The sequence below is a fragment of the Candidatus Sphingomonas colombiensis genome, assembly GCA_029202845.1.
GTDB classification, from domain to species: domain Bacteria; phylum Pseudomonadota; class Alphaproteobacteria; order Sphingomonadales; family Sphingomonadaceae; genus Sphingomonas; species Sphingomonas colombiensis.
Genome location: CP119315.1, coordinates 1,878,015 through 1,989,884, shown reverse-complemented (window position 1 = coordinate 1,989,884; position 111,870 = coordinate 1,878,015). Strand labels below are relative to the sequence as shown.

120 protein-coding genes and 5 pseudogenes (2 of these 125 running past the window's edge) are annotated in these 111,870 nt (G+C 65.0%); 41 read left to right on the top strand and 84 right to left on the bottom strand.

Features of this window, described 5'->3' with window-relative positions:
- Positions 1-1,612, top strand: the 3' portion of a protein-coding gene (locus tag P0Y64_09535) for an autotransporter assembly complex protein TamA (GenBank protein ID WEK41675.1). The gene continues 341 nt to the left of window position 1, outside the view; only the last 1,612 of its 1,953 coding nucleotides appear in the window; its start codon lies beyond the left edge, outside the window; it ends in the stop codon at positions 1,610-1,612.
- Complete coding sequence (locus tag P0Y64_09530; GenBank protein WEK41674.1) at positions 1,609-5,727, top strand: translocation/assembly module TamB; 4,119 nt, start codon at positions 1,609-1,611, stop codon at positions 5,725-5,727. Before P0Y64_09535 ends, P0Y64_09530 begins: the two co-directional genes overlap by 4 nt.
- Positions 5,728-5,777: 50 nt before the next feature.
- Here the strand turns inward: P0Y64_09530 and P0Y64_09525 are convergent, their stop codons facing one another.
- Together P0Y64_09525 and P0Y64_09520 are read right to left on the bottom strand one after the other, a co-directional pair.
- Complete coding sequence (locus P0Y64_09525) at positions 5,778-6,077, bottom strand: EthD family reductase (protein WEK41673.1); 300 nt, start codon at positions 6,075-6,077, stop codon at positions 5,778-5,780.
- Positions 6,078-6,146: 69 nt separating this feature from the next.
- Positions 6,147-7,571 (bottom strand): aldehyde dehydrogenase family protein, encoded by a 1,425-nt coding sequence (locus P0Y64_09520; GenBank protein ID WEK41672.1) that lies wholly within the window; start codon positions 7,569-7,571, stop codon positions 6,147-6,149.
- A 193-nt stretch (positions 7,572-7,764) separates the two neighbouring features.
- On the opposite strand from P0Y64_09520, the gene P0Y64_09515 reads away from it, so the two are divergent.
- A complete protein-coding gene (locus P0Y64_09515) occupies positions 7,765-8,700 on the top strand; it encodes a right-handed parallel beta-helix repeat-containing protein (protein ID WEK41671.1) in 936 nt (311 codons plus the stop codon).
- A gap of 13 nt (positions 8,701-8,713) precedes the next feature.
- Here the strand turns inward: P0Y64_09515 and P0Y64_09510 are convergent, their stop codons facing one another.
- Genes P0Y64_09510 through P0Y64_09500 form a run of 3 tightly spaced genes read right to left on the bottom strand, consistent with a single transcriptional unit; the run spans position 8,714 to position 11,897 of the window.
- Positions 8,714-10,327, bottom strand: a complete 1,614-nt coding sequence (locus P0Y64_09510; GenBank protein WEK41670.1) for a choline dehydrogenase — start codon at positions 10,325-10,327, stop codon at positions 8,714-8,716.
- A gap of 32 nt (positions 10,328-10,359) precedes the next feature.
- Positions 10,360-11,319, bottom strand: a complete 960-nt coding sequence (locus P0Y64_09505) for an NADPH:quinone oxidoreductase family protein (protein WEK41669.1) — start codon at positions 11,317-11,319, stop codon at positions 10,360-10,362.
- The gene (locus P0Y64_09500; GenBank protein WEK41668.1) at positions 11,316-11,897 is read right to left on the bottom strand and encodes a TetR/AcrR family transcriptional regulator; all 582 of its coding nucleotides are present in this window, start codon (positions 11,895-11,897) and stop codon (positions 11,316-11,318) included. The genes P0Y64_09505 and P0Y64_09500 overlap by 4 nt, the downstream gene beginning before the upstream one ends.
- A gap of 83 nt (positions 11,898-11,980) precedes the next feature.
- Between P0Y64_09500 and P0Y64_09495 the strand changes: the two genes are divergently transcribed.
- From P0Y64_09495 to P0Y64_09485, 3 genes are all read left to right on the top strand, one after another.
- Entirely contained in the window at positions 11,981-13,240 is a 1,260-nt protein-coding gene (locus tag P0Y64_09495; protein ID WEK41667.1) for an acetyl-CoA C-acetyltransferase, read from the top strand.
- 62 nt (positions 13,241-13,302) lie between these two features.
- Positions 13,303-14,865: an acyl-CoA synthetase gene (locus P0Y64_09490; protein ID WEK41666.1), complete on the top strand. Its 1,563-nt coding sequence runs from the start codon at positions 13,303-13,305 to the stop codon at positions 14,863-14,865.
- A complete protein-coding gene (locus tag P0Y64_09485) occupies positions 14,862-16,457 on the top strand; it encodes an AMP-binding protein (protein WEK41665.1) in 1,596 nt (531 codons plus the stop codon). Before P0Y64_09490 ends, P0Y64_09485 begins: the two co-directional genes overlap by 4 nt.
- 155 nt (positions 16,458-16,612) lie before the next feature.
- Here the strand turns inward: P0Y64_09485 and murA are convergent.
- Positions 16,613-17,846 (bottom strand): annotated as a pseudogene (gene murA / locus P0Y64_09480) (UDP-N-acetylglucosamine 1-carboxyvinyltransferase).
- On the opposite strand from murA, the gene P0Y64_09475 reads away from it, so the two are divergent.
- Positions 17,733-17,969, top strand: a complete 237-nt coding sequence (locus P0Y64_09475; GenBank protein ID WEK45117.1) for a hypothetical protein — start codon at positions 17,733-17,735, stop codon at positions 17,967-17,969. The pseudogene murA and the gene P0Y64_09475 sit on opposite strands and share 114 nt — an antisense overlap.
- An 18-nt stretch (positions 17,970-17,987) precedes the next feature.
- Here P0Y64_09475 and clpS read toward each other — a convergent pair whose 3' ends face one another.
- From clpS to phaC, 4 genes and pseudogenes are all read right to left on the bottom strand, one after another.
- On the bottom strand, positions 17,988-18,317 hold the full coding sequence (clpS, locus tag P0Y64_09470; protein ID WEK41664.1) for an ATP-dependent Clp protease adapter ClpS: 330 nt from the start codon (positions 18,315-18,317) through the stop codon (positions 17,988-17,990).
- 180 nt (positions 18,318-18,497) lie between these two features.
- Positions 18,498-18,686, bottom strand: coding sequence for a phasin family protein (locus P0Y64_09465; GenBank protein ID WEK41663.1), 189 nt, complete (start codon positions 18,684-18,686; stop codon positions 18,498-18,500).
- Positions 18,687-18,759: 73 nt separating this feature from the next.
- Positions 18,760-18,915, bottom strand: a pseudogene (locus P0Y64_09460) (hypothetical protein).
- Positions 18,916-19,497: 582 nt separating this feature from the next.
- Positions 19,498-21,239 (bottom strand): annotated as a pseudogene (gene phaC, locus P0Y64_09455) (class I poly(R)-hydroxyalkanoic acid synthase).
- Positions 21,240-21,398: 159 nt separating this feature from the next.
- On the opposite strand from phaC, the gene P0Y64_09450 reads away from it, so the two are divergent.
- Positions 21,399-22,607 carry an LL-diaminopimelate aminotransferase gene (locus P0Y64_09450; GenBank protein WEK41662.1) on the top strand — a complete coding sequence of 403 codons (1,209 nt, stop codon included), beginning with the start codon at positions 21,399-21,401 and terminating at the stop codon, positions 22,605-22,607.
- Positions 22,608-22,674: 67 nt separating this feature from the next.
- Entirely contained in the window at positions 22,675-23,451 is a 777-nt protein-coding gene (locus tag P0Y64_09445; GenBank protein WEK45021.1) for a sulfite exporter TauE/SafE family protein, read from the top strand.
- Positions 23,452-24,027: 576 nt separating this feature from the next.
- Here the strand turns inward: P0Y64_09445 and P0Y64_09440 are convergent.
- Positions 24,028-24,651, bottom strand: coding sequence for a S24 family peptidase (locus tag P0Y64_09440; protein WEK41661.1), 624 nt, complete (start codon positions 24,649-24,651; stop codon positions 24,028-24,030).
- A 91-nt stretch (positions 24,652-24,742) separates the two neighbouring features.
- On the opposite strand from P0Y64_09440, the gene P0Y64_09435 reads away from it, so the two are divergent.
- Both P0Y64_09435 and P0Y64_09430 read left to right on the top strand, forming a co-directional pair.
- Positions 24,743-24,916 (top strand): hypothetical protein, encoded by a 174-nt coding sequence (locus P0Y64_09435; GenBank protein WEK41660.1) that lies wholly within the window; start codon positions 24,743-24,745, stop codon positions 24,914-24,916.
- On the top strand, positions 24,916-25,227 hold the full coding sequence (locus P0Y64_09430) for a hypothetical protein (GenBank protein WEK41659.1): 312 nt from the start codon (positions 24,916-24,918) through the stop codon (positions 25,225-25,227). The genes P0Y64_09435 and P0Y64_09430 overlap by 1 nt, the downstream gene beginning before the upstream one ends.
- 10 nt (positions 25,228-25,237) lie before the next feature.
- Here P0Y64_09430 and P0Y64_09425 read toward each other — a convergent pair whose 3' ends face one another.
- The gene (locus tag P0Y64_09425) at positions 25,238-25,996 is read right to left on the bottom strand and encodes a molybdopterin-binding protein (protein ID WEK45020.1); all 759 of its coding nucleotides are present in this window, start codon (positions 25,994-25,996) and stop codon (positions 25,238-25,240) included.
- A 54-nt stretch (positions 25,997-26,050) separates the two neighbouring features.
- Between P0Y64_09425 and map the strand changes: the two genes are divergently transcribed.
- Together map and P0Y64_09415 are read left to right on the top strand one after the other, a co-directional pair.
- Positions 26,051-26,878: a type I methionyl aminopeptidase gene (map, locus tag P0Y64_09420; protein ID WEK41658.1), complete on the top strand. Its 828-nt coding sequence runs from the start codon at positions 26,051-26,053 to the stop codon at positions 26,876-26,878.
- A gap of 22 nt (positions 26,879-26,900) precedes the next feature.
- Positions 26,901-27,401, top strand: coding sequence for a GNAT family N-acetyltransferase (locus P0Y64_09415; GenBank protein ID WEK41657.1), 501 nt, complete (start codon positions 26,901-26,903; stop codon positions 27,399-27,401).
- Positions 27,402-27,426: 25 nt separating this feature from the next.
- Here the strand turns inward: P0Y64_09415 and P0Y64_09410 are convergent, their stop codons facing one another.
- A complete protein-coding gene (locus tag P0Y64_09410; protein ID WEK41656.1) occupies positions 27,427-28,167 on the bottom strand; it encodes an LssY C-terminal domain-containing protein in 741 nt (246 codons plus the stop codon).
- 158 nt (positions 28,168-28,325) lie between these two features.
- Between P0Y64_09410 and P0Y64_09405 the strand changes: the two genes are divergently transcribed.
- From P0Y64_09405 to glnA, 3 genes are all read left to right on the top strand, one after another.
- A complete protein-coding gene (locus P0Y64_09405) occupies positions 28,326-30,497 on the top strand; it encodes a PQQ-dependent dehydrogenase, methanol/ethanol family (protein ID WEK41655.1) in 2,172 nt (723 codons plus the stop codon).
- A gap of 206 nt (positions 30,498-30,703) precedes the next feature.
- Positions 30,704-31,042, top strand: coding sequence for a P-II family nitrogen regulator (locus P0Y64_09400; GenBank protein WEK41654.1), 339 nt, complete (start codon positions 30,704-30,706; stop codon positions 31,040-31,042).
- Positions 31,043-31,116: 74 nt separating this feature from the next.
- Complete coding sequence (glnA, locus tag P0Y64_09395) at positions 31,117-32,529, top strand: type I glutamate--ammonia ligase (GenBank protein WEK41653.1); 1,413 nt, start codon at positions 31,117-31,119, stop codon at positions 32,527-32,529.
- A gap of 224 nt (positions 32,530-32,753) precedes the next feature.
- On the opposite strand, the gene P0Y64_09390 is transcribed toward glnA, so the two are convergent.
- The 3 genes from P0Y64_09390 to P0Y64_09380 form a co-directional block, all read right to left on the bottom strand.
- Positions 32,754-33,218, bottom strand: coding sequence for a hypothetical protein (locus tag P0Y64_09390; protein WEK41652.1), 465 nt, complete (start codon positions 33,216-33,218; stop codon positions 32,754-32,756).
- Between the two features lie 67 nt (positions 33,219-33,285).
- Positions 33,286-34,023, bottom strand: a complete 738-nt coding sequence (locus tag P0Y64_09385) for a TorF family putative porin (protein WEK41651.1) — start codon at positions 34,021-34,023, stop codon at positions 33,286-33,288.
- A 1-nt stretch (position 34,024) separates the two neighbouring features.
- Positions 34,025-34,462, bottom strand: a complete 438-nt coding sequence (locus P0Y64_09380) for a hypothetical protein (protein ID WEK41650.1) — start codon at positions 34,460-34,462, stop codon at positions 34,025-34,027.
- A gap of 182 nt (positions 34,463-34,644) precedes the next feature.
- Between P0Y64_09380 and P0Y64_09375 the strand changes: the two genes are divergently transcribed.
- Positions 34,645-35,958, top strand: a complete 1,314-nt coding sequence (locus tag P0Y64_09375; GenBank protein ID WEK41649.1) for a M20/M25/M40 family metallo-hydrolase — start codon at positions 34,645-34,647, stop codon at positions 35,956-35,958.
- Here P0Y64_09375 and P0Y64_09370 read toward each other — a convergent pair.
- Positions 35,940-36,092 carry a hypothetical protein gene (locus P0Y64_09370; GenBank protein ID WEK41648.1) on the bottom strand — a complete coding sequence of 51 codons (153 nt, stop codon included), beginning with the start codon at positions 36,090-36,092 and terminating at the stop codon, positions 35,940-35,942. The genes P0Y64_09375 and P0Y64_09370 overlap by 19 nt on opposite strands.
- 134 nt (positions 36,093-36,226) lie before the next feature.
- On the opposite strand from P0Y64_09370, the gene purS reads away from it, so the two are divergent.
- Both purS and purQ read left to right on the top strand, forming a co-directional pair.
- The gene (gene purS / locus P0Y64_09365; protein ID WEK41647.1) at positions 36,227-36,469 is read left to right on the top strand and encodes a phosphoribosylformylglycinamidine synthase subunit PurS; all 243 of its coding nucleotides are present in this window, start codon (positions 36,227-36,229) and stop codon (positions 36,467-36,469) included.
- Positions 36,466-37,131: a phosphoribosylformylglycinamidine synthase subunit PurQ gene (purQ, locus tag P0Y64_09360; protein ID WEK41646.1), complete on the top strand. Its 666-nt coding sequence runs from the start codon at positions 36,466-36,468 to the stop codon at positions 37,129-37,131. Before purS ends, purQ begins: the two co-directional genes overlap by 4 nt.
- 111 nt (positions 37,132-37,242) lie before the next feature.
- Here purQ and nadA read toward each other — a convergent pair whose 3' ends face one another.
- From nadA to P0Y64_09330, 6 genes are all read right to left on the bottom strand, one after another.
- Positions 37,243-38,241 carry a quinolinate synthase NadA gene (gene nadA / locus P0Y64_09355; GenBank protein ID WEK41645.1) on the bottom strand — a complete coding sequence of 333 codons (999 nt, stop codon included), beginning with the start codon at positions 38,239-38,241 and terminating at the stop codon, positions 37,243-37,245.
- Positions 38,242-38,273: 32 nt separating this feature from the next.
- Positions 38,274-39,035: a hypothetical protein gene (locus tag P0Y64_09350; protein WEK41644.1), complete on the bottom strand. Its 762-nt coding sequence runs from the start codon at positions 39,033-39,035 to the stop codon at positions 38,274-38,276.
- A gap of 61 nt (positions 39,036-39,096) precedes the next feature.
- Positions 39,097-39,795 carry a DUF4230 domain-containing protein gene (locus P0Y64_09345; GenBank protein WEK41643.1) on the bottom strand — a complete coding sequence of 233 codons (699 nt, stop codon included), beginning with the start codon at positions 39,793-39,795 and terminating at the stop codon, positions 39,097-39,099.
- Positions 39,777-40,634: an MBL fold metallo-hydrolase gene (locus P0Y64_09340; protein WEK45019.1), complete on the bottom strand. Its 858-nt coding sequence runs from the start codon at positions 40,632-40,634 to the stop codon at positions 39,777-39,779. Before P0Y64_09340 ends, P0Y64_09345 begins: the two co-directional genes overlap by 19 nt.
- A 110-nt stretch (positions 40,635-40,744) precedes the next feature.
- The gene (locus P0Y64_09335) at positions 40,745-42,358 is read right to left on the bottom strand and encodes a M56 family metallopeptidase (GenBank protein ID WEK41642.1); all 1,614 of its coding nucleotides are present in this window, start codon (positions 42,356-42,358) and stop codon (positions 40,745-40,747) included.
- Positions 42,355-42,723, bottom strand: coding sequence for a BlaI/MecI/CopY family transcriptional regulator (locus P0Y64_09330; protein ID WEK41641.1), 369 nt, complete (start codon positions 42,721-42,723; stop codon positions 42,355-42,357). Before P0Y64_09330 ends, P0Y64_09335 begins: the two co-directional genes overlap by 4 nt.
- A gap of 165 nt (positions 42,724-42,888) precedes the next feature.
- Between P0Y64_09330 and P0Y64_09325 the strand changes: the two genes are divergently transcribed.
- Positions 42,889-44,988, top strand: a complete 2,100-nt coding sequence (locus tag P0Y64_09325) for a prolyl oligopeptidase family serine peptidase (protein WEK41640.1) — start codon at positions 42,889-42,891, stop codon at positions 44,986-44,988.
- A 230-nt stretch (positions 44,989-45,218) separates the two neighbouring features.
- Here P0Y64_09325 and grxD read toward each other — a convergent pair whose 3' ends face one another.
- The 12 genes from grxD to P0Y64_09265 form a co-directional block, all read right to left on the bottom strand.
- The gene (gene grxD / locus P0Y64_09320; GenBank protein ID WEK41639.1) at positions 45,219-45,545 is read right to left on the bottom strand and encodes a Grx4 family monothiol glutaredoxin; all 327 of its coding nucleotides are present in this window, start codon (positions 45,543-45,545) and stop codon (positions 45,219-45,221) included.
- Positions 45,546-45,572: 27 nt separating this feature from the next.
- A complete protein-coding gene (locus tag P0Y64_09315; protein WEK41638.1) occupies positions 45,573-45,806 on the bottom strand; it encodes a BolA family transcriptional regulator in 234 nt (77 codons plus the stop codon).
- A gap of 1 nt (position 45,807) precedes the next feature.
- Positions 45,808-46,131, bottom strand: coding sequence for a DUF1476 domain-containing protein (locus P0Y64_09310; GenBank protein WEK41637.1), 324 nt, complete (start codon positions 46,129-46,131; stop codon positions 45,808-45,810).
- 140 nt (positions 46,132-46,271) lie between these two features.
- Entirely contained in the window at positions 46,272-47,273 is a 1,002-nt protein-coding gene (locus P0Y64_09305; GenBank protein WEK41636.1) for an NADPH:quinone oxidoreductase family protein, read from the bottom strand.
- A 125-nt stretch (positions 47,274-47,398) separates the two neighbouring features.
- Positions 47,399-47,992, bottom strand: a complete 594-nt coding sequence (gene leuD, locus P0Y64_09300; GenBank protein WEK41635.1) for a 3-isopropylmalate dehydratase small subunit — start codon at positions 47,990-47,992, stop codon at positions 47,399-47,401.
- Between the two features lie 149 nt (positions 47,993-48,141).
- A complete protein-coding gene (gene leuC / locus P0Y64_09295; protein ID WEK41634.1) occupies positions 48,142-49,572 on the bottom strand; it encodes a 3-isopropylmalate dehydratase large subunit in 1,431 nt (476 codons plus the stop codon).
- Positions 49,573-49,658: 86 nt separating this feature from the next.
- The gene (locus P0Y64_09290) at positions 49,659-50,306 is read right to left on the bottom strand and encodes a 3-oxoacid CoA-transferase subunit B (GenBank protein ID WEK41633.1); all 648 of its coding nucleotides are present in this window, start codon (positions 50,304-50,306) and stop codon (positions 49,659-49,661) included.
- Between the two features lie 3 nt (positions 50,307-50,309).
- Positions 50,310-51,164: an HAD family acid phosphatase gene (locus P0Y64_09285; protein WEK45018.1), complete on the bottom strand. Its 855-nt coding sequence runs from the start codon at positions 51,162-51,164 to the stop codon at positions 50,310-50,312.
- Positions 51,165-51,196: 32 nt separating this feature from the next.
- Entirely contained in the window at positions 51,197-51,904 is a 708-nt protein-coding gene (locus P0Y64_09280; protein ID WEK41632.1) for a CoA transferase subunit A, read from the bottom strand.
- A gap of 109 nt (positions 51,905-52,013) precedes the next feature.
- Complete coding sequence (locus P0Y64_09275; protein ID WEK41631.1) at positions 52,014-52,667, bottom strand: HAD-IA family hydrolase; 654 nt, start codon at positions 52,665-52,667, stop codon at positions 52,014-52,016.
- A gap of 46 nt (positions 52,668-52,713) precedes the next feature.
- Positions 52,714-53,409, bottom strand: coding sequence for a VIT family protein (locus tag P0Y64_09270; GenBank protein WEK41630.1), 696 nt, complete (start codon positions 53,407-53,409; stop codon positions 52,714-52,716).
- Between the two features lie 3 nt (positions 53,410-53,412).
- Positions 53,413-54,333: an SMP-30/gluconolactonase/LRE family protein gene (locus P0Y64_09265; protein ID WEK41629.1), complete on the bottom strand. Its 921-nt coding sequence runs from the start codon at positions 54,331-54,333 to the stop codon at positions 53,413-53,415.
- A 105-nt stretch (positions 54,334-54,438) separates the two neighbouring features.
- On the opposite strand from P0Y64_09265, the gene P0Y64_09260 reads away from it, so the two are divergent.
- Complete coding sequence (locus P0Y64_09260) at positions 54,439-56,088, top strand: thiamine pyrophosphate-binding protein (protein WEK41628.1); 1,650 nt, start codon at positions 54,439-54,441, stop codon at positions 56,086-56,088.
- 25 nt (positions 56,089-56,113) lie between these two features.
- On the opposite strand, the gene P0Y64_09255 is transcribed toward P0Y64_09260, so the two are convergent.
- From P0Y64_09255 to thiS, 3 genes are all read right to left on the bottom strand, one after another.
- On the bottom strand, positions 56,114-56,701 hold the full coding sequence (locus tag P0Y64_09255) for an outer membrane beta-barrel protein (GenBank protein WEK41627.1): 588 nt from the start codon (positions 56,699-56,701) through the stop codon (positions 56,114-56,116).
- Between the two features lie 222 nt (positions 56,702-56,923).
- Positions 56,924-57,124, bottom strand: a complete 201-nt coding sequence (locus P0Y64_09250) for a CsbD family protein (protein WEK41626.1) — start codon at positions 57,122-57,124, stop codon at positions 56,924-56,926.
- A 75-nt stretch (positions 57,125-57,199) separates the two neighbouring features.
- Complete coding sequence (thiS, locus tag P0Y64_09245; protein ID WEK41625.1) at positions 57,200-58,195, bottom strand: sulfur carrier protein ThiS; 996 nt, start codon at positions 58,193-58,195, stop codon at positions 57,200-57,202.
- A 74-nt stretch (positions 58,196-58,269) separates the two neighbouring features.
- Between thiS and aroQ the strand changes: the two genes are divergently transcribed.
- The 9 genes from aroQ (at position 58,270) to P0Y64_09200 (ending at position 66,859) form a co-directional block, all read left to right on the top strand.
- A complete protein-coding gene (gene aroQ, locus P0Y64_09240) occupies positions 58,270-58,704 on the top strand; it encodes a type II 3-dehydroquinate dehydratase (GenBank protein WEK41624.1) in 435 nt (144 codons plus the stop codon).
- 41 nt (positions 58,705-58,745) lie between these two features.
- Entirely contained in the window at positions 58,746-59,228 is a 483-nt protein-coding gene (gene accB, locus P0Y64_09235) for an acetyl-CoA carboxylase biotin carboxyl carrier protein (protein ID WEK41623.1), read from the top strand.
- A gap of 80 nt (positions 59,229-59,308) precedes the next feature.
- Positions 59,309-60,658 (top strand): acetyl-CoA carboxylase biotin carboxylase subunit, encoded by a 1,350-nt coding sequence (accC, locus tag P0Y64_09230; protein WEK41622.1) that lies wholly within the window; start codon positions 59,309-59,311, stop codon positions 60,656-60,658.
- Positions 60,637-61,458 (top strand): PEPxxWA-CTERM sorting domain-containing protein, encoded by an 822-nt coding sequence (locus P0Y64_09225; GenBank protein ID WEK41621.1) that lies wholly within the window; start codon positions 60,637-60,639, stop codon positions 61,456-61,458. Before accC ends, P0Y64_09225 begins: the two co-directional genes overlap by 22 nt.
- Positions 61,459-61,555: 97 nt before the next feature.
- Entirely contained in the window at positions 61,556-62,245 is a 690-nt protein-coding gene (locus P0Y64_09220) for a hypothetical protein (GenBank protein ID WEK41620.1), read from the top strand.
- A gap of 9 nt (positions 62,246-62,254) precedes the next feature.
- On the top strand, positions 62,255-62,575 hold the full coding sequence (locus P0Y64_09215; protein ID WEK41619.1) for an arsenate reductase (glutaredoxin): 321 nt from the start codon (positions 62,255-62,257) through the stop codon (positions 62,573-62,575).
- Positions 62,572-63,999, top strand: coding sequence for a phospholipase D-like domain-containing protein (locus P0Y64_09210; GenBank protein WEK41618.1), 1,428 nt, complete (start codon positions 62,572-62,574; stop codon positions 63,997-63,999). The genes P0Y64_09215 and P0Y64_09210 overlap by 4 nt, the downstream gene beginning before the upstream one ends.
- A 107-nt stretch (positions 64,000-64,106) precedes the next feature.
- Positions 64,107-66,314 (top strand): phosphoribosylformylglycinamidine synthase subunit PurL, encoded by a 2,208-nt coding sequence (gene purL, locus P0Y64_09205; GenBank protein WEK41617.1) that lies wholly within the window; start codon positions 64,107-64,109, stop codon positions 66,312-66,314.
- Positions 66,311-66,859, top strand: a complete 549-nt coding sequence (locus tag P0Y64_09200) for a hypothetical protein (protein WEK41616.1) — start codon at positions 66,311-66,313, stop codon at positions 66,857-66,859. The genes purL and P0Y64_09200 overlap by 4 nt, the downstream gene beginning before the upstream one ends.
- A 238-nt stretch (positions 66,860-67,097) precedes the next feature.
- Here the strand turns inward: P0Y64_09200 and P0Y64_09195 are convergent, their stop codons facing one another.
- The gene (locus tag P0Y64_09195; protein WEK41615.1) at positions 67,098-67,745 is read right to left on the bottom strand and encodes a PEPxxWA-CTERM sorting domain-containing protein; all 648 of its coding nucleotides are present in this window, start codon (positions 67,743-67,745) and stop codon (positions 67,098-67,100) included.
- 143 nt (positions 67,746-67,888) lie between these two features.
- Positions 67,889-68,731: a class I mannose-6-phosphate isomerase gene (locus tag P0Y64_09190; protein WEK41614.1), complete on the bottom strand. Its 843-nt coding sequence runs from the start codon at positions 68,729-68,731 to the stop codon at positions 67,889-67,891.
- A gap of 101 nt (positions 68,732-68,832) precedes the next feature.
- On the opposite strand from P0Y64_09190, the gene bamD reads away from it, so the two are divergent.
- From bamD to bfr, 7 genes are all read left to right on the top strand, one after another.
- Positions 68,833-69,765: an outer membrane protein assembly factor BamD gene (bamD, locus tag P0Y64_09185; GenBank protein ID WEK41613.1), complete on the top strand. Its 933-nt coding sequence runs from the start codon at positions 68,833-68,835 to the stop codon at positions 69,763-69,765.
- A gap of 75 nt (positions 69,766-69,840) precedes the next feature.
- The gene (gene recN, locus P0Y64_09180; protein WEK41612.1) at positions 69,841-71,496 is read left to right on the top strand and encodes a DNA repair protein RecN; all 1,656 of its coding nucleotides are present in this window, start codon (positions 69,841-69,843) and stop codon (positions 71,494-71,496) included.
- On the top strand, positions 71,496-72,485 hold the full coding sequence (locus P0Y64_09175; GenBank protein ID WEK41611.1) for a cation diffusion facilitator family transporter: 990 nt from the start codon (positions 71,496-71,498) through the stop codon (positions 72,483-72,485). Before recN ends, P0Y64_09175 begins: the two co-directional genes overlap by 1 nt.
- A gap of 304 nt (positions 72,486-72,789) precedes the next feature.
- Positions 72,790-73,236 (top strand): hypothetical protein, encoded by a 447-nt coding sequence (locus P0Y64_09170; protein WEK41610.1) that lies wholly within the window; start codon positions 72,790-72,792, stop codon positions 73,234-73,236.
- Positions 73,233-74,492, top strand: a complete 1,260-nt coding sequence (locus P0Y64_09165; GenBank protein WEK41609.1) for a DUF418 domain-containing protein — start codon at positions 73,233-73,235, stop codon at positions 74,490-74,492. Before P0Y64_09170 ends, P0Y64_09165 begins: the two co-directional genes overlap by 4 nt.
- An 83-nt stretch (positions 74,493-74,575) precedes the next feature.
- On the top strand, positions 74,576-74,746 hold the full coding sequence (locus tag P0Y64_09160; protein ID WEK41608.1) for a (2Fe-2S)-binding protein: 171 nt from the start codon (positions 74,576-74,578) through the stop codon (positions 74,744-74,746).
- 98 nt (positions 74,747-74,844) lie between these two features.
- Entirely contained in the window at positions 74,845-75,327 is a 483-nt protein-coding gene (gene bfr, locus P0Y64_09155) for a bacterioferritin (GenBank protein WEK41607.1), read from the top strand.
- Between the two features lie 40 nt (positions 75,328-75,367).
- On the opposite strand, the gene P0Y64_09150 is transcribed toward bfr, so the two are convergent.
- From P0Y64_09150 to P0Y64_09120, 7 genes are all read right to left on the bottom strand, one after another.
- Positions 75,368-75,799, bottom strand: a complete 432-nt coding sequence (locus tag P0Y64_09150; GenBank protein WEK41606.1) for an Hpt domain-containing protein — start codon at positions 75,797-75,799, stop codon at positions 75,368-75,370.
- Between the two features lie 146 nt (positions 75,800-75,945).
- Positions 75,946-77,328 (bottom strand): ribosome biogenesis GTPase Der, encoded by a 1,383-nt coding sequence (gene der, locus P0Y64_09145; GenBank protein WEK41605.1) that lies wholly within the window; start codon positions 77,326-77,328, stop codon positions 75,946-75,948.
- Between the two features lie 31 nt (positions 77,329-77,359).
- The gene (locus P0Y64_09140) at positions 77,360-78,685 is read right to left on the bottom strand and encodes a PQQ-binding-like beta-propeller repeat protein (protein ID WEK41604.1); all 1,326 of its coding nucleotides are present in this window, start codon (positions 78,683-78,685) and stop codon (positions 77,360-77,362) included.
- Entirely contained in the window at positions 78,685-79,392 is a 708-nt protein-coding gene (locus P0Y64_09135) for a tetratricopeptide repeat protein (protein WEK41603.1), read from the bottom strand. The genes P0Y64_09140 and P0Y64_09135 overlap by 1 nt, the downstream gene beginning before the upstream one ends.
- 67 nt (positions 79,393-79,459) lie before the next feature.
- A complete protein-coding gene (gene panB, locus P0Y64_09130; GenBank protein WEK41602.1) occupies positions 79,460-80,317 on the bottom strand; it encodes a 3-methyl-2-oxobutanoate hydroxymethyltransferase in 858 nt (285 codons plus the stop codon).
- 63 nt (positions 80,318-80,380) lie between these two features.
- Positions 80,381-80,833, bottom strand: coding sequence for a hypothetical protein (locus P0Y64_09125; protein WEK41601.1), 453 nt, complete (start codon positions 80,831-80,833; stop codon positions 80,381-80,383).
- A 46-nt stretch (positions 80,834-80,879) separates the two neighbouring features.
- Positions 80,880-81,224 carry an ArsC family reductase gene (locus P0Y64_09120; protein WEK41600.1) on the bottom strand — a complete coding sequence of 115 codons (345 nt, stop codon included), beginning with the start codon at positions 81,222-81,224 and terminating at the stop codon, positions 80,880-80,882.
- A gap of 157 nt (positions 81,225-81,381) precedes the next feature.
- On the opposite strand from P0Y64_09120, the gene P0Y64_09115 reads away from it, so the two are divergent.
- Positions 81,382-81,654, top strand: a complete 273-nt coding sequence (locus tag P0Y64_09115; GenBank protein ID WEK41599.1) for a DUF4242 domain-containing protein — start codon at positions 81,382-81,384, stop codon at positions 81,652-81,654.
- A 51-nt stretch (positions 81,655-81,705) separates the two neighbouring features.
- Positions 81,706-82,287, top strand: coding sequence for an ester cyclase (locus tag P0Y64_09110; protein ID WEK41598.1), 582 nt, complete (start codon positions 81,706-81,708; stop codon positions 82,285-82,287).
- 18 nt (positions 82,288-82,305) lie between these two features.
- Here the strand turns inward: P0Y64_09110 and P0Y64_09105 are convergent, their stop codons facing one another.
- From P0Y64_09105 to P0Y64_09055, 11 genes are all read right to left on the bottom strand, one after another.
- Positions 82,306-82,713, bottom strand: a complete 408-nt coding sequence (locus P0Y64_09105; GenBank protein ID WEK41597.1) for a GNAT family acetyltransferase — start codon at positions 82,711-82,713, stop codon at positions 82,306-82,308.
- A complete protein-coding gene (gene bla / locus P0Y64_09100; GenBank protein WEK41596.1) occupies positions 82,710-83,534 on the bottom strand; it encodes a subclass B3 metallo-beta-lactamase in 825 nt (274 codons plus the stop codon). Before bla ends, P0Y64_09105 begins: the two co-directional genes overlap by 4 nt.
- 65 nt (positions 83,535-83,599) lie before the next feature.
- Positions 83,600-85,159 (bottom strand): glutamine-hydrolyzing GMP synthase, encoded by a 1,560-nt coding sequence (gene guaA, locus P0Y64_09095; protein ID WEK44911.1) that lies wholly within the window; start codon positions 85,157-85,159, stop codon positions 83,600-83,602.
- 45 nt (positions 85,160-85,204) lie between these two features.
- On the bottom strand, positions 85,205-86,269 hold the full coding sequence (locus tag P0Y64_09090) for a sulfite exporter TauE/SafE family protein (GenBank protein WEK44910.1): 1,065 nt from the start codon (positions 86,267-86,269) through the stop codon (positions 85,205-85,207).
- A 148-nt stretch (positions 86,270-86,417) separates the two neighbouring features.
- Positions 86,418-86,840, bottom strand: a complete 423-nt coding sequence (gene rplQ / locus P0Y64_09085) for a 50S ribosomal protein L17 (GenBank protein ID WEK44909.1) — start codon at positions 86,838-86,840, stop codon at positions 86,418-86,420.
- A 214-nt stretch (positions 86,841-87,054) separates the two neighbouring features.
- Positions 87,055-88,116: a DNA-directed RNA polymerase subunit alpha gene (locus tag P0Y64_09080; GenBank protein ID WEK44908.1), complete on the bottom strand. Its 1,062-nt coding sequence runs from the start codon at positions 88,114-88,116 to the stop codon at positions 87,055-87,057.
- A gap of 89 nt (positions 88,117-88,205) precedes the next feature.
- Positions 88,206-88,595: a 30S ribosomal protein S11 gene (gene rpsK / locus P0Y64_09075; protein WEK44907.1), complete on the bottom strand. Its 390-nt coding sequence runs from the start codon at positions 88,593-88,595 to the stop codon at positions 88,206-88,208.
- A gap of 114 nt (positions 88,596-88,709) precedes the next feature.
- Positions 88,710-89,078 carry a 30S ribosomal protein S13 gene (rpsM, locus tag P0Y64_09070; GenBank protein ID WEK44906.1) on the bottom strand — a complete coding sequence of 123 codons (369 nt, stop codon included), beginning with the start codon at positions 89,076-89,078 and terminating at the stop codon, positions 88,710-88,712.
- A 240-nt stretch (positions 89,079-89,318) separates the two neighbouring features.
- A complete protein-coding gene (locus P0Y64_09065; protein WEK44905.1) occupies positions 89,319-91,862 on the bottom strand; it encodes a polynucleotide kinase-phosphatase in 2,544 nt (847 codons plus the stop codon).
- On the bottom strand, positions 91,859-93,250 hold the full coding sequence (locus tag P0Y64_09060) for a 3' terminal RNA ribose 2'-O-methyltransferase Hen1 (GenBank protein WEK44904.1): 1,392 nt from the start codon (positions 93,248-93,250) through the stop codon (positions 91,859-91,861). The genes P0Y64_09065 and P0Y64_09060 overlap by 4 nt, the downstream gene beginning before the upstream one ends.
- A gap of 239 nt (positions 93,251-93,489) precedes the next feature.
- The gene (locus P0Y64_09055) at positions 93,490-94,650 is read right to left on the bottom strand and encodes an IS1 family transposase (GenBank protein WEK44903.1); all 1,161 of its coding nucleotides are present in this window, start codon (positions 94,648-94,650) and stop codon (positions 93,490-93,492) included.
- Between the two features lie 119 nt (positions 94,651-94,769).
- Between P0Y64_09055 and P0Y64_09050 the strand changes: the two genes are divergently transcribed.
- Together P0Y64_09050 and P0Y64_09045 are read left to right on the top strand one after the other, a co-directional pair.
- Positions 94,770-94,979, top strand: coding sequence for a hypothetical protein (locus P0Y64_09050; protein ID WEK44902.1), 210 nt, complete (start codon positions 94,770-94,772; stop codon positions 94,977-94,979).
- Complete coding sequence (locus P0Y64_09045; GenBank protein WEK44901.1) at positions 94,980-95,594, top strand: MerR family transcriptional regulator; 615 nt, start codon at positions 94,980-94,982, stop codon at positions 95,592-95,594. It abuts the gene before it with no gap.
- 303 nt (positions 95,595-95,897) lie between these two features.
- On the opposite strand, the gene P0Y64_09040 is transcribed toward P0Y64_09045, so the two are convergent.
- The 26 genes and pseudogenes from P0Y64_09040 to fusA all read right to left on the bottom strand — a co-directional run.
- On the bottom strand, positions 95,898-96,464 hold the full coding sequence (locus P0Y64_09040) for a hypothetical protein (GenBank protein ID WEK44900.1): 567 nt from the start codon (positions 96,462-96,464) through the stop codon (positions 95,898-95,900).
- A gap of 51 nt (positions 96,465-96,515) precedes the next feature.
- The gene (locus tag P0Y64_09035; GenBank protein WEK44899.1) at positions 96,516-97,163 is read right to left on the bottom strand and encodes an adenylate kinase; all 648 of its coding nucleotides are present in this window, start codon (positions 97,161-97,163) and stop codon (positions 96,516-96,518) included.
- 27 nt (positions 97,164-97,190) lie between these two features.
- Positions 97,191-98,555 carry a preprotein translocase subunit SecY gene (secY, locus tag P0Y64_09030; protein ID WEK44898.1) on the bottom strand — a complete coding sequence of 455 codons (1,365 nt, stop codon included), beginning with the start codon at positions 98,553-98,555 and terminating at the stop codon, positions 97,191-97,193.
- 198 nt (positions 98,556-98,753) lie between these two features.
- Positions 98,754-99,284 (bottom strand): 50S ribosomal protein L15, encoded by a 531-nt coding sequence (gene rplO, locus P0Y64_09025; protein ID WEK44897.1) that lies wholly within the window; start codon positions 99,282-99,284, stop codon positions 98,754-98,756.
- A 98-nt stretch (positions 99,285-99,382) separates the two neighbouring features.
- Positions 99,383-99,559, bottom strand: a complete 177-nt coding sequence (gene rpmD / locus P0Y64_09020; protein ID WEK44896.1) for a 50S ribosomal protein L30 — start codon at positions 99,557-99,559, stop codon at positions 99,383-99,385.
- Between the two features lie 6 nt (positions 99,560-99,565).
- Entirely contained in the window at positions 99,566-100,300 is a 735-nt protein-coding gene (rpsE, locus tag P0Y64_09015; protein WEK44895.1) for a 30S ribosomal protein S5, read from the bottom strand.
- A gap of 3 nt (positions 100,301-100,303) precedes the next feature.
- Positions 100,304-100,654 carry a 50S ribosomal protein L18 gene (gene rplR, locus P0Y64_09010; protein ID WEK44894.1) on the bottom strand — a complete coding sequence of 117 codons (351 nt, stop codon included), beginning with the start codon at positions 100,652-100,654 and terminating at the stop codon, positions 100,304-100,306.
- Positions 100,651-101,184, bottom strand: a complete 534-nt coding sequence (gene rplF / locus P0Y64_09005; GenBank protein ID WEK44893.1) for a 50S ribosomal protein L6 — start codon at positions 101,182-101,184, stop codon at positions 100,651-100,653. Before rplF ends, rplR begins: the two co-directional genes overlap by 4 nt.
- The gene (rpsH, locus tag P0Y64_09000) at positions 101,184-101,579 is read right to left on the bottom strand and encodes a 30S ribosomal protein S8 (protein WEK44892.1); all 396 of its coding nucleotides are present in this window, start codon (positions 101,577-101,579) and stop codon (positions 101,184-101,186) included. Before rpsH ends, rplF begins: the two co-directional genes overlap by 1 nt.
- 12 nt (positions 101,580-101,591) lie before the next feature.
- The gene (gene rpsN, locus P0Y64_08995) at positions 101,592-101,897 is read right to left on the bottom strand and encodes a 30S ribosomal protein S14 (protein ID WEK44891.1); all 306 of its coding nucleotides are present in this window, start codon (positions 101,895-101,897) and stop codon (positions 101,592-101,594) included.
- Positions 101,898-101,936: 39 nt separating this feature from the next.
- Positions 101,937-102,521, bottom strand: a complete 585-nt coding sequence (gene rplE, locus P0Y64_08990; GenBank protein ID WEK44890.1) for a 50S ribosomal protein L5 — start codon at positions 102,519-102,521, stop codon at positions 101,937-101,939.
- Positions 102,514-102,831 carry a 50S ribosomal protein L24 gene (gene rplX / locus P0Y64_08985; GenBank protein ID WEK44889.1) on the bottom strand — a complete coding sequence of 106 codons (318 nt, stop codon included), beginning with the start codon at positions 102,829-102,831 and terminating at the stop codon, positions 102,514-102,516. Before rplX ends, rplE begins: the two co-directional genes overlap by 8 nt.
- Positions 102,831-103,199 (bottom strand): 50S ribosomal protein L14, encoded by a 369-nt coding sequence (rplN, locus tag P0Y64_08980; GenBank protein WEK44888.1) that lies wholly within the window; start codon positions 103,197-103,199, stop codon positions 102,831-102,833. The genes rplX and rplN overlap by 1 nt, the downstream gene beginning before the upstream one ends.
- A gap of 84 nt (positions 103,200-103,283) precedes the next feature.
- Positions 103,284-103,568, bottom strand: a complete 285-nt coding sequence (rpsQ, locus tag P0Y64_08975) for a 30S ribosomal protein S17 (GenBank protein WEK44887.1) — start codon at positions 103,566-103,568, stop codon at positions 103,284-103,286.
- Positions 103,569-103,581: 13 nt separating this feature from the next.
- Positions 103,582-103,782, bottom strand: coding sequence for a 50S ribosomal protein L29 (rpmC, locus tag P0Y64_08970; GenBank protein WEK44886.1), 201 nt, complete (start codon positions 103,780-103,782; stop codon positions 103,582-103,584).
- Between the two features lies 1 nt (position 103,783).
- On the bottom strand, positions 103,784-104,218 hold the full coding sequence (rplP, locus tag P0Y64_08965) for a 50S ribosomal protein L16 (GenBank protein WEK44885.1): 435 nt from the start codon (positions 104,216-104,218) through the stop codon (positions 103,784-103,786).
- Positions 104,219-104,230: 12 nt separating this feature from the next.
- Positions 104,231-104,938 carry a 30S ribosomal protein S3 gene (rpsC, locus tag P0Y64_08960; protein WEK44884.1) on the bottom strand — a complete coding sequence of 236 codons (708 nt, stop codon included), beginning with the start codon at positions 104,936-104,938 and terminating at the stop codon, positions 104,231-104,233.
- Complete coding sequence (gene rplV, locus P0Y64_08955; protein ID WEK44883.1) at positions 104,938-105,315, bottom strand: 50S ribosomal protein L22; 378 nt, start codon at positions 105,313-105,315, stop codon at positions 104,938-104,940. The genes rpsC and rplV overlap by 1 nt, the downstream gene beginning before the upstream one ends.
- Positions 105,315-105,593: a 30S ribosomal protein S19 gene (rpsS, locus tag P0Y64_08950; GenBank protein WEK44882.1), complete on the bottom strand. Its 279-nt coding sequence runs from the start codon at positions 105,591-105,593 to the stop codon at positions 105,315-105,317. Before rpsS ends, rplV begins: the two co-directional genes overlap by 1 nt.
- Positions 105,593-106,426, bottom strand: a complete 834-nt coding sequence (gene rplB / locus P0Y64_08945; GenBank protein WEK44881.1) for a 50S ribosomal protein L2 — start codon at positions 106,424-106,426, stop codon at positions 105,593-105,595. Before rplB ends, rpsS begins: the two co-directional genes overlap by 1 nt.
- Complete coding sequence (locus P0Y64_08940; protein WEK44880.1) at positions 106,426-106,746, bottom strand: 50S ribosomal protein L23; 321 nt, start codon at positions 106,744-106,746, stop codon at positions 106,426-106,428. Before P0Y64_08940 ends, rplB begins: the two co-directional genes overlap by 1 nt.
- A pseudogene (gene rplD, locus P0Y64_08935) lies at positions 106,739-107,357 on the bottom strand (50S ribosomal protein L4). The gene P0Y64_08940 and the pseudogene rplD overlap by 8 nt, the downstream one beginning before the upstream one ends.
- Positions 107,358-107,360: 3 nt before the next feature.
- Positions 107,361-108,116 (bottom strand): annotated as a pseudogene (gene rplC, locus P0Y64_08930) (50S ribosomal protein L3).
- A gap of 298 nt (positions 108,117-108,414) precedes the next feature.
- Positions 108,415-108,723 (bottom strand): 30S ribosomal protein S10, encoded by a 309-nt coding sequence (rpsJ, locus tag P0Y64_08925; GenBank protein WEK44879.1) that lies wholly within the window; start codon positions 108,721-108,723, stop codon positions 108,415-108,417.
- Between the two features lie 190 nt (positions 108,724-108,913).
- Positions 108,914-110,104, bottom strand: a complete 1,191-nt coding sequence (tuf, locus tag P0Y64_08920) for an elongation factor Tu (protein ID WEK44878.1) — start codon at positions 110,102-110,104, stop codon at positions 108,914-108,916.
- 140 nt (positions 110,105-110,244) lie between these two features.
- Positions 110,245-111,870: the 3' portion of an elongation factor G gene (gene fusA / locus P0Y64_08915; GenBank protein ID WEK44877.1), read on the bottom strand. 447 nt of this gene lie beyond the right edge of the window; the window shows 1,626 of its 2,073 coding nt (coding positions 448-2,073); its start codon lies off the right edge, out of view — the gene reads right to left on this strand; its stop codon occupies positions 110,245-110,247.

The window sequence follows — 111,870 nt, the reverse complement described above, 5'->3', positions numbered from 1 at the left end:
CAACGCCGCCCAGCTCGATCGCCGCGCGCGCGAGGACGCGGAATTGCTCGTCACCCTGCTACGCGCCGAGGGCTATTATGACGCGCGCGTCCAGACCAGCGTGGACGCGAGCAGCGGCAAGCCGATGGTGGTCCTCTCCGCCGAGCCGGGGCAGCTCTATCGCCTGACCGCGGTGACGATCGACGGCGTAGCGGCCGCGGGCGACAAGGCCAGGGCACTGACCGACGCGTTCGGGGTGAAGCAGGACGATCCGGTCAACGCCGACGCGATCGTCGCCGGGCAGGCGCGGCTGACCGAGCAGGTCGGCAAACAGGGTTTCCCCTTCGCGACGATCGGCGAGCCGGAGATCACCGTCGATCGCACCGCGCGCACCGCGACGCTCGACATGACGGTCGATCCCGGCCGCGCGCGCAAGTTCGGCCGCATCCGCGTCAATGCCAACAACCATGTGTTCGACGCCCGCCACGTACAGGAAATCGCGCGGTTCGAGCCGGGCAAGCCATATTACGCGCCCAATCTCGAGGATCTGAAACGCGCGCTGATCCAGACGGGGCTCGTCTCCAGCGCGGAGGTGAAGCCGGTGCCGGGCGCAACGCCCGATACGGTGGACGTCGACGTGACGCTCCAGCCCGCGCCCCCGCGCACGATCGCCGGGGAGCTTGGCTACGGCACCGGCGAAGGCGCGCGCGCCGAGGTGAGCTGGACCAACCGCAATTTCTTCCCGCCGGAAGGCGCGGTGATCCTGCGCGGGGTGCTCGGCACGCAGGAGCAGCTTGCGCAACTGACCTTCCGCCGCAACAATTTCGAAGGCCGCGATCGCGTGCTGACCGGGCAGGTCTCCGTTTCGCATACCGAGCGGCTGGCCTATACTGCCGACACCTTCTCGCTCTCCGGCTCTCTGGAGCGGCAGACCAATATCTTCTTCCAGAAGGCGTGGGTGTGGTCTCTGGGCGGCGAACTGGTCAGCACCGACGAGCGTGACGTGATCGCCTCCACCGGGCAGCCGCGCCGGCGGACCTATTATATCGCCGCCCTGCCGCTCAGCCTCACTTATGACGGCTCGGACGATCTGCTCAACCCGACCAAGGGCTTCCGGCTCGGCGGGCGGCTCAGCCCGGAGCTGTCGTTGCTGGGTCAGGCGTTCGGCTATGCCCGCACCCAGATCGACGCCAGCGCCTATACGCCGCTCAGCGACAGGATCGTGCTGGCGGGGCGCATCCGGCTCGGCACGATCGTCGGCGCGCCGCGTGATGCAATCGCGCCGTCGCGGCGCTTCTATGCCGGCGGCGGCGCGTCGGTGCGCGGCTATGGCTATCAGGCGATCGGGCCACGCGATCCCAACAACGATCCGATCGGCGGCCGCAGCCTGACCGAATTCTCGATCGAGACGCGGGTGAAGCTCGGCAATTTCGGCATCGTGCCGTTCCTCGACGGCGGCAACATCTACACCTCGCCGCTGCCGCAATTCACCGCGCTGCGCTACGGCGCGGGGCTGGGCGTGCGTTATTATTCCAATTTCGGGCCGATCCGCCTCGATGTCGGCACGCCGCTCAATCCGCAAAAGGGCGATTCGCGGGTCGCGGTCTATGTCTCGCTGGGGCAGGCATTTTGAGGCGCGCCGCAAGGTGGATCGCGGGGCTGGCGGCGGCGGCGCTGGCGATCTTCGGCGCGGCGGTGCTGATCGTCGATACCGATATCGGGCGTCGCTGGGTGGCGGATCGCATCGCGGAAGTGCGCACGCCGAGCGGGCTGCGTTTCACGGTCGGGCGGATCGACGGATCGCTTTATGGGCGCGCGGTGCTGCGCGATGTGCGGGTGTACGACCTGGATGGGCTGGTGTTTGCCGCCCCGGTCGCGCGGCTCGATTGGGCGCCGTTCCGCTGGTTTTCCAACCGGCTCGACATATCGTCGCTCGACGTGCCGGTGGCGAGTTTCGCCAAATGGCCGCGCACCCGGCCGAGCGGGAAACAGGGCCCGCTGCTGCCCGATTTCAATATCCGCATCGGCCGGCTGGCGGTCGACCGGCTGATCGTCGATCACAGCATCACGGGAGTGGCGCGCTATGGCCGCATCCGGGGTCGCGCGGATATCCACGCCGGGCGCGCTTTGGTCGACCTCACGGCGGTGATCGAGGGCAGCGACGCTCTGCGGCTGAAAATCGATGCCGAGCCGGATCGCGACAAATTCGATATCGCCGCGCGCGCCAGCGGCGTGAAGAATGGCGTGCTCGCGCGGCTGACCGGGATCGCCAAGCCGTTACGGCTGGAGGTCGGCGGGATCGGCGGCTGGGCGCGCTGGGACGGCCACGCGGTCGCCACCGCCGGGGGTGCGCGGGTGATCGACCTCACGCTCGGCAACCGGCAGGGCAATTACACGCTGAGCGGCGATCTCGTCCCGTCGCTCGTCGCCGGGGGCAAGATCCAGCGGCTGACCGCGCCGCGCGTCACGGTGAACGGCGGCGCGACCCTCGCCAACCGGCGACTGGCGGGCAATCTCGCGCTGCGCTCGGCGGCGCTGGCGGTGGAGACGACCGGCACGATCGATCTCGGCACGAGCGCGTTCCGCAATGTCCGCATCCGCGCGCGGCTGCTCCAGCCCGCAGCACTGTTCCCGAACATGACCGGGCGCGACGTGGAATTGCGCGCCGTGCTCGACGGCGCCTTCGCCACCGCCGGGTTCGATTACCGCCTGACCGCGACACGCTTCGCCTTTGACGACACCGGGTTCGAGCAAGCGCGCGCGGCGGGCAAGGGGCGGCTCTCCAAGGCGCCGGTCAGCGTGCCGGTGCGCTTCACCGCCGCGCGGGTGACCGGGGTGGGCGACGTCGCGGGCGGCATCCTGCGCAACCTGTCGGTGGAGGGCGTATTGCGTATCACCAGCCGGCTCGTCACCGGCGACGATCTGCGGGTGAAGTCGGACAAGCTGACCGGGCGGATCAACCTGCTGCTCGATCTGGCGAGCGGGCAATATCAGGTGGGCGTCAACGGCGCGCTCGGCCGCTATCTGATCCCTGGCCTCGGCGTGGTCGACCTGACCTCCACCCTGCGCGTCGTGCCGGGGCCGGGCGGGCATGGCACGCGCGTGATCGGGCATGGCGAGGCGCGGATGGTGCGGCTCGACAATGCGTTCTTCCGCAGCCTGACGGGCGGGCTGCCGCGTATCGTCACCGCGCTGGAGCGGACGCCGGACGGGGTGTTGCACTTCACCAACCTCGTGCTGACCGCCCCCTCCCTGCGGCTCGCCGGCACCGGCTTGCGACGCCGCGACGGCACATTCCATTTCGAAGGGCGCGGCACGCAAGCGAGCTATGGCCCCCTCACCCTCAAGCTCGACGGGCAGATCGATCATCCGACGATCGACCTGCTGCTCGCCTCCCCCAATGCGGCGATGGGCTTGTCACAGGTGCGCGCGCACCTCGATCCGACACCGCGCGGCTTCGCCTTCAGCGCCGCGGGTGGTTCGCGCATCGGGTCGTTCGAGGCGGCCGGCGAGATATTGCTGCCGTCGGGCGGAACCGCGCAGATCGCCTTCGCGCGGATCGACGCCAGCGGCACCCGCGCGACCGGCACGCTGGATATCGTGCCCGGCGGGTTCACCGGCGCGCTGGCGCTTTCCGGCGGCGGCCTTTCCGGCGAGCTGCTGTTCCGCCCGGTTGGCGAGGTGCAGCGTGTCGAGGCGCATATCGACGCGCGCCGCGCGCGGCTCGGCAGCAAGGTGACGGTGCGGCGCGCGCATCTCGATCTCGTCGCGCTGCTCGATCCGGCGGGCGCCTCGATCGAGGCGAGCGCCAACGGCGGCGGCCTCCAGCGCGGCAAGCTGTCGATCGGGCGTTTTGCCGGCAGCGCGCGCCTGCGTGGCGGCGTGGGCGAGATTCGCGCGCAGATCGCCGCCGCACCCGGCCGCGCCTTCGATATCCAGAGCGTGATCGCCGTCACGCCCGACAGCTATCGCGTCACCGCGGAGGGCACGGTCGATCGCCGCCCGCTCAAGCTGGTGGAACCGGCGGTGGTAACGCGCGAGGGCGATGCATGGCGGCTCGCACCGGCGCGGCTGACCTTCGCGGGCGGCGAGGCCACGCTTGCCGGCCGGTTCGCCGACGATTCGACCACGCTGGAGGCGACGCTGGCGCGGATGCCGCTGTCATTGCTCGATATCGGTTATCCGGGGCTGGCGCTGGGCGGCAATGCCTCGGGCACCATGAGCTATGCGATGCGCGACGGCGGGGCGCCGACGGGCCGCGTCGACATGACGGTGCGCGGGCTGACCCGTTCAGGGCTGTTCGCCTCTTCCCAGCCGATCGATATCGGCATCGCCGGCATGCTCGCCGCCGATCGCGCCGGGGTGCGCGCGGTGATGGCATCCGGCGGCCAGACGATCGGGCGGGCGCAGGCCCAGCTCTCCCCGCTCGGACAAAGCGACATCGCCGAGCGGCTGATGGGCGCGGGCCTGTCCGCGCAACTGCGCTACAACGGCCCGGCGGATACGCTGTGGCGGCTTAGCGGGCTGGAGATGCTGGCGATTTCGGGGCCAGTGGCGATCGGCGCGGACGTGACCGGGCGCGTTTCCGATCCCTCGATCCGTGGCATGTTGCGCGCGAACGGCGCGCGGATCGAAAGCGCGACCACCGGCACATTGCTGACCAACGTGCAGGCGGCGGGCACGTTTCAGGGATCGCGCCTCCAGATCCAGCAATTCGCCGCCGATGCCGGAAAAGGCGGCCGCGTCACCGGCACGGGGCAGTTCGATTTCTCCGCCGAGGCGGGAATCGGGCTGGACCTTTCACTCGACGCCGCCCGCGCCGTGCTGATCAACCGCGACGATATCGGCGCGACCGTCACCGGGCCGCTGCGTATCCGCTCCAGCGGCGCGGGCGGGCTGGTTTCCGGCGAGGTGACGCTCGATCGCAGCCGCTATCGGCTCGGCCAGGCGAGCGCGGCGACCGCCGTGCCGCAGCTCAAGGTGCATGAGATCAACCTGCCCGGCGGCGGCGAAGAGGAGGAAGCGCGCGCTACGCCGTGGCGGCTCGATATCCATGCGCGCGCGCCGAATCAGCTGATGGTCAGCGGGCTCGGCCTGTCGAGCGAATGGTCGGCGGACCTCAAGATCGGCGGCGCGCCGGACAATCCCGCGATCACCGGCCGCGCCGATCTGGTGCGCGGCAATTATGAGTTCGCCGGCCGCGAGTTCCAGCTCTCTCGCGGCGTGATCCGCTTCGCGGGCGAGGTGCCGGCCAACCCCGCGCTCGATATCGAGGCAAATGCGGATTCGACCGGGCTGAACGCCGCGATCCGCGTCACCGGGGTCGCGCAAAAGCCGGAGATCGCCTTCACCAGTACACCCGCGCTGCCGCAGGACGAATTGCTCTCGCGGTTGTTGTTCGGCACCTCGATCACCAATCTGCCCGCACCGGAAGCGTTGCAGCTCGCGGCGGCAGTGGCGGCGCTGAAGGATGGCAGCGGCGGGCTGAATCCGATCAACGCGGTGCGCCGCGCCGCCGGGCTCGATCGCCTGCGCATCCTGCCGGCAGACGTGCAGACCGGGCAGCAAACCTCGATCGCGGCGGGCAAATATGTGACCCGCAAGCTCTATGCGGAGATCATCACCGATGGGCAGGGCTATTCCGCGACGCGGATCGAATATCAGGTAACGCGCTGGCTATCGCTGCTGTCGAGCATCTCGACACTTGGACGGCAGAGCGCCAACGTACGGATATCGAAGGATTATTGATCGACGGCGCGGGCGCGATATACCGCGCCCGCGCCGTCGATCGGGCCGGATCAGCCGAGCGTGCGGCCGATCATCACCTGCGGCGTGATGTCCGTGAAATTGGCGATATCCGCCTGAAGCTCGCCACGGCGTGGGCTGGCCATCGCGGCGCCGAACGCTTCCTGCGACCCGAAATGGAATTGCGCGATCAGCGCGAACGGCGGGGGGGCATCGCCCATCGGCAAGCCTTCGACCAGCTCGACCCGATCCGGGCTCCAGATTTCCGCCGCCAGCTTTGCGTGGTGATCGCGATAATAAGCGCTGTCGAAACGCGCGCCCTGGTGATTGGGGTAGATAACCGAAACGATCATTCAATGCTCTCCATTCAGGCAAAAAGAAGGGCGCCGCCAATCGAAGCGACGCCCCCAGGGGAGGATGGTTCAGGCGGGCTCGCCGACGATCGTCTTCACTTCCATGAAGTCGGTGAGGCCGTATTTGCCGCCCTCGCGCCCGTTGCCTGATTGCTTGTAACCGCCGAACGCGGTGCCCGGCGTCGGCCCCCATGAGTTGATCGTCACCAGACCGGCGCGGAGCTTGCCGGCTACCTTGGCCGCCTCGGCCGGATCGCCGGAAATGGTGGCGGACAGGCCGTATTCGGTGTCGTTGGCCATCTCCACCGCCTGATCGCGATCGTTATAGGTGGTGATCGTCGCGACGGGACCGAACGTCTCCTCGCGATAGATGCGCATTTCCGGCGTCACGTCCGCCAGCACCGTCGGCTTGACGAAATAGCCGGCGTTGCGCCCGTCGGGCCGCCCGGTGCCGCCGGTGACGAGCCGTGCGCCCTCATCGAGCGCGGACTGGATCAGCGCCTGAATCTTCTCGAACTGCGCCTTGTTGACGACCGGGCCGATATGCGCGCCCTGATCCTCAGGATTGCCGACCTGCGTCGCGTCCATCATCGCCTTCACCACCTCGGTCGCGGCGTCGGCCTGGCTCTTGTGGACGAGCAGGCGGGTCGGCGCGATGCAGCTTTGCCCGGTGTTGGCGATCACGCCGGCGAGCGTCGGCGGGAGCACCTCCTCCAGCTTCGCGCCTTCGAGCACGAGGTTCGGCGCCTTGCCGCCCAGTTCCTGATGGACGCGCTTCACCGTCGCGGCGGCGGCGGTGGCGACGGCCACGCCCGCGCGGGTCGATCCGGTGAAGCTCACCATGTCGACGCCCTTGTGGGAAGACAGCGCCGCGCCGACGCCCGGCCCGTCGCCGTTGACGAGATTGAACACGCCCGCCGGCACGCCCGCTTCATGCAGGATCCCGGCGAAGATCATCGCGTTGGTCGGCGCTTCCTCCGAGGGCTTCAGGATCATGGTATTGCCGGCGGCGAGCGCGGGGGCGACCTTCGCGCAAATCTGGTTGAGCGGCCAGTTCCACGGCGTGATCATCGCGACGACGCCAACCGGCTCATGCACCACGCGCGATCCGCCGACCTGTTCGGAGAACTGGAATTCGCGCAGCGCGGCGAGCGTACCGATGAAATGGCCGAGCCCGGCGGGCGCCTGCGCCATATTGGCGAAGGAGATCGGCGCGCCCATCTCGCGGCTGGTGGCGGCGGCGAGATCGGGGATGCGCGCCTTGTAGCCGGCGATGATCTTCTCGAGGATCGCAGCACGTTCCTCCACGCTGGTCTGCGACCAGGTGGTGAACGCCTTGCGCGCGGCGGCGACCGCCTTGTCCGCATCGGCGGCGGTGCCAAGCGTGATTTCGGTGCAGGGCTGTTCGGTCGACGGATCGATCACCTGATGGCGTTTGCCGCCATCGCTCTCCACCCATGCACCGTCGATATAGTGTTTCAGGTAGCTTTCCATGACAAGACTCTCCGCTGGCGTTTTTGGGGTTTGGGTATGGTCATGCGACCTTGCGGATTAGGTTGCAACAGGAAACGCGACGGCCGCAAACCGTGCCGCGACGGGACGTGCGGCGCATTAACCGCGAAAGCCTCTTTCCTCTTGTGGCACACCGCGCCCAAGAAAGATCGGTACGACGAAAGGAACCTTCGCGATGCGCCGTCTGGCCATTCTTGCCGCCCTTCCGCTCGCCGCGCCGGCGGCGAGCGCGCCGGCCCCCGCCCCCTTCACGATTGTCGAATCCGGCGAGGGATTCGCGCATCTGCAGGATGCGCTGATGGCGCGGCGCGGGCAGGATTTCACCGTGCTGATCGCGCCCGGCGTCTATCGCGAATGCGCCATCCAGCAGGCGGGCCGCGTCACGTTCAAGGCAGCCGAGCCGGGCAAGGCGATCTTCGAGGGCGCATGCGAGGGCAAGGCGGCGCTGGTGCTGCGCGGCAAGGCATCGACGGTCGACGGCCTCGTCTTTCGCAACATTCGCGTGCCCGATGGCAATGGCGCCGGCATCCGCATCGAGATCGGCGACCTGACGGTGCGCAACGCGACATTCCTCGACAGCCAGGAGGGCATTCTCGGCGCGACCGGCGACGCGACGCGCATCCTGATCGACCATTCGACCTTTTCCGGCCTCGGCCAGTGCGACGAAACGCCGGATTGCGCGCATTCGGTCTATCTCGCCAATAGCGGGGAGATCATTGTCACCAATTCGCGATTCGAGCGCGGGCGCGGCGGGCACTACGTCAAGCTGCGAGCACCGCGCGTGCGGATCGACGACAACAGCTTCGACGACAGCGCCGGCCGCAAGACCAATTACGCGATCGACCTGCCCGAAGGCGGCACCGGGGAAATCCTGCGCAACACCTTCGTTCAGGGCCCGAACAAGGAGAATTGGACCGGCTTCGTCGTCGTTTCGGCCGAGGCGCGCAAATATTCCGCCGCCGGGCTGCGGGTGGACGGCAATGTCGCCACTCTCGCGCCGGGGCAGAGCAAAAGCCCGGCATTCGTCGCCAACGTCAGCGGCGAGCGGCTGGCGCTGGGCACCAACCGGCTCGGGCCGGGGGTGCGCGCTTATGAGGATCGCCGGCCGTGAGTTGGCCACGGGCCTAAGCCGTCGCCATCGTGCGTTCGCGGATCATGTCGGCGGCCTTTTCCGCGATCATGATCGTCGGCGCATTGGTGTTCGATCCCACCAAAGTGGGCATGACCGAAGCATCGACGACGCGCAGCCCATCCAGCCCGCGCACCTTGAGCCGCGCATCCACCACCGCCATGCGATCCCCGTCCGCGCCCATCTTGCAGGTGCCGACCGGGTGATAGATCGTCTCCGCTGTGCGGCGCACCCACGCATCGATCTCCGCATCGGTCCGCACGTCCGCGCCGGGCGACAGTTCGTTGTCGCGATACGGATCGAGCGCCGCCTGCGCCGCCACGTCACGCCCGATCTTCACGCATTCGCGCATCACGCGAACATCCTCCTGCTGGCTCAGGTAATTGGCGAAGATCAGCGGATCGGCCAGCGGATCGGCTGACGCGATCGTCACGCGGCCACGGCTTTCGGGGCGAAGCTGGCACAGATGGAACGAGAAGCCGTCCTGCTTCACCTGCACCTTGCCGTGATCCTTCATGATCGCGAGCACGGCATGAATCTGTACATCGGGCCTGACCAGGCCGGGGCGCGAACAGACGAAGGCACCGGATTCGAGGAATTGCTGCCGGCCATAGCCACTGCCACGGAGCATATACTCGAGCCCGACCTTGAGCTGCCGCAGGCCTTTCGTCGCGGAATATGCGGTCGTCAGCCCGTGGCAACGCCAGTGCATGATGATATCGAGATGGTCCTGCAGATTCTCGCCCACGCCGGGCAGATCATGGACCGCGCGGACCCCCGCATCCTTCAGCCGCGCCGGATCGCCGATGCCGGAAAGCTGGAGGATCTGCGGGCTCTGCACCGCGCCGGCGCAAAGCAACGCCTCGCCCACCACCTCGACCCGCGCGGGCTTGTTGCCGACGAGATACTCAACCGCGACGGCACGCCCGCCCTCCACCACGATCCGCGTGGTGCGCGCGCCGGTGATGACGGTGAGGTTCGGCCGCGCCTGCACCGGATGCAGATAGGCGGCGGCGGTCGACCAGCGCTGCCCGTTGGCGATGGTCAGGTCGTACCGGCCAAAGCCCTCCATCACCGCGCCATTGAAATCGGTGGTGATCGGATAGCCCGCCTGCTCCCCGGCGGCGATCAGCGCATCGTGGAACGGGCTGTCGTTCTCGCCAGCGGAAACGGTCAGCGGCCCGTTCGCGCCGTGCAGCCCGCCACTCTCGCCGCGATGATGGCCTTCGAGCCGGCGGAAATAGGGCAGCACATCATCCCACGACCAGCCGGCAACCCCGGTCTGGCGCCATTCGTCATAATCCTGCGGGTGGCCGCGCATATAGACCATGCCGTTGATCGCGGACGATCCGCCCAGTCCCTTGCCGCGCGGCCACCACAAACGGCGATTGTCGAGGTACGGCTCCGGCTCGGTCCAGAAGCCCCAATTATGCTTGTTCTTGGATTTGATCAGGCTGCCGACGCCGGCCGGCATCCGCACCAGCATATCCTTGTTGGCGCCCCCGGCCTCCAGCAAACAGACGGTGGCGGCGGGGTCTTCGGACAGCCGCGCCGCGAGCGTGCAACCGGCCGAACCTCCGCCGATGACGACAAAATCATAGCCTGCCACCTGATCTCTCCTGCTTCTTATGTTGTCATTTTTTATGGCGCGATGACGAGCTTCCCCACCATTTTGCTGTCACGCATCGCCTCAAACGCCGCGCGCCAATCGGCGAGCGGATATTCGGCGTGGACGCGCGGACGGATGCGCCCCTCCTCCGCCAGCCGCCAGATCGCGTCGAGATTCTCGCGGCCCTTCTCCGGGAACTGCCGCCCATATTCCCCGGCGCGGACGCCGACGACCGAGAAGCCCTTGATCAGCGGCATGTTGGTGGAAACGGTCGCGATCCGGCCGGAGGTGAAGCCCACCACCAGCAGGCGCCCGCCGAATGCGATGCAGCGGGTCGATTCATCGAACACATCGCCGCCGACCGGATCGTAGATCAGATCCGCGCCGCCGCCGGTGATTTCCTTCACCGTCTCGCGAAAGCCCGGTGCGGGAACGGTTGCCTCAGGCGCATATTCGGCCGCGACCAGCGCCAGCTTCTCCGCCGAACGGGATGAGGCGATCACCCGGCAGCCGAGCGCATGCGCGAGATCGACCGCCGCCAGCCCGACCCCGCCGGTCGCGCCATGGATCAGCGCCCATTCGCCCGCCTGCGCCATCCCCAGCCGGACGAGCGCGACATAAGCGGTGAGATAGGCCGTGCCGACGCTCGCCGCCTCGCCGAACGACAGATGCGCGGGCTTGCGCCGCACGCTGCCGGCATCGACCGCGACGATCTCCGCGAACCCGCCGAGCCGCGCGCCGCACACCACCGCTTCGCCCGGCGTGAAGCCCTCGCCCGCGATCACTTCCCCCGCCACTTCCATGCCGGGCGTGAAGGGCAGCGGCGGCTTGAGCTGATATTCGCCGCGCGTCATCAGCAGATCGGGATAGTTGAGCGAGGCCGCCTTGACCCGCACCAGCACCTTGCCCGGCGCGAGCACCGGATCCGGCACATCGGCCAGCGCCGTGCCGGACAGATCCGGCGACAGCGTAGAGACGACCAGCGCCCTCATCGGTGGGCGGGACGCGCGACCATGATGTCGAGCAGCGAATCGAACAACGTATTCATGTCGAGCTGCGGCGCATGGATCTTGCTCAGCCCAAGCGTGATGAGGCCATAAGCACGGATTTCCGCCTCATGCCGGGTGAAACCCGCCGGCGTGAGATTGCGCGCGAGAAAATCGAGCAGCAGCGCATCATGCCGCTCGACCGACTCTCGCGCCCGGTCATCGCTTTCCGCCCAGGCGCGCATCGCGATCGCCAGCCGGGAGGAACCGCGCCGGCGAACCGTTTGCCCCAGCAACCGGATGCGGGAGATCGGATCGGGGGTGGCACGCTCCAGCGCATCGAGCAGATCGCTCACCTGCGTTTCGGAGAAATACCGCGCAAGCTGCCCCTGATAGTCGTCGAAATCTTTGAAATGATGATAAAAACTTCCCGTGGAGACACGCAGCTCATCCGCCAGCGGACGCAGCTTGAGCGCGCGCAACCCGCCGCGCCGCAACAGGGATTGCCCCGCTTCGAGCCAGTCGCGCGGTGTGAGGTCCGGCGACCGCGATGTAGTCTGAATTGCTGGCGGCACGCTTGACATCCCCTCTACCATAACGAAGGTTATGCCGGAAACCGGCGTCGGTAAAGAGCCGACTCCGCCACCCGCTCTGGAGAGATTTCGAGATGCCTGACGCCTATATCATCGACGCCGTCCGCACCCCGCGTGGGATCGGCAAGCAAGGGAAAGGCGCGCTCGCCGAGATGCACCCGCAGCATCTCGCCGCGACGGTGCTGAAGGCGATCAAGGATCGCAACAACCTCGACACCGCCGAGGTGGACGATATCATCTGGTCGACCTCCACCCAGCGCGGCAAGCAGGGCGGCGACATGGGCCGCATGGCGGCGCTCGACGCCGGCTTCGACGTGAAGGCATCGGGCACCACGCTCGATCGCTTCTGCGGCGGCGGCATCACCGCGGTGAACTTCGCGGCGGCGCAGATCATGTCCGGCATGGAAGATCTCGTCATCGCCGGCGGCACCGAGATGATGAGCCTCACCGCCGCGATGGCGCAGGAAGATATGGAATCGGGCAAGCCGATGCTCGGCATGGGCTCGGGCAACCCGCGCCTCAACCTGTCGCATCCGCAGAGCCACCAGGGCATTTGCGGCGACGCCATCGCCAGCATGGAAGGCATCGACCGCGAGGCGCTCGACGCGCTCGGCCTCGAAAGCCAGCGCAAGGCGGCGGTGGCGATCGCTGAGGGCCGGTTCGACAAGTCGATCGTCCCCGTCGTCGACGATGCGGGCAATGTCGTGCTGGCAAAGGACGAATACCCCCGCCCGCAGACCACCGCGGAAGGGCTCGCGAGCCTGAAGCCGTCGTTCGGCGCGATGGCCGACATGCCCTATAACAATCAGGGCGACACGTTCCGCAAGCAGATCAACCGCAAATATCCCGATCTGAAGATCGAGCATTTCCACCATGCCGGCAATTCGTCCGGCGTGGTCGACGGCGCGGCCGCCGTGCTGCTCGCGTCCAAGGCCTATGCCGAAAAACACGGCCTGAAGCCGCGTGCGCGGATCGTGGCGATGGCGAACATCGGCGACGATCCCACGCTGATGCTCAACGCGCCGGTGCCCGCGGCGAAGAAGGTGCTCGCCAAGGCCGGTCTCACCAAGGACGATATCGACCTGTGGGAGATCAACGAGGCGTTCGCCGTGGTGGCGGAAAAGTTCATCCGTGATCTCGATCTCGATCGCAGCAAGGTGAACGTCAACGGCGGCTCGATCGCGCTCGGCCATCCGATCGGCGCGACCGGCGCGATCCTGATCGGCACCGTGGTCGACGAACTGGAGCGGCAGAACAAGCGCTACGGCCTCGTCACCATGTGCGCCGCGGGCGGCATGGCCCCGGCGATCATCGTGGAGCGCGTCGAGGGGTAATGACATGATGGCGTGAGCGGCGCGCAAAGACGCCGCCACGCCCCCATATGGAGAGAGTGATAATGCAGCATCCGGTCGCTCATGCCCGGGCGACGCCCGACAAGGCCGCTTATATCATGGCCGCAACGGGCGAAGTGGTCACTTATGCCGAACTCGATCGCCGTGCCGATCAGGGTGCGCAACTGATCCGCTCGCTCGGCCTGAAGCGCGGCGACGCCATCGCGGTGATGATGGACAATAACGCCCGCTATCTGGAGATCATGTGGGCGGCGGAGCGGACCGGGGTGTATGTCACCTGCCTCTCGTCGAAGCTGATGGTCGACGAGGTGGAATATATCCTGCGCGATGGTGATTGCCGCGCGGTGATCGTCTCCCGCGCGACCGGCGAATGCGCGGCGGCGCTGCTGCCCCGCATCGGCGACATGCGGCGCTTCATGGTCGGCGGCACGGCCGAAGGTTATGAAAGCTATGAGGCGGCGCGCGACGCGCAGCCGGCCGAGCCGATCGCAGACCCCTCGCCGGGGCAGATCATGCTCTATTCGTCGGGCACCACCGGCAAGCCGAAGGGCGTTCGTTTCGCGCTGCCGGAGGAGCCGTTCGGGATGAACCCGTCGCCGCTCGTCGGGCTGGGGCAATTGCTGTACGGCTGGACGCCCGATATCGTCTATCTGTCCCCGGCGCCGCTCTATCACGCCGCGCCGCTGCGCTGGTCGATGGCGGTGAACCAGATCGGCGGCACGGTGATCATCATGGATCGCTTCGACGCCGAAAAGGCACTGGAATATATCGAGAAACATGCGGTCACCCACGCGCAATGGGTGCCGACGCACTTCATCCGTATGCTCAAGCTGCCAACGGATGTCCGCGCGAAATACGATATGTCGTCGCTGAAAGGCGTCTGGCACGCCGCCGCGCCCTGCCCGGTGCCGGTGAAACAGGCGATGATCGACTGGTGGGGCCCGATCGTCGGCGAATATTATGCCGGAACCGAAGGCAACGGCTTCCACGCGATCGGCGCGCAAGAATGGCTGACGCACAAAGGCTCGGTCGGGCGCAACCTGACCACCATCACGCATATCTGCGACGATGAAGGGAATGAGGTGCCCGCGCGCACCGAGGGCGCGATCTTTTTCGAAAGCCCGACCGGGGAGCGGACCTTTTCCTATCACAATGATGCGGAGAAGACCGCCGATTCAACCGACCGGCACGGCTGGACCACGCTGGGCGACGTGGGCTGGATGGATGAGGAAGGGTATCTCTACCTCACCGATCGCAAGAGCTTCATGATCATATCCGGCGGGGTGAACATCTATCCGGCCGAGATCGAAAACCTGCTCGTCACCCATCCCAAGGTGGCGGACGTGGCGGTGATCGGCGCGCCGCATGAGGAGATGGGCGAAGAGGTCGTCGCCGTGGTCCAGCCGCGCGACATGGCCGAAGCGGGCGATACGCTGGCGGCCGAGCTGACCGAATTCGTCCGCGCCCACCTCAGCCACGTCAAGACGCCGCGCCGCATCGACTTCCGCGCCGAACTGCCGCGCCACGATACCGGCAAGCTCTACAAACGGCTGCTGCGCGACGAATATTGGGGCAAGAAGCCGCTGGTGGAGGGGGCCGCCGCGTGAGCTTCAATTTCGGGGATCTTATCGAGGCGATCGAGCGGAAGATTCCCGCCGACCGCGTGGCGCTGGCGCATGGCGACGAAGTGGTCGACTGGGGCGAGCTTCGCCGCCGCTCGAACAATCTGGCGCGCGCGTTGATCGAGCGCGGGCTGCAACCCGGCGAGCGCGTCGCTTTCTACGCCTATAACAGCGCCGACTACATGGTCGCGCTGATGGCGTGCTGGAAGGCGCGCGGCACCCACGTCAACGTCAATTACCGTTATGTCGCGGACGAGCTGGCCTATATCCTCGCCGACAGCGACGCGACCGTGCTGTTCTATGACGCGCGGCTGCGCGACGCGGTGGCGGCGGTGGTCGATCGCTCGCCGCTGGTCAGGACATGGGTGGAATGGGATGAGGCGCCGGGCGACGCCCCCGCCTTCGCCGAGCGGCTTGAGGCACTCGACGTCGGCGATGGCGCGCCGCTCGATATCGCGCGCGATCCGGCCGACCGCTTCTTCATCTACACCGGCGGCACCACGGGTATGCCGAAGGGCGTGGTGTGGACCCATGCCGATCTCAACGCGATCGGCATCGCGGTCGCGGCGGCGCAGGGGCTGCCGGTCCCCGTCGATGTGGAACAGGCGGCGATGTTCGCCGCAGCCAACCCGGATTATCCGAAAACCGTCGTCGGGCCGCCGATCATGCACGGCACCGGGCTGCTGTCCGCTTATGGCGCGATGCTCGGCGGCGGACTTGTCGTGACGCTGCCGAGCCGCAGCTTCCGCGCCGAAGAGGCGCTCGACGCGATCGACCGCTGGCAGGCGAACCGGCTGGTGGTGGTCGGCGACGCCTTCGCCCGGCCGATCGTCGATGCGCTGGATGAAGAACCGGCGCGGTGGAACGTGGCGTCGATGCGGGTCATCATCTCATCGGGCGTGATGTGGACGCAAGGCGTGAAGGACCGCCTGATCCACCATATGCCGGATGCGATGTGCCAGGATAATTTCAGCTCATCGGAAGCGATCGGCATGGGCGTGTCGATCACCACGCGCGATGGCACGGTGGAAACCGCGAAGTTCATGGTCGGCCCGCGCTGCCGCGTGCTCGACGAGCATGATCGCGATGTCGTGCCCGGATCGGGCGCGCGCGGGATCGTCGCGCTCGGGCCACCCAATCCGGTGGAATATCACAAGGACACAGAGAAGACCGCGCGCACGTTCCGCACGATCGATGACGTGCGCTATTCGATCCCCGGCGATTATGCGGAAGTGTTGGCGGACGGCACTCTGGTGCTGCTCGGGCGTGGCTCCGCGTGCATCAATTCGGCCGGCGAAAAAATCTTCCCCGAGGAAGTGGAAGAGGCGCTGAAGCTCTGCCCCGGCGTGGCGGATGCGCTGGTGTTCGCCATCCCCGATCCGAAATGGGGACAGGCGGTAGCCGCGGTGGTGCAGGCGGCGGACGGCTATGTCGAGGGCGCGGCGCGCGATCACCTGCGCACCCGGGTTGCAGGCTACAAGCTGCCCAAATTGCTCGTAGCGACCGATCAATCGCTGCGCGCGCCGAACGGCAAAGCGGATTACGCCAAGGCGAAGGGGCTCGCCGGCGTGGCGTGAGGGCGGTGAGGAGGCGTTCCGCCTCTTCCCCCCATTAAACCAGGGTCGCCCTGAAAACGTCCGCCGTTTGGTAGATGCCGGCGAACGGCGAAGCGCGCCCGCCTCCCCCGGCCGCTTAGCGCATCGCGCTATCGCATCGGGGGAGCGGCGGCGGTTCAGCCGTCGCTGGCGCGCTCGATATCCGCGCCGACCGCGCTCAATTTCTCTTCCAGCCGCTCGTAACCGCGATCGAGGTGATAGACGCGGCTGACCGCCGTTTCGCCCTCGGCCGCGAGCCCGGCCAGGATCAGGCTCATCGACGCGCGCAGGTCGGTCGCCATCACGGGCGCGCCGACCATGCGATCGACGCCGCGCACCACCGCGGTGCGGCCACGCACCTGAATATCCGCGCCCATCCGCGCGAGTTCGGGAACGTGCATGTAGCGGTTTTCGAAGATCGTCTCGGTCAGCACGCTGGCGCCGTCGGCCTTGCACAGCATCGCCATGAACTGCGCCTGCATGTCGGTGGCGAAGCCGGGGAAGGGCGCGGTGGAGAGCGTCAGCGGACCAAGCGGCCCATCGGCGGAAACGCGCACCGAGCGCTTGCCTGCGACCACCTTCACACCGGCATCGCGCAGCGCGTCCAGCGTCGCGCCCATATCGTCGGCATCGACATTGGTAAGTTCGATATCGCCGCCGGTGATCGCCGCCGCGCAGGCGTAGCTGCCCGCCTCGATCCGGTCGGGCATTACGGCATAGGTCGCGCCGTGGAGACGGTCGACGCCTTCGATCTCCAGCGTTTCGGTGCCGATACCCTCGATCTGCGCGCCCATCGCGACGAGGCAGCGGCACAGATCGACGATCTCCGGCTCGCGCGCGGCATTGTCGATCCGGCTGGTGCCGCGCGCCGTGACGGCGGCCATCAGCGACATTCTCGGTCGCGCCGACCGAAACGATCGGGAAGGCATAGCGGCCGCCCGAAAGGCGCCCGCCGGGCGCGCGCGCGGTGACATAGCCCGCGGACATTTCCAGATCTGCGCCTATCGCCTCCAGCGCCTTCAGGTGCAGGTCGATCGGGCGGTTGCCGATCGCGCAGCCGCCGGGCAGCGACACGCGCGCCTCGCCCGCGCGCGCCAGGATCGGACCGAGCACGAGGATCGACGCGCGCATCTTGCGCACGATGTCATAGGGCGCCTCGGTCGAGGTGAGCTTGCCGGTGCGGATCGTCATCACGCGGCCGAAATCTTCCGGGCGCGATCCCTCGATCGCGGTCGATGCGCCCAATTGGTTTAGCAGATGGCCGAAGCTGTCGACGTCGGCGAGTCGCGGCAGGTTGCGCAGCGTCAGCGGCTCGTCGGTGAGCAGCGCGCAGGGCAGCAGCGTCAGCGCGGCATTCTTCGCGCCGGAAATCGGCAGGGTGCCGGAAAGGCGATTGCCGCCACGGATGAGGATACGGTCCATGCGTTCGCGCATATCGAACCACGGGCACGTCGCCAAGCGGCGCGAATGTTCTTCTACTTACGAGCCGGATAAGGCCGGTTCAGCGCCCGGCTACGCCTTTTCCAGCGTGCATTGCAGCGGGTGCTGGTTCTGGCGGGCGAAGTCGATCACCTGCCCCACCTTGGTTTCCGCCACTTCATAGCTGAACACGCCGCACACGCCGACGCCGCGCTGGTGGACGTGGAGCATCACCCGCGTCGCCTCCTCCACGTTCATGCGGAAGAAGCGCTGGAGGCACAGGACGACGAATTCCATCGGCGTGTAATCGTCGTTGAGCATCAGCACGCGATAGGGCGTCGGCTGCTTGGTACGGGTCCGCGCGCGGGTAGCTACGCCGATACCGGTCCCGCCGTCGGAATCGTCGTCGCGGCGCTCGGCCATCAGGATCGGCTGGATAGGTTTGAAGGCTGGCGCTGCATGGTTGCGTCGCAAAATATGGCATCGCCGAGCGCGCAAGGGCAAGGGCGCGCGCGTGTCATTAACGACGAAAAAGGGGGCGCCGCCGCGTTAACGCAGCCACCCCCTTCTTCCTTTTCGCCCCGTGCGGGGCGAGGCCCCGGATTACGCGGCGACCTTGATCTTCTCGGCGGCGAGCGCAACGCGGTTCGAGATCGGCTGGGCGATCTCACCGGCGAGCTTCAGCGCCGCCTCGGTCGAACGCGACGCTTCGGCGACGAAGGCATCGAACGACGCGCGGGCATAGTCGCTCTGCAGCTTGAACAGCTCGGTCGGCGACTTGACGGTCGACATCGCCTTGAAGGCTCTCGGTCGCCTTCTCGTAGGAGGTCTTGGCGTAGGCCGCGGCGTCCTGGCCGATCTTCTCGGCGGCCTTGGCGGCGAGCTTCGACGATTCGACGATCGCTTCGAGGTTGCCCTTGTGGAAGGCGTTGGCGTCTTCGAGGGCCTTGACGCCCTTTTCGAGCGCGCCCTTGGCGCGCTCGTTGGCCTCGGCGAAATAGGCCTGGGTCTTTTCGGTCACGTTCTTGATCGGGTCGGACCATCTTGATCGGTTCCTTTGCAGCGATGGTCGCCGGCCGGGCGGGCGGGCGGGTAGGCGCGGGTAGGGCCGTAGCGGCCTTGGCCCGGGGTGCCGGCTTCTTGGCGACCGGCTTGACGACCGCGCGGGGGGCCGCCGGCGTCGATGTTCGCGGTGGTGGCGGTAACCGCAACCGTCGCCGGCTTGGCAACGGCGACCGACGCGGCGGCCATGCGGCGCGGCTTTCGGCGCGTCACGTGGCGACCGACCGGCTTGGTCACCAGCGGGGCGGCGACGGGTGCCTTGGCAAGGGCGGGCTAGCAGCCTGCTTCCCTGGCAACGACAGCCGGCGTCGCGACCGGGGCAGCGACCGGAGCGGGCGCGGGCTTGGCAGGCGGCGGAGCGCTAGCGTTGGCGACAGGCTTCAGTTCGGGCTTGGCGGCAGTGTCGGTCATTCCGCAACGACTCCATCTTGCTGCGGTGCAACATACTAGAGTCGGTGCGGCGATTCCGCAAGGCATTATTGTGCAGCGCAACAATAAGGTCGCGCAGCGGCATCGGCCCGGCTGGAATAACTAGCCTTATCTTAGCCTTCACATAGCTCCCGGGCGCGTCCTCGATCGCCGCCAGCTTGCCTGCGCCCGGCACGCGTCGCGTGCTGCGCCGCCACCTCGCCCGCGTCGATCGCATGGAGCCAGTCCAGCCAGTCCGGCCACCAGCTCCCCTTCGTCTCGCTCGCCCCGGCGACGAATTCATCGAGCGTTCCGGACGGGGCCGGATTGGTCCAATATTGGTATTTATGCTGCGGCCGGCGGATTGACCACGCCAGCGATATGCCCCGAACCGGCGAGCACGAATTTCATCGGCCCGGGACAGCATTTGCGTCATCTTCCACACGCTTTCGGCCGGGCGCGATATGATCCTCTCGTCCGGCCTGAATGTAGCTCGGCGTTTTGATCCGGGTGAGATCGAGCGGGGTGCCATCGCGACCGACAGCGCACCCGGCTTCACCAGCAGATTGTCGCGATACAGATCGGTCAGATAGCTGAGAGGTGCCATTTCGCCGGCAGGTTCGTGGTGTCGCCATTCCAGTGCAACAGATCGAACGGCGCATAATCGTTGCCGAGCAGATAATTGTTGGTGACGTAATTCCAGATCAGATCGCGCCCGCGCAGCAGATTGAACGTCGCGGCCATATAGCGCCCGTCGAGGAAGCCCTGCGGCGAAAGCCGGCGGATCAGGGCGAATTGTTCATCATCGACGAAATTGAGCAGATCGCCCGCGCTGGCGAAATCCACCTGCGCGGTGAAGAAGGTCGCGCTCGCCACCTTTTCCGCCTCGTCGCGCGCGGCGAGCAGCGCGAGCGTCGCGGCAAGGGTGGTGCCGGCGACGCAATAGCCGATGGTGTGAACGGCCGGCACGTCGAGCACATCGCGCACCGTGTCGATCGCGTCGATCTGCGCCGCGACATAATCGTCCCACGCGGTGTCGGCGAGCGACGCGTCGGCCGATTTCCATGACACGACGAACACCGTGATGCCCTGATCGACGCACCAGCGGATGAAGCTTTTTTCCGGCGTGAGATCGAGGATGTAGTAACGATTGATCCACGGCGGGAAGATCACCAGCGGGACGCCGAGCACCTTCTCCGTCGTCGGCGTATATTGGATCAGCTCGTACAGCGGCGTGCGCTTCACCACCTTGCCCGGCGTGACGGCGAGATTGCGACCAACCTCGAACGCGTCGCCATCGGTGTGGGTGAGTTGCCCGCGCGCCATGTCCGCCAGCATGTGGCGCAAGCCCTTGAGCAGATTTTCGCCGCCGGTCTCGATCGTCTTTTCGATCACCTCCGGGTTGGTCAGCGCGAAATTGCTCGGGCTCATCGCATCAACGAAGCCCTTGGCGGCGAAGCGCAATTGCTCCTTCTGCGCCGGCTCCATCCCCTCCATCGCATCGACGCTTTTCAGCAGATGATCCGAGATCAGGACGTAGCTTTCGCGAATCCACGCGAACAAGGGATTATCCCGCCACGCCTCCGCCTTGAAGCGTTTGTCGCGGGATTGCGCGGGTGCGTCGGTTTCCTTCGACGTGCCGGCGGGATCGAGGAACCGCTGCCACAGGTTGAGGCTGTCGCGCCAGAAATCGCTCGCGCGTTCCAGCGTCGTCGGATCGTTGAAGCCGGGGATCATCGGCATTCCCGACGCGCCTTCGCCCCCGCCGGGCCGCATCGCCGCCAGCCCCTGTTCGAGCATCATCTGTTGCGCGCGGCCGAGCACCCAGGTCCAGCGTTGCAAATCCGCGAGGGTGGGGGACTGGAACTCGGTCATCATCCTCTCCTTTAAGCAACATCGCTGCGGCGTGGGTGATCCGCTTACAGCGTAGCAATGTTACAGAGATGAGATAGCGGCTTTTTACGGTGACGAAGCACGTGGCACCTGTCGCCCGCGCGCGGGACGCGATATGGTGCGGATGCGAAAGGAGTACCAATGTCCGACGAATTCTACCGCATGAAGCGCTTGCCGCCCTACGTTATCGCCGAGGTCAACGCGATGCGGGCACAGGCGCGAGCGGCGGGAGAGGACATTATCGACCTTGGCATGGGCAACCCCGACCTGCCCCCGCCCCCGCATGTGATCGAGAAATTGTGCGAAGTCGCGCAAAAGCCCGGCGCGCACGGCTATTCCCAGTCGAAGGGCATTCCGGGGCTGCGCCGCGCGCAGGCCAATTATTATGGCCGCCGCTTCGGCGTGGATGTCGATCCAGAAACGGAAGTGGTCGTCACCATGGGATCGAAGGAGGGGCTGGCCAGCCTCGCCACCGCGATCACCGCGCCGGGCGATGTGGTGCTGGCGCCCAACCCATCCTATCCGATCCACACGTTCGGTTTCATCATCGCGGGTGCCACGATCCGCGCGGTGCCCACCACGCCTGACGAGCATTATTTCGAAAGCCTCGATCGCGCGATGGCCTATACCGTGCCGCGCCCGTCGGTGCTGGTGGTCAATTACCCATCGAACCCGACGGCCGAGACGGTCGATCTTGCTTTCTATGAGCGGCTGGTGGCGTGGGCGCGCGAGAATCAGGTGTGGATCCTGTCCGACCTCGCTTATTCGGAGCTGTATTACGACGGCAATCCGACGCCATCGATCCTGCAGGTGAAGGGTGCGAAGGACGTGGCGATCGAGTTCACCTCGCTCTCCAAGACCTATTCGATGGCCGGCTGGCGGATCGGCTTCGCGGTTGGCAATGCAAAGCTGATCGCGGCGATGTCACGGGTGAAATCGTATCTCGATTACGGCGCCTTCACGCCGATTCAGGCGGCGGCCTGCGCAGCGCTCAACGGCCCGCAGGATATCGTCGAGAAAAACCGCCAACTCTATCACAAGCGTCGCGACGTGCTGGTGGAGAGCTTCGGCCGCGCCGGTTGGGAAATCCCCTCCCCGCGCGCATCGATGTTTGCGTGGGCGCCGCTGCCGCCGGCACTGGCGCACTTAGGTAGCCTTGAGTTCTCGAAACAATTGCTGACTCACGCCAAGGTCGCGGTTGCGCCAGGGGTGGGATATGGTGAGAACGGCGAGGGTTACGTGCGCATCGCGATGGTCGAGAACGAGCAACGATTGCGCCAGGCAGCGCGCAACGTGAAGCGTTACCTGCAAATGATGGGCGTCAACACGCCCGCGCGTACCGCTGGGTGAGTGCGCCCGTCGCTGACGGTCACGCAACCAGCCGCCTGCTCGGATAAGCAGGCGGCGGGCCGTGTCGATCGTCTATAACCCATTGTATTCGCTGGCCGGCGTGCTGGTCGGCCTGCTTGTCGGGCTGACCGGTGTCGGCGGCGGATCGCTGATGACACCGCTGCTGGTGCTCGTCTTCGGCTTCCACCCCGTGACGGCGGTGGGGACGGATCTGCTTTACGCATCCGCCACCAAGACAGTCGGCACGTTCGTTCACGGCTGGCGCGGCACGGTCGACTGGCGCGTAGTGCGCCGGCTCGCGACGGGCAGCCTGCCGGCCACGATCGCGACATTGTTCGTGATCGATTATGTCATGCACCGCTCCGGCGATGCGGGGCATCTGCTCACCACCATTCTTGGCGCCGCGCTGTTGCTGACGGCGGTGGCGATCCTGTTTCGCAGGCGGATCGTCGAGCGGCTCGCCCCCCACTTCGTCAAGGTGAACGAAAGCCGGATCGCGTGGCTGACCGTCCTTCTGGGCGGCGTGCTCGGCGTGCTCGTCTCGCTCACTTCGGTCGGCGCGGGCGCGCTCGGGATGACTGCGCTGCTGGTGCTCTATCCGCGGCTGGAAGTGAAACGGCTGGTCGGTTCGGATATCGCGCATGCCGTGCCGCTGACGCTGATCGCAGGGCTTGGGCATCTCTCGCTGGGTGCGGTCGATCTCTCGCTGCTGGTGTCGTTGCTGGCGGGCTCGGTGCCGGGGATCGTCATCGGCAGCCTGGTCGCGACGCGCGTTCCGGATCGTGTGCTGGTCCCGATTTTGGCGGTGACTCTCGCACTGGTGGGCGCGAAGCTGCTGTTCTGAATGCGGGGGATGCGCGGGAGGGGCTGGGCTTGGGTGGGTAGCCGACGTTTAAGCGGCAGGCTCACTCCCGTCACCGAGGTGCAGCTGACCCTCTCGAACGGTGAACCATCGCGCCGCACTATGGCGCCGATCCACCAAGTGCCATTGCGGCTGCCCATCTGTGGTCGAGAAAGACAAGAACCGGATTCCACTGTCCGTCGTGATCGTCACTTCAGGCAAGGCGCCAAATAGCTCGCACCGCGCGATCCGGGCGCCGCGTAAGGCGTCGAGAGCCGACTCCCATAGGTCCTCTTTGCTCCAGCTACCGCATCGAATCGCCGTCGCATCCTCGATGCGCCAACTCCACTCGACACCTAACGATACTTCACCTTCGGGATGGCCCGTCGAACCATCTCGATTGGCTACAGGTCGCAGTTCGCCACACTCGATGAATATGGCAGACCCATAGCCACGCCAGACGTGACTTACGGGCAAGCCGATCAGCGACGCGGCAAAGGGGCTAAAGGCTTCGAGGGGTGTCATATACGCCGATCTTAGCCCGGCGCTGCTATGTCCGCTATTGGGGCGCAAGCCGCACTACCTCACCCCGCGCAGCAGCAACTTCACGCGCCCGATCACATCCACCTCTACGCCCGGCACCATAAGCGTCGCATAGGCGGGGTTGTCGCTGGCGATCGTCAACACGTCGCCTGATCGCGCGACGCGCTTTACGAGCAGGTCGTCGTCGCGGCGCAAGACGAAGATCGCGGCGGCGCGGCTCATGCGGCGGTCACCACCATCGACCACCAATCGATCACCGTCGAGGATCGTGGGCATCATCGAATCGCCGCGCGCCATGATGATCGAGGCTGTGCGCGGCGCTATTCCCGCCGTAGCCAGCGTTTCCGGTGCGAAGCGCTCGACGCGCAGGCGGCGCTCGCTCACCACGTCCGCGCCCGCCCCGGCCGCTGCCTCGACCGCCAGCCACGGCACTTCCACCAGCGCCTCTCCCGCCACCGAACCGCCCAGCAACCTTTCTTCCACACCGAAGAATGCCGCGAGGATTCGCCGATCCTCCTCCGCGAGCCGCTTGGGTGAACCACGCCCGACATATTGCTGAAGATAGGCGACATTGCGCCCAAGCATCACGGAGAGCGCGGCGAGGCTCGTGCCGCGCGCTTCCGCCAGCTGCATCAGCACGTCGCGGGGATTTTCGGACATGGCCTTGTTCTACTCGCAGGAAATTTCCTGGACAAGTTGGATTTTTTGCAGGAACAAATGAGGAACAACAGGAATCGGGAGTCGAACCGACATGACGCTGCTGACCAAGATCGATCGCTACCTTCGCCGAACCGGCATGCCACCGACCACGTTCGGCCGTCGCGCCGTGAACGATCCGCGACTGGTGGGCGACATCAGGCTGGGGCGGGTGCCGGGGCCGCAGGTATCCGCGCGGATCGACGCATTCATCACGGGAACGGACTGATGCGCGGACCGGGGGTGGCCGCATTGCTCGAACGCCGGCTGACGATCGCCGCGCAGGCAGCGGGCACGGCGATCGCGATCGCCGAAAGCCGCGGGACCGAATGGCATAGCGCCACCTTCTCGGGCATGCGGCACGAGATCATGGCGGAGGCAGCGACCTGCCCGATGCTCGATCGCTGGCTGGCTGAACTGGCGGAGGCGGAATTGCCGGTGGCGGGACATATCGTCGCCGATATCGCGATCGCGGGAATCGAGCGCGACGCCGCGCGCACGCGGTTCCGGCTGGAGGCGCTGACAGTCGCGAACGGGTGACGGAGGCGCGCTAGATCCCGCCGGCGACGGTGGGATGCCCGGCGTCGGCAAGCGCAGCGGCGAGATCGGCGACGCAGCGATCGACCTGTTCCTCGTCCGGCGAGCGGACGACGAAATTGGCGCCCGTTCGCCCTTCACGGAAAAAGGGATAGCTGCCGATCGCCACGCCCGCGTGGGCGCGCTCCATACGGCCGAGCAGATCGGCGACCTCGCTCTCCGCCACCCAGCAGCCGAGCGTGCCGCTCACCACCGGGCGACCGCCCTCCAGCGTGCCGGTCAGCGCGTCGAGCATTCCGGCGGTGATGTGCGGCACGCCGGCCATGATGAACACATTGCCGATGCGGATGCCCGGCGCGCCGGACATGCGATTTTCGATCAGGTCGGCGCCCTCGGGCACGCGCGCCATGCGCAGCCGCGCTTCGGTCGCGCCGCCGCGGGTGGCGTAATATCGCTCCAGCACCGCTACTGCCTTGGGATGGTGGACCACGTTCACGCCAAGCGCGGCGGCGATCGCATCGACCGTGATGTCGTCATGCGTCGGGCCGATCCCGCCGGTGGTGAAGAGATAATCGTTGCGCGCGCGCAGCGTGTTCACCGCCTCGCCGATCGCTTCCTCGCGATCGGCGACGACGCGCACCTCGGCCAGCCGGATACCCTGTACGTTGAGCCACAGCGCGATCTGCGCGACATTCTTGTCCTGCGTGCGACCGGAAAGAATCTCGTCGCCGATGACGACGAGCGCGGCGGTCCAGATACGTTCCTCAACCATGTGTTTCGGGTCATAGCCTCGCCAATCCGTGTTCGTCACGCTATATCCGGGGGCATGACCGAATACGTTACCGTAACCAGCGATGCGCCGCTCGGGCGCGATGGCGCGATCAAGCTGCACGGACGCGATGCGTTCGACGGCATGCACAAGGCCGGCCGCCTCGCCGCCGAAACGCTCGACATGATCGTGCCGCACATGGTGCCCGGCGTCACCACCGGCGAGATCGACCGGATGATCCACGATTTCATCCTGAGCAAAAGCGGCGTGCCCGCGACGCTTGGCTATCGCGGCTATACGCACAGCTCGTGCATCTCGATCAACCATGTCGTGTGCCACGGCATCCCCGGTGACAAGGCGCTGAAATCGGGCGATATCGTCAATGTCGACGTCACCCCGATCCTGGACGGCTGGCACGGCGATTCCAGCCGCATGTACCTGATCGGGGATGTGCCGCTGAAGGCAAAACGGCTGGTCGACGTAACCTATGAATGCCTGATGCTCGGGATCGAGCAGGCGAAACCCGGCAATCATCTGGGCGATGTCGCCCATGCGATCCAGCGGTTCGCCGAGGGGCATCGTTACGGCGTGGTGCGCGATTTCTGCGGCCACGGGCTCGGCCGCCTGTTCCACGATGCACCGGAAGTGATCCATGTCGGCCGCCCCGGCACCGGGCCGGAGCTGCGCCCTGGCATGATCTTCACGATCGAGCCGATGATCAACATCGGCCGCCCGGACGTGAAGCTGCTCGACGACGGCTGGACGGCGGTGACGCGCGATCGCTCGCTCTCGGCGCAGTTCGAGCATTCGATCGGCATCACAGAGGACGGGTGCGAGATCTTCACGCTGTCGCCGGCGGGGCTGGATCGGCCGCCTTACGCCTGAGGCGCGCTATCGGGGAGGATCGATGGGACGGATTACCATATCGACCTCTCCGCGCCTGAAGTTCGAGACCTGGGCCGCCGACGATTTCGACGATCTATTCGATCTCCACAGCGATCCCCGTGTACAAACCAGTTACGGCCCCAGCCCTGAAAAGTGGACGAAGGCCGGCATCCGCGCGCGCCTTGACGGCTATATTGGCGAGCAGCGCCTTCTCGGCCTGACGAAATGGAAGGTATCCCTGCTGGACGGAACCTTCATCGGCAGGGCGGGATGGTCTCCCTGGGGTCCGCAAACTCTTGAAATCGGTTATGCGTTCAAACCAGAATTCTGGAACTGCGGTTACGGGATCGAGGCCGCGCGGGCAGTCACCACATGGGCCGTCACCAATCGATCGAATGATCGGCTGGTCGGTTTCGCGCTGACGCACAACACCGCCTCGCGCCATATCCTTGAGCGGATCGGGATGTCGTTCGTGGACTATCGCGACATCGCCGGGGTTGAGAACGCTTATTACGAAATGTGACCTTGGCGGGCAGAAGGCGATCCGCTCAGCATCCTCCCCCACCCAGCCGATAGACGTGGATCATCCCGTCGGTGAAATATTTGTCCCCGCCGCCGTTGCGGTGCCAGCCGGGGGTGATGCGCGACGGCATCGCGTCGGCGAGCTGCGCGCCGTTCGTCCGTAGCAGCGCGCCGGCGGCGTCGCGTTCGTCGTCCACCTTGGGGCCGATGTGGTGGGTGATCTGTAGCGTGAACAGGCTCAGCCCCACGCCGCGATCGAATGTCGCCGCCGCCATCCAGTCGTTCGGGCCGACGCGCCAGAAGCGGATATGGTGGCGCTTGTCGGCGCTTTTTCCCTCGTCGCGCTGGAAGGCGAACTCCTGCTGCGCGTCTGCGACATAGAGCGGGCTGACCGGGGCCTGCGGATAGGGGCGACCGAACAGCACGCTCCCCGCGATGCCGAGGCCGGAGCGCAGATCGACCGGATCGGCCAGCGACCAGCCGGCGCGGCGGAACGCGCATTCGATCGCGCCGCGCTCCCCCTGCAAACGCAGGTTGATCGGATCGCCGGGAATGTCCTGCGCGGTATAAGAGACGATCTGATCGCGCTGGCCGATCAGTTTATGTTCGTGATGGCTCCACAGGCGCGGCAGCCCGCCATAAGCGAGCCCGATCCATAACGCCGGCAGCCCGAGCAGCATGAAGGCGGCGATCGTAGCCCAATGCCAGCGGCGCAGACGGCGTTTGCGGCGCGGTGGCCTGGTGGGATCGGGCGGAGCGTGGTCCATCCGCGGAAGCTGACTCGGTTTTCCTGCGCCGGCAATGAGTTTGCGCGAAATGCGCGACGATTAAACGTATCGACTTAATCCCCCTTCCCATCGCGTTCGTCCTGCGTCACCATCGCCGCCAACGACTCCAATAAAACCATGGGGCGGGGGAGAGGCTTATGCGGAACGGTTTAGCGCTGGTGACGATCGCAGCGCTGCTCGCATCGTGCAGCGGCAATAACCAGCCAGCCAAAAGCGACGCATCGGGGGTCGGCAAGGTCGACGGCCAGTTGCTCACCACCGGCGGCGACGGCAGCGACTGGGCGATGACCGGGTTCAATTACTCGGAACAGCGCTTCTCCCCCCTCACCCAGATCAACGCGGATAACGTCGGCAAGCTCGGCGTCGCGTGGTTCGCCGACATGCCGGACGCACGCGGGCAGGAAGCCACGCCGATCGTGATCGACGGCAAATTGTTCGTCACCGGCCCGTGGTCGAAGGTTTATGCCTATGACGCGGTGACCGGCAAACCGCTGTGGACCTATGACCCCAAGGTCGATCCGCAAAAGGGCGTGCAGGCATGCTGCGACGTGGTGAATCGCGGCGTGGCGGCGTGGAAGGGGCGGCTCTATCTCGGCACGCTCGACGGCAGGCTCGTCGCGCTGGACGCCGCGACCGGCAAGGAAGATTGGTCGGTCCAGACGACCGACAAGGCCAAGCCCTATACGATCACCGGCGCGCCGCGCGTGGTGAAGGATATGGTGCTGATCGGCAATGGCGGCGCGGAGTTCGGCGTGCGCGGCTATGTTACCGCTTATGATGCGGCGACCGGCGCGAAGAAGTGGCGTTTCTACACCGTCCCCAACCCGACCGGCGCGAAGGACAATGAGGCATCCGACGCGGCGATGGCAAAGGCCGCGCCGACCTGGTCCGCCAACGGCCAGTGGAAGCAATCCGGCGGCGGCGGCACGGTGTGGGATTCGATCGTCTATGACGCGGAGCTGGATCAGCTCTATCTCGGCGTCGGCAACGGCTCCCCATGGAATCACGGCCTCAGATCAGAAGGCCAGGGCGACAATCTGTTCCTCTCCTCGATCGTCGCGCTGAAGCCGGAAACCGGCGAATATCTGTGGCATTATCAGGAAACGCCCGCGGAAAGCTGGGATTTCACGGCGACCCAGCCGATCAACCTCGCGACCCTCAATATCGGTGGCCAGCAGCGCAAGGTGCTGATGCAGGCGCCGAAGAACGGCTTTTTCTACGTCATCGATCGCACGAACGGTAAGCTGATCAACGCCAGCCAGTTCATCCCCGGCGTCAATTGGGCGACGGGCTATGATATGAAGACGGGGCGGCCGATCGAGAATCCGGCGGCGCGCTATTACAAGACGGGCAAGCCGTTCCTCGCCGTGCCGTCCGCCATCGCCGCGCACAACTGGCAGCCGATGAGCTTCAACCCCACGGCGGGGCTGGCCTATATCCCGGCGCAGATCGTCGGTGCGGGCTATATGGCGAGCAGTGACCCGCTCGATCAGGCAAAACCGATCGGGTTCAACGTCGGCGAGAATCTCGGCGCCTTGATGTATCCGCGCGACCCCGCGACGATCAAGGCGGCGACGGCGGGCGCGACCGGGCTGCTGGTCGCGTGGGATCCGGTCGCGAACAAGCCGCGCTGGACGGTGAAATATCCGACGCCGTGGAATGGCGGCACGATGACCACTGCCGGCAACCTGGTCTTCCAAGGCACGGCTCTTGGCGAATTCCGCGCTTATGCCGCCGATACGGGCAAGCAATTGCTCGCCTATCCGGTCGGCACCGGGATCATGGCGGGGGCCGCGACATATATGGTCGGGGGCACGCAATATGTCGCGGTGCTTGCCGGGCGCGGCGGCGCGCTGCCGCTGTCGATCGGCTATGCGATCGGCAAGGCCGCGGATGTGCCTAATCACCCGCGACTGATCGTATTCAAGCTCGACGGCAAGGTCGCTCTGCCCGCCACCACCCCGCCCGATACCGCGGCGGTAACGCTCCCCGCGGCAAGCGGCACCCCGGAACAGGTCGCGCAGGGCCGCGCGCTGTTCGGCCGTTATTGCCAGGTGTGTCATGGCGCCTCGGCGGGCGGCGGCGGCGTGCTGCCCAATCTGCAACGCTCCGGCGCGCTGGGCAGTGCGGAAAGCTGGAAGTCGATCGTGATCGATGGCGCGCTCAAGGATCAGGGCATGGTCAGCTTCACCAAGGTGATGACGCCCGATCAGGCGCAACTCATCCGCCTCTACGTGATCGACGAAGCGCATTGGGCGCAGAAAAATCTGAACACCGGCGGCGCGGCCCCCATCGCGCCCGCCAGGTGATCGGAGGCAGCGGCGCGCTCCCCCTCTTTGCGCGTCGCTGCCTCCGAAAATGGCAGTTCCTGCCTGTGTGCCCAATAGTTAGGCAGTAACTATTGCTTCCGCGGTGACGAGTCGCCGCCTTGCCCTTCGCGCGCCCGACTGGCACGTTCAATGCAATGCCGTTCACACACGGTGTGGCTTTTCAAAATTGGGGTGGGCGTTTTCGCGTGAAGAAGATCGAAGCGATCATCAAGCCGTTCAAACTCGATGAGGTGAAGGAGGCGCTCCACGAAGTGGGGGTGTCGGGCATTACCGTCACCGAGGCGAAGGGCTTTGGCCGGCAAAAGGGCCATACCGAACTTTATCGCGGCGCCGAATATGTCGTCGACTTCCTGCCGAAAGTGAAGCTGGAGGTCGTCGTCGAAGACAGCCTCGTCGAGCGTGTCGTGGAGGCGGTGGCGCAAGCCGCGCAGACCGGGCGGATCGGCGACGGAAAGATCTTCGTCATCCCGGTCGAAACCGCACTGCGCATCCGCACCGGGGAGCGCGACGACGACGCGATCTGATCCACCGCATCATATTGTGAACCTCCGCCGGTGCCGCAGGCCCGGCGATATTTACTGACGAAGGGCATTCTATCATGGCGACTACTGCCAGCGACGTTCTGAAGCGCATCAAAGAAGAGGAGATCGAATGGGTCGACCTCCGCTTCACCGATCCCAAGGGCAAGTGGCAGCACCTGACGATGTGCGCCGGCGTGCTGGGCGAGGATGAGCTGACCGACGGCCTGATGTTCGACGGCTCGTCGATCGCCGGATGGAAGGCGATCAACGAATCCGACATGACGCTGAAGCCCGATCTGGACGCGGTCTATACCGATCCGTTCTCGGCCACGCCGATGCTGATCATGATCTGCGACATCGTGGAACCGGCGACCGGCGAGCTTTACTCGCGCGATCCGCGCTCCACCGCCAAGCGCGCCGAAGCCTATGTGAAGACGCTCGGCATCGGCGACACGGTATATGTCGGCCCGGAAGCCGAATTTTTCATGTTCGACGACGTGCGCTTCGAGAACAGCTATTCGTCGAGCTATTACAAGATCGACGACATCGAGCTGCCGGGCAACACCGGCCGCGAATATGAAGGCGGCAATCTGGGCCACCGTCCGCGCGCCAAGGGCGGATATTTCCCGGTCGCGCCGGTCGATTCGGCCGTCGACATCCGTGGCGAGATGGTCTCGACCATGATCGAAATGGGCCTGCCGTGCGACAAGCATCACCATGAGGTGGCCGCCGCGCAGCATGAGCTGGGCCTGATGTACGGCACGCTGACCACCACGGCGGATCGGATGCAGATCTACAAGTATGTCGTACATCAGGTCGCGCATGCTTATGGCAAGTCCGCGACATTCATGCCCAAGCCGATCAAGGAAGATAACGGCTCGGGGATGCACACCCACTTCTCGATCTGGCAGGGCAGCAACCCGCTGTTCGCCGGCAACGGCTATGCCGGCCTTAGCGATATGTGCCTGTATTTCATCGGCGGCGTGATCAAGCACGCCAAGGCGCTGAACGCCTTCACCAACCCGTCGACCAACAGCTACAAGCGGCTGGTGCCGGGCTATGAGGCGCCGGTGCTGCTGGCTTATTCGAGCCGCAACCGCTCCGCTTCGTGCCGCATCCCTTACGGCGCGGGCGCCAAGGCGAAGCGCGTCGAGCTGCGCTTCCCGGACGCGCTGGCCAATCCGTATCTCGCTTATGCCGCGCTGCTGATGGCCGGGCTGGACGGCATCCAGAACAAGATCCACCCCGGCGAGGCGATGGACAAGAACCTCTATGATCTGCCGCCGGCCGAGCTGGCGCAGGTGCCGACCGTTTGCGCTTCGCTCCGAGAGGCGCTTGACTCGCTCAGCACCGATTATGAGTTCCTGCTCAAGGGCGACGTCTTCTCCAAGGATCAGATCGATTCCTATATCGAGCTGAAGCACGAGGAAGTGGCGCGCTGGGAAATGACCCCGAGCCCGGTCGAATACGATATGTATTACAGCGGGTAAGGTGCGACCGCGCCGGCGCCGGTCCGCGCAGTGGGCATCCACTGTCGGCCGGCGTGGCGACAACCGACGGCGCGGCTTTGCCGCGCCGTTTGCGTTTTGGGGCACGCGAACTCGTTGCCGCCGCGCCTGAGTGTTGCACTCACCGCTCGGCGCAATGGGCGACAGGCTCGACATGACGCGAGCCAGTGAAGCGTGCGGGGACTCCCCCCCCCCCCCGCTCCGCTTTACCGATAGTTAGCCGGATCAGGCGTGGGTGCCCTGCAGGCGGCGTTGTTGCCGTGGTGGCACGCATCGACCTCCCTGCGCCAATCTGCCATCGCATCGGCGTAGGCGCGTTCCTGGCGAGCATAGCGCGCATCATCGCGCGCGACCTGCCGGTGCTGCGCGCGCCGCGCCTGGCGATAGGCCAGGATATCAGCCGCATATTGCGCCGAATCCGCCTGCTGCATATCCGCCTGCGTGGCGGCCTGGGTATTCGACTGGTCGAGCACCTGACGGTTCGCGGCATCGACGGCCGGCCGCCCGGCAGCATCGATCGCCTCCGTCCGCGGGCTATCCTTATCGTACCCGCGATCATAGGGCAGCGGCGCATGCGGCGCGTTCGGGTCCGGCGCCTGCGTGTTCTGGGCGACCACCGGCACGGCGACGGCCAGCGTTGCTCCGGCGATCAGCAACGGAAGAATGCGCATCGAAAATCTCCTCATGCGATGCGATTCAACCGATCGCGCCGATGCCGGGTTCCCGCCGCGCGATTCTTCAGAACGAGAAGCTGGCCCGCGCCGTCAGCCGATCTCCGCTGTTGCGCGCATCGGCATAAGGCGAAACGATCGTGCGATCGATATTGGTGCCCGAATAATCCAGCCCGAGCGTCAGCGGCCCGGTGATGCGCCGCACGCCGACCAGCCAATCACTGTAATTCCCGCCGGGCCGCAGCCGTGCCGCGCGCAGCGGATCGTCGATCGAGCCCGACGAATGGCCGATACTGGCGTTGAAGGTGTAGGGCGTCGCCGGCAGCCCGAACTGCGCACGCGCCGAAACGTAGAGATTGTCCCCACCGATCGCGCTTTGCGACGGGGCGTAGCGCGCGTCGGCCCCGATCTGCGCCGGCCCGAGCTGATAGCTCAAGCCCACCCCGCCCTCGACATAATCCATATTCCCGCGCGCACCGGTGAAGAGATGCGCCATCACGAAACCGTCGCCGCGAAATCCCATGCCGAGATCCATGCCATAGCCGACCGACGCATCGATCACCGCATCCGCCCCGCCGGCGCGCGGGCTATCGCGCAAGCCCGTGACGCGCGCGCCGATATCGAAGCCCGACGGCAGCTGGAGCGACAGCGACGCGGACGGCGCGAGCTTTCCCTCACTCCAGCTGATGCCGCGCCGCCGCTCATCGGTGGCGACATCGACCGAGCCGTCCACCGACACCTGCGCGGCGGCGGGCAGCGCGGCGCAGGCGAAAAGCGTGGCGGCAAGGATTTCGGCGTAGCGCATGTCAATTCCCAGGGTGGTCGTTGGTTTCGTTGAGTTGAGCGACCAGAATCTCGCGGTCTCGCGCCGCCACGTCAATCATATGCGCGCGCAGCCGGTCGGCCCATCGTGCCGCCTCACCCTTGATCGCCGGGCTCGCGCTGTCGCACCAGCCAGCGTGACGCCCGGTGAGCGGCGGCGCCTCCACCACGATGTCGCGCGCGAGCATGTGTCCGGCCGGATGCCGCGCCTCGCGCCGGACGACCATCCGTGCGGTCCAGTCGCAACGCAATGTGGTCGCCCGGCCCGGCGCGCTTGCCGTGCCGATCTGCCGCTGCTCCATTTCGACCGTACCGTGATAGATCGCATCGATCGCATCGCCGCGATGATCGACCCGCGCGCGATGCAGCTCGATCGCCCCGCTTCCACCGAGCAACAGCCCGGCCACCAGCAACAATGTCATTTCCTGTCTCCTGTACTGCTCATTCAGGGTCGGGATGGTGACACGAAGGGAGGCGTTCAACCGAAGGCGCGGTCGCGCAACAATTCCTCACAGGCCGGTCATAGGATTTATCGATCGCGTGAAGGTCGACAAAGCCATCGCCGCGCGGCACGGTCGACCCGACATTCAGGGGGTTCCGCCGCATGATTATCCGTCCCGCGCTCGCCACGCTCGCGCTGTTGCTCGCCACCGCCGCGACGAGCCCTGCCGAGCAAAAGATGCGCGCGACGGTGACGGCAGACGCGCCGCGCAACGAGGCGCTGCTCGAACGGCTGGTGAAGCAGAATTCGGGCACGCTCAACCTGCCGGGCGTAACGGCAGTGGGCGAAATGATGCGCTGTGAACTGGCGGCGCTCGGCTTCGATGTACAGTGGATCGACATGCGCGCCACCGGCCGCGCCGGCCATATCGTCGCGACGCACACGGGCAACGGGCGCGGCAAGCGCATCCTGTTGATCGGCCACCTCGATACCGTGTTCGAACCCTCCAGCCCGTTCACCGGCTTCCGGCGCGAGGGCGGCCGCGCGATCGGGCCGGGTGTGGGCGACGACAAGGGCGGGCTGGTGGTGATCATCGCGGCATTGCGCGCAATGCAAGCGGCGGGCACGCTGAAGAACGCCGATATCAAGGTGGTGCTGACCGGCGACGAAGAACGCACCGGCGCACCGCAGGACGCGGCGCGGCGCGACCTGATCGATGCGGGCAAATGGGCCGATGTCGCGCTGGAATATGAAAATGTCGCGACCGAGAACGGCACCGATTACGCCACCGTCGCACGGCGCGGATCGCTGACCTGGGAGATCGTCGCGAATGGCAAGACGGGCCATTCGAGCGGGGTGTTCGGCAGCGCGCTCGGTTATGGCGCGATCTACGAGCTGGCGCGCATCCTCGACACGTTCCGCCGCGAGCTGCCCGAAAAGAACCTGACCTATAATGTCGGCGTGATGGCCGGTGGCACCCCGGCGGCGATGGACACGGCGGGCGTCGTCGCGACGGGCACGGGCAAGCCCAATATCGTCGCATCCGATGCGGTGGCGCGTGGTGATCTGCGCGCGCTCACCCCGGAACAGGAAGCGCGGGTGCGTGGGCGGATGCAGGAAATCGTCGCGCAGCATCTGCCGGGAACCACCGCGACGATCGGCTTCTTCGAAGGATATCCGACGATGCCGCCGACCAGCGCCAATCGCGCGCTGCTGGGCGAACTTAATCGCGTCAACCGCGAGTTCGGCCTGCCCGAAATGCCGGAATATGATCCGTCACGCCGGGGCGCGGCGGATTCGAGCTTCGTTGCGGCGGACGCAGTGACGATGGGCGGATTGGGCGCGTCGGGCGGCAATTCGCATGCAGACGGGGAGTGGATCGACCTCGCCAGCCTGCCGCGCCAGGCGCTGCGCAGTGCCGCGCTGATCAGCCGGCTCGCCGCGCAGCCGCGTGCCGCTCACCCCTTGAAGCGATAGCCGACGACGACCCCGCACAGGAACACGACGAGCAACGCAATGCTCACCCGGCCGTGCGGGTCTTCCCAGCCGAAATAGTCACCGCCGAACGCGAAAAGCGCGACGAACAGCGCGGTGGCGATACCTGAGATCATACAACGACCCTCGCTCCCACGCGGGCCACCATCGCATAACAAGGTTAATTTTCGGCAACCGCGATCGTGACGGCGCGATCGACTTTAACAGCGCGAGGTTGCGGGGCGTCGCGCGCTACGGCATAGGCGCGGACATGAAGCTCCGCATCCATGTGACGCTGAAGCCCGGCGTGCTCGATCCGCAGGGCAAGGCGATTGAACACGCCCTTGCCGGCCTTGGCTTTTCCGGAATCAACGACGCCCGCGTCGGCAAGTTGATCGAGCTGGATGTCGCCGATTCGACCGATGATTCGGCGATCGATGCGATGTGCCGGCAGCTCCTCGCCAATACGGTGATCGAAAATTATCGCATCGAACATCTGGAGCCTGCGAAGTGAAAACCGCGGTCATCGTCTTTCCGGGATCGAATTGCGACCGTGACATCGCGGTCGCGCTGGAAGCGGTGACCGGGCGCAAGCCGGAAATGGTGTGGCATCGCGAAAGCGAGCTGCCCGATGGCGTTGGCCTTGTCGCGCTGCCCGGCGGCTTCTCCTATGGAGATTATCTGCGTTCCGGCGCGATGGCCGCGCGCTCGCCGATCATGCGCGCGATATCCGATGTGGCGGCGAAGGGCATGCCGGTGCTCGGCATCTGCAACGGCTTTCAGGTGTTGACCGAGGCCGGGCTGCTGCCCGGTGCGCTGATGCGCAACGCCGGGCTGAACTTCGTGTGCCGCGACGTCGCTCTAACGGTGGAGAATGCGCAATCGGCGTTCACCAGCCGCTATGCCGCCGGTGAGCGCATCCTGATTCCGGTGGCGCATCATGATGGCAATTACTTCGCCGATGCCGCGACGCTCGACCGGCTGGAGGGCGAAGGCCGCGTGGCGTTCCGTTATGCCGAAAACGTCAACGGCAGCGCGCGCTCGATCGCGGGCGTGCTCAATGATGCCGGCAATGTGCTGGGCATGATGCCGCACCCTGAACGCCGCATCGAGGATGCGCATGGTGGGGACGAAGGCCGCCGCCTGTTCGAAGGCCTGCTGGAGCTGGTAGCCTAACCGCTTTCGCCGTTCCCCGGCCCAACGCCGGGGCGCCCCCCTGTCAGGCCAGGAATTTCGCGCAAGGCATGCGCGATGGTCGCGGGAGAGCAGCCAGCCTCCCGCCCCCCATCAGTCGCCTTTGACCTTCGCCGGGCCGAGATCACCCAGCCCGACCGTCCCGCTCGCCATGGCCAGCATTGCGTCGAGGCTCTTCTTCGCGCCCAGCCGCAATTCCTCGTCCATCTCGATGCGTGGCTCCAGATCGCGGAGCGCGATGTAGAGCTTCTCCATCGTGTTGAGCGCCATATACGGGCAGATGTTGCAGTTGCAGTTGCCGTCCGCGCCGGGCGCACCGATGAAATTCTTGCCCGGCAGCGCCTTTTCCATCTGATGGATGATGTGCGGCTCGGTCGCGACGATCAGCGTGTCGCCGGGGAAGGACTTGGCATATTCGAGGATGCCGCTGGTCGAGCCGACATAATCGGCATGATCGAGGATCACCGCCGGGCACTCGGGATGCGCCGCGATCGGCGCGCTGGGATGCTCCGCCTTCAGCTTGAGTAGTTCCGTCTCGCTGAACGCCTCATGCACGATGCACACACCGGGCCACAGAATCAGATCCCGCCCGGTCTTGCGCGCGAGATAGCCGCCGAGATTGCGATCGGGGCCAAAGATGATCGGCTGATCCTTCGGAATCTGCGACAGAATCTTTTCCGCAGAGGACGAGGTGACGATCACGTCCGACAGCGCCTTCACCGCCGCCGAGCAATTGATGTAGGTCAGCGCGATCGCATCCGGGTGCTGCGCACGGAATGCCGCGAATTGCTCGGGCGGGCAGCTATCCTCAAGGCTGCAACCGGCGTCCATATCGGGCAGCACGACGATCTTGTCAGGCGACAGGATCTTCGCCGTCTCCGCCATGAAACGCACGCCGCAAAAAGCGATCACATCGGCATCGGTCGCCTGTGCCTTGCGGCTCAGATCGAGGCTGTCGCCGACGAAATCGGCGAGATCCTGAATTTCCGGCTTCTGATAATAATGCGCCAGGATGACTGCGTTCCGCTCCTTGCGGAGTCGTTCGATCTCGGCGCGCAAATCCAGGCCGCGCAAATTGGTAGGCTGCTCCATATATCGTCAGATGGACTGCCCGGCGCGCGCAATCAAGGGAAGTGCGGTGCGAAGCTGCGGTTTGCGCCCGGCATCCCGGCGATCACCTCGCGCGTCACCGTTTCGCCAAGGGCGCTGAACGCCAGCGCCTGAGACACAAGATGCGTGCTGAGTATCGCCGCGACCGCGCACAGCCATGCCGGGTGCACGCTGCGCAGGCGAATCCAATCGGCGACAATGCCCGCGACGATAAACAACAGCGGCGCCGCCACCGCGGCGATCGGCCAGGACCATGGGATCATGAACGGCATCGGCAGCAGGCGGCCAAAACCGGGCCCGGTAAGGATCGCCATCGCGGAGAACATCAGCCGCCGGTGCCATGGGGTACGCCGCCGCATCGCGATCGCTGTCGCCACCAGCCCGGCGAAACAGAGTATCGCGATCGGGTTACCGAACAGGAATTCGCGCGCGTCGAAAAAAGGCGGCGCGATATTCATCCGCACCACGTAAACGGTGATCGCGGTGCCCATCGCGACCATCGCGGGCACCCACAGCACGGCCATCCAGCCGAGCGTGCGGTGGACCCGAACCGACCCCAGTTCGATCAGCACATTCTGCGTCAGATACAGCGCGACCCACCCGAAGAAGATGAACGCGTGGACATGAAAGATGAGTGGCAGCCCGAAGCTGGATCGCCCAAGCGCCAGATTGACCGCAAAGCCGGCGACGATGACCGCGGCCATCAGGAACGCACCGATCAGGAAGAAGCGATCGCGCCCCTTCCTTGCCGTCATGGAATCAGCAAGCACCGCCATCGTCGGTCTCCCCTGAACCGCTCCCGCATGGGAAGAAACATACCGCAATCGCAACGATCACTCAACGCCGGTTGCCGAGCACTTCCTCCAGGCTGCGGCTGACGTCCCAGCGTTCCCCGTCGCGCACCGGATCATCGGCGAAGCGCACGTTGACGATCGCGTCTATTCCGGCCGCTTTCAATGGCATGGCAAAACTGCGCTCCACCGCGCGGCGCGTCGCATCTTTCGCCATGTTCATCATCGGTGCCGCGCGTGCCTGCCGCAACAGCTCCGCCTGCCCCGCGCTGCGGTTCGCCGAATCGAGCGACTCGCGCGCGGGCGTAAGCGCCATCAGCACCCCGCCCGAGCCATAGCTGCGGATCGCATCGAGATCGATCGCCGGCGGCGTCACCTCGACAGCCGGCAACCGCACGGACAGCGTTTTCGTGGCGGCGTCCCATGCCACGTTGCGCTGCGAGAGGCGGCCGAGATCGACCTCATAGCGAACCATCCCCGGCATGATCGTGGTCCGTTCCGCGCTCAACCCGAATTGCGATTGTTTCGACGTCACGACCGCCACGAAGCGCGCCGCGAACGCGGAGAGGCGGTTCTGCTCGCGCAGCCCCGACAGGCTGGCGCTGGCGATCGTGGTCGGATCGGGGGTGAGGCGCGAAGTGACATAGCGCTGCGCCAGCCACCAGCCGCCGCCAGCAAGCAGGAGCAGGATCGCAAGCGCCGCGAGGAAATCGACCGCGAACGGCCTTACGCGACGTTCCGCCATACCCCCGCTTCCGAAGCGACCAGCCCACGCTGTTCGAGATCGACGAGATGCGCCAGCACGGATTGCTCGGCCGCGCCGAACAGGCGCCGGTCGATCCCGACATACATTTTCTCGACCATCGCCGGCACCGCGCTCGCGCCGTTGCCGAGCAGCCGCAGAATCTGACCCTCGCGCTGTTTGCGGTGGCCGAGCAGCCCGCGCACCAGCCGCTGCGGCTTTTCCACCGCCTCGCCATGGCCGGGGTAGTAAACCCGATCGTCGCGGTTCATCAGCTTTTCGAGGCTGGCCATATAGGCGCTCATGTCGCCATCCGGTGGCGAGACGACGCTGGTAGACCAGCCCATCACATGATCGCCCGAGAACAGCGCCTTTGTCTCCAGCAGCGCGAAGGCGAGATGATTGGAGGTGTGGCCCGGCGTCGCGATCGTTTCCAGCGTCCAGCCTTCGCCCGCGACGCGGTCGCCCTCCGCCAGTACGCGATCAGGGGCGTAATGCGCGTCGAATGCCGCATCCGCGCGCGGGACCTCGCTCGACACATGGAATGGCGCGGCACCGACGATCGGCGCGCCGGTTTCCGCCTTCAGCCGGATCGCGGCGGGCGAATGATCGCGGTGGTGATGGGTGATGACGATCGCGCGGACCGGCCGCCCGGCGATCGCGGCGATCAACGCCGCGTGGTGCGCCTCGTCCTCCGGGCCCGGATCGATCACCGCGAGATCATGGGTGCCGACGATATGCGTCTGCGTGCCGGTGAAGGTATAGGGCGACGGATTGGGCGCAAGAACCCGCGTAACGAGCGGTTCGAGCGCGATCGCGATGCCGGTCGGTGGCTCGTCCATCCGCGCGAGATGGCGGCTGAACGCCCGTATGGCAAGGGAAAGCGGCATGAAACGGCCGGCCCCAACCTTATTCGGTGGCGACCGGCCGACCGGCTCCTCCCCCGGTTCGATCAATCCCTGTCCGGATCTTCCCGCGACATTTCCGCGATGCTGCGATCCAGCTCCGCCAGCGTTTCACGACGCGCATCTTCGGGCATGTTGCGTTTCGCCGCGATCGAGGCGCGGGCGGCGCGCATCCCGGCGATAGCACTGGCCATCGCCTGCCGCTTGATCGCCACCGTATCGACCGCGGCCATCTGCGTCGCAATCGCCGCGCGGCGCTCCCCTTCCGCTCCTGCCCGCGCGATACGGTCATTGCAGATCACGACGGTGCGATGGCCATTTTCGTGGCCGCGCATCGTCATCCGCGCATCGCGCCCGCCTTCACCGCAATCGCGCGACACAACGGTCGGCACGGATGCCATGGCGCGCGAGACGCGGCGATCGATCTCCTCGCGAGACGGCGGCGCGGGTGGAGCGGGTGGAGCGGTTGGAGCGGGCGGCGCCTGCACCATGTCGGGCGACGGCGGAACGGGGGGCTGCGGCGGGAGCGGGGCCGGATGGTCGGCCATATAGGCGTCCGCGTCCGCCCCTTCATAAACCTGCGTCCCGCCATCACGGTGGATCACCACGCGACGCTTGCCCTCACCCGCGATCGGCGCGGCGGGCATCGACAGCTCGGGCGGCGGACGCAGCAGCGAGGCCAGCTGGATCGCGTCGATATCGACCCCGGTGACACGCTCCATGCCGGCGCGCATTTTCGCGGCGGCGGCGGTGCCGGTGGCGGTAAGGCCTAGCGCGGCGGCGCCCAGTGCAGCGATGCTGACCGTGCCGGCAACGATCCGGGCGCGGGTGGCGGGTGTGGAAAGCATGCGCAATCTCCCCTTGAGATCATCGACCGTGTGCAAATGGCAGGCGGCGGCGATCGCCCCGCCGTGCGCCGCCTTGACGATGGCGCAGGCGTAGGCGTGCCGCTCGGCGGGATTGCGCCCGGCGAGGACGCGCGCGTCGTTCGCCATCTCCTGATCGGCGCGGAAAGCGCGGAAGGCGAACCACGCCACCGGATTGAACCAGTGCAGCCCCAGGACCGCGAGCGCGACCCAATTGGCGATCAGATCGCCGCGCGCATGATGGCCAAGCTCGTGCGCCAGCGCCAGTTCGCGCTCGCTCTCGTCATAACGGCCAGCGAAATCGCGCGGAAAGGCGACGAAACGCCGCATGATGCCGAAAGCGAGCGGGCCGGATGCCGCCGGGCTGGAAACGATCGTGACGCTGCCGATCGTGTCGAGCGGAGTCGCGGCCGCGAGCAACCGGCGGCGAAAACGAACATAAGCTGCGAATTGCCAGCCGATGAAGCCCAGCGCGCCGACACTCCACAGGATCACGGCCGCGCCACCAATCATCGCGCCGAGATCGGGGGCCGTCGACGCATCGACGCCCGCGGCCGGCAGGATCATCCACGACACCTGGCGGCCCATATCGCCCAGCGGCGCGGCGATCGGCGGCACCACCCCGTCACGCAATGTCGCAGGGAGCGGCGGGAGCACCAGCCGCAGCACGGGAAGCAGCCACAGCGCATAAGCCACCGGGGCGCCGAACGCGCGGCGCACGGGAACGCGGATCGCCAGCACCAGCGCGATCAGCGCGGCCGAAGCGATCAGCGCTTCCACCGCCCAGCCGATCATTGCTTCAGCGCCTTCAGCAGCGCCTCGATCTCGGCGATATCCTGCGCGGAAAGTTCGTCGCGCTCGGCAAGATGCGCGACCAGCGGCGTAAGCTTGCCGCCGAACAGCCGATCGATCAGCCGCCGCGATTCACCGGAAACATAGTCGCCGCGCTGGACGGCGGGGCGATAAAGATAACGCCGGCCGTCTTCCTCGTGCGAAACCGCGCTCTTGGCGAGCAGCCGGCCGAGCAGGGTCTTGACGGTATTGACGCTCCAGCCGCGATCGGGGCCGACACGCTCGGCCACCTCCTGCGCGGTGAGCGGGGAATCATCCCACAACACCTCCATCACGGCATGTTCGGCATCGCTGATCCGCTCGGCCACGACTCGGCACCCTCCTATCGACTACGGTTGTAATTACATCGATTACGCTTGTGGTCAATAGCGAAAGGACGATCCGGCTCATCTCGTTTCGACCGGCCGGGGCGCAATTGCCAATGGCCGATCGGCCGTTAAGCTGCCGCCTTCGGGATCAAGAAGGGGGCAGATATGAGGTCAGTCGCGCTAGCCATATTGCTGGTGGCCGCTCCGGCAACGGCGCGGGCGGCCGAGGCGCCCCTACCCGGGCTGGAAGCCGCGCTGGCCTACCCCTTCCCCACCGCGCTGATCGCCGCGGAACGCGCGGATCGCATCGCCTGGATCAGCGTGGTGAAAGGCGTGCGCAACGTCTGGACCGCCACCGGCCCGGACTATCGCGCACGGGCGCTGACCGGCGCGCTCGCGGACGACGGGCAGGAATTGACCGGGCTGATGCTTTCCCCCGATGGCACGCGAGCGATCTGGGTGCGCGGCGGCGATCATGACTCCAATTGGCCGATCGACTGGGAGCCCAATCCTGCCGACAGCCCGGATGCGGTCACGCTGGAAATCTGGTCCGCCGCCACAGGCGGCGGCGTGCCAGTGAAGATCGCCGAGGGCGACACGCCGGCGATCTCCGCCAAAGGACGCGTCGCCTTCATCAAAAGCGGCAAGGTGTGGAGCGTCGACGGCGCCGGGAAGGAAAAACCGAAGCAGCTTATCGCTGATCGCGGCAAGGCGTCCGCGCTCGCCTGGTCGCCAGACGGAACGCGGCTCGCCTTCGTCTCGGGGCGGGGCGACCATAGCTTCGTCGGCATATGGTCCGGCGCGGACAAGCCGATCGTCTGGCTGGCCCCGGCGACTGGCTTCGATGGTGCGCCGGTGTGGTCTCCGGATGGGCAGCGTGTCGCCTTCACCCGGCTTCCCGGCAATGGCGGCGCGCCCGAACCGATGCTGACCGAAACACCGCTCCCCTGGTCGATCGTCGTCGCCGATGCGACGAGCGGCGACGGCAAAGTGGTGTGGCAAAGCCCGCGCACTCTAGAAGGCTCCTATCCCGACTCGATCGCCGATGGCGCGGCATTGATGTGGGGCGCACATGATCGCCTGGTATTCCGCGCCGAACTGGACGGTTGGCCGCATCTCTATTCGATGCCAGCGGCGGGCGGTCAGCCATTGCTGCTGACACCGGGCAATTTCATGGTCGAGCACACCACCATGTCGCGCGATCGCGCGACGCTGTTCTATGACGCCAATACCGGCACGGCGGCCGAGGACGACGATCGCCGCCACATATTCCGCGTGCCGATCGACCGTGCGGAGCCGGTGGCGATGACACGGGGCGATGGGCTGGAGTGGACGCCAGTGGCCGTCGGGGGCGATCGTATCGCCTTTGTCGCGGCGGGAGCGACCCGCGCCGCAGAGGTGCGGATGAGCAGCGGGGCCGGGAACGGCACACTCGTCGGGGCCTCATCGGCCGGATACGCACCACCGATGGTCGCGCCGAAGCGCGTCGTCTTCAAGGCGGCAGATGGACTTGTCGTCCATGGGCAGTTGTTCGAGCCGGCAGGCGGCAAGGCCAAGCATCCGGCGATCGTTTTCGTCCACGGCGGGCCGATGCGGCAGATGCTGCTGGGCTTCCCCTATATGGATTATTACGCCCACAGCTATGCGGTGAACCAATATCTGGCATCACGCGGCTTCGTGGTGCTCTCGGTCAATTATCGGCTGGGCATCGGTTATGGTCGCGCATTCCAGCACCCTGACAAGGCCAGCTTCCGTGGCGCGTCCGAATATCGCGACGTTCAGGCCGGCGCGAAATATCTGCAATCGCTGAGCAACGTGAACCCCGATCGGATCGGCATCTGGGGCGGCTCCTATGGCGGCTATCTGACCGCGCTGGCGCTCGCGCGGGACAGCGCGACGTTCAAGGCCGGGGTCGATCTGCACGGCGTGCACGACTGGTCACGCCTGATCGCGGAGGAAGGCAAACCCGTCGAACGCCATGAAAAGGGCGATTGGGAGGCAACGCTCAAGACCGCCTTCGAAAGCTCGCCGATCGCCGATGTCGCGCGCTGGAAATCGCCCGTGCTGCTGATCCATGGCGATGACGACCGGAACGTGCGTTTCAACCAGACGATCGATCTGGCGCGGCGGCTGGACAATGCCGGGGTCCGCTATGAGCAGTTGATCCTGCCAAACGAAATCCACGGCTTCCTGCGCTATGCGGATTGGTTGAAGGCCGACACCGCGACCGTGCGCTTCTTCGAAACGGAGCTGAAGGATAAATAGGCCGGCGGGCGCAGGTGGCACGGGCTCCCACCATGCTGTTCTGTCGTAAATTTTTACAGTTCGGGCATCGCGACTTTGCGCGTTAACCACTGTTCCGATGGATTTCCGTGCCCTTCGCCTTTTGGCACGCGTGCTGCATCGTGAATGGCGCACCGAGCGTTAAAGTCAAAACGCTTCAGCAGGGCGGGTGCGTCGCTACTTCGATCTCGCGACGCCCCGCCCTCACCCGGTCACTCAGCCTTGGCAGCGCTTTCGAACAATTCGGCCAGCTCGCCGGATTCGTACATCTCCATCATGATGTCCGATCCGCCGACGAATTCGCCGCCGACATAGAGCTGCGGAATGGTCGGCCAATCCGAATAGGCCTTGATCCCCTGACGGATGCCCTGATCCTGCAACACGTCGACGCTTTCGAACTCGACGTTCAGATGCTGGAGGATTGCCACCGCGCGGCTGGAAAAGCCGCATTGCGGGAAAAGCGGGCTGCCCTTCATGAACAGCACCACCTGATTATTCTTCACTACCGCATCGATGCGGGCCTGGACGTCGTCGGTCATCGCCTGTTCCTCAACATATATTGGCCGTTATTTCGGAACGGCGGTGGTAAGCTGCAAGGCGTGGAGCACGCCGCCCATGCGGCCACCGAGCGCGGCATAGACCGCCTGGTGCTGCTTCACGCGCGATAGCCCCGCGAACGACGCGCTGACGACGCGCGCCGCATAATGATCGCCATCGCCCGCGAGATCGGTGATCTCCACGTCTGCATCCGGAATTCCCTCGCGGATCAGCGTGGCGATGTCATCCGCCGCCATCGGCATGTTATTGCGCTTCCATCAACTGGCGGCGCGCCTCGATCATCTGCTCCTCCAGCGCGCGGCGCACGGCGGCCTCGTCGATATCGACGCCAGCGGCGGTGAGATCGCCGAGCAGCTTGCGCACCACATCGTCGTCGCCCGCCTCTTCCAGATCGGCGTGGATCACCGTCTTGCCATAGGAATCCGCCTCCGCCGGGGTGAGCTTCATCAACCCCGCCGCCCATTGGCCGAGCAGGCGATTGCGCCGCGCGATGATGCGGAAGGCCATTTCCTCGTCACGCGCGAACTTGTTTTCAAAAGCGCGCTCGCGATCGTCGAAGGTGGTCATGTCTGCTCCCAATAAATCAGAGCCCTCGAGATAGAGAGGGAGCAGCCCATGCGCAACGTCGGGGCGGCGACGCGTCGGAGTCCGTTTGGAAATACGCGAGGGAGCATATTTCGCGGCGCCGACCCGCGGGAACGAACGTTTCAGTCCGCGACGCGGACCACCAGCTTGCCGATCGCCTGACGTCCACCCAACCGGGCGATCGCGTCGCCGCCCTTTTCCAGCGGAAAGACCTCGGTGATCTTCGGCGCGATCTTGCCCGCCGCCCACAGATCGAACAACTGCCCGATATTGGCGCGGTTGCGCGCCGGCTCCCGCGCCGCGAACGCACCCCAGAACACACCGCATATGTCGCAGCTCTTGAGCAACGTCAGGTTGAGCGGCAGCTTCGGGATGCCGGCGGGGAAACCGATCACCAGATAGCGCCCCTCCCACGCCATCGAGCGCAGCGCCGGTTCGGCATAATCGCCGCCGACCGCATCATAGACGAGATCGAAGCCGTTCGGAGCGGCCTTCGCTTTGAACGCGTCGGCCAGCGCCTTGGATTCATCCTTGGAGAACGGCCCCCGGCCATAGACGATCACGTCGTCGGCCCCGGCATCGCGCACCGCCTGCGCCTTTTCCTCCGACGATACCGCGCCGACGACGCGCGCGCCGAACGCCTTGCCCAATTCCACCGCCGCAAGGCCAACGCCGCCGGCCGCGCCGAGCACCAGCAGCGTTTCGCCCGGCTTGATATGGCCGCGATCGATCAGCGCGTGGATCGTCGTGCCATAAGTGAGCAACATCGAGGCGCCTTCCTCGAAGCTGCGTGCCGCCGGCAGCGCATAGAGCCCCGCCTCGCGGATCACGACCTTCTCGCTGAGGCCACCCATACCGGTATTGCCCATCACGCGATCGCCAGGCTTGAACGTGGTCACGCCCTCGCCGATCGCTTCGACGACCCCGGAAATCTCGCCCCCCGGCGCGAACGGCCGCGGCGGCTTGAACTGATATTTGTCCTCGATCACGAGCACGTCGGGGAAGTTGATCGCGCAGGCCTTCACCGCGACCAGCACTTCGCCCGGGCCGGGCGTGGGATCGGGCAGTTCACCGACTGTCAGAGTTTCCGGTCCGCCGATCGCGGTGGACAATAATGCGCGCATTTCCGCTTCCTCTCTCCGCCAGCGCGCGACCCATCACGGGATCGCGCGGCGTTTTCGAATTGACGGTATCGTCTTGCAGCGCGCGGCGTGGCGCGTCCAGAGGGTTTGAGGAATCGTGCGCCGCGTCAGGCCGCGCGGCGGCTCACCCATGGACGGCCGGCATCGATTTCCGCCTCATATCGACCGATCGCGGCGTCGCGCTCCATCGTCAGGCCGATCTCGTCCAGCCCGTGCATCAGGCATTCGCGGCGGAACGGATCGAGCGAGAATGCGAACCGATCCTGATAAGGCGTCGTCACCGTCATGCTTTCCAGATCGACGGTAACGGGATCGGTCTTCGCCGCCTCCAGCAGCCGATCGATCGCTTCCTGCGGCAACACCACCGTGACGATGCCGTTCTTGAACGCATTGCCGGAGAAGATGTCGGAAAAGCTCGGCGCGATCACCGCCTTGATGCCCAGATCGTTGAGCGCCCAGGCGGCATGTTCGCGGCTGGAGCCGCAACCGAAATTGTCGCCTGCGATCAGGATCGCAGCTCCGGCATAAGCCGGATCGTCGAACACATTGCCCGGCACCGCGCGCACCGTTTCGAACGCGCCACGGCCAAGGCCGGCGCGGGTGATCGTCTTCAGCCAGTGCGCCGGAATGATCACATCGGTATCGACGTTCTTCTGGCCCCATGGATAGGCGCGGCCGGAAACGCTCGTCACGGCTTCCATCTTCTATACTCCTCGCGCGCGGATCAGCGCGTCGTTCGTACTTTGGTCACAGCGGCCGGCCGCCCGATCGCGGCATAGGCCGCGACCCCGGCAAACAGCGACCCGGCGACCAGCAGCAGCAGCACCTTCTTCATCGCCTGTCCCCTAACTTATCGCATCAGTTCGCGCACGTCGGTGAGCCGGCCTTCGACCGCCGCCGCCGCCGCCATCGCTGGCGAGACGAGGTGAGTGCGCGCACCCGGCCCCTGCCGTCCCACGAAATTGCGGTTGCTGGTCGAGGCGCAACGCTCGCCCGGGGGCACCTTGTCCGGGTTCATCGCCAGGCACATCGAGCAGCCCGGCTCACGCCATTCAAAGCCGGCAGAGGCGAAGATGCGATCGAGCCCCTCGGCTTCGGCCTGTCGCTTGACGAGGCCCGAGCCGGGGACGACCATCGCGCGCACGCCATCGGCGACCCGCCGCCCGTTGGCGACCGCCGCCGCCGCGCGTAGATCCTCGATGCGGCTGTTGGTGCACGATCCGATGAAGACATGCTGGATCGCCACGTCCTCCATCCGCGTGCCGGGGGTGAGCCCCATATAATCGAGCGACTTGCGCGCCGCCGCCTGCTTGGACGGATCAGCGAAGCTTTCGGGATCGGGGACGATGCCGGTGATCGGCACCACATCCTCCGGGCTGGTGCCCCATGTCAGGCCGGGCGCGATATCGCTCGCGGCCAGCACGACGCGCTTGTCGTAACTCGCCCCCGGATCGGTGGCCAGCGAGCGCCACCACGCGACCGCCTTGTCCCAGTCCGCGCCGGCGGGTGCCATCGGGCGGCCTTTGAGATAGGCGAAGGTGACATCATCGGGCGCGATCATCCCGGCGCGTGCGCCGCCCTCGATCGACATATTGGCGACTGTCAGCCGCCCTTCGAGCGACATGGCGCGGATCACGTCGCCGGTATATTCGATGACATGGCCGGTGCCGCCGGCTGCGCCGATCTTGCCGATGATCGCGAGAATCACGTCCTTCGGGCTGACGCCGAAGCCGAGCGTGCCGTCAACGCGCACTTCCATCGTTTTCGATTGCGACAGCAGCAGCGTCTGCGTGGCGAGCACATGCTCCACTTCGCTGGTACCGATACCGAACGCCAGCGCGCCCAGCGCGCCATGCGCAGAGGTGTGGCTGTCACCGCACACCACCGTCGTCCCCGGCAGGGTGAAGCCCTGTTCCGGCCCGACGACATGGACGATGCCCTGCTCGGCGGCGAGCGCATCGATATAAGGCACGCCAAATTCCGCGACATTGTGGCGCAGCGCGGAAAGCTGAGTCGCGCTTTCGGGATCGGTGATCGGCAGTTCGTTGCCGGCCGCATCGACGCGCGCCGTGGTCGGCAGGTTGTGATCGGGCACCGCCAGCGTCAGATCGGGGCGGCGCACCTTGCGCCCGGCGGCGCGAAGCCCCTCGAACGCCTGCGGGCTGGTAACCTCATGAACGAGGTGGCGATCGATATAGATCAGGCAGGTGCCGTCATCGCGTCGTTCGACGACGTGCGCGTTCCAGACCTTTTCGTAGAGCGTGAGCGGGCGACTTAACATGATAGGTACGCATTAACCGCAAACGAGGCTTTCGCGAAACCCCGTTTGCGGGCCGTTTATCGCAAAGAAATTGCGCCGGGGCCGGTTCAGCCGCCCAACCCCACCTCATAATGCGCGGTCGTCTTGGCGGCGACCTCTTCGGCGGTGACCCCCGGCGCCAGTTCGATCAGCTTGAACGGCGAATTGTGATCCGGGCGCTGGAACACCGCGAGATCGGTGATGACCATATCGACCACGTTCTTGCCGGTGAGCGGCAGGGTGCATGCGTCGATGAACTTCGGATCGCCGTTCTTGCTGGTATGCTCCATTACGACGATGATCTTCTTCACACCGGCGACGAGATCCATCGCGCCGCCCATGCCCTTGATCATCTTGCCGGGGATCATCCAGTTGGCGATGTCGCCATTCTCGGCGATCTCCATCGCGCCCAGCACGGTCAGGTCGATATGGCCGCCGCGGATCATCGCGAAGCTCTGCTCCGACCCGAAATAGACCGATTGCGGCAATTCGCTGATCGTCTGCTTGCCGGCGTTGATCAGATCGGGATCGACCTCGTCGTCATACGGGAACGGCCCGATGCCGAGCATCCCGTTCTCCGACTGGAGCGTCACCTCCACCCCGGCTGGAATATGATTCGCGACCAGCGTCGGGATGCCGATGCCGAGATTGACGTAGAAGCCGTCGCGCAATTCCTTCGCGGCGCGCGCCGCCATCTCGTCACGGGTCCAGGCCATGGCTTACTCCTTGCGCGCGCCGGGATCTGACCAGCGCTTGTCTGCGGGAAAAATGTCGTCGAGGCCGCCCTTCAGCGCGGCGCCGTAAACGGGGTTGGGCAGCACGAACCACCCCGCGCCCCACAGCCGCGCGATCGCGGGTGCGGACGCGGCGGCGCGGCGCGCGGCGGGTTGCTGGCCGGCGTTGAACAGGTCGCTGAAATCGCCGAGCTGGTCGCCACCCATCGCGATCACGCAAAAGCGCTGCGCGATCATCGCGCGGCGGCCGTCCTTGTGGCTGCCGGTGGCATCGTCGCCGGTGAGATAAAGCGTATCGCCGTGCTTTGCCGGGCCGATTCCGGCGGCCTCGATCGTCGCGGCGGTTTCGGCGGCATTCTTCGCCGCGCGGTTGGTGTTGAACACCACGGTCACACCCAGCGCACGGAGCGCGGCGAGCGCCACTTGCGCACCGGGCGTCGGCGAGACCTTGCCCATGCCGGTGCGTTCCCAGCGATCCCAGAGCGTGTCATCAAAGGCGCGGCCGGGATGTTGCGCGTCATCCGCCTCGTAACCGAGGTTGAGCAGCACGGTTTCGTCCACGTCGAACACCGCCGCGAACGGCTTTGCGCCGCACGGCTCCCAAACCGGCGCGGCGAGAGTCGCACCTTCAGCCAGCAACACGCTGTCACGCGGGCGCGCGCGGACCTGCCTGGCGGCATAAGCAACCAACGCGTTCCACGCCTGAATGCTGATCGCGGCGCCCTCAGCCGAGCCGTAAAGATATTGGAAGCCCGGCGCGATCTGCGCGGGCGCCACGGCTGCGGGCGAACTCGCCACGGGCGCGACGGGCGCGGTCGCGCACGCCGTCAGCCCCAGCATCGGGCCGAGCACGGCAAGGCCCGCGAGCCGCTTCACGCCGTCGCGCGCTCCCGCACGGTGCGGAATTCGATCTTCTTGTCATAGGGCGCACCGACGATCAGCCGGTTCACATAGATGCCCGGCAGATGGATACCGTCGGGATCGAGGCTGCCCACCGGCACGATTTCCTCCACCTCGGCGACGCACACCTTGCCGGCGGTCGCCATCGGCTGGTTGAAGTTGCGCGCCGTCTTGCGGAAGATGAGATTGCCCGCCTCATCCGCCTTCCAGCCCTTGATGATGCTGAGATCGGCGCGGATGCCGCGTTCGAGGATATATTCCTGCCCGTCGAACAGCTTGACCTCTTTGCCCTCGGCCACCTGCGTGCCGACGCCGGTCTTGGTGTAGAAGCCGGGAATGCCCGCGCCACCGGCACGGCAGCGTTCGGCCAGCGTGCCCTGCGGGCAGAACTCGACCTCAAGCTCGCCGGAAAGATACTGCCGCTCGAACTCCTTGTTCTCGCCGACATAGGACGAGATCATTTTCTTCACCTGGCGCGTGCGGAGCAATTTGCCCAGCCCCTCGCCGTCGATCCCGGCGTTGTTGCTGGCGATGGTGAGATCTTTGGTGCCCGCCGCGAGGATCGCGTCGATCAGTCGTTCCGGGATGCCGCACAGGCCGAAGCCGCCCGCGCAGATCGTCATGCCATCGAACAGCACGCCATCAAGGGCGGCGGCGGCGTCGGGGTAGAGCTTCTTCATCGGCCGGTGACTCTCCGTTCATCCGGCCCGGCGGTTAGCGGGGGATGCGCGTCACCGCAAGCCAACCTGAATAGGTATTCAACTTTATCCCGCCGCGCACGGCGGGGCGTTAGAACAGCCCCTTCTCCACCCCCAGCGCCTCTGCGAGATCGTCCAGCGCCTGCGCCTCGCCGGTCACCTTGATCGCGTGCATGCCAAGCTCGGCCGCCGGCTTGCAGTTGATGCCAAGGTCATCGAGATAGACGCAACGTTCCGCCGGTTTGGCGAAATGCGCGAGCATCATTTGATAGATGCGCGGATCGGGCTTGCGGATGCCGACCTTGCTCGATTCGATCACGCAATCGAACCGCGCGAGCACGGTGCTCACCGCCTGGGCCCGCTCGCTGCTGCGCTCCATCCCCGCGCCTTCGCCTGCGGGCACGTTATTGGTGATGCAGCCGATGTGATAGCCGTGGCGCTTCAGCCAATCGAGCGCATGGACCATGCGCGGACGGATATCGCCGGCCAGCACCGCCAGCACATCCTCGCCGCGCAGGTTGTGGCCTAGCGCACTCGCCTCACGTGCGAAGGCCGCATCGAAACCGGCGGAATCGATCTCCGCGCGCTCGAACCGCGCCCAGGCATTGTCGTCGGGCGACAGCGCATTGACCTTGCGGATGAAATCCGGCGGCAGGCCGCGATCCCGCTCCAGCCGGTTGAACGCCTCGAACGGGGATGACGTGACCACCCCGCCGAAATCGAAGATCACTGTGTCGCGCTTCATCGCCCCATTCCGTGCCGTGGCGCGCGCCGCCGCGCAAGCCCCACCGCTATAAAGTGGCGCCCGCGAAATCGCCGATGAGATAGGTGACGAGCATCGCCGCCGCCCCCCAGAAGGTGACGCGCAGCGCGCCTTTCGCCGCCCCCGCGCCGCCAGCGCGCGCGCCGACCGCACCCAGCACCGCGAGCAGGACGAGCGCGACCGCCGGCACCGCCCAGACCAGTGTGTCGTCGGGCGCCAGCAATACAGTCAGCATCGGCGCGGCGCCCCCCGCGAAGAAGCTACCCGCTGAGGCAAGCGCCGCCTGCACCGGCCGTGCGGCGGCCGCGTCGGTCAGCCCGAGTTCGTCGCGCATATGGGTGGTGAGCGCGTCATGCGCGCTCATCTGCGTCGCAACCTGCTCCGCCAGCGCGGCATCCAGCCCGCGCGCGCGATAGATCGCGACCAGTTCGCGATGCTCCGCATCGGGATCGGCGGCAAGCTCGGCCGCCTCCTTCGCGCGATCGGCGCCTTCGGCATCGGCCTGGCTGTTGACCGAGACGAACTCCCCCGCCGCCATCGACATCGCGCCCGCCACCAGCCCGGCGATTCCCGCGAGCAGGATCGCCGATACGCCCGGCCGCGCCGCCGCGACGCCGACGATGATGCTGGAGACGGAGAGAATGCCGTCGTTCGCGCCGAGCACCGCCGCGCGCAGCCAGCCGATCCGATCCGCCGCATGAAACTCCCGGTGGCGGGGGCGCACCGATCAATATTCCAGTTTGAGGCCGGGGCGTTTCCAGCGCGTTTTCACCAGTCGCCCGGTGCCGGAAAGCGTGATCCACGCATCCATCATGTCTGCGCCACCGAAGCAGATATTGGTGGTGAAGATATCGTCGGTCGCGACGAACTCCACCAGTTCCCCGGCTGGCGAGATCACGCTGATCCCGCTCTCCCCGATCGTCGCAACGCAGACATTCCCAGATGCCTCCACCGCCAGCGAATCGAAGAATTTATATCCCGCCGGGCGATAGAGCGGGATGCCCGGGCCGCCGGGGCCCGCGTCGGGCGAAACCTTGCCGGGAGCGGTGATGTTGAAACGCATCAGCCGGCAGGTGTAGGTTTCGGCGGCGTAGAGGATCGTCCCATCGGGCGAGAGGCCGCAGCCGTTGGGATTGTTCGACGGGAAGATCACTTCCTCCAGATGGCTGCCATCGACCTTGCCGTAGAAGATGCCGACAATGTCATGCACGCGCTTCGCGTAATCGACCTTGCCGTGATCGGTGAACCAGAAGCCGCCATGTGCATCGAACACGATGTCGTTCGGTCCACGCAGTGTGCAGCCGAAATCGCCCGACTTGTAGAGCACCTCCACCTTGCCGGTCGCCGGGTCGATCCGCTCGATCCGGCCGCCGGAATAATTCTTCGCGATGCCGTGCGGCGCGAGATAGCCGTTCGATTCGAGATATTCGAACCCGCCATTGTTACAGCAATAGAGCATCCCGTCCGGCCCGATCGCGAGGCCGTTGGGGCCGCCACCCGGCTCGGCGACGGTGTGCTTGCGGCCATCGGGGGTGACGCGAGTGATTCGACCGGATTCGATCTCGACCAGGATGATGCTGCCATCGGGCATCCACACCGGGCCTTCGGGGAAACGCAGGCCATCGGCCACCAGGGTGAAATCGCTCACGCCGTCGCTCTCCTTGCTTTTTCTGTGCGGGAAGCATCGGTTAAGTCGAACGGCTTCGCAATAGCCGCCTTCCACCCTAGCGACCGCCCGGCTAGACCCTGTCGCATGGAGAGCAAAAACCGCACCGGGGGGCGTATCCTCGTCGATCAGCTTGTGGCGCAAGGCTGCGAGCGCATCTTCACCGTGCCGGGGGAGAGCTTCCTCGCCGTGCTCGATGCGCTGGTCGATACGCCGCAGATCGATGTCGTCACCTGTCGGCAGGAGGGCGGCGTGGCCTTCATGGCCTGTGCCGATGGCACGCTGACGCATCGCCCCGGCGTGGCCTTCGTCACGCGTGGGCCGGGCGCGACCAACGCATCGATCGGGGTGCATGTCGCGATGCAGGACAGCCAGCCGATGATCATGTTCGTCGGCGATGTCGATCGGGCGACGCGGGACCGCGAGGCGTTTCAGGAAATCAATTTCGAGGCGATGTTCGGCCCCGTCGCGAAATGGGCGGCGCGAATCGACGATGCGCGGCGCATCCCGGAATATGTCGCGCGCGCTTATGCCGTGGCGATGAACGGGCGGCCGGGCCCCGTGGTGCTGGCGCTGCCGGAGGACATGTTGCTCGATCGCGTGGAGGCGCTCGACCGGGCGCGGGTCGAGCGCGTTGCGCAGGCGCCCGATCCCGCCACGATCGACCGGCTCGCGGAGTTGCTCACGGCGGCGAAGCGCCCGGTTGCGATCGTTGGCGGCGCGGGATGGGATCAGGAAGCGGCGCGCGATTTCGCGGCCTGGGCCGATCGCGCGGGCGTGCCGGTGGTCGCTGCGTTCCGGCGGCAGGATGCGGTGCCCAATGATTGCCCGGCCTATGCCGGCAATCTTGGCTATGGCCCGAACCCGAAGCTCGTCGCGCGGGTGCGCGAGGCGGATCTGCTGCTCGTCGTCGGCGCACGGCTGGGCGAGGCGACGACCGACGGCTATACGCTCGTCACCCCAGATCACCCCGGTCAGCAATTGATCCACGTTCATCCCGATGCGGGCGAACTCGGCATGACCTATGCCACCGATCTCGCGATCTGCGCGTCGATGGCAGCCTTCGCGAGCGCGGTCGCCGCGATCGATGCGCCGGCGCGGGCGGACGCGGCGGCGGCGCATGGCGATTATCTCGCATGGTCCACGCCGCGCGCGCGCGACGGTGTGGTCATGGACCTCGGCCCATGCGTCGCCGCGATGCGCGAGCGGCTGCCGGCGGATACGATCATCTGCAACGGGGCGGGCAATTTCTCCGGCTGGTGGCATCGCTATTGGCCCTATGCGGGGCCGGGCACGCAGCTTGCACCCACGGCGGGGGCGATGGGCTATGGCGTGCCGGCGGCCGTGGCGGCGTCGCGGCGTCACCCGGAACGCATGGTGGTCGCGCTGGCGGGGGACGGCGATTTCCTGATGAACGGGCAGGAACTCGCCACCGCCGTGCAACATGGTTGCGATCTGCTGGTGATCCTTGTCGACAATGGCGCCTATGGCACGATCCGGATGCATCAGGAACGCGAGTTCCCGGGGCGCATTTCCGCCACCCGGCTCGCCAATCCCGATTTCGCGTTGCTCGCCCGCGCTTATGGCGGATGGAGCGAAACCGTGACCCGCACCGCCGATTTCGCTCCCGCGCTGGACCGCGCGATGGCCGAGCACGGCGTCCGACTGCTCCATGTGAAAACCGATATCGAGCAGATCACCGCCGGCACCACCCTCTCGGCAATCGCGAAGCGGTAGGGGCTCCCTACCGCTTCGCGGGCGATCAGAAGCGCACGCCGACGCCGGTCAGCACGCCGTTGGTCGAATAGCCGTCGCCATAAGTGGCGTAGCGATATTCGCTCTTGAGATAGACGATCGGCGACACCTTCACCTCGGCCCCGGCAGCAAGCAGCAGGCCATCGAGATTGCGCGTCTGATCGAGTTCGCGCACCTGCAAATTGCTGTAGCCGATCTTGCCGTAAAGCAGCGTGTTATGGGTGATCGGCGTGCCGATCCGGCCCGATACGTCAAACTCGCGCCGGCTGCGCAACGCGTCATCGGCATAGGATACGTCGGAGAAGTTCATTCCCCCTTCCACGCCGATCAGCAATTTGGGCGCCACCGCTTTGTCGTATCCGAGCGCAAAGCCATAACCGATGTCACTCGCCTTATCGCGGCCCGCGCCGCCGATATTGGAGAGATCGAAGCGAAGCTGGTCCAGCCCCACCGTCGCCTCCACGCGTGGTCCCTGAAAGGCTGTCGCGTCCTGCGCCTCGGCCGGTGTCGCGGCGATGGCGGCGAACAGCGCGACGCCCGCAACCGGCGCCAGCAGCGCGAGGCCAGCGACCGGGGCGGAAAGATACTGGTACATGATGAAACTCCTCGAACACGCCATCCGTGAGGGAACCGGGCGGCGGGGAGGAGAAACGCCTTTTTGCTCTCCGCGATATTGCGCGGGATTGCAGGATTACGGCGGCTTTGGGGCAAATTGTCGCGATCGTTCCGGCACCCGCAACATGATGCGAAAAGGGCCGCTCCGGCATCCCGAAACGGCCCATTCACGGCGAGCGCCGCACGACTTTTCAGGCACCGATCAGATATCGTCGCCCAGTGCGCCCTTCACCTTGCCGATGAACTGCTGGGCCTTGCCCTTCAGCTCCTGCCTGGCGCCCTCGCCCTCCAGCTCCGCGTCCTTGTCGGTGCGCGTAGCTGGGTCTTTATCGGCCATCGCCTGCTTCGCCTTGCCGACGGCCTCGTTCACGTTGCCTTTGATCTTGTCGACCAATTCGCCCATGTCCGGTCTCCTATGGGAACGCCGCGTGAGTGCGGCACCTGTGGAAAACCAACGGACCAACCGGCGGCCGGTTCCTCAGATCAGCCCGGCCAGCGGGCTGGACGGATCGGCATAGCGGCGCTTGCCCATGCGGCCGGCGCGATAGCTCAACCGCCCCGCCTCGACCGCCGCCTTCATCGCGGCAGCCATCAATATGGGGTCTTTCGCCTCGGCGATCGCGGTGTTCATCAGCACGCCATCGCAGCCAAGCTCCATCGCGCGCGCCGCGTCTGACGCCTGACCGACGCCGGCATCGACCAGCACCGGCACCTTCGCGCCCTCCACGATCAATCGGATCGTCACTTCATTCTGGATGCCGAGGCCCGATCCGATCGGCGCGCCCAGCGGCATGATCGCAACCGCGCCCGCATCCTCCAGCCGCTTCGCCGCGATGGGATCGTCGACGCAATAGACCATCGGCAGGAAGCCCTCCTTCGCGAGCACCTCCGTCGCGCGCAGCGTTTCCACCATATCGGGATAAAGCGTGCGCGCCTCGCCCAGCACCTCCAGCTTAACGAGATCCCAGCCGCCCGCCTCGCGCGCCAGCCGCAGCGTGCGGATCGCATCATCGGCGGTGAAGCAGCCGGCGGTGTTCGGCAGATATGTGATCTTCTTCGGATCGATGAAATCGGTCAGCATCGGCGCGTTCGGATCGCTGACGTTCACACGACGCACCGCGACCGTGACGATCTCCGCGCCGGACGCTTCCAGCGCGGCGGCGTTCTGCGCGAAATCCTTATATTTGCCGGTGCCGACGATCAGCCGCGAACGGAAGGTCCGCCCCGCCACCGTCCACGTGTCGTCGGCATGATCGCCACCACCAACGAAATGGACGATTTCCAGCTCGTCGCCGTCGTCGAGATGCACCGCACCGAGCGTGGAGCGCGGCACGACTTCCAGATTGCGTTCCACCGCCACTTTTTCCGGGGCGAAGCCGAGTTCATTGGCGAGGCCCGCGAGCGTCAGGCCGGCCGCGACGCGGCGATGCTCGCCGTTCACGGTGATCGAGATAGTGCCGTCGATATGCGTCATGCGGCGCCATCTAGGGCGCTCACGCAACAGGGGCAATGTTGCGCTTGGCGTTCGGCAATGCGAGAAGGGCCGCGATGAGCAGCCTCGTCTATGTCCTCAATGGCCCGAACCTCAATCTGCTCGGCACGCGCGAGCCGGAGATCTATGGCCATGACACGCTCGACGATATCGCCGGGCGGATGGAGGATCGCGGACGCGAACTGGGGCTGGAAATCGACATGCGTCAATCGAACCACGAGGGGCATCTCGTCGATTGGCTGCATGAGGCGCAGGCGAGCGGCGCAAAGGCCGTGATCCTCAACGCCGGAGCCTTCACCCACAGCTCGATCGCGCTGTATGACGCGATCAAGTCGGTGCGGACGCCGGTGATCGAGGTGCACCTGTCCAATCCACATACGCGGGAGGAATTCCGCCACATCTCTTTCGTCGGGCGCGCGGCGAAGGGCACGATCGCCGGTTTCGGCGCCGTGTCCTATATGCTCGCGCTTGAAGCAGCGGCGCGGTTCTGACAGAGCGCGCGCCCTGAAATTCCCAGGGGAAAATTGGTCACATGGCTGACAACGAAGATAACAAGGGCGCGATGAAGGTCGATGTCGGGCTGGTCCGCCAGCTGGCCGAATTGCTCGACGCGACCCACCTCACTGAGATCGAGGTGGAAGAAGGCGATCGCAAGATTCGCGTCGCGCGCAAGGCCGCTGCGGCCGCGCCTGCGATGCATTACGCTCCGGCGCCCGCCGCCGCACCGATGGCGCCGGTTGCAGCGCCCGCCGCCGCCGAGGCTCCGGCCGCGCCGAACCACGCCAATGCGGTGCGTTCGCCGATGGTCGGCACCGTCTATCTCGCCGCCGATCCGTCGGCAGCGCCATTCGTTTCGGTCGGCGCGCAGGTTAAGACCGGCGACACGTTGCTGATCGTCGAGGCGATGAAGGTGATGAACCCGATCCTCGCGCCCGGCACCGGCACGGTAAAGGCGATACTGGTCGAAAACGGCCAGCCGGTCGAATTCGATCAGCCGCTGGTCGTCGTCGAGTAAACAGATGCGCGCGGCGCCCGCCCGTTCCGTTTCCGGTGCGCCGGGGCGGGGCGCGGGCTGGTGCGGTCAGGAAACATAAAATGCCCCAGATCAAGAAACTGCTGATCGCCAATCGCGGCGAGATCGCGCTCCGCATCCATCGCGCGTGCCACGAAATGGGCATCAAGACGGTCGCGGTCCATTCGACCGCCGATGCCGATGCGATGCATGTGCGGCTCGCCGATGAGGCGATCTGCATCGGCCCGCCGTCGGCCGCCGAAAGCTATCTCAACATCCCGAACATCATCTCCGCCGCCGAGATCTCCGGTGCGGACGCGATCCATCCGGGCTACGGCTTCCTCTCCGAAAACGCCAAGTTCGCCGAGATCGTCGAGGCGCACGGGCTGATCTTCGTCGGGCCGAAGCCCGAACATATCCGCACGATGGGCGACAAGGTGGAGGCCAAGCGCACCGCCGGCGCGCTGGGCATGCCGCTCGTTCCCGGTTCCGACGGCGCGATCAGCGATGTCGACGAAGCGAAGAAGCTTGCCGCCGAAATCGGCTATCCCGTGCTGATCAAGGCCGCATCGGGCGGCGGCGGCCGCGGCATGAAGGTGGTGCCGAGCGAAGATCAGCTCGAAACGCTGATGCAGCAAGCGGGCAGCGAGGCGAAGGCGGCGTTCGGCGACGCGACCGTCTATATGGAGAAATATCTCGGCAACCCGCGCCACATCGAATTTCAGGTATTCGGTGATGGCAACGGCAACGCGATCCATCTCGGCGAGCGCGATTGCTCGCTCCAGCGGCGCCATCAGAAGGTGCTGGAAGAGGCCCCCTCCCCGGTCATCTCCGAAAGCGAGCGCGATCGGATGGGCGGGATCGTCGCCAAGGCGATGGCCGACATGGGCTATCGCGGCGCCGGTACGATCGAATTTCTGTGGGAAGACGGCGCGTTCTACTTCATCGAGATGAACACCCGGCTGCAGGTCGAACATCCCGTGACCGAGATGGTGACGGGCCTCGATCTGGTACGTGAACAGATCCGTATCGCCGAAGGTCATCCGCTGACGTTGCGTCAGCAGGACGTGCAGATCCGCGGCCATGCGATCGAATGCCGCATCAACGCCGAAGATCCGCGCACCTTCGCGCCCTCCCCCGGCCTGGTGAAGCAATATCACGCGCCGGGCGGGATGCATGTGCGCGTCGATTCGGGGCTGTACGCCGGCTATAAGGTGCCGCCCTATTACGACAGCATGATCGCCAAGCTGATCGTTTATGGCACCACCCGTCAGGGCGCGCTGCGCCGGCTGCGCCGCGCGCTGGAGGAATTCGTGATCGACGGGATGAAGACCACCATCCCGCTGCATCAGGCGCTGCTCGACGATCCTGAGTTCCAGCAGGGCGAATATACGATCAAGTGGCTGGAGGAGTGGCTGGCGAAGCAGGAATAGCATTCCTGCCGCGACTTTCCCCGGTCGACCGCCCCAATATGACCCACCTCGCGCGGATGAAGAATTCGCGCGAGGTGAAAGATTGTGCTAACCCTGATTTCACGAACGACCGCCGCCTGACCGAAGGCGCGGCGCAAGGGGTCGCATATCGCTCGATCAAGGGGGTGAGTATGCGAAATGCACTAAAGGCTTCGATAGCGACGGCGTTGATGGCGGCGGCACTGCCCGGCGCGGCGAACGCAGCGAATGTGATACCCACAAAATGGATTTTGATCGGCTGGCCCGGCGGAGACGGCGTGCTGCGGGCAGGTTCCGGCTGGGAAGCGGGCTCAACGCCGTCGAATATACTCAGCATCGCCAGCAGCACGCTCGCCCCCGATGGGCAGCAGTGGAACAACGGCTCGTTCTGGTGGGATCAGACGCAGACCGTTTCACCTTATTACATCACGGTGCAGCTCTCGCAGAGCTTCACCTTCGATCATCTCGTGCTTCAGGCCGACAATAACGACAGCTACCTCGTCGAATATTGGAATGGCTCGGGCTGGCAGTCGATATTCACCGCCGGCACGGTCGGCGGCTGGGGCCTGATGACGCGCGACAGCGGGATATTGGCGAATTTCACGACCAACCAATTCCGTTTATCGGCGATCGACGGGGATCAATATTATGCGATCTCCGGCTTTCAGGCGTTCACTGCCGGGGTGCCAGAGCCCGCGACCTGGGCGCTGATGATCCTCGGCTTCGGCGCGATCGGCGGTGCGATGCGTCGTCGGCGCGCGGCAACGGTCCGCTTCGCCTGACCCGCCTCCCCGGCCTCGCCGCGGCCGGGGGAGATCGCTTGCATCCCCGCCCGGGCTGAGCGACGATCGACCCCCGGCGTCGGGAGGGGGAAAGCGCATGTTCATTGGCCATTACGCACCGGCGCTCGTCGCCGCGAGCAGCCCAAGAGCGCAGCGATTGGGCGCGCTGTTCATCGCGGCCCAATTGGTCGACATCGCCTTCTTCAGCTTCGTTCTGATCGGCGTCGAGCATATGCGCGCCGTGCCCGGCTTCACGACGATGAACGCGATGGACCTCTATGACATGCCCTATACCCACAGCCTGATCGGCGCGCTGGGCTTTGCGGCGGCATGGGCGGTCGGCACGCGATTGCTGGGCGGCGGATGGCCGGCGGCCGCGATCGGCGCGGCGGTGGTGACGTCGCACTGGCTGCTCGATCTGCTGGTCCACGCCCCCGACCTGACTCTGCTCGGGGGCGGCACGCGCTACGGCATGGCGCTTTGGAATCATCCGGCGATCGAGATGCCGCTGGAACTTGTGCTGACCGGCGGCGCGCTGCTGTTCTACGCCAGCCGCACCGAGACAAAGGGCGCGGGCGGCCGCCTGTCGCTCGCCCTGCTGACCATCGCGCTGTTCGCGCTGCAGGCGTTCAACTGGCTCCAGCCGCAGCCGACCGCCCCGATCGATCCGGTGCCGGCATCGCAACCTTTGCTCGCGCTGGTCGCTTATGGATTGCTTGCGGCGCTCGCCTTTTGGGTCGCGCGGACGCGGGCGCTGAAGGGTGGACCACGCGTCCGGCTTGTTTAGAAAGAGGGCATGAAAGCAACCATCTGGCACAATCCGCGCTGTTCGAAATCGCGTGAGACGCTCGCCCTGCTCAACGCCGCCGGGGCAGATGTTAGCATCATCGACTATCTGAAGGCGCCGCCGACGCGCGACGAACTGGCGCGCATCTACGCGCGCGGCGGAATCGCGCCGTGCGATGCGATGCGCAAGGACGCGCCCGCGCTCGCCAGCAATGATGATGCGCTGGATGCAATGGCGGCGAATGCCGCGCTGATCGAACGGCCGGTGGTCGAGACCGAAAAGGGCGTCGTCATCGGTCGCCCGCCCGAGCGCGTGCACGAGATTCTGTGAACCTTCCAGACGCGACCCGCTGGCGCGTCAGGCGTGCCGCTCGCGCGGCCGTGGTGATCGACGCGGACGATTATTTCCGCGCCGCATGGGAAGCGATGCAGCGGGCGCGACACCAGATTTTGCTGGTCGGCTGGGATTTCGATGCCCGTATCCGGCTGATCTGGGACGAGGGCCAGCCCGGTGTTCCGGTTACGGTGGGCGAATTCATCGGCTGGCTGGTCGATCGCACGCCGGGGCTGGAAGTCTATATCCTGCGCTGGGACAAGGGCGCACTGAAGACACTATTTCGCGGCAAGACCTTGTGGACGCTCACCAAATGGCGGTTTGCAAGGCGCAATATCCATCTGAAGCTCGATAACCACCATCCGATCGCCGCGTCGCAGCACCAGAAGATCGTAGTGATCGACGATTCGATCGCCTTCTGCGGCGGGATCGACATGACGGACGCACGCTGGGACACCCGCGCCCATCGCGATGGCGACCCGCACCGCGTCACCCCGCGGGGCAAGCCCTATAAACCGTGGCATGATGCGACGACGGCGCTGGAGGGACCAATCGCCGCCGCGCTCGGTGAATTATGCCGCGATCGCTGGCGCATCGCGGGCGGCGCGACCGTTCCCGCGCCGCCGCAGCACGATGATTGCTGGCCCCCCAGCCTGACACCCGATTTCATCGATACCGATGTCGCGATCTCACGCACCCAGCCGCATCATGCGGATCAGCCGGAGGTTCACGAGATCGAACGGCTCTACGTTCATCTGATCCGGCGGGCAAAGCGACGCATCTACGCCGAAAGCCAGTATTTCGCGTCGCGTCGCGTCGCGGAGGCGATCGCGGCGCGGCTTGCCGAGCCGGATGGCCCGGAAATCGTCATCATCAACCCGGTGGTGGCGCAGGGCTGGCTGGAGCCGATCGCGATGGACACCGCGCGCGCGCGATTGTTCCAGGCGCTGAAGCAGCACGATCGGCATGACCGGCTGCGCATGTATCATCCGATCGCCGCGTCGGGCCGGCCGATCTATGTCCATGCCAAGGTGCTGGTAATCGATGAGGAAGTGGTCCGCGTCGGCTCGTCGAATTTCAACAATCGTTCGCTCCGGCTCGATACCGAATGCGATGTGACAATTGTCGACACCGGCCCGCGGATCGCCGAAATCCGCGACGGGCTGGTCGCGGAACATCTTGGGCGCGAACCGGCGGAAATTACCGCCTCGATCGCCGAAAAGGGGTTGATTGCCACGATCGAGGCGTTGCGCGGCGCGGGGCGGTCGCTGATCCCTTATCGGGTCCCCGATCTCGACGGCGTGAAGAAATGGCTCGCCGACAATGAGGTGCTCGATCCCGAAGGCCCGGCGGAAATGTTCGAGCCGCTGTCGAAGCGCGGGCTGCTGCGCCGGCTGGGGCGCCGCATCAGGAAACATTAGCCGGAGCACGATCCCCATCCGAAATTGTCGGCGATCGGGCCGTTTCGGCGATCGATCACACCATCCCGGTGTTGTTCCAACCGGCTTCGCGCCTTAAGGGCGCTGGCATGAGCCAGATCACGCCCGAGATCGTCGCCGAACACGGCCTCTCTCCGCAGGAATATGACCGCCTCCTCCACGCGCTCGGCCGCGAGCCGAATATGGTGGAATTGGGCATCTTCTCGGTGATGTGGTCCGAGCATTGCAGCTACAAATCCAGCCGCATCCACCTGAAGAAGCTGCCGACCGAGGCGCCCTGGGTGATCTGCGGCCCCGGCGAGAATGCCGGCGTGATCGATATCGGCGATGGGCAAGCCGCCATCTTCAAGATGGAGAGCCACAACCACCCGAGCTACATCGAGCCCTATCAGGGCGCGGCGACCGGCGTCGGCGGCATCCTGCGCGACGTGTTCACGATGGGCGCGCGGCCGATCGCCAATATGAACGCGCTGCGCTTCGGCCGGCCCGATCACCCCAAGATGCGCCACCTGATTTCCGGCGTGGTCCATGGCATCGGCGGCTATGGCAATTGCGTCGGCGTGCCGACAGTGGGTGGCGAGGTGAATTTCCACCCGGCCTATGACGGCAATATCCTCGTCAACGCGATGACCGTGGGCGTCGCGGATACCGACAAGATTTTCTATTCGGCCGCTTCCGGCATCGGCAATCCGATCGTCTATGTCGGCTCCAAGACGGGGCGCGACGGCATCCACGGCGCGACCATGGCTTCCGCCGATTTCGGCGAGGATGCCGATGCCAAGCGCCCGACGGTGCAGGTCGGCGATCCCTTCACCGAAAAGCTGCTGATCGAAGCGTGCCTTGAGCTGATGTCCTCCGACGCGATCGTCGCGATTCAGGATATGGGCGCGGCCGGCCTCACCTCCTCCAGCGTCGAGATGGCGTCGAAGGGCGGTGTCGGCATCGAACTAATCATGGATGACGTGCCGCAGCGCGAAACCGGCATGACACCCTATGAAATGATGCTCTCCGAATCGCAGGAGCGCATGTTGATGGTCCTGAAGCCCGGTCGCGAGGCCGAGGCGGAGGCGATCTTCCGCAAGTGGGAGCTGGATTTCGCGGTGATCGGTCATGTCACCGATACCGGCCGCATGGTGCTGAAGTGGAAGGGCGATGTCGTATGCGACATTCCGCTCGGGCCCCTCGCCGACGAAGCGCCGCTCTACGATCGCCCGCACGTGCCCACCCCGCCGGCCAAGGCGCTGGTGAACGTGCCGCAAACGCAGGATATCGCCGCCGATCTGGTGACGCTGATGGGCTCGCCGGATATCGCCAGCCGCCGCTGGATCTGGGAGCAATACGATCACATGGTCGGCGCGGACACGTCGCAGCGCCCCGGTGGCGACGCCGCGGTGGTGCGCGTCCACGGCACCGCCAAGGGGCTCGCGATCACCACCGATTGCACCCCGCGCTATTGCTTCGCGGACCCGGTGGAGGGCGGCAAGCAGGCGGTCGCCGAGACGTGGCGCAACCTGACGGCGGTGGGCGCGACCCCGCTCGCCATTACCAATTGCCTGAATTTCGCCAATCCGCAGCGGCCCGAGATCATGGGCCAGATCGTCGGCTGCCTCGAAGGCATGGGCGACGCCTGTCGCGCGCTGGACTACCCGATCGTGTCGGGCAACGTCAGCCTTTACAACGAGAGCAAGGCGACCGGCGGCGGATCGGCGATCCTGCCGACGCCCGCGATCGGTGGCGTCGGCATCCTGCAAGACTGGACCAAATCCGCGACGATCGCCTTCAAGGGATCGGGCGACGTGATCCTCGCCGTCGGCACCCGCCACGGCCATCTCGGGCAGAGCCTGTGGCTGCGCGAATGCCATGGCCGCGAGGAAGGCCCGCCGCCGCGCGTCGATCTCGCGCGCGAAAAGGCGACGGGCGATCTGATCCGCGCCGGGATTCAGTCGGGCCAGCTTTCGGCGGTGCACGACGTGTCCGACGGGGGCATCGCGGTGACGCTCGCTGAGATGGCGCTCGCGGGCGATATGGGTGCGATGATCGACCGCAAGCAGCCGTTCGGTTGCGCCGAATCGTTCTTCGCGGAGGATCAGGGCGTCTATGTCGTGACCGTCCACGATCATTCGCTGGCCGATTTCCTGGCCGCCGCGCATGAGGCAGGCGTAGAAGCCGAGCCGCTCGGCCGCACCGGCGGCAAGCGCCTGATCTTCGAACGCCCCAATCGCGATGACGTGGTGGCGCTGGAAACGCTGCGTGAGGCGCATGAAGGCTTCTTCCCGAAGCTGATGGCCACGGCATGAGGCCTCTCGCGCGCCGCATCGCCATGCTCGCGGCGCTCGCGCTCGCTGGCATGGCGATGCCAGCAAGCGCGCAGGAAGCGGCGGAGCCCGATTTCTTCGGCGGCGCGATCTGCCAGCCGCCTTATTCGTTCGACGGCGCCACCGCGCTTTATCATGCGGCGGAAAAGCTGGGGAAGCATGACACGTCAGGGCTTGGCGGGGCGATCTATCACCTTCCCGCGCCGATCACGCGCGACGGTTTCACCACGCAGGACGTGCTGTTCGCGGGCTCCGCATATGGCGTGCTGATCGCGGGCGAAGTGGCGGCGCAGCTTGCGGAAACCTATCACCTCACGCCGGAAAAGACGCATCTGCTCGGCGCATCCTCCGTCGGCTTCTCACGTGTCCTGCCGGACGCGGAGCAGCCGATGAAGGACATGGGCCTCGTCTCGATCGTCGCGCGGCAAGGACGCGGACTGAAGGGCAGGACGATGCTGGCGTGCGAATTCGTCACGAACGAAGATCGCGAGCGGCTGGAAATGTTCGAAAAGGCGTCGGGCAAATAGCGCCGGCCTCCACTCAATGTGGTGGCGAGCATCATAACAGTACAGCGCGGGCAATGACATGACAGGGCGATTCTTCATCGCACCCTGTCTTCAACCACCCGTGAAACAAAATCAGGCGCGCACGGCTTGCGAACGAAACGGTCGCCCTGACGCGGCCCGAGCAAAACCCCGTCCCACGAAAAAGGCGCCGGCTGTTTCCAACCGGCGCCTCGTTTCTTCAATAGATAGACGCAACCGATCAGGCGGCGAAGCGGACCGCACCCCGCCGGCGCGAACGCAACATGCCGCCAACAGCACCAAAGCCCATGATCATCAGGGCCCAGGTTGCCGGTTCGGGAACGCCCGCGCTGCTCAAACCCTCAACGCGGAATTGCTTCGCGGTTCCAATCCCCGGGTTGAAGTTGAACGCGACGTCGTAAATGCCCGTGCCGGCCAGCGTGAACTTGTTCTGGCCCGAACCCGTCACCGTGCAGATGGAGCAATTCGACGAATCAAACAGCGCGATTCCATTCACCAGCATGGTGAAGGTGTTGTCGCTCCCCTTCTTCATGTTTGCGAAGGAGAAGGTGAGGTTGTCCCACGCAGAGCCGAACAACACATCCAGATTGGTTATCGCGCCCTGGACGGTGGCCTCACCCTTGCCGGTGATCGACAGCGCATTGGTCGACGTGAAGGTGACGTCTCCCGCGTTACCGGATACACCATTGACGTTTCCGTAAATCGTGTTGCCGCTCTGCGTGCCGTTCGAGTGGACGCCATTCTGGCCGCCGAATGAATCATTAGCCGTCAACGTAAAGCCGCCGACCGTCACTGCAGCACTTGCCGGCATGGCAACAGTCAGCGCCGAAAGAGCAAGAGCTGCCGCTCCGCCGAATTTAATAATCATCCCCAATCTCCCGATTTCAGATAGTCAAAGCCAGCGACCAACACCGTAATACCGCTTATTGATATTTGGTGGTTGTCTAGCCGGTCCTAACGTTTCATTCACTTGGCGATTTCCAAAGCGAATCCTGTTTCGGGACGGTGCGTTTACGCGACGGATGCCGCCGCCATCCGCCGTGTCCCCGGATAAGCGAACAACAGGTCGCTCCCCGCTTCGGCGTGCAGTTCCTCGGCCCCGGACACCATCACGCATTCGCCGGCCCGCCACGCGACCCCGCCGATCACGCCGGAACCGGCGATGGGCACCAGCCAGCCCGATTCCCCGTCCGGCAATGCAATATCTCGATTACCGCCGCTCCACCGCTCCAGCACGAATTTCGGCCCTTCGACCAGAATCGTGCGGCCGGGCGACACCTCGCCGGGCATCGGCGGTGGAGACCATGGGTTGAGATCCGCCACCGCGACGCCATCATCCAGATGCAATTCACGCCCCCGGCCGTAATCATACAGGCGATAGGTAACGTCGGCATTCTGCTGCACTTCGATAACGGTCAGCCCCGCGCCGATCGCGTGGATCACCCCGGAATGCGAATAATAGAAATCGCCCGCCTTCACCGGCTTCCAGTCGAGCTTGCCCTCGATCGTTCCGTCGAGTGCGCTCGCGCGCAGTTCTTCCGCCGTCAGCGGCGCCTTTGGCCCGATTGCGATCGTCGAATCGGGCTCGGCGGCAAGGACTACCCAGCATTCGTCCTTGCCGCGCGGCAAGCCGCGCGCCCGCGCCTCGGCGTCGGACGGATGATCCTGCACCGACAGTTTTTCGCTCGTGAACAGATATTTGATCAGCAATTCCGGCTCATAGGGATGCGGCGACTGAAACCACACTTCGCCGATCGGCTTTCCGCCCGGCACCGGGTCCGGAAAGCCGGGATAAAGGTGATCGCGGCCCCATGGCTTTTCGACGCGCTTGGTCGCCAGCAAGGTCGCAGTCATGTCCGTCTCCGAATAGCTCGATCGTCGGCATTCAACGCACGTCGCATTGAATGCGTTTCCCCGTTGTTCGCGGCGGCGGGCATAGGCTAAAGGCGTTATAGATGCGTACCCATTTTTCTCGTCCGCTGGCATTGGCGCTGGTCGCCGCTCTCGCCATTCCGATCGCCGGCTGCGCCCGCAATCGCGCCAAGGGCGATCTGCCCTATGTCGCGCGCGACGTGGGTACGCTCTACACGGCTGCGAAGAATCGGCTCGATCAGCATCGCTACAAGGAAGCCGCCGCGCTGTTCGATGAAGTGGAGCGGCAGCACCCCTATTCGATCTGGGCGCGCCGTGCGCAGCTGATGGGCGCGTTCAGCCATTATCTCGCGCGCAGCTATACGGATTCGATCCAGTCTGCGCAGCGGTTCATCTCGGTCCATCCCGGCAACAAGGATGCGCCTTACGCTTATTACCTGATCGCGCTGTGCTATTATGAGCAGATCAGCGACGTCACCCGCGATCAGAAGATCAGTTCCCAGGCGCAGGATGCGTTGGGCGAGCTGATCCGCCGCTATCCCAATTCGCGCTACGCCGCCGATGCGCGGCTGAAGGTCGATCTGGTCCGCGATCACCTCGCGGGCAAGGAAATGGAGATCGGCCGCTTCTACGAACGGCGCGGCCAGTGGCTCGCGGCGACGCTGCGCTTCCGCAAGGTGATCGACGAATATCAGACCACGACGCATACGCCCGAGGCGCTGATGCGGCTGACCGAAACCTATCTGGCGCTCGGCGTGCGCAACGAGGCGGAGAAATCCGCCGCCGTGCTCGGCGCGAACTATCCCGGCACCGATTGGTATGCGCGCGCCTTCAAGCTGGTGAAGGAATATCCGCCCGCTACGATCGCGCCGATTGCTCCCGGCCAGCCGATCGTGCCGGTGGCAACCACGCCGGCCGCGACGCCGGGCACCGCCGCGCCATCCGCCGCCCCGGCGGTGGAAACACCCGGCAAGCCGACGGCGGCAAGCCCGTCTTCCGCCACGCCGGGAAACTGATGGCATGATCCGGGCGCGGATCGTTGCCGCCCGGTATGGCCTTTCGCCGGGTCGGCGCGCGCGCAGTGTCGCGCGATGCTGACGGCGCTGTCGATTCGCGATGTCGTGCTGATCGAGGCGCTGGATCTTGAATTCGGCCCCGGCCTTGGCGTGCTGACCGGGGAAACCGGCGCGGGCAAGTCGATCCTGCTCGATTCGCTGGGGCTGGCGCTCGGCCAGCGTGCCGACAGCGGGCTGGTGCGCCACGGCGCGACGCAGGCGTCGGTCACCGCCAGCTTCGACCCCCCGGTGGAAGCGGCACGCCTGCTAGACGCCAACGGATTCGCGGCGGAGCCGGGCGAACCGCTCATCATCCGCCGCACGGTCAAGGCCGATGGCGGCAGCCGCGCGTTCATCAACGATCAGCCGGCATCAGCCGCGCTGCTGCGCGAAATCGGCGCGCTGCTGGTGGAGATTCACGGCCAGCACGACGATCGCGGCCTGCTGGAGCCCGCCGGGCATCGCGCGCTGCTCGACGCTTTCGGGCGGATCGACACCGCCGCGGCCACCGCCGCCTGGGCGGAGCGGCGCGCGGCGGAGGATGCGCTGACCGCCGCGCGTGCGGAGATCGACACCGCCGCGCGCGATCGCGAATGGCTCGAACATGCGGTGGGCGAGTTGGACGCGCTGGCGCCGGAACCGGGCGAGGAACAGGCGCTCGCCGACAAGCGCCGAACGATGCAGCGCGCGGAGAAGATCGCGGACGATCTCGGCACGATCGCGGGGCATCTCGAAGGGTCGGATGGCGCGTTGGCGCATCTGCGTCAGGCCGCGCGCGCGCTGGAGCGCGTCGCCCCGGATCACGCCGCGCTGGCCGACGCGCTCGCCGCGATCGACCGCGCGCTGATCGAAGCCGGCACCGCCGAGGAGCGGCTGCACGACGCGCGAATCGCGCTGGCTTACGATCCCCGCACGCTGGAGGATGACGAGGCGCGGCTGTTCGAACTGCGCGGCCTCGCGCGCAAGCATCGCGTCCAGCCCGACGATCTCGCCGCGCTGGCGGACGAATTGCGCGGACGCCTGTCGCGGCTCAACGCCGGCGAAGAAGGCATTGCCGCGCTGGAGGCGCGGGTGGCACAAGCGTCGCGCGACTATGATGCGGCCGCCGCCGTTCTCAGTGAGGCGCGCGCCGCCGCCGCCGCCCGGCTCGACGCCGCCGTCGCCGGTGAACTCGCCCCGCTCAAGCTCGATGCGGCGCGCTTCCGCACCGCGATCGCGCCCGCCAATCGCGATGGCTGGAGCGCGGCGGGCAAGGACCGCGTGGAATTCGAAATCGCCACCAACCCCGGCGCGCCGTTCGCACCGTTGATCCGCATCGCCAGCGGCGGCGAGCTTTCGCGCTTCATCCTCGCACTGAAGGTCGCGCTGGCGGCGGAGGGCGGCGCGGCGACCATGGTGTTCGACGAGATCGATCGCGGCGTGGGCGGCGCGGTCGCCTCCGCGATCGGCGACCGGCTGGCGCGGCTCGCCGGGCACGCCCAGTTGCTCGTCGTAACGCACAGCCCGCAGGTCGCGGCGCGCGGCGCGGCGCATCTGCTGATCGCGAAACGCCACGACGGGATCGTCACCCGCACCGGCGTCACCGCGCTTGGCGAGGGCGAACGCCGCGAGGAGATTGCCCGAATGCTATCAGGCGCGACCATTACCGACGAAGCACGCGCGCAGGCCGAACGATTGCTGGAGGCTGCCTGATGGGGCTGCATCATCACGGACACAAACACGATCATTCGAATGGCCATGATGACGGGCATGGCCATGGCCACGGCCACGGCCACGGCCACGGCCACGGCCATCATCACCATACGCCGCCCGCGCGCTGGGATCGCGCGTTCGCGATCGGGATCGGGCTCAACCTCGCTTATCTGATCGCCGAGGCGATTGCCGGGCTGCTGACCAATTCGGTCGCGCTGCTCGCCGATGCCGGGCACAATCTGTCCGACGTGCTTGGGCTGGCGGTGGCGTGGGGCGGTGCGGCGCTGGCGCGCACCCCGCCGTCCAAGCGCTTCACTTACGGGCTGAAGGGCTCGACGATCCTCGCCGCGCTCGCCAACGGGCTGCTCCTGCTCGTCGCGCTTGGCGCAATCGCGCTGGAGGCGGTGGAGCGGTTCGGCGACCCCGCGCCGATATCCGGCCTGACGGTATCATGGGTCGCGGCGATCGGCATTCTGGTGAACGCGGGCACCGCGCTGTTGTTCGCATCCGGCCGCAAGGGCGATCCCAATATCCGTGGCGCCTATCTCCACATGGCGGCGGACGCGATGGTATCCGCAGGCGTGGTGGTCGCCGGCGTCGCGATCTGGCTGACCGGCGCCGCGTGGATCGACGCGATCGTCAGCCTGCTGATCGTGGTGCTGATCTTCTGGCAGACCTGGGGCCTGTTGCGCGAAACGGTGGAGATGGCGCTCGCCGCCGTGCCACGCGGCATCGATTATGACGGAGTGGAGACCGCGCTCGCCGCGCTTCCGGGCGTGAGCGACGTGCATGATCTCCACATCTGGCCGATGTCGACCACGGAGCCGGGGCTGACCGCGCACCTGCTGATCCCCGCCGGCCATCCGGGCGACGATTTCCTCCATTCGGCGCAGGCGATGCTCCACGAACGCTTCGGGATCGGCCATGCGACGATTCAGATCGAAACCGGCGAAGCCGAATGCGGGCTGGCAAGCGCGGCGACAGTCTGAGCGGGCCGCGATAGCGCCTGCGGCGAACAGGGGCGCACCGCGGCACTGCTCGCTTGCCATTGTGGCGAAGCACACCGCGGAGCGTTGCGAGCCCTTCGATCACGGGCGCAACGCCGGTCGCCCGCGACGATCCGACGCGCTGACAGCATACGCCTTTCCCGGCGTCGCCGTTCCACCTCCGCGTTGCGCAACGAAATTGCCGACGCATGGGGATTCGCGCGCGGCCGACCGCCGGCTCGAATTGGCAATTCACCACCGGCATTCTATGCAATCACCCACACAAGAGTAAGGCAGGCCCTCCATCATGCAGCAAGCCCGCTCCGCGCCCGTCGCCCGTATCGTCCGCGCGACCCTGGTGGCTGGAACGCTCGATATCCTTGCCGCGATCGGGCTGACGCTGCTCTTCGCGCGGCGCACCGTCTCGGAAATGCTCGCCTATGTTGCGTCGGGCCCGTTTCCGGGCGTGCCGGTGCGCGGGCTGCCGGTGGCGCTGCTTGGGCTCGCGGTCCATTTCGCGCTGATGGCGGCAATGGCGACGGCGTTCGTCCTCGCGGCCGATCGCATGCCGTGGCTGCGTCGCCAACCGATCCTCGGCGGGATCGGCTATGGCATCGTCACCTTTGTCGTGATGAACCTGATCGTCGTGCCGTTGCGGTTCGGCGTGATGCCATCGATACTTGCGGTCGAAACGCAACTTTTCTGCCATATCGTGCTGGTCGGCCTGCCGATCGCGTTTATCGCGCGACGGTGACCCCCTTCTCCGGCGCGACGCCACCGCCGCCACGCATCGCGACGCTGGATGCGGTGCGCGGCATCGCGGTGATGGGCATTTTGCTGCTCAACATCATCTCCTTCGCACTTCCCGGCTACGCTTATGTCGATCCCAATTTTGCCGGCAGCGCGACGGGGGCCAATTGGTGGAGCTGGGCGATCGTCTTCGTGTTCGCGGATGGCAAGATGCGCGGCCTGTTCACCATGTTGTTCGGCGCCTCCACCCTGCTGATCGCGGAGCGCGCGATGGAGAACGGGGCCCACCCGGCACGCGTGCATTATGCACGGATGGCCAGCCTGTTCGCGATCGGCCTGATCCACGCCTATCTGATCTGGGCGGGCGACATATTGACGCTTTACGCGTTGTGCGGCGCGTTGGTGTTCGCGGTGTGGCGCTGGCCGGCGCGATTGCTGGTGGGCGTCGCAGGCGCGTTGTTGCTGTGGCAACTCGCGTTCGGCGTGCTCGGTTATGTCGATACACGACGGTTCGAGGCAATCGCCGGCGCGCCCGAGGCAAGCGAGACGGTGCGTACGCAATGGGCGTCCTATCGCGCGGCGCTCGTCCCTGCACACCCATCCGCCGCACAGGAGATCGCCACCTATCGCGGGGATTGGCGCACGATCGCCCACGCCCGCGCGCGGGACGCTTTCTATCTCGAAACGCGGGTAATGCCGTCGATGCTGCCGGATACGCTCGGCCTGATGCTGCTGGGCATGGCATTGTTCCACACCGGCTTCTTCTCCGGAACATGGTCACGACGCGCCTATTGGGGGGTGGCGATCGGGGGATATGCCTTCACCATTCCGCTTTATATCGCGCTCGCCGGCTGGCTGACGCGCACGCGCTTCGATCCGATCGTGATGATCCTTAGCGAGCCGCTGCACCTCGCCCTGCTGCGGCCGTGGCAATCGATGGCGCATGCCGCGCTCGTCATCCTGTTGGTGACTTCCGGGCGGATCGGCTGGCTGACCACGCGGATCTCCGCCGCCGGGCGAATGGCTTTCAGCAATTATCTCGCCACCAGCGTGATCTGCACGTTTCTGTTTTACGGTTATGGCCTTGGCTGGTTCGGGCGGCTGGAGCGGTGGCAACTTTACCCGGTGGTGCTGGCGGTGTGGATCGCGATGCTGTCGTGGTCGCGGCCGTGGCTGGAGCGATTCGCTTACGGCCCATGCGAGTGGCTGTGGCGCAGCATGGCGCGCGGACGGTGGCAGCCATTCCGCCGGCGCGCCTGATTCGTAATTGCGAATCACCCGCAAAAATACTTGCGACCGCATCGCAATAGCTCTAGACGTGGCACAGAGCGAGGGAGTGCCGCATGGTCGTCTGCGTTTGCAATGCTATCCGTGAGAGTGAAGTGCGCGAAGCCGCGCGAACCGGATCGAAGACGACTTGCCAGGCCTATCGTTCGCTCGGGCGTCAGCCGAAATGCGGGCAGTGCGTTACGTTCGCGCGAGCCATTATCGATCAGGAACGCGCTGCTGCGTAACAGTCGCAGCAACAAAATCCGCAGAAATCCGCCATTTTTCCGGTTGCCGTGATTGCCCTCGGGGGCGTAAAACAGTCGCGACAAACGGAGTTATAAAAATGAAGGGCGACGCGCGCGTCATCGAATTGCTCAACGAGACGCTCAAGAACGAGCTGACCGCGATCAATCAATATTGGTTACACTATCGCATGCTCGATCACTGGGGCGTCAAGAAACTCGCCGAGTTCGAACGCCACGAATCGATCGACGAGATGAAGCACGCCGACTGGCTGGCGGAGCGCATTCTGTTCCTCGATGGTCTGCCCAATTTTCAGCTGCTCGGCCGCCTTCGCATCGGCGAAACCGTTGAGGAAGTGCTGAAGGCCGATCTCGCGCTGGAAGAAGAGGCCGTCGCCCAACTCAAGGGTGCGATCGCTTATTGCGAGGAAGTGAAGGATTACGTCAGCCGCGATCTGTTCACCAAGATCCTCGAAAGCGAGGAAGAGCATGTCGACACGCTGGAGCGCCAGTTCGACATGATCGAGCGTATGGGGATCCAGAATTATATTCAGCTCAACGCCAAGAGTGAGCACGACGGCTGAACGCTTCCCCCGTGCCTGTTATGGGCGCGGGGGAAACAATCTATTCGTGGCCGAATCCGCTCAACCCGCCACGACGACCGAACCCTCCCGGGCGCCGCTCGACCAGTGGATTGGCTTCATGCTCGAGCAGGGTAAGCGTCTGATCGAACAACGGCCGCAATTTCACGATTTCCTCGATCAGCCCTGTCGGCGCGTCGCGCGTTTCAACGCAATAACGCGCGGCAAGCTCGATCGATTCGGCCAGTGCGGCGAGCGGTTCCGCACCGAATTGTAGCGATTCACCCTTCAGGGTATGCGCCGGGATCACCATCGCGGCAGCATTCTGATTTTGCGCGGCGCGCTCGATCGCGGCGACGGATTTTACCCCGTCTTCGCGAAAGTAGCCGAGAATGCGGATGAAGCCCGCGCCCAATTCGGTGCGCGCGCGTGCGAATATGTTCCAATCGACCAGCGTGGAGCTTTCGACCGCCACCTGTCCCTCCATGCTCGCGCTTCGATCGCGACGTCCGGCGTCGTCATTAACCGACGATCGTAAACACCGCGTAAGCATGGATTACCGCCACGAAACTTTTCGCGAGCGAAACGACCCGCGCGTTTCAAAGCGCGGGCCGGGTGCGATCAGTCCTTCGCGTAAGGGTTGCGCGCAGCACGCAACGACAGACGAATCGGCACCGCCCCGAAATCGAGATCGCGACGCATGCTGTTCGTCAGATAGCGCTCATAGCTGGCCGGTAGTTGATCAACCCGAGTGCCGAAGATCACGAAGCTTGGCGGGCGTGTCTTCACCTGCGTCACATAGCGCATCTTGATCCGCTTGCCGCCCGGCGCCGGCGGAGGATTCGCCTCGATCGCACGCTCGAACCAGCGATTCAGCTCGCCGGTACCGACCCGGCGCGACCATGCCGCACGCGTCTGGAACGCGGCCCCGATCAGCTGATCGATGCCCCGCCCCGTCACCGCCGACACAGTGAGCAAAGGCACGCCCTTCACCTGGCTCAACCCGTCCTCCAGCGCCTTGCGCACGCCGTTGAACAACGACGAGGGATCGGCCGCGACATCCCATTTGTTGAGCGCGATGATGAGGGCGCGGCCCTCGGATAGCACCTTGTCTGCAATCCGCAGATCCTGCGCCTCCAGCCCCAGCGTGGCGTCTAGCAGCAGGACAACCACTTCGGCGAAGTCGACCGCGTGGAGCGCGTCCGCGACGGACAGTTTCTCCAGCTTGTCCTGCACCTTGGCGCGCTTGCGCATCCCGGCGGTGTCGATCAACCGCACCTGACGGGGGCCATCCGGGCCCTGCCATTCCCAGTCGATCGCGATTGAATCGCGCGTAATGCCCGCCTCCGGGCCCGTGATCATGCGATCCTCACCCAGCATCCGATTGACCAGGGTGGACTTGCCCGCATTGGGGCGCCCGACGATGGCAAGCTGGAGCGGCGCGTTGAGCCGATCCTCATCCGATTGCTCGTCCTCGTCCGCGACGAAGGGCTCGTCTTCCCCTTCGCTTTCCAGATGCGGCAGCAGCGCCTCGAACAAATCGGCGATGCCTTCGCCATGCTCGGCAGAAAGCTGCACGGGATCGCCAAAGCCGAGCGAGAGCGATTCAAGGATACCCTGCTCGCCTGCGCGCCCTTCGGCCTTGTTGGCGACCAGGACGATCGGCGTGGTCGATCCACGCAGCCAGCGCGCGATTTCCTCATCAAGCGGGACGATCCCGGCGCGTGCGTCGACGATGAACAGCGCGACGTCCGCGATCTTCACCGCCGCTTCGGTCTGGCGGCGCATCCGGCCGGGGAGCGTATCGGGATCCTGATCCTCATAGCCCGCCGTATCGACGACGCGGAAATCGAGCCCGAGCAGGTGCGCGTCGCCCTCGCGCCGATCTCGCGTGACGCCCGGACGGTCGTCTACCAACGCCAGCTTCTTGCCGACGAGGCGGTTGAACAGGGTCGATTTTCCGACATTTGGTCGGCCGACGATCGCTACAGTTGGAAGCGGCATCGCGGCGCAATAGCCGCAACGCGCGCCGCCGTCACCTATACGCGGTCAATCGACCCTTCTGATCGACAACATAGAGTGTGGAATTGGCCACGACCGGCGGCAAACCAAGCTCCGCGCCCTGCTGGATCGTCGTCACGACACTGCCATCGCTGGGCGAGACGCCGACGATTTCGCCACGCGTATTGGTGAGCCACAATTTGTCGCCCGCCAGCACCGGCCCGAACCAGACATAGGGCCCGGACTTCTTCTTGACGTTCTTGTAGCCGCGCAGCTGCGAGATCCAGCGTACCTTGCCGTTGGCGCGCGACAGGCAGATCAGCCGCGCATCATCGGTGATGACGAACAGCCACTCGCCCGCCAGCCATGGCGTGGAAGTGCCGGCGAGATTCTGTTCCCACAGCCGCTGGCCGGTGGAAATCTCCAGCGCGACCATGCGTCCGCCCTGCCCGACGGCATAGACGCGACCATCGGCGATCACCGGATCGGCATCGATATCGGCGAGACTGGAAACCGAGGTGGACATCGAGGTGCGCGAAAGCGCGTCCTGCCACAGGGTGCGGCCATTCTCGTAACGATAGGCGTTCAGTTCGCCGGAGGAGAAGCCCGCGATGACCGTTCCAGCAGCAGCAGCCGGCGCGGCAACACCGAATACGCCTTGCGACTCGAGGCTGCCGGATTCAGCCCAAACGACCTTGCCGTCCGCTTCACCGAGCGCGAACAACTGATTGTCCTGGCTCAGTACATAGACCTGGCCGTTTGCGACGGTCGGTGCGCCGCGCAGCGGGCCACCCGGCTTCGCGCGCCACAGGATCGCGCCGTCGGCGGCGTTCATCGCCACCACATCGCCAAGACCATCGGTGGCAAAGACCTTGCCATCCTCAAAGCTGACACCGCCGCCGAAGCGCGCCGCAGTGTTTTTCTTGCCGGTCGCCATGGCCGTGGTCCACAGCGACGCCCCGGTATCCGCTCGAAACGCGTGAACCACGGCATCGACATCGACCACGAACAGTTTGTTGTCAGCGATCACCGGCGCCGCGCCCAGCCGCTGCCGATTGGACCCACCATCGATCCGCGCGGACCACGCCCGCGTCGGGGACGCGGCAAGCGCGAGGTTGCCCATATTCTTGGATGCGTTGCCGCCGGGCTGCGCCCAGGCGTCGTTCGGCGCGGCCGGCGGTAGCGTGACCGCCACCGCAGAAAGCGACGGGTCGACTGCGGCACCGTTTTCGGAAACCAGAATCGGGATACGTTCACCCAGCGTCGGGGTCTTCTTCGGGCCATGGCCCTTGAAAATCCCGCAGCCACTCAAACCCACAAGCGCGGCAATCACCAGCGGCGCAGCCAAAACCTTCTTCATTACTGCTTGGCCTTTTCGTTGCCGCTCGCGGTTTTCGCGTTGCCCGCTTCCAATACCCCGGCCATCTGAACCGCGCGTTGACGGATCGACGGTGGCACCTGCTCCGATGCCGCGATCTGCCCAAACAATTGCCCGGCGAGATCGCGCCGCCCCTGCTTCAAATAGGCGATCGCGACCAGTTCGCCCGCACTGCCGAAATAGGGATTGCCCGCGATCGCCAGCCCACGCAGACGGCTGACCACCACTTCCGGCTTCAACGTATCGAATTCCGCGCTGGTCTGACGGATCAGCGCCAGATCGCGGAACGGCTTCGCGATCGACTGATCCTCCGCGATCGCGGCGAACTGTTGCGCCGCGCCCTTCAGATCGTCCTTGCGCAGCGCGATGTCGGCCTGGCTGAAGCGCGCTGACGCGCGATAACCATCCGACTTCGACTGGGCGAGTTGCGCCAACGACTTGGCAGAGGCATCCACCTTGCCGGCTGCGAGATCATCATAGGCAACCTGAAGCTGCTCGCCCTCGCGTTCCGCGCGCTTTTGCTGCTGGTTCTGCCAGATCAGAAAACCGGCGAACACCGCGAGCCCGCCGACGATCGCAGCGATCAGCCAGCGGCCATAACGTCGCCAGAAATCGAGCGCCTGATCCTTGCGCAGTTCTTCATCGACTTCACGCAGGAACGCTTCGTTATTTTGCGGCGTCAGGGCCAAGGGGAACTCCGGGTCCGGGGAAAGCGCGCCTGTTTAGCGACGCGCCGGGAGAAACGGAAGCGGATTGCTATTTCGGCTGATAGGTCTGTTCCACGCCGGGAAAGGCGCGGTTGCGGACCTCGCCGGCATAAGCTTCGGCGCGCTCGGCGATGAACCCCGCCATGTCTCCATAGCGCTTCACGAAACGCGGCGTGCGCTCGAACATACCGAGCATGTCCTCGGTAACCAGCACCTGCCCGTCGCAATGCGCCGATGCGCCGATGCCGATCGTCGGGCAATCGATCGAACGGGTGAGTTCGATCGCGATCGGCTCGATTACGCCCTCCACCACCAGCGAGAAAGCGCCCGCGCGATCGATCGCCTGCCCGTCATCGATGATTTTCGCGGCTTCTTCCTGCGTCCGGCCGCGCGCGCCATAGCCGCCGAGTACGTTTACAGCCTGCGGCGTCAGGCCGACATGACCCATCACCGGGATGCCGCGATCGACGAGGAACTTGACGGTCGGCGCCATCGCCACGCCGCCTTCCAGCTTCACCGCCGCCGCGCCGGTCTGCTTTAGCAGCCACGCCGCGCTCTCAAATGCCTTTTCGGGCGAGGCTTCATAGCTGCCGAAGGGCATGTCGACGACTACCATTGCGTGATAGCTGCCCCGCACGACCGCCGCGCCGTGCGCGGCCATCATGTCCAGTGTTACGGGTACGGTGGAGGGAAGACCGTAGATCACCTGCCCCAGGCTGTCGCCGACCAGCAGCAGATCGCAATGCGGATCGAGCAGCTGCGCGGTACGCACGGTATAAGCGGTGAGCATGACCAGCGGCTCCCGCCCCTTGCGCTTGCGCACCGCGGGCACGGTGACGCGCTTCATCGGCGCGGAAACCGGGGTCGCGCGGCTGGTGGAACTGTCGATGGTGAAAGTCGTGGACATAAGCGTCGGCTTATCGAGTCCCCCGCCGCGATACCAGCCTTTGCGCGATCCGAAATGCGCGACCTAGCGCACCCAGCGCCCGCGCCCGGCCCAGCCGTTGCGGATCGCGACCCCGGCCAGCCGCACCTCGATCAGCGCGATCGCGACGATGGCGAGCGGGAAATAGGTCACCCACACGCCCTTGGCGGCGATGATATCGGTGGTCGCGAACAAATAGCCGAACTGAACGACGATCGCGATCAGCGAGACGACGAACAGTGGGCGCGCCACCGCCTTGCCGAACAGCAGCGCCACCGCGCCGATGAAACCGCTGCCGACAGCCAGTGCATAGACCCAATTGTACCACCCCGGCATCGCGGCATAGAGCGCGCGGTCGTAAGCGGTCGCGTTGCCCATCGCATCGGCGCCGAGCCGGAATTGCTGGATACAGGCGAAAACGCCCACCGCGCTCCAAACGACCAGCAACAGGGCCGCGATACGAAACCACAGTGGCACACGCGTCGCGAACTGGCTCATTCAACGTCCTCCGGTTGCGAACCGGAATGTGCCGTGCAAGCGTCCGTTACACAAGCGTTTCATATTGCGCGGCATCAAATCCGATCACCAGCGCATCACCCTTCGTCGCCACCGGCCGACGGATCGCGGACGGGTTGGCGAGCATCACCGCAATCGCCTTTTCCGCATCGAGATCGGCCTTTGTCTCATCCGGCAATTTGCGGAAGGTGGTGCCGTTACGGTTAAGCAGCTTTTCCCACCCGAGCCGCGCCACCCAGCCCCGCAACGCGGCCTCGTCGACGCCAGCCTTTTTGTAATCATGAAAGGCATAGACCACGCCATGCTGATCGAGCCAGACGCGCGCCTTCTTCACCGTGTCGCAATTGGGAATGCCGAACAGGGTAAGCGCCACGATTTGTCCCTTCCATTGTGCCGGATGCGTGATCGGGCAGCGCATAGTTCACCGTCCGCGCCGGGTCGAGGCTGCGCGACAAGGCAGCGACCCCATGCTCGCTGGACTCATTTGCCGGGCAGGCGCACAATTCGGGACCTCTTCAGGAGGATTCGTCATGCCGCAGTTCGTGATCGAGCGAGAAATGCCTGGCGTGGGGCAACTTACGAAGGATGATCTCAAGGGCGCATCGCAGGGCTCGTGCAGCGTGTTGCGCGATCTTGGCCCGGAAATACAATGGGTCCACAGCTATGTCACTGATGACAAGATCTATTGTATCTATCGAGCGCCGAGCGAAGACCTGATCCGGGAGCATGCGGCCACGGCCGGTTTCCCGGCGAACAACATCGCACGGGTGAGAGCGACGATCGACCCGACGACGGCCGAATAGGCGCCCATGGGTGGGCCCTATGACGCCGCGCGGCTTAAGGGAGGAACGGGAATGAAGAAGATTGCCGTGTCAGGCATCGCGATCATTGGCGCCTTCTATCAAACGGCAGATGCCGCCACTCCGCAAAACCGCGTTGAAAAATGGCCGCCGACAATGGTCGGCAAGGCGGCCCCGGTCATTCCCGGCATGTCCCCTGTTCTGGACAAAAACCTGCGTAATTTCGACGATCTCGACTTCCGGGTTTACACAAAGCAAGTCTGGAAAGACCTGGGCAAAAGCCACGCCGAAAACATCGTAGTCCATTATCCCGATGGACATACCACGACGGGTATCCCTGCCCACATCAAGGAACTCGCGGGGATGTGGACCTTTGCGCCAGACAACAGGATCGTGGAGCACCCTGTCCGTTTCGGCACCGCGGACGGCGAATGGACCGGCGTCGCCGGCTATCTGGACGGAACTTTCACGAAGCCAATGATCCTGCCCGGCGGAAAGATCATCCAGCCCACCGGGAAAAAATATCATCTGCCGATGTCCACGCTCGGGCACTGGAACAAGCGCGGCACGATGAGCGAGGAATTTCTGTTCTGGGACAATGCCACGCTGATGCGGCAGATCGGCGTGGGGCAATAATTCGAGCGCGGCTCGCACTCACCCAAGAAACCGGCCGAGGACGCTGACCAGCTGATCCTCGAACCCCAATGCGCGGTAGAAGGCCAGCGCCTCCTCATTGCCGTTGCGCACCATCAGTTGCAGTTTCGGTGCGCCGCGTTCGCGGAGCCATGCCTCCGCCGCCGCCATCAGCGCACGCCCCAGCCCGGTGCGTCGCGCTTCGGGCGCGACGGCGAGATAATAGACCCAGCCGCGATGGCCGTCGTGGCCGGTCATCACGCTGCCGATCACGGCTTCCGCCGCCCGCGCAACGAGGATCGTGGACGTCGGGCCGGCGAGCGCGCGCGCGATGTCGTGCGCCGGCGGGTTCCACGGCCGGATCAGGCCGCAGGCGTCCCACAAAGCGATCAGCGCGGCCTCATCGAAGGCAGACGCTTGCTCGATCACTTCGCTTGTTGCTTCGCCAGATCGGCATCGAAGGCGACGCGGGCATCGGCAACCATTTTCGGCAGCACCGTCGCGTCGACCAACGCACCACGCCGCGCGCGACCGAGCACATCCGTCGTCTCCGGATGGAAGGGCAGAACGATATCCGCGCGCTCCTTCGCAAGCCGATCGAAGCTGTGGCGGAAATCACCGACGATGCCGGGATAGGCGCGGTTGCCGGTCAGCCGGTTGCCCGCAACCGCGATGCTGCACGCGAACAGCACGTCGCGTGGCGCGCCGCGATCGATGATCCGCATCTTCCAGCTCGTGCAGCCCGGTGTGTGCCCCGGCGTAGCCACGGCGGTCAGCGTTACTCCGCCGAGGGTCACCGTCTCCCCGTCGCGGATGCCGCGATCGACATGAGCGGCCGGGAAGCGGATCACGCCATAGTTCGTTTCGCCCGGCGGCGTCCCGGTTTCGACTGCGCGGGCGTCCCTCGCGCCGACCACCAGTTTCGCGCCGGTCGCCTTTTTCAAGGCGGCAAGGCCCCCCGCGTGATCGAAATGCGCGTGGCTGAGCAGAATCAGCTTCACATCGCGGACCTTCGCGCGCGCGGCGATGCTCTTTTCGAGCCGTGCGGCATTCTCCGCCATCGGCGCGTCGATCAGGATCGCGCCGGCGCTGGTATGGATCAGATAGGCGGCCAGCCCTTCCGTCCCGACATAGTCGATCGGGCCGATCAGATGGAACGGCGCGATCGGCCGCGTCCAGGCAGGTGGGTCCGCCGCGATGGCCGGCGCGGCGAACGAGAGCGAAAGGGCTAAAGCGATACGGCGCATCATCATCCGGCCTTTCAACGGTGGGTTAGCGTGCCCGGCGCATCACCGCGCCGCGCGACGCGACCGCCTCATTCCCACTCGATCGTGCCGGGCGGCTTCGAGGTATAGTCGTAGGTGACGCGGTTGATACCCTTCACCTCGTTGATGATCCGCGTGGTGACGCGGGCGAGGAAACCGCCGGGGAATTCGAATGCCTGCGCGGTCATGCCGTCAGTGGAGGTGACGGCACGCAACGCGAGCACGCTGTCATATGTCCGCCCGTCGCCCATCACGCCGACCGAGCGCACCGGCAGCAGCACCGCGAACGCCTGCCAGATCGCATCGTACAGGCCCGCGTTGCGAATCTCCTCAAGGTAGATCGCATCGGCCTTGCGCAGGATGTCGCAGCGTTCCTTGGTCACCTCGCCGGGGATGCGGATCGCGAGGCCGGGGCCAGGGAACGGGTGGCGGCCGACGAAGATGTCGGGCAGCCCAAGCTCGCGGCCGAGATCGCGGACCTCGTCCTTGAACAGTTCGCGCAGCGGCTCGACGAGCTTCATGTTCATCCGCTCGGGCAGGCCGCCGACATTGTGGTGGCTCTTGATCGTCACCGACGGGCCGCCGGTGAAGCTGACGCTCTCGATCACGTCCGGATAGAGCGTGCCCTGCGCGAGGAACTCCGCCCCGCCGATCTTCTTCGCCTCGCTCTCGAACACCTCGATGAAGGTCTTGCCGATGAACTTGCGCTTCGCCTCGGGATCGGTGACGCCGGCGAGCCCGTTCATGAACAAGGTCTCGGCGTTCACATGGACGAGCGGGATATTGTACGCCCCGCGAAACAGGCTGACGACCTGATCGGCCTCGCCCGCGCGCATCAGGCCGTGATCGACGAAAACGCAGGTGAGCTGCTCGCCGATCGCTTCATGAATCAGCACCGCCGCGACCGCCGAATCGACCCCGCCGGAAAGCCCGCAGATCACGCGCCCAGTGCCGACCTGCGCGCGAATCTCCGCGATCTTGGTCGCGCGGAACTCGGCCATCGTCCAATCGCCGTGCAACCCGCAGACGTGGCGGGCGAAATTGGCGATCAGCTTGGCGCCGTCCGGCGTGTGCACCACCTCAGGGTGGAACTGCATCGCATAGATGCGCCGTGCGTCATCGGCGATCACCGCGAAAGGTGCCCCTGCACTGGCGGCGACAGGGCGGAAACCGGGAGCGAGCGCGGTCACCTTGTCGCCGTGGCTCATCCAAACCTGATGCCGCTCGCCCTCGCGCCACACCGCGTCGAACAAGGAGCAGCGATCGGCGATGTCGATGAATGCCTCGCCGAACTCGCCCGAATTGCCGCGCTCCACCGTGCCGCCAAGCTGCTCCATCAGCGCCTGCTGGCCGTAGCAGATGCCGAACAGCGGCACGCCCGATTCGAGAATCTCCTGCGGGATGCGCGGGCTCCCCTCGTCGAGCACCGACGCCGGGCCGCCTGACAGGATGACGCCCGCAGGCTGCATCCGCTCGAACGCCGCCGCAGCGGACTGGAACGGGGCAATTTCGCTGTAGACGCCCGCTTCGCGCACGCGGCGCGCGATAAGCTGGGTCACCTGGCTGCCGAAATCGACGATGAGGATCGAATCCTGGGTGTGCGCTTCCATGCCGGTTGCCACTAAGAGCGCAGCGGCCACGTAGCAACCGGCAGGTTAGCCTCCATCCAGCTCGACCTTCGCCTCCCGGCCATCCGCCGCTCGATAATAGAGCTCGTAATAATGACCTTTCGGGCTGTGCACCTCCTCGACCAGCATGATCCGATCGCGCGGGGCGATCGCCAGCGCGCGCGCGCGATAGGTCGCGGGCAGCGCGTCAAACGGGATTGCCCGCTCAACCGCGGCATGCCCCTCCGGCTCCCATTCCAGCGCGAGCGCACGCGCGCCGCGCCAGTAGAATTGCAGTTCGTTCTCGCCACCCGGCGCGACATGCTCGACCCACGCGCGATGCAGGCGCGCGATCTGATCGCCGGAAAGCATGAACATCGCCGCCCCCGCCACCACCATCGCGCCATGACCGATCCGCCTGAACAGGCCTTCACGAATCAGTGGGAGCAGCCATCGCACGGCGAACGATGCGAGCACGGCCGCAACGGCGACCAGCAGGCCCGCCGCCAGCGCCCCCCCGGTCAGCAGGCCCAGCCACGCGTAGAGTGCGATTTTCAGGAGATGGAGCAAAACCTCGTTGGTGGCGCGGGTCGCGACGATCTCATGCGGGGTCAGCCCGAGTCGTTGATACGCCCCGTTGAACAACAACCCCACCGCCCCGGTGAAGCCCGACAGCAAACCCGCGAGCGCGCCGATCAATGGCAGCCTTCGCGGCGACAACGGCGCGCGTACCGCACCTGCGCCGCGACGGAACAATGCCGGCAGGTTGGCAAGCAGGAAGCAGGCGATGATAAACTCGACATAGGCCGGCTCGAATCGGCTGAGCAGCCACGCGCCAAGCGCCGTCGCCGGCAGCGCGGCCGGCACGAAACGGCGCACGACATCCCAGCGGATGTCGCGCCGAAACACGACGATTCGCGACGCCGCGCTCGCGGCGGTGCCAATCGACAGCGCGGCGGGAACGGTCGCGATTGGCACCACAGCGCGCAAGATCGGCACCAGCACCAACCCGGCGCCCCCGCCCGATACCGCGCTGACCAGAAAGGCCAGAAAGGCCGCGATGAAGACGACGATGATCATCGACGCGCGATAGCCCGCGAATGCGACCGGCACGCGACGGCAATGTCAGCGAATGTTTCCAATGCCGCTTAACGAAATTGGGGCCGCTCCCCGATCCGGGAAGCGGCCCCAATTTCTAACCTGGCCCGTTCGGAGCCGCATCGTGCCGGCGCGGCCCGATCGCGCTATGGTTTCGCTGCCCTCAGGCTGCGACGTCGAAATCCTCGTCGGTCATCACCGGGCCGGAATCCTGACCCTTGGCCGAGACGTCGCGGTCGACGAACTCGATCACCGCCATCGGCGAGGCGTCCGACGCGCGGATGCCGGCCTTGATGATGCGGGTGTAACCACCGTTGCGATCGGCGTAACGCTTCGCGATCACGTCGAACAGCTTCACGAGCTGCGCGTCGTCCAGCAAGCGCGCATGCGCCAGACGCCGATTCGACAGGCCGCCCTTCTTGCCGAGCGTGACGAGCTTCTCGACGTAGGGACGAAGTTCCTTCGCCTTGGCCACCGTGGTGGTGATCTGCTCGTGCTTGATCAGCGCGGCCGCCATGTTGCGGAACAGCGCGATGCGATGCGCGGACGTACGCTGAAGCTTACGACCACCTACTCTATGACGCATGATATCTTCCTTTTCGTTCGTTAGGGGGCCGTTTCAGGTACCCCATAGCAGGTGGAGGCGTGGTCCACCGGTTGATCGCCACCCCGGCGCGAAAGGCCGGGGTCCGTGTTCCGTCCGGGAGCCGGCGCGGCTTAGCCGCGTCGTCGGTCGGGCCTTGCGGCCCGCCGGCCGGGCTGGCGCCATCTCCGGGTTAGCTCGGCTAACCCGGTATGGCTCAGCCCATGATCTCCTGTTCGAGCTTCTTGGCCATCTCTTCGATGTTCTCAGGCGGCCAGCCGGGGATTTCCATGCCCAGACGCAGCCCCATCGACGACAGCACTTCCTTGATTTCGTTCAAGGACTTGCGGCCGAAGTTCGGGGTGCGGAGCATTTCCGCCTCGGTCTTGCCGACGAGATCACCGATATAGATGATGTTGTCGTTCTTCAGGCAGTTCGCCGAACGGACCGACAGCTCCAGCTCGTCCACCTTCTTGAGCAGGTAGCGGTTGATCTGCTGCGTATCGCCCTGCGGCTCGGCGCCGGCAGCCGGAGCCGCCATGCCCACCGGAGCAGACCGCGCAACCGCCGAATCGTCGAAGTGGACGAACAGCGCGAGCTGGTCCTGCAGAATGCGCGCGGCATAGGCCAGCGCATCCTCCGGAGTGACGGTGCCATCGGTCTCGAGCGACAGCGTCAGCTTGTCGTAATCGAGATCCTGGCCAACGCGGGTCGGATCGACCTTGTAGCTGACCTGACGCACCGGCGAGTAAAGCGCATCGATCGGAATCAGGCCGATCGGCGCATCCGCCGGACGATTGGCGACGGCCGGGACATAGCCCTTACCGACGTCTGCGGTCAGCTCCATGTTGAGCGTCGCGCCTTCGTCCAGGTGGCAGATGATCAGATCGGGGTTCATCACCTCGATATCGCCGCTGACCGCGATGTCGCCCGCCGTGACGGCGGCCGGACCGGTAGCGGAGAGCTGAAGCCGCTTCGGGCCTTCGCCCTGCATCTTCAGCGCAATCTGCTTCACGTTCAGCACGATGTCGGTGACATCCTCGCGGACACCCGCGAGCGAGCTGAATTCATGCAGCACGTTCTCGATCTTGATCGAGGTGACGGCAGCACCCTGAAGCGAAGACAGAAGGACGCGGCGCAGCGCGTTGCCGAGCGTCAGGCCGAACCCGCGCTCGAGCGGCTCGGCGACGAAGCTCGCCTTGCGCTTCCCGTCGCCGCTCTTCTTCTCGAGCGCGTTGGGCTTCTTCAGTTCCTGCCAGTTCTTTGCGTTGACGGACAAGCTCACGTCCCCTGAAGTTGGGCCGGAACGGGGGCTCGCCCCGGCCTTGGTGCAAAAGAACCCCGACTCGTCAGCCGGGGGCCGTAAAATCAGACGCGACGGCGCTTGGACGGGCGCACGCCGTTGTGCGGGATCGAGGTCACGTCGCGGATCGACGTGATCTGGAAACCGACCGCCTGCAGCGCGCGCAGCGCGGATTCGCGACCCGAACCCGGCCCCTTCACCTCAACCTCGAGCGTGCGGACGCCGTGCTCGGCGGCCTTCTTGCCGGCGTCTTCGGCGGCGACCTGTGCGGCGTACGGGGTCGACTTACGCGAGCCCTTGAAGCCCATCATGCCGGCCGACGACCAGCTGATCGCATTGCCCTGTGCATCGGTGATGGTGATCATCGTGTTATTGAAGCTGGCGTTGACGTGCGCCACCCCCGCGGTGATGTTCTTGCGTTCGCGCCGACGAAGGCGCTGCGGTGCCTGTGCCATGTAGTATTCCTGACCTTTTCTTTCAACACGGCGGCCGGGAGGCTCCTCGCCTCAAACCTGCCGCCGGCGGAGTAAACCCGCGAAACCGCCCGAACGGACGGCTTCGCAACCGGCTTACTTCTTCTTGCCTGCGATCGGCTTCGCCTTGCCCTTGCGGGTGCGGGCGTTGGTGTGCGTGCGCTGACCGCGGACCGGCAGGCCCTTGCGGTGGCGCAGGCCACGATAGCAGGCGAGGTCCATGAGCCGCTTGATGTTCATCGCGGTCTCGCGGCGCAGGTCGCCTTCCACGGTGTGATCGGCGTCGATCGTCTCGCGGATCTGCAGCACTTCCTGATCCGACAGATCCTGCACGCGGCGTTCCGGTGCGATCGCCAGCTTCTCAGTGATCTGCTTGGCCTTGGTCGGGCCAATGCCGTGGATATAGGTGAGCGCGATCACCACGCGCTTGTTGGTCGGGATGTTGACACCCGCGATACGTGCCATGAAACTTGTTCTCCTGTGCTCCACAAGGCCCTGCATGGCTGCAGCGGACCCTATCTCTTCGCATTGCCTTCCAATGACGCAGGAAAGCGGCGTACGCAAAAACGCGCCGCCGGCAACCGTTGTGTTGGAAGCGGTGGCCAGTACGGGGTGACGGCTTTCCTGTCAAGCGAGACGGCGGCGGGTGGTGACGGATTTTGGGGACAGGGTTAGGGAAATTCAACACACGCCCCACGTTCGCATTTACAAGCGCGGGTCAACTGGCTCACTTTCCATAGCCAGCACGCCAAACACGCACTGATGAACCCGCGTCAGCGGGCCATGTTCCACAAAGCGCCTTAGGCTCTCCAATCCAAGCGCGAACTCTCGGATCGCCATGGAGCGCTTCTGGCCAAGCCCGCGCTTGCGAAGCCGCGACAGATTTTCCGGTCGATCGTAATCAGGACCGTAGATTATCCGGAGATACTCACGCCCGCGGCATTTGATCGCCGGCTGGAGCAAGCCTCGCTTGCCTCGGGCAATGAAATCGCGCGGCTTCACGACCATGCCTTCACCGCCAGCCGCAGTGAGTTCTTCCCACCATGCGATCGCAGCCGCGACCTGCTCCGGATTATCGAGGTCGATCTCATGATACGCCGTTGCGACAAACAGCGCTGGGTCTGCTGCCGCAAGGCGATGGGCTTGGCTCATGTGCCAAAGATGGTCTTGATCAGCGTGTACGGAGTTTTCAGACGCGAGTAGGTGGAACGGCGCGATGCGCAGATCATCAATTCCCGCGAACGGCGCAACATAGCGATTATATGAGTCGCGATACCGACGCGCGTCTTCCAACCGCGTAGCTGTCGAAGATGCAAGTTCCTGCACCGCCACGCCCCGCGCAAGCGCGGCGGATAGCGCGGTATCGGCTGCCATCAAGCCAGACACGGCGGCCGCGCCCACCGGAGCATATTGATCGTGGACCAATGCCGACGCCTTCATGCTCCAAGGCATGATCTCAGCGTCCCAAAGCACCCAGTCAGTTGCAAGCTCGTCCCAAAGGCCCGCTGCGCTCATCGCTTCGTCCAGCCGGTGCATTACACCAGCCTCCAACGTCCCATCGTTGAAGAAGCGACGCCCGGTTCGCGTCACGACGATGCCGCGTCCACCATCCGCGATGCCAAAACGCCGATCAGCCACCTCTTGATTACGAGTGAGCAGGATCAACGCGCGCGATCCCATATGCTTTTCCTCGACGACGAGACGGCGAATGCCTTTTTCACCATAGTAGGCGAACGCTTCCTCCGGGCGTTCCAGCCAGCCGTCGCGTTCGCTGGTTTCGGGCGGCGACATCGTGGGCGGCAAATGGATCAGCCAGCGGGGATCGACTGCAAACCGGCTCATCACCTCAAGCGCTGCGGCAGCGTTGTCCTCCTGTACGATCACCGTGCCGAGGTCGCGGGTGTCGAGTACCTGCTTTCCAAGCACATCGGCAATGTTCAATTGACGCGCGTGTGCTTCGCCCGTTGCTGCAGGCGGTTCCGATAATGGACGGATCGGCTCGTAATAGGACCGCGCTGCGGGCACAGATACGAGGTCCATTTCCGGGTAACGTAGCGCCGTCAACTTGCCGCCAAAACAGCATCCGGTGTCGATGCACAATGTGCCGTTGACCCAATTGGCCTCCAAAACCGGGGTGTGGCCGTAAACTACCTTTGCCTTGCCCTTGTAGTCCGCCGCCCAATTGTACCGCACCGGCAGGCCGAACTCGTCGATTTCACCGGAAGTTTCGCCGTACATGCAGAACGCACGAACAGCCCCGGACGCCCGGCCCTGCATCTCTTCTTTCACGCCAGCATGTGCGACGACCAATCGACCTTCATCGAGAACATAGTGGCTGATCAGTCCGTCCAGCCAGCCGCGCATATCGACGGCGAACTCCGGAGTTTCAGCATCCAGTTGCTCGATTGTTTCGGCGAGTCCGTGGGTCGGCTTCACCGCCTTGCCTGACAAATGCCGCTTGAGCTTATCGTCATGGTTGCCGACCACGGCGAGCGCGGTGCCATTCTCCACCATGTGTCGGGCAATACGAAGCACATCAGGCGAACGCGGGCCGCGATCCACGAGATCGCCGATGAAGATTGCACGACGCCCCTCAGGCGGGGTGACCGAGACCGCCTTGCCGTCCCATTGTACGGTGTAGCCGAGTGTGCCGAGCAGCGTCTCCAGTTCATCCGCACAGCCATGCACGTCACCGATAATATCGAAGGGACCTGTATCCTCCCGGCGATCGGTCCAAAGGCGCGTGCGCGTGATTGATACCACATCGACCTCTTCCGCCGATCGCAGCGTATAGACGTATCGTAAGCCTTCTCGCGGAAGCCCGCGAAGTGAGCGGCGAAGGTCTTGCATCTGGCGTCGAACAGGGCCTGCGCCAAATTGCCGATCCGGCCGGGCAGCATTGCGCGTAACCGCAACTTGCTCGGGGAGATCGAAAACGATCGCGACTGCCAGCGCGTGCCAACGCTTTGCTAACGCAATGAGAGTTTTACGCGATTGTGGCTGGACGTTCGTTGCATCCACAACCGTGAAGCGGCGGTTTTTGAGGCGTTTTTCGACGATGGCGTGAACGAGATCGAACGCGTCAGGCGTCGCCGACTGGTCAGTTTCGTCGTCAGCAACCCAGCCGCGCGCACGGTCGGACGACACGACCTCGGTGGCTAGGAAGTGCTGCGATGCGAAGCTGGACTTGCCGGTGCCTGATGCGCCCACCAGCAAGACGAGCGCGAACTCGGGGATTTCGATTTTCATCGCGTAAAAATCCCCATCTGGGTCGGCGCGCCCAAATTAGTGTCTTCGGCTCCGATGCCTTCGAAACGGACACTATAGCCATGGGCAACAGCAACCGACTCAGCCCAATGGCGAAACTGGTCGCGCGTCCATTCAAAGCGATGATCGGGATGCCGTAGCTTGCCTTCGGCAAGGTTGGGGAACAACGCGTTGTAATCGCGGTTTGGCGTCGTCACAACGATTGCCAACGGACGTGCATGGCCGAAAAGCGCCTGTTCGAACGCCGGAAGGCGCTCGGCATCCATATGCTCAATGACCTCGATGACGGCGGCGGCATCAAAACCCAGAAGCCGATCATCGCGGTAGGTCAGGGACCCTTGGATCAGTTCCAGTCGCTTTCGCTGCATGTCCTGCATCTCTTCGACTCTGAGCCTATCGCCGGCGGTAGCAAGGATGCGGGGCGCGACCTCGACGCCCACGATCCGAGTGAAACCGCGAACTTTGAGCAGGGCGCGAAGCAGCTTTCCTTCGCCGCATCCGCAGTCCAGAATCGTCTGAGCGCCGAGGGCGGTCAATGTTGAAACAACTCGCTCGATACGTATGTCGTTCAGGCGGATTGGTTTCTCGATCGCTTCCTCTTGCTCATCGCGGGCCTCGGCGAGTTCAATGGGCTCGGCATCCGCACTTTCCTCGAAGCTGGCCTCGGCGAGGCGCATCAGCGACCGGAAGCCCTTGAGATATCGCCGCACAATCGTTTCACGTTCAGGGTGTGCGTCGAGCCACCCCTCGCCTTTGCGGAGCAGCTTCTGCACTTCGTCTTCGCCAATGTAATAGTGCTTTGCACCGTCGAGCGTAGGAACCAGCACAAAGATATGGGTTAGCAGTTCCGCCAACCGCACAGTGCCGCTCAGGTGAAGGGCAACATAAGGGCTGTTACCCCAATCCGGATGCGCAGGATCGAGTGGGATCGGCGTTGTCTCGACCTCATAGCCTAGTGGCTCGAACAGCCTGCCCACGAGATCAGCACCGCCGCGCGCCGGCAGCGGCGTGATTGTCGCTTCCAGCGGGATCGGTTGGTCGGCAATCTCTTGCCTAAGTTTCGAACGGCCAGAGATCGCTGTGCCGAGCAATCGACCAAGCGCAACTGCCAGCAACGACGATGCGGCGTATGGTCGGTCGTTAACATATTGGTCCTGATGTCCTGGTGCGCCGCCCTTGCCACGCACTAATTCAACCGGATCGACCTCTAGCATCATTGCCGCTGTGCAGCGCACGTCGCTCACCTCCGGAAAGAACAGCGTGGCACGACCGAACGGAAGTTCCGTCTGATGCACGTTGTCCGGATGCTTCATCAACAGAAAGCCTAGATCGCTGGCCGGTTGATGCGTCGTCGAGATGGTCAGCAACATTGGGATGCTTTCGGCTACGAAAAAGCCCTCCCGAAGGGCTTCGGAAGGGCTTCTACTTTGGTCGGATTTTTCAGGTCCGACTAAAGCGCAGCCCGCGCATAAGGGAAGTAATGAGGATTCTCGACCGCGCACGACAACATGGCTCCGTGAGCGGAAACAATGCGGTCCGTGGCTGTGGCATCCGTGATCATCTCGTACTTGTCGCCTGCCAATCGTTGAGCGTCAAGGAAAGCTTGCGGTCACCGACGACGTCCGAATGTCGATAACGTGAGGTAGGAACCCAAGCACAGGCGGCAGATGTCATGATGGTCGGGTTCAAGATGAGCGGCGAACTTCGTTGCTTCATCCTGCGTGGCAAACCCGCGCCACATGCCCTCCCTGACCACCGTCCCTTCGGCTGCCAACGCTTTCTTCCGCGTCGAACACGTGGCCGCATGGACCTTCGCACGGCGATGATAGGGGCTATGATTGACCCAGAACGGAGCTTCGTCGGGGCACACGGCCGGAACTGGAGCATTGTTCACTTCCTCGGCGATCCGAGTAGCTCGGAACTCGTCGGACATTTCAACGAGTTCGTCGATGGTCCAAACGCGATCAGTCAGGCCCGCGGCCATTGCTCCCGGAACGCGCTTTTCCCAACGGGAGGTTCCATCCCGCAAACGGCGCGGACGAGGAACCCAACAATAGTTGCGATACAGCATCCAAATAGCAATTTGACGCTCATGAAACTCCAGCCGCTTTGAGAAGCCGTTCGACTTACGGGTGAAACGGCGATTGGCTTGGCGCATAAATCCGTTCTCGCGTTCGATCCGCCAAGTATTGATCTCCTCTGCGTCGAGCGATCCCTTCACCCGTTTGCGCACCGACCCCTTGTAGCGCTTCCGTTCATCATATTGCTTTTCGAAAACGCCTGCATTCACGTCATCGCCGAAGGCGAGGTCTACCGCGTCAGGGTAAGCGGGCAGCCCATCGAACGCGATCGAGGGCCGAGTGGCAAAGGAGCCATCGGCTGCTCGGGTCAAACGCGACGCGATCTTCCGCATGAATGCAACGGCATCGACTGCATGGCGCCCGCCAACGTGATAGCCAAGTACAAGCTGCGTATCGGGATCGACACCAAGATACGTCCAGCTAACGCCCTCGGACTCCACCTTTTCATCTAATTTGTATCCGTGGTCGTTCCTCCCCACGAAAGACCACAATTCATCCACCTGGATCATGCGTGGACTGTAGGTCGGTGCACGCTGGTGAAATCGGATCGCCATATCGCCCACTTCTTCGACGATCTTCACCACCGTTGCGAGAGGGCGATCAAAGACCCGCTCACATGCGCGCATCGACATGCCTTCGCAGAGCGCATGCAGAATCTGCGCCCGCTCCCTGACTTCTAACCTGTTCATTCCAACCTCCTAGCTGTTTCAGAAGGCTAACTTATTATTGATCCCGATCTATAGAGTCAATGATCCCGATTGACAAAGATCATTGATCCTTTAGAACAAACCACGAATCGAGGATCGGAATGGGACAGTTTCGGATTTTTCTTATGGGCTGGGCTGAGCCGCAGCTTGTTGAGTTGCCAGCCTGCGGCATTCCAGAGGTCGGCGCGCTGGCGGCCAATGGCCGATTTTTGGCCGGCGAATTGGTGGATGTTGCCGACGAGGATGGTGTTCTCACCAATCGCCGGGCTCTGCTGTCAGTTTCCCGCATCCAAATGATCGTGGAGGAGTAGATGGGCGACGTTCCTGAGGCGATGAAATGGCCTCGCTCCTATGCGACGTACTCGGCTGGTGACCTCGCTCAAATCAGCGGTCTGACGCAGGACATGCAGCGCCTTTGGCGCAAGCGTGGGCATTTGCCCGAGATCGGTGGTGGGCACGCGCGTTTCACCCCCAACGACGTGATTATGATCACTATCCGGTATGCGCTCTCGAAGTTGGGTGTATCGCCCAGCCAGAGCCCGGCGATTGCTGACATTGCAATCGCCGGCGCATTATTTCACGCCATCATTAGTCATGCAGGAGCATGTGAGGTCATCGGCCCTGCTGGCGACGTTGACGAGTTCCTCTCCGGGTTTGAGTTGGATGATTTTGCAAGCGATCTCGCAGGACACCCACAACAGACTAATTACCTCGTTTGGGATGAGGACGGCGACCACCGCGTGATCGATCGCGATGAGGCGATCTTTGACGAGAGCACGATTTTCATCGCGGGTGTAGATCTCCGCGTGGTCGGCGCGCGATTGATGATCCGCGGACGCAAGCCGATCGTTACGTTGGAGGCCCCGGTTAATCTGACCGGTCGTCGGGTCCGGCGTCTAACGGGTGTGGGGGCTAATGATAGCTGACTCTGAGAGGCGCTCCGGGGAGGTGTTGAGCCAGAGTAACATTTCGACCTCGGATGTTGGCATCCCTAACACCCCACTTCAAAATCCGTCACCACCCGGCGGCGAACCCGGCCCAGTTTCCGAAAACGGAAAGCCGGCGGGAAGCGAACTTCCCGCCGGCCTCGGTACCCCCGGGAGTTTCGGGTACCGATCTCGTGGTCAGGTGACACCTGATTTGGGAGCCGGAAGGGGGGACAACCGGCTATGACTCACGAGATAGAACCCGTCACGCATCGGGCGGGTGGCTCCCGCATGACAATTTGTTCATTTACCCGAGGACCGACGCTCCACCGCCGCGCGCCAGCGCGCGACCTGTGCGCCGAGGACCGAATCGACCACCGGAGCAAGCGCCGTCGCGTCACTGCGAAAATAGCCCCCGACGACATAATGCAGCGTGAGCTTGCTATGCCCCGCTTCGCCCGGCGCGATGGTGAAGGTGAGCACGCCGCTTACCGCCTCTGCCTGAAGCGGGCCGAGCGCGCTGGCGAGTCGCAGCATGTGCGGCGGGCGCACGAAGATCACCCGGCCGTGCTCGACCGACCCGGCTTGTTCATCGCCCTTCGGCGGCAGGCGCTCGCAGAAACAGCCGCCGGCGCGCGGATCGAGAGAAAGGTCGCGCGAGTCGCCAGACCAGCTGTGGACGCCATCCCACCAGAGCGCGGGACTGACCAATGTGTCCCAGGCAAGCTCCGGCGTGGCGGCGGCGATCGTGGTGACAGAGATTTCAAAGCCGTCACGCGCAGCGTGGAGCACCTCGGCTTGCACGGGCATGGCCCAGCACCAGCCAGTGGCTAGCAACGCGGCGGCGGCGCATGGGAAACTGCGCATCATCATCCCCTCCCTCACCGGCATGATAGGCCAGCGAGGTGAGGAGACAATATGTCACTTGCTGTCGAAAATCGCCTCGATCGCGATGGTCACGTCGGCGATATCGGCCATGCCGTCGACCCGGCGCACGAGCCCGCGCGCCTCGTAGATTGGGATGATCGGCGCGGTCTTCGCGCGATATTCGGCCATGCGCGTGCGGACGGTTTCTTCATTGTCGTCTGCGCGGCGCTTGAACTCATGCCCACCGCATACGTCGCAGGTACCCGCGACCTTCGGCTGCTTGAACCTGTCGTGATATCCTTCGCCACAGGTGGCGCAGGTGAAGCGGCCGACGATACGCTCGACCAGCGCATCCTCGTTGACCGCGAGCTCGATCACATAATCGAGCTTGGCGCCGCGCGCGCCGAGCAATTCGTCGAGCGATTCGGCCTGCGCGGCAGTGCGCGGATAGCCATCGAAGATCGCCCCGGCGCCAGTGCCCTGATCGAGCCGCTCGCCGATCAGCGCGGACACGATCTCATCCGAGACGAGCCCGCCCGATTCCATCACGGCCTTCGCCTGCAACCCGACCGGCGAGCCGGCCTTGACCGCAGCGCGCAGCATGTCGCCGGTCGAAAGCTGCGTCATGCCCCGGTCGGCGACCAGGCGCGCAGCCTGAGTCCCCTTGCCCGCGCCCGGCGGCCCCAACAGGATAATATTCACGCGATCCCTCTCCCAAAATCTGCGCGCTTAACGCAGGCGACCGCCCTTCAGCTTCGCCTTCTTGATCAGATCGCCATATTGGTGCGCCAACAGGTGCGACTGAATTTGCGTTACCGTATCCATCGTCACGTTGACGACGATCAAAAGGCTGGTGCCGCCAAGATAAAAGGGAATTGACAGCGCGGTCACCAGATATTCCGGCAACAGACAGATCAGCGTCAGATATGCGGCACCGATCACGGTGATGCGCGTCAGGACGTAATCGAAATATTGCTCGGTGTTCTTGCCCGGACGGATGCCCGGAATGAAACCACCGTGGCGCTTCAGATTCTCCGCCGTCTCTTCCGGGTTGAACTGCACCGCAGTGTAGAAGAACGAGAAGAAGATGATGCCCGCGCCATACAACAGCATGTAAAGCGGCGAACCGTGCTGCAGATACTGGTTGAGGCTGATGATCACATCGCCGAGCCGGCTTTCGCCCGATACGCGATTGCCCGCGAACTGGGTGATGGTGAGCGGCATCAGCAGCAGCGACGAAGCGAAGATCGGCGGGATAACGCCGGCGGTGTTCAGCTTCAGCGGCAGATGGCTGCGCTCGGCCTGCATCCCGCGCTGCGTCTGTCGCTTCGGATATTGGATCAGGATCCGCCGCTGCGCCCGCTCCATGAAGCAGATGAACAGGACGAGCAGCACGACCGCGAGGACGATGCCGATCAGCTTGATCGGATCGAGGCTGCCCGACCGACCGCCCTCAAGCAGGTTGAACAGCGTCGTCGGCAAATGCGCGACAATGCCCGCCATGATGATCAGCGACACACCGTTGCCGATGCCGCGGCTGGTGATCTGCTCACCCAGCCACATCAGAAACATCGTACCGCCGATGAGCGAGATCACCGCAGCGACGCGGAACATCATGCCCGGCTGGATCACCGCCTGCACGCCCTGATTGGCGCCCAGCGCCTCCAGCCCGACGGCGATGAAATAGCCCTGCACCGCGGTAAGCAGCACCGTGCCGTAGCGGGTATATTGATTGAGCTTCTTGCGCCCGCTCTCACCCTCTTTCTTGATCGCGGCGAGCTGCGGCGACAGCGATGTCGCGAGCTGCACGACGATCGATGCCGTGATGTACGGCATCACGCCGAGCGCGATCAGCGACATGCGCGTCAGCGCGCCGCCAGAGAAGGTGTTGAAGAAATCGAGCACACCGCCGCGCGTCTGCTGGCTCAACAGGCCAAGCGCGGTGGGATCAATGCCGGGAAGCGGCACGTAGCTCAACATGCGGAAGACGATCAGCGCGCCGATCGTGAACCACAGCCTCTTCTTGAGGTCGGTCGCCTGCGAGAATTTCGCGAGGCTGATGCTTTGCGCCATCTGGTCGGCTGCGGATGCCATCGTGCGTTGATGCCTTCGGAAACGAAAAACGGCGGAGAGGGTACTGATGCCCCGCCCCGCCGCTCATATAGGCGCACGAAGCGCCATGTCTAATGCCGCGGGCGATAAGCTTTCACCTTCGCGCCGAACCGATCGATTTTGTGTCCCGCGCGTGGCGGAAAAACACGGTCGATCGGCGCGGCCCGAATGGTGAAGGAATCAGCCCTTCTTGGCGGCCTTGGCGGCGAGGGCGGTGCCCTTCTTGGCCTTGGCCTTTTCGGCTGCCGGAACGACTTCGATCACGGCGACCGAGCCACCAGCCTTTTCGACGGCGGCGCGGGCCGTCGCCGAAGCGCCGGCGACGGTGAAGTTCAGCTTCGCCTTCAGCTCGCCCTTGGCGAGAAGACGGACGCCGTCCTTGCCGCCGCGCGCCAGGCCAGCGGCCTTCAGCGCCGCGTGATCGATATCGCTGCCGGCGGTCAGCTTGCCCGCATCGACCGCCTTCTGGATCGCGCCGAGGTTCACCTCAGCATAATCCTTGGCGAAGATGTTGTTGAAGCCCCGCTTCGGCAGACGCATGTGGAGCGGCATCTGGCCGCCCTCGAAGCCGGCGATCGAGACGCCTTCGCGGCTCTTCTGGCCCTTCTGGCCACGGCCGCCGGTCTTGCCCTTGCCGGAGCCGATGCCACGGCCGATACGCATGCGGCGATGACGGGCGCCTTCGTTGTCGCGGAGTTCGTTCAGTTTCATAATGTGCACTCGCTTTCGCTTGTTACGCGCAATGGAAAAGGGAAGGAGGCGCGTTAGCCCCCTCCCCCCGATTTGTCACCTGGTGAAATGACGGGCGATCAGCCCTGCACTTCAACCATGTGCTGCACCTTGCGGATCATCCCGCGGACTTCGGGGCTGTCTTCCAGCTCCGAAACCCGGTGCATCTTGTTGAGGCCGAGCCCGACCAGCGTCGCGCGCTGATCCTTGGTGCGGCGGATCGGCGAACCGGTCTGCTTGATCTTGATCTTCGCCATGCCGGCTTACTCCGTGACGGCCGCCGCTTCGGCAGCGGCAGTCTGCGCATCAGCGCCATGGCCACGGCCGAGCAGGTCGGCGATCTTCTTGCCACGACGCTGCGCGACCGACTTCGGCGAAGTCTGGCTGCTCAGCGCCTCAAAGGTGGCGCGGATCATGTTGTAGGGGTTCGACGTGCCGACCGACTTGGTGACCACGTCATGGACGCCCAGGCTCTCGAAGACGGCGCGCATCGGGCCGCCCGCGATGATCCCGGTGCCCTGCGGCGCCGAGCGGAGGGTAACGCGACCCGCACCGAAATGGCCATTGCCATCGTGATGCAGCGTGCGGCCTTCCTTGAGCGCAACGCGGACCATGTGCTTCTTGGCCGACGCGGTCGCCTTGGAGATGGCTTCCGGCACTTCGCGTGCCTTGCCGTGGCCGAAGCCGACCCGGCCCTTGCCATCGCCGACAACGACGAGCGCGGCGAAACCGAAGCGCTTACCGCCCTTCACCGTCTTCGACACGCGGTTGATGTGGACGAGCTTTTCGATCAGCTCCTCACCACCGTCGTCGTTGTTGTTGCGACGATCGTCGCGACGCCCACGGTTGCCATCGCGGCCGCCACGGCCACGATCGCCGCCGCCGCTGCCACGACCGCCACGCGCACCGCGACCGCGGGGCGCCTCGCCCGCCGGAGCACCAGCCTCGGGAGCCGGCGCTGCGGTGGCCTGCACCTCGGTGTTGTTCTCGTCAGCCATGTCTTAGAACTCCAGTCCGGCTTCACGCGCGGCTTCCGCCAACGCCTTCACCCGGCCGTGAAACAGGAAGCCGCCACGGTCGAACACGACCTGCGTGACGCCAGCGGCCTTCGCCGCTTCCGCAACGCGCTTGCCCACTTCGGACGCGGCCGCGACAGTCGCGGTCTTGCCCTCGTGGCCGGCCAGCGTCGAAGCCGACGCGACCGTGCGGCCCGCCTCGTCGTCGATCACCTGGGCATAGATATGCTTGCCCGAGCGATGCACCGACAGACGCGGACGAGTACCAGCACGTGCACGAAGCGCCGTGCGATTGCGGCGACGCCGCTTTTCGAAAAGCGAAAGGCCCTTGGTCACTTCTTCTTCCCTTCCTTACGGAAGATGTACTCGCCGTCGTACTTGATGCCCTTGCCCTTGTAAGGCTCAGGCTTACGCCAGCGGCGGATCTCTGCGGCGAGCTGGCCGACCTTCTGCTTGTCGGCGCCCGAAATCTCGACCGTCGTGTTGTCCGGGGTCTTGACCTCAAGACCTTCCGGCACGTCGATATCGACATCGTGGCTGTAGCCGAGCTGAAGCTTCAGCTTCTTGCCCTGCGCAGCGGCGCGATAGCCGACGCCGGTGATCAGCAGCTTCTTGGTGAAGCCCTCGGTCACACCCGTCACGAGATTCTGCACCATCGTGCGCTGCATGCCCCAGAAGGCACGTGCGCGCTTGGTCTCGTTGGCGGGCTGCACCGAAATGCCGTCCGCCTGAACGTCATAGGTGACTTCGCTGGCGAGCTGAAGCGCCAGGGTGCCCTTCGGCCCCTTCACGCTCAGCGTGCCGTTCGCGATGTTCGCGGTCACGCCCGAAGGGATCGCGACCGGCTTTTTGCCGATGCGGCTCATCAGAACACCTCCGCCAGCACTTCGCCACCAACATTCTGCTCGCGCGCTTCCGCGTCGGACAGAACGCCACGCGGCGTCGAAACGATCGTGATGCCAAGGCCGTTCATCACCCGCGGCAGCTCTTGCGAGCCACTGTAGATGCGGCGGCCGGGCTTCGAGACGCGCGCGACGTGCTTGATCGCCGGCTGGCCCTCGAAATACTTGAGCTCGATACGGACGCCCTTCACGGGGCCCATGTCTTCGGCGCTATAGCCACGGATGTAGCCTTCGCGCTGAAGCACGTCGAGCACGCGGGTCCGCATCTTCGATGCCGGCGACACGACGCTGTCCTTGCGTGCGCGCTGGCCGTTGCGGATACGGGTGAGCAGGTCACCCAGGGGATCGGTCACTGCCATTGTTCGTGATCCTTACCAGCTCGACTTCGTGACACCGGGAATCAGGCCCTTGTTGGCCAGTTCACGGAGCTGCACGCGGCAGAGACGGAATTTGCGATAATAGGCGCGCGGACGACCGGTCACCTCACAGCGGTTGCGCACCCGGGTCGGGTTCGCATTGCGCGGCAGCTCGGCCATCTTCAGGCGCGCGATGAGACGCTCGGTCTCGTCGAGCGACTTGTCGTTCGCCTTCGCCTTCAGCGCTGCAAGCTTGCCGGCGTATTGCTTCACCAGCTTCTTGCGGCGCTCGTTCTTATTAACGGAACTCAGTTTCGCCATGGACTTAAGCTCTCTCGTTCAAATTCATGATCAAGGCGATCACGCCGCCTTCTTCTCTTCGGCATCGGCATCCTGCGGGAACGGGAAGCCGAACAGACGAAGCAGCTCGCGCGCTTCGTCGTCGGTCTTCGCGGTCGTCGCGACGATGATGTCCATGCCACGCACCTTGTCGATGCGGTCGTAGTTGATTTCCGGGAACACGATCTGCTCCTTCAGACCGCAGGCGTAATTGCCACGGCCGTCGAAGCTCTTCGGGTTCAGCCCGCGGAAGTCGCGGACGCGCGGCAGCGCGATGGTGACGAAGCGGTCGAGGAACTCGTACATCCGCTCGCGACGCAGCGTCACCTTCACGCCGATCGGCATGCCTTCACGCAGCTTGAACTGCGCGATCGACTTCTTCGCCTTGGTGACCACCGGCTTCTGGCCCGCGATCAGCTCCATCTCGGAAGCGGCCTGTTCGACGCGCTTCTTGTCCTGGGTCGCCTCACCGACGCCCATGTTGATGACGATCTTGTCGATCCGCGGGATTTCCATCGCGTTCTTGTAGCCGAACTTCTCCATCATCGCCTTGGCGATGTTGTCGTCATACAGCTTGCGGAGGCGCGGCTTGTAAGCATCAGCCATCGATCTTCTCCCCGGACTTCACGGCCACGCGGACCTTCTTGCCGTCCTGCACCTCGAAACGGACGCGCGTCGGCTTGCCCTCGGCGGTGACGTGCGCCACCTTCGAGATGTGCATCGGCGCTTCCGAGCGCTCCAGGCCACCCTGCGGGTTCGCCTGGCTCGGCTTGCGGTGACGGGTGGCGACGTTGACGCCTTCCACGACGACCTTGCCGTCCTTCGGCATTGCCAGCGTGACGGTGCCGGTCTTGCCCTTGTCCTTGCCGGACAGGACGATCACGCGGTCACCCTTCTTGATCTTCGCGGCGGCCATTACAACACCTCCGGCGCGAGGCTGATGATCTTCATGTGCTTCTTGGCGCGCAGCTCGCGAACCACCGGGCCGAAGATACGGGTGCCGATCGGCTCCTCGTTCTTGTTGACCAGCACCGCGGCGTTCGAATCGAAACGGATGGTCGAGCCGTCCGCACGATGAATGTCCTTGGCGGTGCGCACGATGACGGCGCGATGCACGTCGCCCTTCTTCACCTTGCCACGCGGCTGTGCTTCCTTGATCGACACCACGATGATGTCGCCAACGCTGGCCGTGCGACGCTTCGAGCCGCCCAGCACCTTGATGCACTGCACCCGCTTCGCGCCGCTGTTGTCAGCGACGTCGAGATTGGATTGCATCTGGATCATTGATCCGCTTCCTTCTCGCTTTGTGGCGCTGGATACCGACCCAGCGCCGCCTTCAAACTATTGCCCGATTACCCGGACGAACGATTATGCCGCGACGTCGCCGTCGACATCGACCTGCTCCGGGGTCGCGCGGGTGTTAACCCGATCGAGCACCTTCCAGGTCTTCAGCTTCGACATCGGCTTGGTCTCTTCGATCCGCACCGTTTCGCCAGCCTTGAACTCGTTCGCCTCGTCATGGGCGTGATACTTCTTCGAGCGGCGGATGATCTTGCCGTAGAGCGGGTGCTTGACCTTACGCTCCACGTTCACGACCACCGTCTTTTCGCCCTTGTCCGAGACGATCACCCCGGTCAGCACGCGCTTCGGCATGTCTTCTCGTCCTTTACTTGGCCACTGCGGCGCGCTGCGCCTGCAGGGTCTTGATGCGGGCGATGTCCTTGCGGACCTCGCGAACGCGGCTCGGCTTCTCGAGCTGGTTGGTCGCGGCCTGGAAGCGCAGGTTGAACTGCTCGCGCTTCAGCTGGCCCAGCGCTTCGCCCAGCTGGTCGTCGCTCTGCCCGGTGAAATCACTATTCTTCGACATCTTACTCGCCTCCGAGGTGCGACGTGTCGCCGAGACGCGCCACGACCTTGGTTTTGATCGGGAGCTTCATCGCCGCGCGTTCAAACGCTTCGGCGGCAAGAGCGCCCGGAACACCGTCCAGCTCGAACAGGATACGACCCGGCTTGACCCGTGCCGCCCAGAATTCGGGCGACCCCTTGCCCTTGCCCATGCGGACTTCGGCAGGCTTCGACGAAACCGGCACGTCAGGGAAAATACGGATCCACAAACGCCCCTGGCGCTTGATGTGACGCGTGATCGCGCGGCGAGCCGCCTCGATCTGGCGTGCGGTGATCCGTTCCGGCTCCATCGCCTTGAGGCCATAGGCCCCGAAGTTGAGCGCGGTGCCGCCCTTGGCGTCGCCGTGGATACGGCCCTTGAACGCCTTGCGGAACTTGGTGCGCTTCGGTTGCAGCACGTCTCTTACTCCTTAGCGGCGGTCATCGCGCGCAGGGCGCACGCCGGAGGTCTGAGCCTCCATCATCAGCCGATCGGTGGCCATCGGATCATGGCCCAGGATCTCACCCTTGAAGATCCAGACCTTCACGCCGCACACGCCATAAGCGGTGTGGGCCTGGGCCTCGGCATAATCCATGTTCGCGCGGAGCGTGTGCAGCGGCACACGACCTTCGCGATAGCTTTCGGTCCGCGCGATCTCGGCGCCGCCGAGACGGCCGCCGCACTGCACGCGAATGCCATCGGCACCCAGGCGCATCGCGGACTGCACCGCGCGCTTCATCGCACGGCGGAACGCGATACGACGCTCGAGCTGGTCGGCGATGCCCTGCGCAACGAGCTTGGCATCGACTTCCGGCTTGCGGATCTCGACGATGTTCAGGCTGACCTCGGAGGAAGTCATCGCGCCAATGGCACGACGCAGCTTCTCGATGTCGGACCCCTTCTTGCCGATGATCACGCCGGGGCGCGCCGCGTAGATCGAGATGCGGCACAGCTTGGCCGGACGCTCGATCACCACCTTCGAGATCGCGGCCTGCGGCAGCGTCTTGACGATGTACTGGCGGATCTTGATGTCCTCCAGAAGGAGGCGTCCGTAATCCGCGCCGTCGGCGTACCAGCGGCTGTCCCAGGTGCGGTTGATCTGCAGGCGCAGACCGATCGGGTTGCTCTTATGACCCATTAGGCTTCTTCCTGCTCGCGCACGACGATCCGCAGCCGCGAGAACGGCTTCAGGATGCGGGTGGACTTGCCGCGGCCGCGCGTCGCGAACCGCTTCATGGTGATCGACTTGCCGACCGACGCCTCGGCGACGACGAGCGCGTCGACATCGAGATTGTGGTTGTTCTCGGCGTTGGCGATCGCGGAGGCGAGCACCTTGCGCGCGTCAACCGCCATCGCCTTCTTGGAGAAGGCGAGGATGTTCAACGCGTCGCCGACCTTGCGACCACGGATCAGGCCCGCAACCAGGTTCAGCTTCTGCGCCGAACCACGGATCTGCGTGCCGACCGAGAGCGCTTCCTTCTCGCCGACCTTGCGGGGGGATGCAGGCTTGCTCATCAGCGCTTGCCCTTCTTGTCAGCCGCGTGACCCGGGAAATACCGGGTCGGCGCGAACTCGCCGAGCTTCATGCCGACCATGTCCTCGTTGACCGAGACGGGCACGAACTTGCGGCCGTTATAGACGCTGAACGTGAGCCCAACGAACTGCGGCAGGATCGTCGAACGACGCGACCAGGTCTTGATCGGACCGGAGCGGCTGCCGCCATCCTGCGCGGTTTCTGCCTTCTTGAGCAGATGCAGGTCCACGAACGGACCCTTCCATACTGAGCGCGCCATTACTTCTTCCTCGCGTGACGGCTGCGGATGATCATCTTGTCAGTCGCCTTGTTGTGGCGCGTACGGGCGCCCTTCGTCGGCTTGCCCCACGGGGTGACCGGATGACGGCCGCCCGAGGTACGGCCTTCACCACCGCCATGCGGGTGATCGACCGGGTTCTTCGCGACGCCGCGGGTAAGCGGACGCTTGCCCTTCCAGCGCGAACGACCGGCCTTGCCAAAGTTCTGGTTCTGGTTGTCGGGGTTCGACACCGCGCCGACCGTCGCCATGCAATCGCTGCGGATATAGCGCTGCTCGCCCGAGTTGAGACGAACGATCACCATGCCCTTGTCGCGACCCACGACCTGCACATAGGTGCCGGCCGAACGAGCGATCTGACCGCCCTTGCCCGGCTTCATCTCCACGTTGTGGACGATGGTGCCGACCGGCATCTGGCCCAGTTCCATGGCATTGCCCGGCTTCACGTCGGTCTTCTTGCCGGCGACGACCTTGTCACCAACGCCCAGACGCTGCGGTGCGATGATATAGGCCTGCTCGCCGTCCGCATAATTCACCAGTGCGATGAACGCGGTGCGGTTGGGATCATATTCCAGACGCTCGACGGTGCCTTCGGCATCCCACTTGCGGCGCTTGAAATCGATGAAACGATAACGCTGCTTGTGGCCGCCGGCGATGCCGCGCGAAGTGACGTGACCCTTGTTGTTGCGGCCGCCCGACTTGGTCTTGCCCTCGGTGAGAGCCTTGACCGGACGCCCCTTGTGGAGCGCCGAGCGATCGATCAGGATCAGGCCACGAACGCCTGGGCTGGTCGGGTTATAATGCTTGAGTGCCATTACGCCTTGGCCCCCTCGGTCACGTCGATCGACTGCCCTTCCTTGAGCGTGACGATCGCCTTCTTCATGTCGGACCGCTGATAGGGAGCACCCTTCCAGCGCTTGGTCTTGCCCTTCTGGACGATCGTGTTCACGCCCACGACGCTGACGTCGAAGATCGCTTCCACGGCGGCCTTGATCTCCGGCTTGGAGGCGTCGCGCGCCACCTTGAACACAACCGCGTTCTGCTCGGAGAGAAGGGTAGCCTTCTCGGTGATGTGCGGCGCGACGATCACGTCATAGTGACGATTGTCGATCGCCTTGGTCGGCTTCTTAGCCATTGAAGCGCGCCTCCAGCTTCTCGACCGCAGCGCGGGTAATCACCAGCGTGTCGGCCTTGATGATGTCATAGACGTTCGCGCCCACGGCCGGGAGCAGATCCACGCCCGGCAGATTGCGCGCCGAACGGAAACCTTCGCCCGCGTCGCTGTCGATAACCAGCGTCCGCTTGCCGACGCCGAGCGTCTCGAAATGGCCCTTGAGCTCCTTGGTCTTGGCGACTTCGAAAGCATCGAGGACGATCAGCGAGCCCGCCTTGGCATGGCTCGAAAGCGCCATCTTGAGGCCCAGCGCGCGGATCTTCTTGTTCAGCGACGGATTGAAGTCGCGAACACGAGCACCGTGCGCCTTGCCGCCGCCGATGAACACCGGAGCCCGGCGATCACCGTGACGGGCGACGCCGCCGCCCTTCTGGCGACCGAGCTTCTTGCCCGACCGTGCGACATCGGCTGCGCTCACGGGTGCCGCGAGCGGTGCCGCGACGCTTCTCGAGCTGCCAGGTGACGACGCGGTGCAGGATGTCGGCACGCGGATCGAGGCCGAAGACCTCGTCCGAAAGCTCGACGTCCGCGGCCTTCGCCTTGGCGTCGAAGGAGGAAACCTTGACCTTCACTTATCAGCCCTCCTGGCCGTCGGCCGCCTCGGGCGCGACCGAGCGTCTCGGCCGGCGTGTCCGCAGCGGTGTTGCTGTTGGCGGCCTTCAGGCCGGCGGGCAGCGGCGCGTCGGCGTGACGCGGTCGACCTTGACCGCAGTCCTTGACGAACAGCCAGCCACCCTTCGAGCCAGGGCACCGAGCCCTTGACGAAGATGAGGCCGCGCTCGGCGTCGGTGCCGACGACCTCCAGATTCTGCTGGGTGCGGTTCTTGTCGCCCATGTGCCCGGCCATCTTCTTGTTCTTGAAGACGCGACCCGGATCCTGGCGGTGACCGGTCGAACCGAGCGAGCGGTGCGACACCGACACGCCGTGGGTGGCGCGCAGACCGCCGAAGCCCCAGCGCTTCATACGCGCCGGCAAAGCCCTTGCCCTGCGTGCGGCCCTGGATGTCGACATACTGGCCGGCGACGAAGTGATCGGCCGACAGCTCCGCGCCGACGTCGAGGAGGTTTTCCTCGCTCACGCGGAATTCGTGCACGATCGCCTTCGGCTCCACTTCGGCCTTGCCGAAATGGCCGCGCTGCGGCTTGGCGACATTCTTTGCCTTGGCGCTCCCGGCGCCAAGCTGGACGGCTGTGTAGCCATCACGATTTTGTTCGCGACGAGCGACGACCTGAAGCGCCTCGATCTGCAGAACGGTAACCGGCACGTGGCGGCCATCGTCCTGGAACAGGCGGGTCATCCCCATTTTCTTCGCGATCACGCCAGTACGCATGATCAACAAGCTCCTTGACAGAGGCACCTGCAGGCCCATCCCACAGGTGCTTGTGACCACCCCTGGAAGGGATGATCGAGTTCGGCCCGGATTATGCGAAGCGCGCCCCCGTCCCGGGCCGGCGCCCCCACGAAGGGAGCTTGACGGGAGACGCTGTCCCGAAGAGGAAGAAGCCTTTCGGCGGTATCTCTTTGTCTGTCAGTCGCCCCACATCCGCGGGGTTTCCAAACCTCGTTCCCGAACCACGCGGGAACGACAAACCCGCGGGACTCGACGTCAACCGCGGGGATGGTGGCCATTACGCCAGCTTGATCTCTACGTCAACGCCCGCCGCGAGATCGAGCTTCATCAGCGCGTCGACCGTCTGCGGGGTGGGCTGCACGATGTCGAGCATACGCTTATAGGTGCGCACCTCGAACTGCTCGCGGCTCTTCTTGTCGATGTGAGGACCACGGTTGACCGTGAACTTCTCGATTCGCGTCGGAAGCGGAATTGGACCGCGAATAAGAGCGCCCGTACGTCGGGCGGTTTCGGCGATGTCGCCGGTCGCCTGGTCGAGCACACGATGATCGAACGCCTTCAGGCGAATGCGGATATTGCTGTCCATTTTCCCTACCGATGCGAAAGAGCGGGGCAACTCAACCACGCACCATCCCGAAGTGGATGGCGAATCGATGGCCGCCTCTTGCTGTTTTCAAACTCGAACCGAAGGCGCGGCCAATAACTACGCCCTCATAAAAAGGCAACCGCCCGACACACCTTTCGGCGCGCCGGGCGGTTGTTTTGCGTCGAAACGCTTACTTGTCGATCGCGCTGACCACGCCGGCGCCGACGGTGCGGCCGCCTTCGCGGATCGTGAAGCGCTGGCCGACGTCCATGGCGATCGGCGCGATGAGCTTGATGCCCAGCGCGACGTTGTCGCCCGGCATGACCATCTCGGTGCCCTCAGGCAGCTCGACGGTGCCGGTCACGTCGGTCGTGCGGAAGTAGAACTGCGGACGATAGTTCGCGAAGAACGGCGTGTGACGGCCGCCTTCGTCCTTCGACAGGACGTACACTTCCGACTTGAACTCGGTGTGCGGCTTGATCGAGCCCGGCTTGCAGAGCACCTGGCCACGCTCGACTTCGTCGCGCGCCACGCCACGGATCAGCGCACCGACGTTGTCGCCGGCCTGGCCCTGATCGAGCAGCTTGCGGAACATCTCGACGCCCGTGACGGTGGTCTTGCGGGTGTCGTGGATGCCGACGATCTCGACTTCCTCGCCAACCTTGACGATGCCGGTCTCGACGCGGCCGGTGACGACGGTACCACGACCCGAGATCGAGAACACGTCTTCGATCGGCATCATGAACGGCTTGTCGAGCGGACGCTCGGGCTGCGGGATGTAATCGTCGACGGCCTTCATCAGCTCAAGCACGGCTTCCTGGCCGAGCTTCGCGTTCGAACCGCTGAGCGCGCAGGTCGCCGAACCCTTGATGATCGGAATATCGTCGCCCGGGAATTCGTACGAGCTGAGCAGCTCGCGGATTTCCAGCTCGACCAGCTCGAGGATTTCCTCGTCGTCGACCAGATCGACCTTGTTCATGAACACGACCATCGCCGGCACGCCGACCTGACGGGCGAGCAGGATGTGCTCGCGGGTCTGCGGCATCGGGCCGTCGGTCGCGGAGACGACGAGGATCGCGCCGTCCATCTGCGCCGCGCCGGTGATCATGTTCTTCACATAGTCGGCGTGACCCGGGCAATCGACGTGCGCATAGTGGCGATTCGCCGTCTCGTACTCGACGTGCGCGGTCGAGATGGTGATGCCGCGCTCACGCTCTTCCGGCGCCTTGTCGATGTTGGCGAAGTCAACCGCAACGCCGCCCGAGGTCTCAGCGAGCACCTTGGTGATCGCCGCAGTCAGCGAAGTCTTGCCATGGTCGACGTGACCGATGGTGCCGATGTTCAGGTGCGGCTTGGTCCGCTCAAATTTAGCCTTAGCCATTGATTCCCTACCTTCTGAATTTCCGTGTGAGCCGCACTAGGACTCGCCGTGAAGGCGGCCCCATAGCGACTGTTTTCACCCATTGCCAGCCCCCCGCCGTCCGACCGCCACCAGGGCGGGCGGAACGGGAGGTGCCGGATTTACGCCATCTTCGCCTTCACTTCGTCGGCGACGTTCTGCGGAACCTCGTCATAATGCGAGAACTGCATCGAATAGCTCGCGCGACCCTGAGTGAAGGAACGCAGCTGATTCACGTAACCGAACATGTTCGCCAGCGGCACCATCGCCTCGACGCACTGGGCATTGCCCCGCGTGTCGGTGCCCTGGATCTGCCCGCGCCGGCTGTTCATGTCGCCGATCACGTCGCCCAGATAATCTTCCGGCGTCACGACCTCGACCTTCATGATCGGCTCGAGCAGCTTGATACCGGCCTTCTGCGCGGCTTCGCGCATCGCGCCGCGGGCGCAGATTTCGAACGCCAGCGCCGACGAGTCGACGTCGTGATAGGCGCCGTCAGTCAGGTGCACTTCGAAATCGATGATCGGGAAGCCGATCAGCGAGCCGGTTTCGGCGGTTTCGCGGAAGCCCTTTTCCACCGACGGGATATATTCGCGCGGGATGTTGCCGCCCTTGACCTCGTCGAAGAACTGGAAGCCCGAACCGCGCTCACCCGGCACGACCGTCACCTTGACGCGGCCGAACTGGCCCGAGCCGCCCGACTGCTTCTTGTGGGTGTAGTCGATGTCGACCTTCTTGCCGAGATATTCGCGATACGCCACCTGCGGCGCACCGACGTTCGCCTCGACCTTGAACTCACGCTTCATGCGGTCGACCAGAATCTCGAGGTGGAGTTCGCCCATCCCCTTGATGATGGTCTGCCCCGATTCGTGATCGGTCGAAACGCGGAACGAGGGATCCTCAGCCGCGAGACGATTGAGCGCGATGCCCATCTTCTCCTGGTCGGCCTTGGTCTTCGGCTCCACCGACAGCTCGATCACCGGCTCCGGGAATTCCATCCGCTCGAGGATGATCGGCGCCGACGGCGCGCACAGCGTGTCGCCGGTCGTCGTTTCCTTGAGGCCGGCGATGGCGACGATGTCGCCCGCGAAAGCCTCATCCACGTCTTCACGCGAATTCGCATGCATCAGCAGCATGCGGCCGATCTTTTCCTTCTTGTCCTTCACGCTGTTCAGGTACGAGCCCTTTTCGAGCTTGCCCGAATAGATGCGGGTGAAGGTGAGCGAGCCGACGAACGGATCGTTCATGATCTTGAACGCCAGCGCCGAGAACGGTGCATTGTCGTCGGCCGGACGCGAATCCTCGGTCTCGCCGTCGAGCTTGACGCCCTTGATCGCCGGCACGTCGAGCGGGCTCGGCAGATAGTCGACAACCGCGTCGAGCAGCGCCTGAACGCCCTTGTTCTTGAACGACGAGCCGCACAGCACCGGCACGAAATCGAACGCCAGCGTGCCCTTGCGGATCAGCGCCTTCAGCGTCGCGACATCAGGCTCGTTGCCTTCGAGATACGCTTCCATCGCGGCGTCGTCCTGCTCGACCGCGATCTCGATCAGCTCGGCGCGCGCAGTAGCAGCGGCGTCCTTCAGGTCGTCCGGAATCTCGCGATATTCGAACTTCGCGCCAAGCGAATCCTCGAGCCACACGATCGCGCGGTTCTCGACGAGATCGACGAGGCCGATGAACGAGCTCTCGATACCGATCGGGAGATACAGGACCGCAGGACGCGCACCGAGGCGATCCTTGATCAT

Excerpts from the sequence above, each read along its gene's own strand:
- P0Y64_09525 (WEK41673.1), bottom strand. The coding sequence starts at position 6,077 with ATGATCGTTTCGGTTATCTACCCCAATCACCAGGGCGCGCGTTTCGAC.
- P0Y64_09520 (WEK41672.1), bottom strand. The coding sequence starts at position 7,571 with ATGGAAAGCTACCTGAAACACTATATCGACGGTGCATGGGTGGAGAGC.
- P0Y64_09515 (WEK41671.1), top strand. The coding sequence starts at position 7,765 with ATGCGCCGTCTGGCCATTCTTGCCGCCCTTCCGCTCGCCGCGCCGGCG.
- P0Y64_09505 (WEK41669.1), bottom strand. The coding sequence starts at position 11,319 with ATGAGGGCGCTGGTCGTCTCTACGCTGTCGCCGGATCTGTCCGGCACG.
- P0Y64_09500 (WEK41668.1), bottom strand. The coding sequence starts at position 11,897 with ATGTCAAGCGTGCCGCCAGCAATTCAGACTACATCGCGGTCGCCGGAC.
- P0Y64_09495 (WEK41667.1), top strand. The coding sequence starts at position 11,981 with ATGCCTGACGCCTATATCATCGACGCCGTCCGCACCCCGCGTGGGATC.
- P0Y64_09490 (WEK41666.1), top strand. The coding sequence starts at position 13,303 with ATGCAGCATCCGGTCGCTCATGCCCGGGCGACGCCCGACAAGGCCGCT.
- P0Y64_09475 (WEK45117.1), top strand. The coding sequence starts at position 17,733 with ATGGCCGAAGCTGTCGACGTCGGCGAGTCGCGGCAGGTTGCGCAGCGT.
- clpS (WEK41664.1), bottom strand. The coding sequence starts at position 18,317 with ATGGCCGAGCGCCGCGACGACGATTCCGACGGCGGGACCGGTATCGGC.
- P0Y64_09465 (WEK41663.1), bottom strand. The coding sequence starts at position 18,686 with ATGTCGACCGTCAAGTCGCCGACCGAGCTGTTCAAGCTGCAGAGCGAC.
- P0Y64_09450 (WEK41662.1), top strand. The coding sequence starts at position 21,399 with ATGTCCGACGAATTCTACCGCATGAAGCGCTTGCCGCCCTACGTTATC.
- P0Y64_09440 (WEK41661.1), bottom strand. The coding sequence starts at position 24,651 with ATGTCCGAAAATCCCCGCGACGTGCTGATGCAGCTGGCGGAAGCGCGC.
- P0Y64_09435 (WEK41660.1), top strand. The coding sequence starts at position 24,743 with ATGACGCTGCTGACCAAGATCGATCGCTACCTTCGCCGAACCGGCATG.
- P0Y64_09430 (WEK41659.1), top strand. The coding sequence starts at position 24,916 with ATGCGCGGACCGGGGGTGGCCGCATTGCTCGAACGCCGGCTGACGATC.
- P0Y64_09425 (WEK45020.1), bottom strand. The coding sequence starts at position 25,996 with ATGGTTGAGGAACGTATCTGGACCGCCGCGCTCGTCGTCATCGGCGAC.
- map (WEK41658.1), top strand. The coding sequence starts at position 26,051 with ATGACCGAATACGTTACCGTAACCAGCGATGCGCCGCTCGGGCGCGAT.
- P0Y64_09415 (WEK41657.1), top strand. The coding sequence starts at position 26,901 with ATGGGACGGATTACCATATCGACCTCTCCGCGCCTGAAGTTCGAGACC.
- P0Y64_09410 (WEK41656.1), bottom strand. The coding sequence starts at position 28,167 with ATGGACCACGCTCCGCCCGATCCCACCAGGCCACCGCGCCGCAAACGC.
- P0Y64_09405 (WEK41655.1), top strand. The coding sequence starts at position 28,326 with ATGCGGAACGGTTTAGCGCTGGTGACGATCGCAGCGCTGCTCGCATCG.
- glnA (WEK41653.1), top strand. The coding sequence starts at position 31,117 with ATGGCGACTACTGCCAGCGACGTTCTGAAGCGCATCAAAGAAGAGGAG.
- P0Y64_09390 (WEK41652.1), bottom strand. The coding sequence starts at position 33,218 with ATGCGCATTCTTCCGTTGCTGATCGCCGGAGCAACGCTGGCCGTCGCC.
- P0Y64_09385 (WEK41651.1), bottom strand. The coding sequence starts at position 34,023 with ATGCGCTACGCCGAAATCCTTGCCGCCACGCTTTTCGCCTGCGCCGCG.
- P0Y64_09380 (WEK41650.1), bottom strand. The coding sequence starts at position 34,462 with ATGACATTGTTGCTGGTGGCCGGGCTGTTGCTCGGTGGAAGCGGGGCG.
- P0Y64_09375 (WEK41649.1), top strand. The coding sequence starts at position 34,645 with ATGATTATCCGTCCCGCGCTCGCCACGCTCGCGCTGTTGCTCGCCACC.
- P0Y64_09370 (WEK41648.1), bottom strand. The coding sequence starts at position 36,092 with ATGATCTCAGGTATCGCCACCGCGCTGTTCGTCGCGCTTTTCGCGTTC.
- purS (WEK41647.1), top strand. The coding sequence starts at position 36,227 with ATGAAGCTCCGCATCCATGTGACGCTGAAGCCCGGCGTGCTCGATCCG.
- nadA (WEK41645.1), bottom strand. The coding sequence starts at position 38,241 with ATGGAGCAGCCTACCAATTTGCGCGGCCTGGATTTGCGCGCCGAGATC.
- P0Y64_09350 (WEK41644.1), bottom strand. The coding sequence starts at position 39,035 with ATGGCGGTGCTTGCTGATTCCATGACGGCAAGGAAGGGGCGCGATCGC.
- P0Y64_09345 (WEK41643.1), bottom strand. The coding sequence starts at position 39,795 with ATGGCGGAACGTCGCGTAAGGCCGTTCGCGGTCGATTTCCTCGCGGCG.
- P0Y64_09340 (WEK45019.1), bottom strand. The coding sequence starts at position 40,634 with ATGGACGAGCCACCGACCGGCATCGCGATCGCGCTCGAACCGCTCGTT.
- P0Y64_09335 (WEK41642.1), bottom strand. The coding sequence starts at position 42,358 with ATGATCGGCTGGGCGGTGGAAGCGCTGATCGCTTCGGCCGCGCTGATC.
- P0Y64_09325 (WEK41640.1), top strand. The coding sequence starts at position 42,889 with ATGAGGTCAGTCGCGCTAGCCATATTGCTGGTGGCCGCTCCGGCAACG.
- grxD (WEK41639.1), bottom strand. The coding sequence starts at position 45,545 with ATGACCGACGACGTCCAGGCCCGCATCGATGCGGTAGTGAAGAATAAT.
- P0Y64_09315 (WEK41638.1), bottom strand. The coding sequence starts at position 45,806 with ATGCCGATGGCGGCGGATGACATCGCCACGCTGATCCGCGAGGGAATT.
- P0Y64_09310 (WEK41637.1), bottom strand. The coding sequence starts at position 46,131 with ATGACCACCTTCGACGATCGCGAGCGCGCTTTTGAAAACAAGTTCGCG.
- P0Y64_09305 (WEK41636.1), bottom strand. The coding sequence starts at position 47,273 with ATGCGCGCATTATTGTCCACCGCGATCGGCGGACCGGAAACTCTGACA.
- leuD (WEK41635.1), bottom strand. The coding sequence starts at position 47,992 with ATGGAAGCCGTGACGAGCGTTTCCGGCCGCGCCTATCCATGGGGCCAG.
- leuC (WEK41634.1), bottom strand. The coding sequence starts at position 49,572 with ATGTTAAGTCGCCCGCTCACGCTCTACGAAAAGGTCTGGAACGCGCAC.
- P0Y64_09290 (WEK41633.1), bottom strand. The coding sequence starts at position 50,306 with ATGGCCTGGACCCGTGACGAGATGGCGGCGCGCGCCGCGAAGGAATTG.
- P0Y64_09285 (WEK45018.1), bottom strand. The coding sequence starts at position 51,164 with ATGCTGGGGCTGACGGCGTGCGCGACCGCGCCCGTCGCGCCCGTGGCG.
- P0Y64_09280 (WEK41632.1), bottom strand. The coding sequence starts at position 51,904 with ATGAAGAAGCTCTACCCCGACGCCGCCGCCGCCCTTGATGGCGTGCTG.
- P0Y64_09275 (WEK41631.1), bottom strand. The coding sequence starts at position 52,667 with ATGAAGCGCGACACAGTGATCTTCGATTTCGGCGGGGTGGTCACGTCA.
- P0Y64_09260 (WEK41628.1), top strand. The coding sequence starts at position 54,439 with ATGGAGAGCAAAAACCGCACCGGGGGGCGTATCCTCGTCGATCAGCTT.
- P0Y64_09255 (WEK41627.1), bottom strand. The coding sequence starts at position 56,701 with ATGTACCAGTATCTTTCCGCCCCGGTCGCTGGCCTCGCGCTGCTGGCG.
- P0Y64_09250 (WEK41626.1), bottom strand. The coding sequence starts at position 57,124 with ATGGGCGAATTGGTCGACAAGATCAAAGGCAACGTGAACGAGGCCGTC.
- thiS (WEK41625.1), bottom strand. The coding sequence starts at position 58,195 with ATGACGCATATCGACGGCACTATCTCGATCACCGTGAACGGCGAGCAT.
- aroQ (WEK41624.1), top strand. The coding sequence starts at position 58,270 with ATGAGCAGCCTCGTCTATGTCCTCAATGGCCCGAACCTCAATCTGCTC.
- accB (WEK41623.1), top strand. The coding sequence starts at position 58,746 with ATGGCTGACAACGAAGATAACAAGGGCGCGATGAAGGTCGATGTCGGG.
- accC (WEK41622.1), top strand. The coding sequence starts at position 59,309 with ATGCCCCAGATCAAGAAACTGCTGATCGCCAATCGCGGCGAGATCGCG.
- P0Y64_09220 (WEK41620.1), top strand. The coding sequence starts at position 61,556 with ATGTTCATTGGCCATTACGCACCGGCGCTCGTCGCCGCGAGCAGCCCA.
- P0Y64_09215 (WEK41619.1), top strand. The coding sequence starts at position 62,255 with ATGAAAGCAACCATCTGGCACAATCCGCGCTGTTCGAAATCGCGTGAG.
- purL (WEK41617.1), top strand. The coding sequence starts at position 64,107 with ATGAGCCAGATCACGCCCGAGATCGTCGCCGAACACGGCCTCTCTCCG.
- P0Y64_09200 (WEK41616.1), top strand. The coding sequence starts at position 66,311 with ATGAGGCCTCTCGCGCGCCGCATCGCCATGCTCGCGGCGCTCGCGCTC.
- P0Y64_09195 (WEK41615.1), bottom strand. The coding sequence starts at position 67,745 with ATGATTATTAAATTCGGCGGAGCGGCAGCTCTTGCTCTTTCGGCGCTG.
- P0Y64_09190 (WEK41614.1), bottom strand. The coding sequence starts at position 68,731 with ATGACTGCGACCTTGCTGGCGACCAAGCGCGTCGAAAAGCCATGGGGC.
- bamD (WEK41613.1), top strand. The coding sequence starts at position 68,833 with ATGCGTACCCATTTTTCTCGTCCGCTGGCATTGGCGCTGGTCGCCGCT.
- recN (WEK41612.1), top strand. The coding sequence starts at position 69,841 with ATGCTGACGGCGCTGTCGATTCGCGATGTCGTGCTGATCGAGGCGCTG.
- P0Y64_09175 (WEK41611.1), top strand. The coding sequence starts at position 71,496 with ATGGGGCTGCATCATCACGGACACAAACACGATCATTCGAATGGCCAT.
- P0Y64_09170 (WEK41610.1), top strand. The coding sequence starts at position 72,790 with ATGCAGCAAGCCCGCTCCGCGCCCGTCGCCCGTATCGTCCGCGCGACC.
- P0Y64_09160 (WEK41608.1), top strand. The coding sequence starts at position 74,576 with ATGGTCGTCTGCGTTTGCAATGCTATCCGTGAGAGTGAAGTGCGCGAA.
- bfr (WEK41607.1), top strand. The coding sequence starts at position 74,845 with ATGAAGGGCGACGCGCGCGTCATCGAATTGCTCAACGAGACGCTCAAG.
- der (WEK41605.1), bottom strand. The coding sequence starts at position 77,328 with ATGCCGCTTCCAACTGTAGCGATCGTCGGCCGACCAAATGTCGGAAAA.
- P0Y64_09140 (WEK41604.1), bottom strand. The coding sequence starts at position 78,685 with ATGAAGAAGGTTTTGGCTGCGCCGCTGGTGATTGCCGCGCTTGTGGGT.
- panB (WEK41602.1), bottom strand. The coding sequence starts at position 80,317 with ATGTCCACGACTTTCACCATCGACAGTTCCACCAGCCGCGCGACCCCG.
- P0Y64_09125 (WEK41601.1), bottom strand. The coding sequence starts at position 80,833 with ATGAGCCAGTTCGCGACGCGTGTGCCACTGTGGTTTCGTATCGCGGCC.
- P0Y64_09115 (WEK41599.1), top strand. The coding sequence starts at position 81,382 with ATGCCGCAGTTCGTGATCGAGCGAGAAATGCCTGGCGTGGGGCAACTT.
- P0Y64_09110 (WEK41598.1), top strand. The coding sequence starts at position 81,706 with ATGAAGAAGATTGCCGTGTCAGGCATCGCGATCATTGGCGCCTTCTAT.
- bla (WEK41596.1), bottom strand. The coding sequence starts at position 83,534 with ATGATGCGCCGTATCGCTTTAGCCCTTTCGCTCTCGTTCGCCGCGCCG.
- guaA (WEK44911.1), bottom strand. The coding sequence starts at position 85,159 with ATGGAAGCGCACACCCAGGATTCGATCCTCATCGTCGATTTCGGCAGC.
- rplQ (WEK44909.1), bottom strand. The coding sequence starts at position 86,840 with ATGCGTCATAGAGTAGGTGGTCGTAAGCTTCAGCGTACGTCCGCGCAT.
- rpsK (WEK44907.1), bottom strand. The coding sequence starts at position 88,595 with ATGGCACAGGCACCGCAGCGCCTTCGTCGGCGCGAACGCAAGAACATC.
- rpsM (WEK44906.1), bottom strand. The coding sequence starts at position 89,078 with ATGGCACGTATCGCGGGTGTCAACATCCCGACCAACAAGCGCGTGGTG.
- P0Y64_09065 (WEK44905.1), bottom strand. The coding sequence starts at position 91,862 with ATGAAAATCGAAATCCCCGAGTTCGCGCTCGTCTTGCTGGTGGGCGCA.
- P0Y64_09060 (WEK44904.1), bottom strand. The coding sequence starts at position 93,250 with ATGTTGCTGACCATCTCGACGACGCATCAACCGGCCAGCGATCTAGGC.
- P0Y64_09055 (WEK44903.1), bottom strand. The coding sequence starts at position 94,650 with ATGAACAGGTTAGAAGTCAGGGAGCGGGCGCAGATTCTGCATGCGCTC.
- P0Y64_09050 (WEK44902.1), top strand. The coding sequence starts at position 94,770 with ATGGGACAGTTTCGGATTTTTCTTATGGGCTGGGCTGAGCCGCAGCTT.
- P0Y64_09045 (WEK44901.1), top strand. The coding sequence starts at position 94,980 with ATGGGCGACGTTCCTGAGGCGATGAAATGGCCTCGCTCCTATGCGACG.
- P0Y64_09040 (WEK44900.1), bottom strand. The coding sequence starts at position 96,464 with ATGATGCGCAGTTTCCCATGCGCCGCCGCCGCGTTGCTAGCCACTGGC.
- secY (WEK44898.1), bottom strand. The coding sequence starts at position 98,555 with ATGGCATCCGCAGCCGACCAGATGGCGCAAAGCATCAGCCTCGCGAAA.
- rplO (WEK44897.1), bottom strand. The coding sequence starts at position 99,284 with ATGAAACTGAACGAACTCCGCGACAACGAAGGCGCCCGTCATCGCCGC.
- rpmD (WEK44896.1), bottom strand. The coding sequence starts at position 99,559 with ATGGCGAAGATCAAGATCAAGCAGACCGGTTCGCCGATCCGCCGCACC.
- rpsE (WEK44895.1), bottom strand. The coding sequence starts at position 100,300 with ATGGCTGACGAGAACAACACCGAGGTGCAGGCCACCGCAGCGCCGGCT.
- rplF (WEK44893.1), bottom strand. The coding sequence starts at position 101,184 with ATGAGCCGCATCGGCAAAAAGCCGGTCGCGATCCCTTCGGGCGTGACC.
- rpsH (WEK44892.1), bottom strand. The coding sequence starts at position 101,579 with ATGGCAGTGACCGATCCCCTGGGTGACCTGCTCACCCGTATCCGCAAC.
- rpsN (WEK44891.1), bottom strand. The coding sequence starts at position 101,897 with ATGGCGAAACTGAGTTCCGTTAATAAGAACGAGCGCCGCAAGAAGCTG.
- rplE (WEK44890.1), bottom strand. The coding sequence starts at position 102,521 with ATGGCTGATGCTTACAAGCCGCGCCTCCGCAAGCTGTATGACGACAAC.
- rplX (WEK44889.1), bottom strand. The coding sequence starts at position 102,831 with ATGGCCGCCGCGAAGATCAAGAAGGGTGACCGCGTGATCGTCCTGTCC.
- rplN (WEK44888.1), bottom strand. The coding sequence starts at position 103,199 with ATGATCCAGATGCAATCCAATCTCGACGTCGCTGACAACAGCGGCGCG.
- rpsQ (WEK44887.1), bottom strand. The coding sequence starts at position 103,568 with ATGCCGAAGCGCGTGCTGACCGGGGTGATCGTCTCGGACAAGGGCGAA.
- rpmC (WEK44886.1), bottom strand. The coding sequence starts at position 103,782 with ATGTCGAAGAATAGTGATTTCACCGGGCAGAGCGACGACCAGCTGGGC.
- rpsC (WEK44884.1), bottom strand. The coding sequence starts at position 104,938 with ATGGGTCATAAGAGCAACCCGATCGGTCTGCGCCTGCAGATCAACCGC.
- rplV (WEK44883.1), bottom strand. The coding sequence starts at position 105,315 with ATGAGCAAGCCTGCATCCCCCCGCAAGGTCGGCGAGAAGGAAGCGCTC.
- rpsS (WEK44882.1), bottom strand. The coding sequence starts at position 105,593 with ATGGCGCGCTCAGTATGGAAGGGTCCGTTCGTGGACCTGCATCTGCTC.
- rplB (WEK44881.1), bottom strand. The coding sequence starts at position 106,426 with ATGGCACTCAAGCATTATAACCCGACCAGCCCAGGCGTTCGTGGCCTG.
- P0Y64_08940 (WEK44880.1), bottom strand. The coding sequence starts at position 106,746 with ATGGCTAAGAAGCCGACCAAGGCGATCGACAATCGTCACTATGACGTG.
- rpsJ (WEK44879.1), bottom strand. The coding sequence starts at position 108,723 with ATGGACAGCAATATCCGCATTCGCCTGAAGGCGTTCGATCATCGTGTG.
- tuf (WEK44878.1), bottom strand. The coding sequence starts at position 110,104 with ATGGCTAAGGCTAAATTTGAGCGGACCAAGCCGCACCTGAACATCGGC.